This window comes from Desulfuromonas carbonis, from assembly GCF_054658035.1.
This window is the reverse complement of record NZ_BAAHXR010000005.1, coordinates 1-113,798: the sequence shown is the minus strand read 5'-3', so window position 1 is coordinate 113,798 and position 113,798 is coordinate 1. Positions and strand designations below refer to the sequence as shown.

General features: G+C 63.0%; 102 protein-coding genes, 2 pseudogenes and 2 riboswitches (1 of these 106 running past the window's edge). Of the genes and pseudogenes, 60 read left to right on the top strand and 44 right to left on the bottom strand.

What is annotated here, in order from left to right; genetic code table 11:
• The 12 genes from ACYQ8E_RS18055 to ACYQ8E_RS18000 all read left to right on the top strand — a co-directional run.
• Positions 1-354: the 3' end of a rod shape-determining protein gene (locus ACYQ8E_RS18055; RefSeq protein WP_066727874.1), read on the top strand. The gene continues 690 nt to the left of window position 1, outside the view; only the last 354 of its 1,044 coding nucleotides appear in the window; its start codon lies beyond the left edge, outside the window; the stop codon is at positions 352-354.
• A 111-nt stretch (positions 355-465) separates the two neighbouring features.
• Positions 466-1,287 (top strand): rod shape-determining protein MreC, encoded by an 822-nt coding sequence (gene mreC, locus ACYQ8E_RS18050; RefSeq protein WP_066727873.1) that lies wholly within the window; start codon positions 466-468, stop codon positions 1,285-1,287.
• Positions 1,284-1,817 carry a rod shape-determining protein MreD gene (mreD, locus tag ACYQ8E_RS18045; RefSeq protein ID WP_066727872.1) on the top strand — a complete coding sequence of 178 codons (534 nt, stop codon included), beginning with the start codon at positions 1,284-1,286 and terminating at the stop codon, positions 1,815-1,817. The genes mreC and mreD overlap by 4 nt, the downstream gene beginning before the upstream one ends.
• Positions 1,807-3,666, top strand: a complete 1,860-nt coding sequence (gene mrdA, locus ACYQ8E_RS18040; RefSeq protein ID WP_459861717.1) for a penicillin-binding protein 2 — start codon at positions 1,807-1,809, stop codon at positions 3,664-3,666. Before mreD ends, mrdA begins: the two co-directional genes overlap by 11 nt.
• 4 nt (positions 3,667-3,670) lie before the next feature.
• Positions 3,671-4,768: a rod shape-determining protein RodA gene (rodA, locus tag ACYQ8E_RS18035; RefSeq protein ID WP_066727870.1), complete on the top strand. Its 1,098-nt coding sequence runs from the start codon at positions 3,671-3,673 to the stop codon at positions 4,766-4,768.
• 82 nt (positions 4,769-4,850) lie between these two features.
• Positions 4,851-5,864: an AmmeMemoRadiSam system radical SAM enzyme gene (amrS, locus tag ACYQ8E_RS18030; RefSeq protein WP_066727869.1), complete on the top strand. Its 1,014-nt coding sequence runs from the start codon at positions 4,851-4,853 to the stop codon at positions 5,862-5,864.
• Positions 5,865-5,967: 103 nt separating this feature from the next.
• Positions 5,968-6,222, top strand: coding sequence for a hypothetical protein (locus ACYQ8E_RS18025; protein ID WP_459861712.1), 255 nt, complete (start codon positions 5,968-5,970; stop codon positions 6,220-6,222).
• 25 nt (positions 6,223-6,247) lie between these two features.
• Positions 6,248-7,096 carry a TRAP transporter TatT component family protein gene (locus tag ACYQ8E_RS18020; RefSeq protein ID WP_459861710.1) on the top strand — a complete coding sequence of 283 codons (849 nt, stop codon included), beginning with the start codon at positions 6,248-6,250 and terminating at the stop codon, positions 7,094-7,096.
• Positions 7,097-7,156: 60 nt separating this feature from the next.
• A complete protein-coding gene (locus ACYQ8E_RS18015) occupies positions 7,157-8,161 on the top strand; it encodes a TRAP transporter substrate-binding protein (RefSeq protein ID WP_459861708.1) in 1,005 nt (334 codons plus the stop codon).
• Between the two features lie 38 nt (positions 8,162-8,199).
• Positions 8,200-8,712 (top strand): TRAP transporter small permease, encoded by a 513-nt coding sequence (locus ACYQ8E_RS18010; protein ID WP_459861706.1) that lies wholly within the window; start codon positions 8,200-8,202, stop codon positions 8,710-8,712.
• Entirely contained in the window at positions 8,709-9,992 is a 1,284-nt protein-coding gene (locus tag ACYQ8E_RS18005) for a TRAP transporter large permease (RefSeq protein ID WP_066727864.1), read from the top strand. The genes ACYQ8E_RS18010 and ACYQ8E_RS18005 overlap by 4 nt, the downstream gene beginning before the upstream one ends.
• Positions 9,989-11,047 carry a TPM domain-containing protein gene (locus tag ACYQ8E_RS18000; RefSeq protein WP_459861703.1) on the top strand — a complete coding sequence of 353 codons (1,059 nt, stop codon included), beginning with the start codon at positions 9,989-9,991 and terminating at the stop codon, positions 11,045-11,047. Before ACYQ8E_RS18005 ends, ACYQ8E_RS18000 begins: the two co-directional genes overlap by 4 nt.
• 20 nt (positions 11,048-11,067) lie before the next feature.
• Here ACYQ8E_RS18000 and ACYQ8E_RS17995 read toward each other — a convergent pair whose 3' ends face one another.
• Positions 11,068-11,634, bottom strand: a complete 567-nt coding sequence (locus ACYQ8E_RS17995; RefSeq protein ID WP_459861701.1) for a manganese efflux pump MntP — start codon at positions 11,632-11,634, stop codon at positions 11,068-11,070.
• Positions 11,635-11,760: 126 nt separating this feature from the next.
• On the opposite strand from ACYQ8E_RS17995, the gene ACYQ8E_RS17990 reads away from it, so the two are divergent.
• From ACYQ8E_RS17990 to ACYQ8E_RS17930, 13 genes are all read left to right on the top strand, one after another.
• Complete coding sequence (locus ACYQ8E_RS17990; protein WP_459861699.1) at positions 11,761-12,732, top strand: TAXI family TRAP transporter solute-binding subunit; 972 nt, start codon at positions 11,761-11,763, stop codon at positions 12,730-12,732.
• Between the two features lie 139 nt (positions 12,733-12,871).
• Positions 12,872-13,687 carry a DsbC family protein gene (locus ACYQ8E_RS17985; RefSeq protein ID WP_066727860.1) on the top strand — a complete coding sequence of 272 codons (816 nt, stop codon included), beginning with the start codon at positions 12,872-12,874 and terminating at the stop codon, positions 13,685-13,687.
• A 140-nt stretch (positions 13,688-13,827) separates the two neighbouring features.
• Positions 13,828-14,598, top strand: a complete 771-nt coding sequence (locus ACYQ8E_RS17980) for an enoyl-ACP reductase FabI (protein WP_066727859.1) — start codon at positions 13,828-13,830, stop codon at positions 14,596-14,598.
• Positions 14,599-14,862: 264 nt separating this feature from the next.
• On the top strand, positions 14,863-16,518 hold the full coding sequence (hflX, locus tag ACYQ8E_RS17975) for a GTPase HflX (protein WP_459861696.1): 1,656 nt from the start codon (positions 14,863-14,865) through the stop codon (positions 16,516-16,518).
• 42 nt (positions 16,519-16,560) lie between these two features.
• The gene (locus ACYQ8E_RS17970) at positions 16,561-18,264 is read left to right on the top strand and encodes a lytic transglycosylase domain-containing protein (RefSeq protein ID WP_066727857.1); all 1,704 of its coding nucleotides are present in this window, start codon (positions 16,561-16,563) and stop codon (positions 18,262-18,264) included.
• Position 18,265: 1 nt separating this feature from the next.
• A complete protein-coding gene (locus ACYQ8E_RS17965; RefSeq protein WP_066727856.1) occupies positions 18,266-19,021 on the top strand; it encodes a hypothetical protein in 756 nt (251 codons plus the stop codon).
• A gap of 84 nt (positions 19,022-19,105) precedes the next feature.
• Complete coding sequence (locus ACYQ8E_RS17960; RefSeq protein WP_066727855.1) at positions 19,106-19,831, top strand: tetratricopeptide repeat protein; 726 nt, start codon at positions 19,106-19,108, stop codon at positions 19,829-19,831.
• Complete coding sequence (locus ACYQ8E_RS17955; RefSeq protein ID WP_066727854.1) at positions 19,831-20,538, top strand: Smr/MutS family protein; 708 nt, start codon at positions 19,831-19,833, stop codon at positions 20,536-20,538. Before ACYQ8E_RS17960 ends, ACYQ8E_RS17955 begins: the two co-directional genes overlap by 1 nt.
• Positions 20,539-20,554: 16 nt before the next feature.
• Positions 20,555-21,409: an alpha/beta hydrolase gene (locus ACYQ8E_RS17950; RefSeq protein WP_066727853.1), complete on the top strand. Its 855-nt coding sequence runs from the start codon at positions 20,555-20,557 to the stop codon at positions 21,407-21,409.
• A 323-nt stretch (positions 21,410-21,732) separates the two neighbouring features.
• Positions 21,733-22,551: a hypothetical protein gene (locus tag ACYQ8E_RS17945; protein WP_157471889.1), complete on the top strand. Its 819-nt coding sequence runs from the start codon at positions 21,733-21,735 to the stop codon at positions 22,549-22,551.
• Positions 22,552-22,622: 71 nt separating this feature from the next.
• Positions 22,623-23,276 (top strand): class I SAM-dependent methyltransferase, encoded by a 654-nt coding sequence (locus ACYQ8E_RS17940; protein WP_459861690.1) that lies wholly within the window; start codon positions 22,623-22,625, stop codon positions 23,274-23,276.
• A gap of 50 nt (positions 23,277-23,326) precedes the next feature.
• Positions 23,327-24,355 (top strand): AI-2E family transporter, encoded by a 1,029-nt coding sequence (locus ACYQ8E_RS17935; RefSeq protein WP_459861689.1) that lies wholly within the window; start codon positions 23,327-23,329, stop codon positions 24,353-24,355.
• A 183-nt stretch (positions 24,356-24,538) separates the two neighbouring features.
• Positions 24,539-26,110 carry a sensor histidine kinase gene (locus ACYQ8E_RS17930; protein ID WP_459861687.1) on the top strand — a complete coding sequence of 524 codons (1,572 nt, stop codon included), beginning with the start codon at positions 24,539-24,541 and terminating at the stop codon, positions 26,108-26,110.
• Between the two features lie 105 nt (positions 26,111-26,215).
• Here the strand turns inward: ACYQ8E_RS17930 and ACYQ8E_RS17925 are convergent, their stop codons facing one another.
• Complete coding sequence (locus tag ACYQ8E_RS17925) at positions 26,216-27,640, bottom strand: sigma-54-dependent transcriptional regulator (protein ID WP_459861685.1); 1,425 nt, start codon at positions 27,638-27,640, stop codon at positions 26,216-26,218.
• A gap of 377 nt (positions 27,641-28,017) precedes the next feature.
• Between ACYQ8E_RS17925 and ACYQ8E_RS17920 the strand changes: the two genes are divergently transcribed.
• The 9 genes from ACYQ8E_RS17920 to ACYQ8E_RS17880 all read left to right on the top strand — a co-directional run bounded on the left by ACYQ8E_RS17920 (position 28,018) and on the right by ACYQ8E_RS17880 (position 32,829).
• A complete protein-coding gene (locus tag ACYQ8E_RS17920) occupies positions 28,018-28,266 on the top strand; it encodes a hypothetical protein (protein ID WP_459861683.1) in 249 nt (82 codons plus the stop codon).
• A gap of 32 nt (positions 28,267-28,298) precedes the next feature.
• On the top strand, positions 28,299-28,730 hold the full coding sequence (locus ACYQ8E_RS17915; protein ID WP_459861682.1) for a DNA-binding transcriptional response regulator: 432 nt from the start codon (positions 28,299-28,301) through the stop codon (positions 28,728-28,730).
• Between the two features lie 19 nt (positions 28,731-28,749).
• The gene (locus tag ACYQ8E_RS17910; protein ID WP_459861680.1) at positions 28,750-28,986 is read left to right on the top strand and encodes a hypothetical protein; all 237 of its coding nucleotides are present in this window, start codon (positions 28,750-28,752) and stop codon (positions 28,984-28,986) included.
• Positions 28,987-29,045: 59 nt separating this feature from the next.
• Positions 29,046-29,297, top strand: a complete 252-nt coding sequence (locus ACYQ8E_RS17905) for a hypothetical protein (protein ID WP_459861678.1) — start codon at positions 29,046-29,048, stop codon at positions 29,295-29,297.
• 26 nt (positions 29,298-29,323) lie between these two features.
• A complete protein-coding gene (locus ACYQ8E_RS17900; RefSeq protein ID WP_459861677.1) occupies positions 29,324-30,337 on the top strand; it encodes a multiheme c-type cytochrome in 1,014 nt (337 codons plus the stop codon).
• A gap of 13 nt (positions 30,338-30,350) precedes the next feature.
• On the top strand, positions 30,351-31,019 hold the full coding sequence (locus ACYQ8E_RS17895) for a cytochrome b/b6 domain-containing protein (RefSeq protein ID WP_459861675.1): 669 nt from the start codon (positions 30,351-30,353) through the stop codon (positions 31,017-31,019).
• 67 nt (positions 31,020-31,086) lie between these two features.
• On the top strand, positions 31,087-31,917 hold the full coding sequence (locus ACYQ8E_RS17890) for a HAMP domain-containing protein (RefSeq protein WP_459861673.1): 831 nt from the start codon (positions 31,087-31,089) through the stop codon (positions 31,915-31,917).
• Positions 31,918-31,961: 44 nt separating this feature from the next.
• Positions 31,962-32,495, top strand: coding sequence for a menaquinol oxidoreductase (locus ACYQ8E_RS17885; RefSeq protein ID WP_459861671.1), 534 nt, complete (start codon positions 31,962-31,964; stop codon positions 32,493-32,495).
• Positions 32,496-32,601: 106 nt separating this feature from the next.
• Complete coding sequence (locus ACYQ8E_RS17880; RefSeq protein ID WP_459861669.1) at positions 32,602-32,829, top strand: hypothetical protein; 228 nt, start codon at positions 32,602-32,604, stop codon at positions 32,827-32,829.
• 74 nt (positions 32,830-32,903) lie between these two features.
• On the opposite strand, the gene ACYQ8E_RS17875 is transcribed toward ACYQ8E_RS17880, so the two are convergent.
• The 5 genes from ACYQ8E_RS17875 to ACYQ8E_RS17855 form a co-directional block, all read right to left on the bottom strand.
• Complete coding sequence (locus ACYQ8E_RS17875; protein WP_459861667.1) at positions 32,904-34,208, bottom strand: M23 family metallopeptidase; 1,305 nt, start codon at positions 34,206-34,208, stop codon at positions 32,904-32,906.
• 166 nt (positions 34,209-34,374) lie between these two features.
• Complete coding sequence (gene ptsP / locus ACYQ8E_RS17870; RefSeq protein ID WP_459861665.1) at positions 34,375-36,714, bottom strand: phosphoenolpyruvate--protein phosphotransferase; 2,340 nt, start codon at positions 36,712-36,714, stop codon at positions 34,375-34,377.
• A 432-nt stretch (positions 36,715-37,146) separates the two neighbouring features.
• On the bottom strand, positions 37,147-39,432 hold the full coding sequence (locus ACYQ8E_RS17865) for a sigma 54-interacting transcriptional regulator (RefSeq protein WP_459861663.1): 2,286 nt from the start codon (positions 39,430-39,432) through the stop codon (positions 37,147-37,149).
• A 176-nt stretch (positions 39,433-39,608) separates the two neighbouring features.
• Positions 39,609-40,601, bottom strand: coding sequence for an ABC transporter ATP-binding protein (locus ACYQ8E_RS17860; protein WP_459861661.1), 993 nt, complete (start codon positions 40,599-40,601; stop codon positions 39,609-39,611).
• A gap of 5 nt (positions 40,602-40,606) precedes the next feature.
• Entirely contained in the window at positions 40,607-41,566 is a 960-nt protein-coding gene (locus tag ACYQ8E_RS17855) for an ABC transporter ATP-binding protein (RefSeq protein ID WP_459861659.1), read from the bottom strand.
• 403 nt (positions 41,567-41,969) lie between these two features.
• Between ACYQ8E_RS17855 and ACYQ8E_RS17850 the strand changes: the two genes are divergently transcribed.
• The 8 genes from ACYQ8E_RS17850 to ACYQ8E_RS17815 all read left to right on the top strand — a co-directional run bounded on the left by ACYQ8E_RS17850 (position 41,970) and on the right by ACYQ8E_RS17815 (position 52,789).
• Positions 41,970-42,824, top strand: coding sequence for a c-type cytochrome (locus ACYQ8E_RS17850; protein WP_066727836.1), 855 nt, complete (start codon positions 41,970-41,972; stop codon positions 42,822-42,824).
• On the top strand, positions 42,821-46,438 hold the full coding sequence (locus ACYQ8E_RS17845) for a nitrate reductase subunit alpha (protein ID WP_459861657.1): 3,618 nt from the start codon (positions 42,821-42,823) through the stop codon (positions 46,436-46,438). The genes ACYQ8E_RS17850 and ACYQ8E_RS17845 overlap by 4 nt, the downstream gene beginning before the upstream one ends.
• 148 nt (positions 46,439-46,586) lie before the next feature.
• Positions 46,587-48,074, top strand: a complete 1,488-nt coding sequence (gene narH, locus ACYQ8E_RS17840; RefSeq protein ID WP_459861655.1) for a nitrate reductase subunit beta — start codon at positions 46,587-46,589, stop codon at positions 48,072-48,074.
• A 2-nt stretch (positions 48,075-48,076) separates the two neighbouring features.
• Positions 48,077-48,640, top strand: a complete 564-nt coding sequence (gene narJ / locus ACYQ8E_RS17835; protein ID WP_459861654.1) for a nitrate reductase molybdenum cofactor assembly chaperone — start codon at positions 48,077-48,079, stop codon at positions 48,638-48,640.
• Between the two features lie 4 nt (positions 48,641-48,644).
• Positions 48,645-49,331, top strand: coding sequence for a respiratory nitrate reductase subunit gamma (gene narI, locus ACYQ8E_RS17830; RefSeq protein WP_066727832.1), 687 nt, complete (start codon positions 48,645-48,647; stop codon positions 49,329-49,331).
• Between the two features lie 28 nt (positions 49,332-49,359).
• Positions 49,360-50,661 carry an MFS transporter gene (locus ACYQ8E_RS17825; RefSeq protein WP_066727831.1) on the top strand — a complete coding sequence of 434 codons (1,302 nt, stop codon included), beginning with the start codon at positions 49,360-49,362 and terminating at the stop codon, positions 50,659-50,661.
• Positions 50,662-50,717: 56 nt separating this feature from the next.
• Positions 50,718-52,322, top strand: a complete 1,605-nt coding sequence (locus ACYQ8E_RS17820) for an MFS transporter (RefSeq protein WP_459861651.1) — start codon at positions 50,718-50,720, stop codon at positions 52,320-52,322.
• Positions 52,323-52,348: 26 nt separating this feature from the next.
• Positions 52,349-52,789, top strand: coding sequence for a PAS domain S-box protein (locus ACYQ8E_RS17815; RefSeq protein WP_459861649.1), 441 nt, complete (start codon positions 52,349-52,351; stop codon positions 52,787-52,789).
• A gap of 114 nt (positions 52,790-52,903) precedes the next feature.
• Here the strand turns inward: ACYQ8E_RS17815 and ACYQ8E_RS17810 are convergent, their stop codons facing one another.
• Complete coding sequence (locus ACYQ8E_RS17810) at positions 52,904-53,527, bottom strand: DUF6448 family protein (protein WP_459861647.1); 624 nt, start codon at positions 53,525-53,527, stop codon at positions 52,904-52,906.
• A gap of 44 nt (positions 53,528-53,571) precedes the next feature.
• Positions 53,572-54,303, bottom strand: a complete 732-nt coding sequence (ric, locus tag ACYQ8E_RS17805) for an iron-sulfur cluster repair di-iron protein (protein WP_459861646.1) — start codon at positions 54,301-54,303, stop codon at positions 53,572-53,574.
• 226 nt (positions 54,304-54,529) lie between these two features.
• On the opposite strand from ric, the pseudogene ACYQ8E_RS17800 reads away from it, so the two are divergent.
• The 11 genes and pseudogenes from ACYQ8E_RS17800 (at position 54,530) to ACYQ8E_RS17750 (ending at position 66,961) form a co-directional block, all read left to right on the top strand.
• Positions 54,530-55,486: pseudogene (locus ACYQ8E_RS17800) on the top strand (IS1595 family transposase).
• A gap of 101 nt (positions 55,487-55,587) precedes the next feature.
• Positions 55,588-57,864, top strand: a complete 2,277-nt coding sequence (locus ACYQ8E_RS17795) for a Tex family protein (protein WP_459861644.1) — start codon at positions 55,588-55,590, stop codon at positions 57,862-57,864.
• Positions 57,865-57,930: 66 nt separating this feature from the next.
• Positions 57,931-58,305 (top strand): GxxExxY protein, encoded by a 375-nt coding sequence (locus ACYQ8E_RS17790; RefSeq protein ID WP_066727825.1) that lies wholly within the window; start codon positions 57,931-57,933, stop codon positions 58,303-58,305.
• Positions 58,306-58,372: 67 nt separating this feature from the next.
• Positions 58,373-59,248, top strand: a complete 876-nt coding sequence (locus ACYQ8E_RS17785; protein ID WP_066727824.1) for a PHP domain-containing protein — start codon at positions 58,373-58,375, stop codon at positions 59,246-59,248.
• A gap of 250 nt (positions 59,249-59,498) precedes the next feature.
• Entirely contained in the window at positions 59,499-61,631 is a 2,133-nt protein-coding gene (rlmKL, locus tag ACYQ8E_RS17780; RefSeq protein WP_459861641.1) for a bifunctional 23S rRNA (guanine(2069)-N(7))-methyltransferase RlmK/23S rRNA (guanine(2445)-N(2))-methyltransferase RlmL, read from the top strand.
• A 79-nt stretch (positions 61,632-61,710) separates the two neighbouring features.
• A complete protein-coding gene (locus ACYQ8E_RS17775; protein ID WP_459861639.1) occupies positions 61,711-62,952 on the top strand; it encodes a GGDEF domain-containing protein in 1,242 nt (413 codons plus the stop codon).
• A gap of 200 nt (positions 62,953-63,152) precedes the next feature.
• Positions 63,153-63,935, top strand: coding sequence for an acyl-[acyl-carrier-protein] thioesterase (locus ACYQ8E_RS17770; RefSeq protein ID WP_066727821.1), 783 nt, complete (start codon positions 63,153-63,155; stop codon positions 63,933-63,935).
• Positions 63,932-64,507 carry an isochorismatase family protein gene (locus tag ACYQ8E_RS17765; RefSeq protein ID WP_066727820.1) on the top strand — a complete coding sequence of 192 codons (576 nt, stop codon included), beginning with the start codon at positions 63,932-63,934 and terminating at the stop codon, positions 64,505-64,507. Before ACYQ8E_RS17770 ends, ACYQ8E_RS17765 begins: the two co-directional genes overlap by 4 nt.
• 64 nt (positions 64,508-64,571) lie before the next feature.
• Positions 64,572-65,150, top strand: coding sequence for a nucleoside deaminase (locus ACYQ8E_RS17760; protein ID WP_066727819.1), 579 nt, complete (start codon positions 64,572-64,574; stop codon positions 65,148-65,150).
• A 109-nt stretch (positions 65,151-65,259) separates the two neighbouring features.
• Complete coding sequence (locus tag ACYQ8E_RS17755; RefSeq protein ID WP_066727818.1) at positions 65,260-66,279, top strand: SPFH domain-containing protein; 1,020 nt, start codon at positions 65,260-65,262, stop codon at positions 66,277-66,279.
• Positions 66,280-66,289: 10 nt separating this feature from the next.
• Positions 66,290-66,961 carry a zf-TFIIB domain-containing protein gene (locus ACYQ8E_RS17750; RefSeq protein WP_066727817.1) on the top strand — a complete coding sequence of 224 codons (672 nt, stop codon included), beginning with the start codon at positions 66,290-66,292 and terminating at the stop codon, positions 66,959-66,961.
• Positions 66,962-67,041: 80 nt separating this feature from the next.
• On the opposite strand, the gene ACYQ8E_RS17745 is transcribed toward ACYQ8E_RS17750, so the two are convergent.
• The gene (locus ACYQ8E_RS17745; RefSeq protein ID WP_066727816.1) at positions 67,042-69,285 is read right to left on the bottom strand and encodes an inorganic phosphate transporter; all 2,244 of its coding nucleotides are present in this window, start codon (positions 69,283-69,285) and stop codon (positions 67,042-67,044) included.
• A 531-nt stretch (positions 69,286-69,816) separates the two neighbouring features.
• Here ACYQ8E_RS17745 and ACYQ8E_RS17740 point away from each other — a divergent pair.
• Together ACYQ8E_RS17740 and tkt are read left to right on the top strand one after the other, a co-directional pair.
• On the top strand, positions 69,817-70,800 hold the full coding sequence (locus tag ACYQ8E_RS17740; protein ID WP_066727815.1) for an ROK family protein: 984 nt from the start codon (positions 69,817-69,819) through the stop codon (positions 70,798-70,800).
• Positions 70,797-72,869: a transketolase gene (tkt, locus tag ACYQ8E_RS17735; protein WP_066727814.1), complete on the top strand. Its 2,073-nt coding sequence runs from the start codon at positions 70,797-70,799 to the stop codon at positions 72,867-72,869. Before ACYQ8E_RS17740 ends, tkt begins: the two co-directional genes overlap by 4 nt.
• Before the next feature lie 139 nt (positions 72,870-73,008).
• Here the strand turns inward: tkt and ACYQ8E_RS17730 are convergent, their stop codons facing one another.
• From ACYQ8E_RS17730 to ACYQ8E_RS17705, 6 genes are all read right to left on the bottom strand, one after another.
• Positions 73,009-73,671, bottom strand: a complete 663-nt coding sequence (locus tag ACYQ8E_RS17730) for a hypothetical protein (protein ID WP_459861634.1) — start codon at positions 73,669-73,671, stop codon at positions 73,009-73,011.
• A gap of 27 nt (positions 73,672-73,698) precedes the next feature.
• Complete coding sequence (locus ACYQ8E_RS17725) at positions 73,699-74,958, bottom strand: HD-GYP domain-containing protein (RefSeq protein WP_459861631.1); 1,260 nt, start codon at positions 74,956-74,958, stop codon at positions 73,699-73,701.
• Between the two features lie 361 nt (positions 74,959-75,319).
• Positions 75,320-75,667 (bottom strand): type II toxin-antitoxin system HicB family antitoxin, encoded by a 348-nt coding sequence (locus tag ACYQ8E_RS17720; protein ID WP_459860476.1) that lies wholly within the window; start codon positions 75,665-75,667, stop codon positions 75,320-75,322.
• Entirely contained in the window at positions 75,664-75,918 is a 255-nt protein-coding gene (locus ACYQ8E_RS17715; protein ID WP_459860474.1) for a type II toxin-antitoxin system HicA family toxin, read from the bottom strand. The genes ACYQ8E_RS17720 and ACYQ8E_RS17715 overlap by 4 nt, the downstream gene beginning before the upstream one ends.
• A gap of 158 nt (positions 75,919-76,076) precedes the next feature.
• Entirely contained in the window at positions 76,077-78,080 is a 2,004-nt protein-coding gene (locus ACYQ8E_RS17710) for a TonB-dependent receptor (protein WP_459860472.1), read from the bottom strand.
• A gap of 77 nt (positions 78,081-78,157) precedes the next feature.
• Positions 78,158-78,865, bottom strand: coding sequence for an energy transducer TonB (locus tag ACYQ8E_RS17705; protein WP_459860469.1), 708 nt, complete (start codon positions 78,863-78,865; stop codon positions 78,158-78,160).
• 248 nt (positions 78,866-79,113) lie between these two features.
• Here ACYQ8E_RS17705 and ACYQ8E_RS17700 point away from each other — a divergent pair, with 248 nt between their 5' ends.
• Complete coding sequence (locus tag ACYQ8E_RS17700) at positions 79,114-79,728, top strand: DeoR family transcriptional regulator (protein ID WP_459860467.1); 615 nt, start codon at positions 79,114-79,116, stop codon at positions 79,726-79,728.
• A 126-nt stretch (positions 79,729-79,854) separates the two neighbouring features.
• A complete protein-coding gene (locus ACYQ8E_RS17695; protein ID WP_066727806.1) occupies positions 79,855-80,595 on the top strand; it encodes a methylenetetrahydrofolate reductase in 741 nt (246 codons plus the stop codon).
• A gap of 33 nt (positions 80,596-80,628) precedes the next feature.
• Here ACYQ8E_RS17695 and ACYQ8E_RS17690 read toward each other — a convergent pair whose 3' ends face one another.
• From ACYQ8E_RS17690 to ACYQ8E_RS17660, 7 genes are all read right to left on the bottom strand, one after another.
• Positions 80,629-80,787 (bottom strand): rubredoxin, encoded by a 159-nt coding sequence (locus ACYQ8E_RS17690; RefSeq protein ID WP_066727805.1) that lies wholly within the window; start codon positions 80,785-80,787, stop codon positions 80,629-80,631.
• A gap of 22 nt (positions 80,788-80,809) precedes the next feature.
• A complete protein-coding gene (locus ACYQ8E_RS17685) occupies positions 80,810-83,233 on the bottom strand; it encodes a methionine synthase (protein ID WP_066727804.1) in 2,424 nt (807 codons plus the stop codon).
• A complete protein-coding gene (locus tag ACYQ8E_RS17680) occupies positions 83,230-84,153 on the bottom strand; it encodes a homocysteine S-methyltransferase family protein (protein WP_066727803.1) in 924 nt (307 codons plus the stop codon). Before ACYQ8E_RS17680 ends, ACYQ8E_RS17685 begins: the two co-directional genes overlap by 4 nt.
• 214 nt (positions 84,154-84,367) lie before the next feature.
• Complete coding sequence (locus ACYQ8E_RS17675; protein ID WP_258577557.1) at positions 84,368-84,664, bottom strand: ArsC family (seleno)protein; 297 nt, start codon at positions 84,662-84,664, stop codon at positions 84,368-84,370.
• 234 nt (positions 84,665-84,898) lie between these two features.
• Positions 84,899-86,041: a DUF362 domain-containing protein gene (locus ACYQ8E_RS17670; RefSeq protein WP_066727802.1), complete on the bottom strand. Its 1,143-nt coding sequence runs from the start codon at positions 86,039-86,041 to the stop codon at positions 84,899-84,901.
• Positions 86,038-86,433, bottom strand: coding sequence for a secondary thiamine-phosphate synthase enzyme YjbQ (locus tag ACYQ8E_RS17665; RefSeq protein ID WP_066727801.1), 396 nt, complete (start codon positions 86,431-86,433; stop codon positions 86,038-86,040). Before ACYQ8E_RS17665 ends, ACYQ8E_RS17670 begins: the two co-directional genes overlap by 4 nt.
• Entirely contained in the window at positions 86,420-87,319 is a 900-nt protein-coding gene (locus ACYQ8E_RS17660; RefSeq protein WP_082820337.1) for an esterase/lipase family protein, read from the bottom strand. The genes ACYQ8E_RS17665 and ACYQ8E_RS17660 overlap by 14 nt, the downstream gene beginning before the upstream one ends.
• A gap of 100 nt (positions 87,320-87,419) precedes the next feature.
• Here ACYQ8E_RS17660 and xerC point away from each other — a divergent pair, with 100 nt between their 5' ends.
• Complete coding sequence (gene xerC / locus ACYQ8E_RS17655) at positions 87,420-88,337, top strand: tyrosine recombinase XerC (protein WP_066727799.1); 918 nt, start codon at positions 87,420-87,422, stop codon at positions 88,335-88,337.
• Positions 88,338-88,422: 85 nt separating this feature from the next.
• A complete protein-coding gene (locus ACYQ8E_RS17650) occupies positions 88,423-89,025 on the top strand; it encodes a peroxiredoxin (RefSeq protein ID WP_066727798.1) in 603 nt (200 codons plus the stop codon).
• Positions 89,026-89,117: 92 nt separating this feature from the next.
• On the opposite strand, the gene ACYQ8E_RS17645 is transcribed toward ACYQ8E_RS17650, so the two are convergent.
• From ACYQ8E_RS17645 to ACYQ8E_RS17570, 16 genes are all read right to left on the bottom strand, one after another.
• Positions 89,118-89,564, bottom strand: a complete 447-nt coding sequence (locus tag ACYQ8E_RS17645; RefSeq protein WP_066727797.1) for a hypothetical protein — start codon at positions 89,562-89,564, stop codon at positions 89,118-89,120.
• 13 nt (positions 89,565-89,577) lie between these two features.
• Positions 89,578-89,678, bottom strand: a riboswitch (cyclic di-GMP riboswitch).
• 352 nt (positions 89,679-90,030) lie between these two features.
• Positions 90,031-90,507: a Csu type fimbrial protein gene (locus ACYQ8E_RS17640; protein ID WP_066727796.1), complete on the bottom strand. Its 477-nt coding sequence runs from the start codon at positions 90,505-90,507 to the stop codon at positions 90,031-90,033.
• A 44-nt stretch (positions 90,508-90,551) separates the two neighbouring features.
• Entirely contained in the window at positions 90,552-93,506 is a 2,955-nt protein-coding gene (locus tag ACYQ8E_RS17635) for a fimbria/pilus outer membrane usher protein (protein WP_459859996.1), read from the bottom strand.
• Positions 93,475-94,251 carry a fimbrial biogenesis chaperone gene (locus tag ACYQ8E_RS17630; RefSeq protein ID WP_459859994.1) on the bottom strand — a complete coding sequence of 259 codons (777 nt, stop codon included), beginning with the start codon at positions 94,249-94,251 and terminating at the stop codon, positions 93,475-93,477. The genes ACYQ8E_RS17635 and ACYQ8E_RS17630 overlap by 32 nt, the downstream gene beginning before the upstream one ends.
• A 76-nt stretch (positions 94,252-94,327) precedes the next feature.
• On the bottom strand, positions 94,328-94,843 hold the full coding sequence (locus tag ACYQ8E_RS17625; protein ID WP_082820336.1) for a spore coat protein U domain-containing protein: 516 nt from the start codon (positions 94,841-94,843) through the stop codon (positions 94,328-94,330).
• A gap of 106 nt (positions 94,844-94,949) precedes the next feature.
• The gene (locus tag ACYQ8E_RS17620; RefSeq protein WP_459859992.1) at positions 94,950-95,390 is read right to left on the bottom strand and encodes a spore coat protein U domain-containing protein; all 441 of its coding nucleotides are present in this window, start codon (positions 95,388-95,390) and stop codon (positions 94,950-94,952) included.
• A 145-nt stretch (positions 95,391-95,535) separates the two neighbouring features.
• A riboswitch (cyclic di-GMP riboswitch) is annotated at positions 95,536-95,626 on the bottom strand.
• A gap of 427 nt (positions 95,627-96,053) precedes the next feature.
• Positions 96,054-97,466 (bottom strand): sigma-54 dependent transcriptional regulator, encoded by a 1,413-nt coding sequence (locus tag ACYQ8E_RS17615; RefSeq protein ID WP_066727791.1) that lies wholly within the window; start codon positions 97,464-97,466, stop codon positions 96,054-96,056.
• A 351-nt stretch (positions 97,467-97,817) separates the two neighbouring features.
• Positions 97,818-99,191 (bottom strand): sigma-54-dependent transcriptional regulator, encoded by a 1,374-nt coding sequence (locus tag ACYQ8E_RS17610; protein WP_066727790.1) that lies wholly within the window; start codon positions 99,189-99,191, stop codon positions 97,818-97,820.
• 449 nt (positions 99,192-99,640) lie between these two features.
• Positions 99,641-101,236 carry a succinyl-CoA:acetate CoA-transferase ScpC gene (gene scpC / locus ACYQ8E_RS17605; RefSeq protein ID WP_066727789.1) on the bottom strand — a complete coding sequence of 532 codons (1,596 nt, stop codon included), beginning with the start codon at positions 101,234-101,236 and terminating at the stop codon, positions 99,641-99,643.
• A 380-nt stretch (positions 101,237-101,616) separates the two neighbouring features.
• Positions 101,617-102,357, bottom strand: a complete 741-nt coding sequence (locus ACYQ8E_RS17600; protein ID WP_066727788.1) for an outer membrane protein assembly factor BamD — start codon at positions 102,355-102,357, stop codon at positions 101,617-101,619.
• Positions 102,357-103,493 carry a hypothetical protein gene (locus ACYQ8E_RS17595; protein ID WP_157471885.1) on the bottom strand — a complete coding sequence of 379 codons (1,137 nt, stop codon included), beginning with the start codon at positions 103,491-103,493 and terminating at the stop codon, positions 102,357-102,359. Before ACYQ8E_RS17595 ends, ACYQ8E_RS17600 begins: the two co-directional genes overlap by 1 nt.
• Entirely contained in the window at positions 103,490-104,851 is a 1,362-nt protein-coding gene (locus ACYQ8E_RS17590; RefSeq protein WP_066727786.1) for a vWA domain-containing protein, read from the bottom strand. The genes ACYQ8E_RS17595 and ACYQ8E_RS17590 overlap by 4 nt, the downstream gene beginning before the upstream one ends.
• The gene (locus tag ACYQ8E_RS17585) at positions 104,848-105,807 is read right to left on the bottom strand and encodes a VWA domain-containing protein (RefSeq protein ID WP_066727785.1); all 960 of its coding nucleotides are present in this window, start codon (positions 105,805-105,807) and stop codon (positions 104,848-104,850) included. The genes ACYQ8E_RS17590 and ACYQ8E_RS17585 overlap by 4 nt, the downstream gene beginning before the upstream one ends.
• On the bottom strand, positions 105,804-106,484 hold the full coding sequence (locus tag ACYQ8E_RS17580) for a hypothetical protein (RefSeq protein WP_066727784.1): 681 nt from the start codon (positions 106,482-106,484) through the stop codon (positions 105,804-105,806). The genes ACYQ8E_RS17585 and ACYQ8E_RS17580 overlap by 4 nt, the downstream gene beginning before the upstream one ends.
• Positions 106,481-107,338 (bottom strand): DUF58 domain-containing protein, encoded by an 858-nt coding sequence (locus ACYQ8E_RS17575; protein ID WP_066727783.1) that lies wholly within the window; start codon positions 107,336-107,338, stop codon positions 106,481-106,483. Before ACYQ8E_RS17575 ends, ACYQ8E_RS17580 begins: the two co-directional genes overlap by 4 nt.
• A gap of 6 nt (positions 107,339-107,344) precedes the next feature.
• Positions 107,345-108,349 (bottom strand): AAA family ATPase, encoded by a 1,005-nt coding sequence (locus ACYQ8E_RS17570; RefSeq protein ID WP_231875332.1) that lies wholly within the window; start codon positions 108,347-108,349, stop codon positions 107,345-107,347.
• A 187-nt stretch (positions 108,350-108,536) separates the two neighbouring features.
• Between ACYQ8E_RS17570 and ACYQ8E_RS17565 the strand changes: the two genes are divergently transcribed.
• Positions 108,537-110,141, top strand: a complete 1,605-nt coding sequence (locus tag ACYQ8E_RS17565) for a phytoene desaturase family protein (protein ID WP_066727782.1) — start codon at positions 108,537-108,539, stop codon at positions 110,139-110,141.
• Positions 110,142-110,410: 269 nt separating this feature from the next.
• Here the strand turns inward: ACYQ8E_RS17565 and ACYQ8E_RS17560 are convergent, their stop codons facing one another.
• From ACYQ8E_RS17560 to ACYQ8E_RS17540, 5 genes and pseudogenes are all read right to left on the bottom strand, one after another.
• Positions 110,411-110,638: a hypothetical protein gene (locus ACYQ8E_RS17560; protein ID WP_066727781.1), complete on the bottom strand. Its 228-nt coding sequence runs from the start codon at positions 110,636-110,638 to the stop codon at positions 110,411-110,413.
• 281 nt (positions 110,639-110,919) lie between these two features.
• Entirely contained in the window at positions 110,920-111,240 is a 321-nt protein-coding gene (locus tag ACYQ8E_RS17555; protein WP_066727780.1) for a nucleotidyltransferase domain-containing protein, read from the bottom strand.
• Positions 111,213-111,599, bottom strand: coding sequence for a HEPN domain-containing protein (locus tag ACYQ8E_RS17550; protein WP_066727779.1), 387 nt, complete (start codon positions 111,597-111,599; stop codon positions 111,213-111,215). The genes ACYQ8E_RS17555 and ACYQ8E_RS17550 overlap by 28 nt, the downstream gene beginning before the upstream one ends.
• A gap of 952 nt (positions 111,600-112,551) precedes the next feature.
• Positions 112,552-113,652, bottom strand: a pseudogene (locus tag ACYQ8E_RS17545) (IS4 family transposase); the annotation flags it as partial.
• On the bottom strand, positions 113,601-113,798 hold a 198-nt coding region (locus ACYQ8E_RS17540), incomplete at its 5' end, for a hypothetical protein (protein WP_459861769.1). The gene ACYQ8E_RS17540 and the pseudogene ACYQ8E_RS17545, both read right to left, overlap by 52 nt.

The window sequence follows — 113,798 nt, the reverse complement described above, 5'->3', positions numbered from 1 at the left end:
GAGGAACGCACCATGGATGTCAAGGGGCGCGACCTCGTCAGCGGCATCCCCAAGACCCTGACCATCGACAGTACCGAAATTCGCGAAGCCCTCTCCGAGCCGGTCAACGCCATTGTCGAGGCGGTACGCATCGCCCTGGAGCGGACCCCCCCGGAACTGGCGGCCGACATCGTCGACAAGGGGATCGTGCTCGCCGGTGGCGGCGCCCTGCTGCGCAACCTCGACCTGCTGCTGCGCGAAGAGACCGGCCTGCCGGTCGTGATTGCCGAAGACCCGCTCTCCTGCGTTGCCATCGGTTCCGGCAAGGTGCTGGATGAACTCGACCTGCTCAAGCGGGTAACCATCTCCTCCTGATCCGGCTGCGGCCGACAGGTCGCAGTTTCATTGCTACGGCCGCTGCTGTGGCCGTAACCCGGGGGCCCGCGGCCCCCCTTTTTCGTGCCGCCGCCAGCGGAAATATCCCCGATGCTGGAACTGCTGCGAAAATTCCGGATCCCGCTGATGGCAGCGTTCCTGCTGCTGGTCGCGCTCCTCCTCTATTCAGCCAATCTTCGCAACCGTGAACATACCACCCTGTTCGAGCGCTCCATCCTCCAGTTGACCCTCCCTCTGCACCACCTCCTCGCCACCATGACCGGTGGCGTCTCCGGCTGGTGGGAAGACTATGTCTGGCTGGTTGGCGCCCGCCAGGAAAACCAGCGGCTCCTTGCCGAGACCCGCCAGTTGCGTGGTGAACTCGATCGCATGCAGGAAGTCCGGCTCGCCAATGAGCGTCTGCGCCGGCTCCTCGAATTCAAGGAGACTCTGGCGCTGCCGACCCTGCCGGCCCAGGTGATCTCCGAAGATGCTTCGAGCTGGTTCCGTACCGTGGCGATCGACAAAGGGAGTCGCGAAGGGTTGCGGGAAGGAATGCCGGTGGTTGTTGCCGAGGGTGCCGTCGGCCGGATCATCCGCGTTACCCCCCACCAGGCGCGCGTGCTGCTGATCACCGATGCTTCCTCGGCCGTGGCCGCGCTGGTCCAGGAGAGCCGCGCCCGCGGCGTCTGCCGCGGCCAGGGGGACCAGCTGGTTCTCGACTTCGCCCTGCGCCGCGAGGAGATCGCCGTCGGCGACCGCATTGTCACCTCCGGCACCGGCGGAGTCTTCCCCAAGGGGCTGGTGCTTGGCAGCGTCGCCGCCGTGACGCGGGAGGAATACGGGCTGTTCCAGTCGGTGCAGGTCGCTCCGGCGGTCGATTTCAGCCGCCTGGAGGAGGTCCTGGTGCTCCTTACCGAGGTGCAGAAATGACCCGGGTCAGCGCCTATTTTCTCCTCGGCTATCTCTTCATCCTGTTGCAGGCCGGCCTGTTGCCGCGCATGATCCCCCTCGGGTTTGCCCCCGACCTGCTGCTGATCCTGATCGTCTATCTCGGTCTCAACGAAGATTATTTGCGCGGCAGTTTCCTCGCCTACCTCCTTGGCTGCTTCCTCGATGTCTTTGCCGGGTCGAGTCTCGGGCTCTACGGTATGGCGCTGCTGGCCGTCTTTCTCACCGTGCGCGGTGCGGTCGGCCGGTTCAATGCCGAGAATTCCCTGCTCCTGCTTTTCATGGTCGGTTGCGGGACTCTGCTCGAGGGGGCCGTCATTATCGGTCTCGGCTTTCTTGCTGACATCGACCAGCTCTGGGTGGTCATCCTTCCCCGCCTCAGCCTGCAGATGCTGTTGAACCTTTGCTTCGCCTGGCTGCTGCTCAAGCTCGTCACCGGTCTGCAGCGTCGGCTCCTGCCGCGGCGTGGCATCCCCGGGCTGCAGCGACTGGATAGCCGCTATGAGTCTTGACTCCGGCTGGACCGAGCATCCCGGTCTGCGGCGCCGCTTTCTGGTTGTTTCGCTCCTTGCCATGGCGGTCTTCCTTCTTCTGGGGCTGCGCCTCTGGTATCTGCAGGTCATCAGTGCCGACCGTTATCTGGCGCTCTCCGAGCGCAACCGCATCCGCTACCTGCCGATTGCCGCCCCGCGCGGCCCGATCTACGACCGTGACGGCGAATTGCTGATCGCCAACCGGCCGGCCTTTACCGTTTCGGTGCTGCGCCAGGAGGTCGACGAGAAGGAAGAGCTGCTCACCCGCCTCTCCGATTATCTCGGGGTGCCCCGGGAAGCGCTTGCCGCCCGCTGGGACGAAGGGCGCCGCTTCCCCCCTTACCGCCCCTTTCCGGTCGCCGAGGATGTCAGCCGCGACGTCGTCGAGCGAATCCAGGAAAACTCCATCGATCTTCCCGGTGTTCTCATCGAGGTCCGGCCCCTGCGATCCTACCCCTACCAGGAGATGGCCGCCCACCTCTTTGGCTACCTCGGCGAGATCACTGAGCGGGAACTGGGGGAGGAACGCTTTGCTGAATACCGGGCGGGGGATTTCATCGGCCGCGGCGGACTCGAACAGACGCTGGAGAGCGACCTGCGCGGCGAAGAGGGGAAGCGGCTGATCGAGGTCGATGTCAAGGGGAAGGAGTTGCGCATCCTCAAAACCCAGGAATCCCGTCCCGGGCACAAGGTCTTTTTGACCCTGCAGCGCAAGGTGCAGCAGGCGGCGGAAGAGGCCTTCGGTGACCAGGCGGGTGCGGCGGTGGCGATCGATCCCCGCAACGGGGAGATCCTGGCGATAACCAGTCGACCCTCCTTCAATCCGGCCCAGTTCGCCCGCGGCATCTCCGGCAAGGAATGGGTGGCTCTGCTGAAGAATCCGCGCCATCCGTTGCAGGACAAGGCCCTCAAGGGGCAATACCCGCCCGGCTCGACCTTCAAGATGGTGACGGCGCTGGCGGCGCTGCGGGCCGGGTTGATAACGCCGGGAACTTCCTTTGATTGCACCGGCAGCCTCGCCGTCGGCAACCGCGAGTTCCGTTGCTGGAAGAAGGAGGGGCATGGCCACACCGATCTGAAAAAGGCGTTGCGGGAAAGTTGCGATGTCTGGTTTTATCAGGCGGCCCTTGAAGTCGGCATCGACTCCATCGCCGAAACCGCCCGCGAACTCGGGCTCGGCCAGGTTCTCGGGTATCCTCCCGGTGGCGAAAAACCCGGTCTGATCCCCGATCGCCAATGGAAGCGCAGCCGCTACGGTTCCCGCTGGTACGATGGGGAAACGGTGATTGCCGCCATCGGCCAGGGATACGTGACGGCAACCCCCCTGCAACTGGCGGTCATGACGGCCACCATAGCCAACGGCGGCACCCTCTATTGTCCCCATGTCGTCAAGGAGATCACCGACCTTGACGGCCAGGTGCTGAGCGCGACGGAGCCGGAAGTGATCGGTGTCGCCGACATCAGCCCGGCCGACCTGCGCGCGGTGCAGCGTGGCATGGAGGCGGTGGTCAACGACGCCGGAGGGACCGGGTGGGCAAGTCATCTCGACCAGGTCCGCGTCGCCGGCAAGACCGGCACCGCCCAGGTCGTGCGGATGAAGGAAGGGCGGGAAGTGGAGCGCCAGGAGGTCGCCTACCGGTTTCGCGATCATGCGCTCTTTGTTGCCTACGCACCGGCCGAGAATCCGCAGATTGCGGTGGCGGTGGTGGTCGAGCACGGCAGCCATGGTGGCAGCGCCGCGGCGCCGGTGGCAAAGGCGATCTTCAAGAGCTATTTCGGCATCGATGCCCCGGACCCGGTCATTCCGGTTCCCTTCAGCGGAGACTGACGTGATGTTCGACCGCCGCCTGCTGACCCATTTTGACTGGATTCTGCTGCTGCTGGTCTGCCTGGTGACCAGTATCGGCATCCTCAACCTCTACAGCGCCGCCGCCTCTCTCGGCGGCAGTGCCACCCCGGTCTATCTCAAGCAGATCTACTGGCTTCTCATCGGTCTGATAATCGCGTTGGGGGTCAGTTCCTTCGACTATCGTCACCTCGAACACTACAGCTTCCTCCTTTACGGCATCAACCTGGTCCTGCTCCTGCTGACTCTGCTGGTCGGGAAGACCTCAATGGGCGCGACGCGCTGGATCAGTTTTGGCTTCTTCAACCTGCAGCCCTCCGAGATCATGAAACTGGTCATCATCCTGACCCTCGCCCGCTTCTTTGCCGACAAGGGGCACTTTCTCGGCTATACGCTGCGGGAGTTGGTGATCCCCTTTGCCCTGCTCGGGCTGCCGGTACTGCTGATCCTGAAACAGCCCGACCTCGGGACGGCGATGCTGATCATCTTCATCGGCGGAACCATGGCCCTCTTTGCCGGCATCCGGCGCTCGGCCGTGCTGGTCCTCGGCTTTCTCGGCAGCCTGAGTCTGGTCGGCGGCTGGTTTCTGCTGCACGACTACCAGAAGGAGCGTATCCGCACTTTCCTGAACCCGGAGCGGGATCCCCTCGGTTCCGGCTACCATATCATCCAGTCGAAAATCGCCGTCGGCAGCGGCGGTTTTTTCGGCAAGGGATACATGCAGGGAACCCAGTCCCAGCTCTCCTTTCTGCCCGAGCGGCATACCGATTTCGCCTTCTCGGTCTTTGCCGAGGAGTGGGGCTTCTCCGGTTCCCTGCTCCTGCTTGCCCTCTACCTCTTCATCATCATCTGGGGGATCTACATCGCCCGGCGCGCGGCGGATCGTTTCGGAATGTTTCTCGCGGTAGGGGTGGTGGCGATGCTCTTCTGGCATATTGTCGTCAACCTCGGCATGGTCATCGGGCTGTTGCCGGTGGTCGGCGTCCCCCTGCCGCTCTTCTCCTACGGTGGCACCAGTATGGTAACGACAATGATCGGCACCGGCATGCTCCTCTCGGTGAGCATGCGCCGGTTCATGTTCTAGCCGGAGCGGGGTGGTTGCGGAGAAATCTGCCGCCTGCTGTTATAATGATTCCTCCTGTCCTTCGAACCGGAAAGGAGTTGCCATGCAGGAAGCACGTTTCTGGGAGAGTGCCGAGGGTGGCAAAGTCCGTTGCTGGCTCTGTCATTTTCGCTGCCTGATCGCCAGCGGCGGGCGCGGCATCTGCGCGGTACGCGAGAATCGGGACGGTACCCTTTACAGCCTGGTCTACGGGCGGAGTATTGCCGAGAATATCGACCCGATCGAAAAGAAGCCTCTTTACCACCTGCTGCCAGGGAGCGAGAGCTTCTCGATTGCCACGGTCGGCTGCAATTTCCGCTGCCTGCACTGCCAGAACCATGAGATCTCCCAATGGCCCCACCATCACCCCGAAATACCTGGACATGACCTGGCGCCGGCGGAGATCGTCCGCCGCGCCCTGGCCGCGGGGTGCCAGAGTATTGCCTACACCTACACCGAGCCGACCATCTACCTCGAATATGCCTGTGACACCGCCGTGCTGGCCCGGGCGGCCGGTCTCAAGAACGTCTTCATCAGCAACGGCTACACCACCCCCGAGGCATTGGCGGTCGTCGCCCCCTACCTCGACGGGGTGAATATCGACCTCAAGGGGTTCTCGGACCGTTTCTACCGGGAAGTGACCGGCGCCAACCTGCAGGGGGTGCTGGAGACCCTGCACACCTACCGGCGCCTCGGGATCTGGCTGGAGATCACCACCCTGGTCATCCCCGGCCACAACGACAGCGATAGCGACCTGGCCGGGATTGCCCGCTTCATTGCCGGGGAGCTGGGGGTGGAGGTCCCCTGGCATGTTACCGGTTTCTATCCGACCTACCGCCTGACCGACGCGCCGCCGACGCCGATGGCCACGCTGCAACGGGCGCGGCGCCATGGGCACGAGGCGGGACTGCAGTTCGTCTATGCCGGCAACATCCCGGGCGCCGGAGGGGAGAATACCCACTGCCCGGCCTGCGGCGAGACGGTCATTGCCCGCCGCGGCTTCAGGGTGGTCGATTCTGCCCTCGACGCCGGCGCCTGCCGCCATTGCGGCGCCGCCTTGCCGGGAGTCTGGAACTAGCCGTCGCCCGGGGTGGAGACGGTTGCCAGAAACGACAATTTGTGCCATGGTTGAGCCGCCCCGTCAGGGGTGCACGACAAATCGATCGACTGGAGCTCCTGTAATGAAACGACTTACCCAACTCGCCCTTGTTGCCGCCATCCTCCTGCTCTGCCTGCTCGCCAACCCGACCCGGGCCCGTCACCAGCAGAAGATCCAGGAAGCGTTCCGCAGCGAAAACAAGGTCCTCGGCAAGATTGGTCTCGGCCATCTCTACGCGAGTTCCTTCGATTATCACAACCTGCTTTTCTGTTCGCTGACCAGCGCAGACGGATCGGTCAAAAGTTTCGGCATCCTGGGAATGGTCTTTGTCGTTTAGTGAGGGTGTGGTGAAGAGGTCTGGAATGAGGCCGTCGCTGCGGCCGTTGCGCAAGCTGCTCGCCGGTCTGGCGCTCCTCCTCGCCGGTTGTGGCTTCGGCAACCTGCCCGGGAACCTTTCCCGGGCGCTTCTTGACCAGCCCGATCCGGAGACGGTGCGCGACGGCGCTCCCGCCTACCTGGTGCTGATCGACACCCTGATCGAGGCCGACCCGGAAAATGTCGGGCGTCTGAGTGCCGGCGCCCAGCTCTACACCCTCTATGCCACGACCTTTGTCGAGGATAACGGCCGCCGCCAGCGGCTCGCCGGGCGCGCCCGAGAGTACGGTGCGCGTGCCCTCTGTGCCGAGAAGAAGGACCTCTGCGCCCTCGCGGAGCGTCCCTACCCGGAATTTGCCGCCGGCCTGGAACGGCTCGACGATGCCGACCAGGTGCCGGCCCTCTACGCGATGACCGTCGGCTGGCTCGCCTGGATCAAGGCCAACAGTGACGATTGGGGGGCGATCGCCGATCTGCCCAAGGTCGAGGCGGCACTGGGGCGCATCCTGATGCTCGACGAAGGGTATCGCGGCGGCTCGGCCCATACCCTGCTCGGCATCCTGCTGACCCTGCGCCCACCCGCCCTCGGCGGCCAGCCGGAGCTGGCCCGGAAGCATTTTGAGCGGGCAATCGAGCTTTCTGCCGGCCGTGACCTGGGCGTCAAGCTGGAACTGGCGCGCAGCTACGCGCGGCTGGTTTACGACCGGGAACTGCACGACCGGCTGCTGCAGGAAGTGCTCGCCGCCGATCCGCGCAGCCCCGGCCTGACCCTGACCAACACCCTCGCCCAGCGCCAGGCGCGGGAGCTTTTGGCGTCGGCGGACCAGTATTTCTGAGTAACGATGTGGCCTGTCTGAAGGAACGTTCCTTTTTCCTGCCCTGGAGAAGTTTTTCCGATGATCGCTAGACTGCTGCTCCTTTCTGGAGTGTTGTTGTCGCTGCTGGGCGCCGCCCCGGCGTCGGCCCTTGATTTGAAGATTGCCACCGTCGCTCCGGACGGATCGGTCTGGATGCGCGCGATGCGCCAGGGAGCCGACGAGATTCGAGAGCGCACCGGTGGCCGGGTCAATTTCAAGTTCTACGCCGGCGGCGTGATGGGGAACGACAAGAGCGTGCTGCGCAAGATCCGCGTCGGCCAACTGCACGGCGGCGCCTTCACTGCCGGCGGCCTTGCCGATGTCTATCCCGACCTCGGACTCTACAGCCTGCCGCTGCAATTTCGCTCCCTGGCCGAGGTCGATTACGTTCGCAGCCGCCTCGATCCCCTCCTATTGCAGGGCCTTGAAAGCGCCGGCTTCATCAGCTTCGGTTTTGCCGAAGGGGGGTTCGCCCTGCTCATGGCCGATGTGCCGGTGCGCTCCACCACTGACATGAAGTCCCGCAAGGTCTGGGTGCCGGAAGGGGATACGATCAGCTACCGTGGCATGGAGACCCTCGGGCTTTCCCCGGTCACCCTGCCGCTGACCGACGTCATGACCGGGCTGCAGGCCGGGCTGATCAATATCATTCCCGCCTCGCCGATTGCGGCGGTTGCCTTCCAGTGGTACACCCGGATCAAGTACGTGACCGATACGCCCCTTTCCTACCTGACAGCCCTGCTCGCCATCGACGGACGTGCCTTCAAGCGGCTCAACGCTGCCGACCAGGCGGTGGTGCGGGAGGTCATGGGACGGATCTACCAGAATCTCGATCACCAGAATCGCCTTGACGATGCTGCCGCGGCCGCCGCCATGCGCCAGCAGGGGGTTGCTTTCGTCACCCCCGAGCCGGCTGCGGTCGAGCACTGGCGGAATGTTGCTGCCAACCTCGCCCGCGAGCTGCGCCAGGAGGGGACCTTTACCCCGCAACTCTTCGACCGCCTGCAGGAGCTGCTCGCCGAATACCGTCGCGCTGGCAACTAGCCATACCCCGGGCGGTGCCCCCCCGGCCTTTGGTTACCATGAACCGACCCCTGCCGAAATTTCTCGTCAAGCTCGATCATTGCGGGCGGCGCCTGGAGGATGCCTTCCTGGTCCTGCTCTTCTGTGCGCTCCTCGTCCTTGCCGCCCTGCAGATCGTGCAGCGCAACCTCTTCGCCGCCGGCTTTGTCTGGAGCGATGAGCTGCTGCGCATCCTCGTGCTTTGGGTCGGCCTGTTCGGCGCCGTCGCCGCCAGCCGGGACGACAACCACATCAATATCGATATCTTTTCGCGCTGGCTTTCCGGCCGGCTCGGCCTGGCGACCCGGGTCCTGGTCGATCTCTTTACAACCGGACTCTGCGGTCTGCTCGCCTGGCATGGCGGCCGCTTCGTCGCCGGCGAGCGCGAATACGCTACCACTCTCCTCGACGGGATTCCGGCGTGGCTGTTCGAGGCGGCGATTCCCCTCGCTTTTGGCCTGATCGCCTGGCGCTACGGCGTCTTCCTCATCCGGGACCTGCTCAGGCTGATTGCCGGGGAGGTCGCGGAATGATCCTCGCCGGCCTGGTTCTGATCCTGCTCGCCCTTTTCGGCGCGCCCCTCTTCGCGGTGATTGCCGCCAGCGCCCTGCTCGGTTTCCAGCGCTCCGGGGTCGATCTCTCCGTGGTCGCCATCGAGTTCTACCGTATCGCCGAAATGCCGGTACTGCTCGCCATCCCGCTCTTTACCTTTGCCGGCTACCTGCTCAGCGAGAGCCACGCCCCGCAACGGCTGGTGCGCCTGACCCGGGCACTGATCGGCTGGATGCCCGGCGGCCTCGCGATCGTCGCCCTGGCAGTCTGCGCCCTCTTCACCGCCTTTACCGGGGCCTCGGGGGTGACCATCATCGCCCTCGGCGCGCTCCTCTACCCGGCCTTGCGCGAGGACGGCTACACCGAAGCGTTCAGCCTCGGTCTGGTCACCACCTCAGGGAGCCTTGGCCTGCTCTTCGCGCCGTCGCTGCCGCTGATCCTCTATGGCATCGTCGCCCAGCAGAGCAGCGCCGGAGCCGGGGTCTCCATCGATCGGCTCTTCCTCGCCGGGCTCCTGCCCGGAACCCTGATGGTGCTCCTCCTTGGCACCTACAGCCTCTGGTGCAACCGTAACCACCGGCTCCCCCTCGCCGCCTCCTCCTGGCGCGAGGTCGGCGCCGCGCTCCGGGCGGCGAAGTGGGAGCTGCCGCTACCGCTGGTGGTGCTCGGCGGCATCTACGGCGGCTACTTCGCCGTCTCCGAAGCGGCGGCGGTCACCGCCGTCTATGTCCTTCTCGCCGAGGTCCTGATCCTGCGGGAGATTCCCCTGCGCAAGCTGCCGGGGATCATCCGGCAGTCGATGGTCCTGGTCGGCGGCATCCTGCTGATCCTTGGCGTCTCCCTCGCCTCGACCAACTACCTGATCGACGCCGGCGTCCCGACCCGGCTCTTCGCTTTTGTCCGCAACCACGTTTCGAGCCCGCTCACCTTTCTGATCCTGCTCAACCTCTTCCTGCTGGTACTCGGTGCCCTGCTCGACATCTTTTCGGCCCTGGTGCTGGTGGTCCCGCTGATTCTGCCGGTGGCGATCGGTTTCGGCATCGACCCGCTCCATCTCGGCATCATCTTTCTCGCCAACATGCAGATCGGTTACCTGACGCCGCCGGTCGGCCTCAACCTCTTTATCGCCAGCTATCGGTTCAAAAAACCGATTACCGTCATCTACCGGGCGACGATCCCCTTCTTCCTGATTTTGCTCCTCAGCGTCCTGATCATCACCTACTGGCCACAGCTCTCTCTGCTGTTGGTGGGAGGATCGTGAGAGCTTCAGGCACCTGGAAAAACTGGCGCTGGCTGATGCTGGGACTGCTGCAGGTCCTGGCCCTTTTCGGTTGTGAACAGGTCAATCCGGCCCCGGGCCTGATCGATGACCGGGCCGGACTGTTGACCCGGGCGGAACAACGCCAGCTGGGCACCTTGCAGAGCCAGTTGCTGAAACAGATCGACGTCCACCTCTGGCTGGTGATTCTCGACCAGCCCGCCCCCGATCTCGATGCCACGGCGCGGGAGCTGTTTGAAGAGTTCGGTCGCGAGAGCCTGGTCCGGGGCGCCCGCGGGGTGCTGTTGCTGGTTGATCCCGAGGGGAACCAGGTGCGCATGGAGATTGGTTACGATCTCGAAGGAATCTTCCCCGACGCTTTTATCGGTTATATCGAAATGCGGCAGATGGCCCCCTTCTTTGCCTCCGGCCGGGTCGCCGACGGCATCGCCGCCACCACCGAGCTGCTGGTCGGCAAGGCCCTGAAAGGCGAGGAGCCAGCAGAATCAGCGACTTCCCCGTTGCCGCTTCGCCATGCCGGGGGCGGAGCCGGGGCGCGCATCCCGGTCGCTATCGGTGCCGGCGCTGCGTCAGCGGTCGTGGCCACCCAATCCGACCGCTTTCGCGCCCAGCCCACGCCGCTGGCCACCCTCGACCTTTACCGCCAGGTCCTGCGTTTGCGCCTGAAGGACCCAGACCTCGATCTCTACACCACGGAAACCCGACAGTTTCTGCGGCGCTGGCTGGTGACCGATGCCCAGCAGGACAATGAACTGGCCGCTCTCGATGCCGCCTGGAGTCATGCGGCGGTAATCAGCAACGGGCCGCTGGCGGTGATCCGCTTTCCGATCGAAGAGCGGCGCAACCCTCCCTATTTTCTGCACCGTAAAAACGGCGGCTGGCATCTCGATATCGCGGCGATGAATCGCCTGGTCGCCTTCAACCACCGCAACCAGTGGCATTTTCGCAATCTCGATCACGGTTACATGTTCGGATTCAGCGACTGGCAGTTCGATGTCACCGGTTTTCCCCATCGGGGCATGGGGGGGCGGCGCTGAGTGCTGAGGGAGGAGATGGGTCAGGGGTGCTGGAGGACGATCTTGATGCCGATGGCGATGAGGATCAGGCCGCCGGCTATTTCGACCCGTGGTCCCCAGAGGGCGCCGAGGCGGGCGCCAATGCGGCGGCCGAGGAGCATGCCGGCAACGGTCAGGCCGCCGGCGACCAGACCGATAACCAGCGCCGGCAGCCAGATCGAAACCTGGAGCATCGCCAGGGAGAGGCCGACGGCGAGGGCGTCGATGCTGGTCGCGACCGAAAGGAGCACCAGGGTCAGCCCCCGGGTCGGGTCGCGCTCGTCCCGCACCTCGGCAGCGGCGAAGGCTTCGTGGATCATCTTGCCGCCGACCAGGGCGAGTAGTCCGAAGGCGACCCAGTGGTCGTAACTTTCGATCCAGCGTTGAATGGTCAGGCCGGCGAGCCAGCCGAGGATGGGCATCAGCGCCTGGAACAGGCCGAAGTGAAAGCCGAGCCGGAAGAGGTGGCGGCCGCCGAGGCGCTGCAGGGTCAGCCCGGCGCCGAGGGCGACGGCGAAGGCGTCCATGGCGAGAGCGAGGGCGATGGCAAAGAGGCTGAAAATATCCATGGACTGGGTCTTGAGAGGGTGACGGCAACCGGATGGCAGGCGGATTTTTTCACGGCGGCGGTCTGCTTGTCAACCGCCATCCGTCCACCCTGGCGTCTAGGTTCACTTTCCGGGGGAGAAGAGCGCATGAAAAGATTTCTTTCACTGTTCGCCATCACCACGTTGATAATTTTTGCTCCGGCCGTGGCCGCTACGGCGACCGAGTACGTCACCATTGGTACCGGGGGGCTGACCGGCGTTTACTACCCGGCGGGCGGGGCGATCAGCAAGCTGGTCAACATGAAGCGCAAGGAATACAACCTGCGCATGACCGTCGAATCGACCAGCGGCTCGGTCTACAACGTCAACGCCCTGATGGCCGGAGACCTGGAGCTCGGCGTGGTCCAGTCCGATATCCAGTACGAGGCCTACACCGGCCGCGGCGCCTGGGCCGGTAAGCCGCAGACCGAATTGCGGGCGATGTTTTCCCTGCATCCCGAGGCGGTAACGATCCTCGCCGCGGTCGACAAGAATATTCGGTCGGTGGCCGACCTGAAAGGAAAGGTGGTCGACATCGGCATCCCGGGGACCGGCCAGCGGGTCAATGCCCTCGATCTCTTCAAGACGGCGGGAATCGATGTCGACAAGGATCTCACCACCGAAGGGATCCAGCCGGTGGTGGCGGCCGGCATGCTGCAGCGGGGGCGTATCGACGCTTACTTCTACACCGTCGGTCACCCCAACGGCTCGATCCGGGAGGCGGTTTCGGGGCGGCGCAAGGTCAACTTCGTGCCAGTCGCCGCCGAGCTGGTGAAGAAGCTGGTCGCCGGACAGCCCTACTACGCGCCGGTCCTGATCCCGGTCAGGGACTACCCGGGGGTGGCCAACCAGGACGATGTGCCAACCTTCGGCGTCAAGGCGACGATCTGCACTGCGGCCGATATCCCTGAAGAAACCATCTACCGGATCACCAGGGAGGTCTTCGAACATATCGACGAGCTGCGCACGTTGCATCCGGCATTGGCGACCCTGACCCGGAAGAATATGCTGGAGGGGCTCTCGGCACCGCTCCATCCCGGCGCCGCCCGCTATTTCCGGGAGGTCGGCCTGATCAAATAAGGTGCGCTCCGGAGAAGCTCGCCGGAGACCCTCTTGCGCCGGGAGGGTTAAACAAGTAAAATAGCTCCTTGTCCAGGAACCACCGGAGAACGACGGGCAGGGTGCCGGTCGGCAAGGTGGTCGATAGAGGGGTTATCCGATGAAGTTGCTGCCCGTTCTGGTTTTCGTCCTGTTGCTCTCCACGCCGGCCCTCGCCTTCATGGAAGGGGGCTGCGGCGCCGGCAAGTGTGCCGACTGCCACAGCCTCACCGTCACCGAGGCGAACCGCCTGCTCGGGGACGGCGTCGATCGCGTCCTCAAGGTCGAGGAGGCGGAGATGCCCGGCGTCTGGGCGGTCGAGGTCGAAAAGAATCAGCAGAAGTTCCCCCTCTACGTCGACTATTCCAAGTCCTACGTGGTTTCGGGCAACATCATCCGCCTTGCTGACAAGAAGAACGTGACCCAGGAGCGGATGGCCCGCAGCAACAGCATCGATGTCAAGCGCATTCCCCTGGAGGATGCCCTCCTCCTTGGCAGCCCCACCGCCAAAACCAGGATCATCGTCTTCACCGACCCTGAATGTCCCTACTGCCGCAAACTCCACGCCGAGCTCAAGCAGGTGGTCGCCGCCGATCCGCAGATCGCCTTTTACATCAAGCTCTTCCCGTTGGCGATGCACCCCAACGCCGACAGCATCTCGCGCAGCATCGTCTGCGCCCGCTCCCTGGAAATGCTCGAAGCGAGCTTTGCCGGCCAGCCGGTGCCCCCGCCGCTCTGCAGTGGTCAGGAGGTCGACGACACCCTGAAGCTCGCTGCCGAACTCGGAATCCGCTCGACGCCGACCCTGGTCCTCCCCGACGGCAAGATCCTGCCCGGCTACCGCCAGGCCGACGACCTGCTGATCCTCCTCGGCAGCGACAAGTCGCTGCCGGAGACCCCCGCGGCGAAAGCGGCCGCTCCTGGTCAAAAACCTTGATTTACGGGCCATAGTCTGATAGATAATGCTACTTCGCCAGCGGCTCCTTCGCGGCGGAGCGGTCATGCAGGATTCCTGCGATTTATCCCGCCCGGGGGCGGCGGATAGCGCGGTTATCAATTTCCACGGAGGACGAAGCAATGGGTCTGATGAAGGGCAAACGCGGCATCATCTTTGGTGTCGCCAACGATATGAGTATCGCCTGGGGGATCGCCCAGCAGTTGCACGAGCAGGGGGCCGAAATGGCCTTCACCTATCTCAACGAGGCGCTGGAGAAACGGGTGCGTCCCCTCGCCGAGAGTGTTGGCGCCAGCCTGATCCTTCCGTGTGACGTGGCGAGCGATGCCGATATCGAGCGCACCTTTGCCGAAGTCGGCAAGGCCTGGGGGAAGATCGACTTCGTCGTCCACGCCGTCGCCTTCGCCAACCGCGAAGACCTCAAGCGTCCCTTCAGTCAGACCAGCCGTGACGGTTTCAAGCTGGCGATGGATATCAGCGCCTACTCCCTGGTCGCCGTCACCCGCTACGCCGTGCCCCTGATGCCCGACGGTGGCAGCATCCTCACTCTGACCTACCTCGGCGCAACCCGCACCGTTCCCAACTACAACGTCATGGGCGTCGCCAAGGCCGCGCTGGAGTCGGCGACCCGTTACCTCGCCGCCGAGCTGGGCGAGCAGGGGATTCGTGTCAACGCCATTTCCGCCGGGCCGATCCGCACCCTGGCCGCCTCGGGGATCGCCAATTTCAAGTCGAAGATCGCCCTGATGGACGATTACGCGCCGCTGCGGCGCACCGTCACCCAGGAAGAGGTCGGCAAATCGGCCGTCTATTTCCTCTCCGATCTCGGCAGCGGCGTCACCGGCGAGGTTCATTTTGTCGATGCCGGCTTCAACGTCGTGGTCTCGGCCTGATGCTGCGGTCTTAGTCTGCCTGAGCATACCGGGGACCCCTGCTGGGGTCCCCTTTTGTTTGAACAACTTTTTCGCCTGGCTTCTCCGGACACCGATCAAATCTGATCACCACGGGTTTTCAGGGCCGGTGCAAGGGATTTGTTCCGAGTGATTTGGCCTGATCCGTCTAATCCGTCTTCATCCGTGGCCAAGGAATCCCTTTCTCTGGTCGCAGCAGTCTTTCTCACGCGCCAGCGCGTGAAAACCTTGATAGCGGGTTAAGCCATGGCTCAGACCACCCTCTACGGTAACCTCGCCGGTCTCAAGCCGAGCCAGCTCCAGGCGCTGGAGCGGATCTATCGCCGGCGTATTCCTCCCGAGCAGCTGATCTCCCCCGAACTCGGCCGCTACGTGACCGAGCGCTCCCATGAGCTGCGTCGCCAGCTCGGATTGATCATCGACCGCGCCGGGACGATTCACCATGTCATCGTCGGCGACGACCGTGAGATCGTCATTCCCGACCTCTCCGCCTTCAGTTTCGGTCGCAGCGGCCTGCGCGGGCTGCGCTGCGTCCACACCCACCTGAAAGGGGAGCCCCTCTCCCAGGACGACCTTACCGACCTGGCGCTGCTGCGGCTCGACCTGATCGCCGCCATCGCCGTTGGCAGCGACGGCCTGCCGGGACGGGTCGATTATGCCCATCTGCTGCCGCCGCGCCCGGGCCAACCCGCCACCCAAATCCTGGCTGCGCCCCATCTCCACGACTTCGAGCTCGATCTCACCGCCTTTTTGCCCGCCCTCGACGCCGAGCTCGAGCGGAAGATGGCCGAGACCGTCGATCTCTCCGACACTCGCGAGAAGGCGCTGCTGATCTCGGTCAGCCAGGCGCCGCGTCAGGCGATCGAAGACTCCCTCGACGAGCTGAGCGAGCTGGCGCGCACCGCCGATGTCGTCGTCCTCGAGCGGGTGGTGCAGCGCCCGCGCCAGCTCAACCCCAATACCCTGATGGGGGAGGGGAAGCTCAAGGAGGTGATCATCAGCGCCCTGCAGCAGGGAGCGACACTGCTGATCTTCGACCAGGAACTTTCCCCGGTGCAGGCCCGTTCACTGGCCGCCATCACCGCGCTGAAGATCCTCGACCGGACCCAGCTGATTCTCGACATCTTCGCCCGCCGCGCCCATACCCTCGACGGCAAGGTGCAGGTCGAGCTCGCCCAGCTCAAGTACATCCTGCCGCGGTTGCGCGGCAAGGGGAGCGCCATGTCGCGCCTGATGGGCGGCATCGGCGGCCGCGGTCCGGGGGAGACCAAGCTCGAGATCGACCTGCGCCGCATCCGCGAGCGCATCTCGCGGCTCGAAAAACAGCTCGACACTCTCGCCCGCGGCCGCAAACAGCGGCGCCAGAAACGGATCCGCGCCCAGGTGCCGATCGTCTCCATCGTCGGCTACACCAACGCCGGCAAGTCGACCCTCCTCAACGCCCTGACCCAGAGCAGCGTCTTCACCGAGAACCTCCTCTTCGCCACCCTCGACACCGCCACCCGCCGGTTGCGCTTTCCGCTGGAGCGGGAGGTGATCATCACCGATACCGTCGGCTTCATCCGCCAGCTGCCGAAGAACCTGATCGGCGCCTTCAAGGCGACCCTGGAAGAACTTGAGGATGCCGACCTGCTGCTGCACGTGGTCGATATCGCCAACCCGCGCTTCGAAGAGCAGATCACGGCGGTCGAAAGGATTCTCGCCGACCTCGAACTCGACCGTATCCCCCGCCAGCTCGTCTTCAACAAGATCGACCTGATCGATGCCGGCGAGGCCAAAGCCCTGGCACGGCGCTTCTCCGCCCTGCCGGTTACCGCCCTCGACCGCTCCAGCTTCCTGCCGCTGCTCGCCGAGCTGCAGCGCCGTTTCTGGCCCGGTGAGGCGGAACTCCTTGACACATAAGGGGAACTCCTATAGCCTGTGGCGGTTTTTCAGGAGGAATTGATGATGCGTTCTTTTCTCGCTGCCATCCTGGTGGCTCTACTTGCCGGCTGCCTGCCGTCCACGCCTCCCCCGGCGAAGGGACCGGTTGCGGCAACCGCCCCGGTTGACCCTGCCACACTGCCGCTGCTGATTGCCGCACCGGACGACCTCGCTCTTTCCGGTGAGAACGAAGTCGATGCCGCCCTAGCCGAAATCGAGTCGCTGGCCAAAGAGGCGGCGGTTGAGGTGGAGGGGGTCGATGCCGAAACCCTCGAAGACAACGCCGTCCTCGCCGGCGCCGACCAGGCAGCCCCCGAGGAAGAGGGAATCACGGTACCGGCCGCGGTCACCTTCGACTTCCCGGTGGTGGAAAACGACAAGGTTCGCTACTTTCTCGACTACTACACCGGCCCGGCGCGCAACGCCTTCAATCGTTGGCTCGCCCGCTCCGGCCGCTACCTGCCACAGATGCGCGAGACCTTCGCGGCCGCCGGCCTGCCGCAGGACCTCGCCTACCTGGCGATGATCGAATCCGGGTTCAACGACCGCGCCTACAGCTGGGCTCACGCCGTCGGCCCCTGGCAGTTCATCGAGAGTACCGGGAGAATGATGGGGCTGAAGAGCGACTGGTGGCGTGACGAGCGTCGTGACTTCGAGAAATCGACCGCTGCCGCCGCCCGTTTTCTCAAGGACCTGCATCAGCGCATGGACGGCGACTGGTACCTGGCGGTCGCTTCCTACAACGCCGGCCCCGGCAAGCTGGCGACGGCGGTGCGCAAGTACGACACCCGCGACTTCTGGGAGCTCTCCCGCGGCAAGTACCTGCAAGCCGAAACCAAGAACTACGTGCCGAAGCTGCTGGCGGCGATGCTGATCGCCAAGGAGCCGGAAAAGTACGGCTTTACCGACATCGAGTACCATGACCCCCTCGCCTACGACACGGTGACGGTGCCGAGCGCTACCGACCTCGAGATCGTCGCCCGTCTCTGTGACGTCGACTATGAGCTAATCAAGCAGCTCAATCCCGAGCTCAAGCGCTGGTGCACGCCGCCGGGCGAGACCGACTACCAGCTGCGGATTCCCGCTGGCAGTCGCGAGCAGTTCCTCGCCGGCTATGCCAAAATCCCCGCCAGCCAGCGCGCCAACTACAAGCATCACAAGGTCAAGCGCGGCGACACCCTGCTCGCCCTGGCCAAGCAGTACGGCATCCGCGTCGATGACATCATCGCCCTCAACCGCATCAAGAACCCGCGGGTGCTCTCCATCGGCACCGACCTGGTGCTGCCGCTGCACAAGAGCTTCAGCCGGCTGCCGGTGGATGAGCTCAAGGACGACTATATCCGCACCCGCCGCCAGCTCTACACGGTGCGCAGCGGCGACAGCCTCTGGAAGATCTCGCAGCGTTTTGATGTCAGCGAAAAAGAGCTGCGGGTCTGGAACCGCCTCGGCTGGAGCAACACCATCCGCCCCGGTCAGGTCCTGGTCGTCTCCGCCAAGGGGGCGAAACAGGCCAAGCCGGTCAAGACGACGGCCAAGGCGAGCAGCGGACCGACCCAGAAGGTGATCTACAAGGTCCGTCCCGGCGACACCCTCTGGGGGATCGGGCGCCAGTTCGATGTCGGCACCGCGCAGATCATCGGCTGGAACAATCTCTCCGCCGACCACGTGCTGCGCCCCGGACAGACCCTGACCCTGCTCGTCCCCGCCGCCGACCACCAGGGTTGAGATGGAGCGCGCGCTCTTTCTCAACCGCCTCGACGGCGCCCTGCCGGCCGGTTTTTCCCGCCTCTACTTCGGCGCCGAGTTCTGCCCCTGGATGTTGCCGACGCTCCCCGCACTGCGTCAGGCGCTGCAGGCCGCCCGCAGCGCCGGCATCCCCTTCACCCTCGCCACCCCGGTCCTGATCGAGACCTCCCTCGACCCCCTGCGCCGCCTCCTTGGCGAGTTTCTGCCGCTGCTCGCCGCCGGTGACGAAGTGCTGATCTCCGATCTCGGCGCCCTGGAGCTGGTGCGGGAAGTCGATCCGGAGCGGACCGTCGTCCTCGGCCGGGTCCTCTCCGGGCAGAAGCGCGGGCCGCAGATTCTCGACCTCAAGCTCTCAGCCGCCGAGCAGGAGTACTTTCGCAGCGGCAGCTGGTACGCCGCCGGGGCCAGGGCTCTGCTGGCAGAACTGGGGATCGCCCGGGTTGAGCTCGACAACCTGCTGCAGGGGATCGCGCCCCTGCCGGGCGGCCTCCACGGGTCGCTCCACTACCCCTATGCGATGGTCGCCAGCAGCCGCAACTGCCCCTACCGCAGCGGCAGCGACCCGCGTGGCTGCGCCGCCGGCTGCGGGGAGGTTTTTACCCTCAGCTCGCCGCGTCACCGGGTGCCGCTGCTGCAGGGGGGGAACACCCAGTTCCTGCGCCACGACACGCTGCCGGAAGACCTCGCCGACCGTGGCATCGATCGCCTCGTCTGGCACCCCGTCCTGCCGCGCTGAACCTGCGAATGTTTTGACATTTGCCGGGAGGGTTGCTACACTCTTGCCCGCTGCAAACTCACCCCGAAAGGACCCATCCATCCCATGCTCAACCTGGTCATTGCCCTGGTCATCAGTCTCCTCGTCAACTTCGGCCTCATCCAGGCCTTTGACGTCAATATCTGGATCTCGTCGGCGATCGCCCTGGCCCTCTTTGCCGGCATCTACTTCCTCGCCACCCGCTTTGTCATGAAGAAGATCGGCGTGCTGATGGAGAGCGCCCAGCGCGACCTCCAGGCCCAGCGCTGGGAGAAGGCGATCCGCACCCTGCAGAGCGGCATGAAGTACGCCCCCTGGCAGCTCTTCATCAAGGGGCAGATCAACGCCCAGATCGGCACCGTCCTCTACCTGAAGCGCGACTTCACCGAGGCCTTCGACTACCTGCAGAAGTCTTTTGTCCGCCACTGGGTGGCGATGGCGATGCTCGGCATCTGCTACATGAAGCGCAACAAGAGCAAGCAGATGATCGCCACCTTCGACAAGGCGACCGCTGCTACCAAGAAGGAGCCGCTGCTCTGGGCGATCTACGCCTACTGCCTCGACAAGATCAACGAGCGGAGCAAGGCGATCGCGACCCTCGAACTCGGCCTCAAGCGCTGCCCCGGTGATGCCGACCTCGAGGAGAATCTGGCCCTGCTCAAGGCGGGCAAGAAGATGAACATGAAGGGCTTCGGCGATATGTGGTACCAGTTCCACCTCGAGAGCACCGGCACTCTCATCAAGCAGCAGACCAAGCTGATGCAGGGGCGGCGCAAGATCGTCCGGCGCTGATGGCGAAAAAGAGTTCCAAACCGAAATCGAAAGATTTTGCCAATAACCCCTTCAGGGATCTGAAGGGGTTGTCTGTTTCCGCCAGTGCTCCGCCGGAGGCGCCGAAAAAGGAGTTCGTCCCACGCCCCCCGCCCGCGCCGCCGCTCTCGGAGGAGGAGCTCTTTGCCGCCGAGATGGCGCTGCTCGGCGTCGCCCAGAAGGACGAGGCCAACGCCCTCGAAAAGCCGCTCCCCCCTGAAACCGAGCGACGCGCCCCCGCCAAGGCGCCGCCGCGCGCCACCCCCGAAGACGAGTTCCTCGCCGCCGTTGGCCAGCTCGATGTCACCTTCAGCGACGATTACCCCGAACCGCTACCCCCTGACGATCTCCCCCGCGCCGCCCCCCGCCGCATGCGCCAGCTGCGCCGCGGCCAGCTCCTCCCCGAGGCGACCCTCGACCTCCACGGCCTGTTCCGCGAGCCGGCGCTGGAGAAGGTGCGCTGGTTCCTGCAGGACGCTGCCTACCAGAGGCAGCACACCGTCCTGATCGTCACCGGTCGCGGCCAGCACTCCGCCGAAGGGCCGGTGCTGCGCGAGGCGGTCGCCCGCTACCTGCGGGAGCAGACCGGAAAGCTGGTCCTCGAATGGGGCGTCGCCCCGCCGCGCCTTGGCGGCGACGGCGCGCTGGTCGTCTTTCTGCGCAGCAGCGGGGGGGGAGGAGAGGGGTAAGCCCCCAGGTGCCGGCATGACGATCGCCCCGCCCAGCGCCAGGGCCCTCCTTTTCGGCCTGCTCCTGCTCCACCTGCCCCTCCCGGGATATGCCATGCTCGAATCCCAGTTCCTCTACTTCCCCTCCGCCAAGCTCTCCGCCACCCCGGCCGCCGCCGGTCTGGACTTTGAGGAGGTCGACTTCGCCGCCGCCGACGGCACCCGCCTGCACGGCTGGTTTCTCCCCGGCGACGCGGGGATGCCGGCGCTCCTCTTCTGCCACGGCAACGGCGGCAACATCGCCGACCGCATCGAGCTGCTGCGCTTCTTTCACGAGCTCGGCCTGCCGCAGCTGATCTTCGACTACCGCGGTTACGGCCGCAGCGCCGGCACCCCGAGCGAGACCGGCACCTACAGCGACGCCCGCGGCGCCCTGGCCTGGCTGGAAGAAAAGGGCTGGCCAGCGCAGCGGACGATCTACCTCGGCCGCTCCCTCGGCGCGGCAATCGTCCTGCAGCTCGCCCTCGAAGCCCCGCCCGCCGCCCTGGTGCTGGAGAGCGGCTTCACCTCGGTGGCGGCCATGGGGCGGCTGCACTACCCGCTCCTCGCTCGTCTCTTCGGCTGGGTCCTTGCAGCCGAATACGACAACCGCGCCAGGATCGGCCAACTCCGGGCGCCGCTGCTGCTGGTACACGGCAGCGCCGACCAGATCGTGCCGCTTGCCATGGGAGAGGAGCTCTTCGCCCTCGCCCCCGAGCCGAAGCGGCTGCTGGTCCTCCCCGACGTCGGCCACAATGACCTCTTTTTCGCCGGCCATCCCGAGTACCGGGCGGCCTGGCAGGAGCTGCTGGATCAGTTGCGGACCGAGGCTGATCAGGGCGGGGGAGAATAGGCGGGGAGGGGAGGAGGCTGGCAGAAAGCCGAATGTCAACCTATGGTGTCACCCATTGACCGGCGCCTTTTAATGGGTGACACCACAGGGGGCAAATGAACCTATGGTGTCACCCGCGCCAAACGTTTCCCCTCCCTGAAATCCATTCCGGTATATACTGTTCCAAAACCAGCCGTATTTCGATCCGGGGCATTGCCCAAAACACAGCTGCCCGCGTCGCCCCGCGGTGCCAGCGGGGCACCCCATATGCTGGAGGGCAGGTGCTGGAGATCGCGGCACTGAACCCGTCCCTGTCTGTTCCCCTGCCCGCGGGAAGGTATGCAATGAAACGTGTCCCCCTGGCGTCCCGATGGTTACCCGTGCTGATGGCCCTGCTTTTGCTCAGCGCCCCTCCGGCGTGGGCCGACTTTGATTTGCATGTAAATCTCGCCGCTACCGACCCCGGAGAGGGTGGTACCCTGGCCGTCGAACAGCAACTGTATATGAAGGTCGATTATCGCAGCGATATCCCGCTGGTGTTCGCCTATTCCGCTTACTCGCAGGGAGAAAAGCTGGAGGCGGATTTCTACAGTGGTTACCCCCAATTGCAGAGCGCAGGGGAGCACGAAGCTCTCGGCTGGATTGGATTTTCCTCCCCCACCCAGATCGATGAGCTGCGGGTTGAAATTCTCGATGCCAACCGGCAGAAGATCGGCGAAATTGCCAAGCCGTTCACCTTCTTTTGGAAGCAGACGGCTGCTGCTACCGGAGAGCGGCCCAAGGCCGCCTGGGTCAGTCAGCTGGAGCGCTACGAGGAGCGGCAGCGGACACTTACCGTCGATCCCTTCGAACAGCGCCGGAGGAACCTCGACGGGCTCCTCTTCGGCCTCGACTTTGTCTCCATCCCCCTTTACCTGCTGCTGCAGGGCTATACCCTGTGGCGCTTCCGTGGTCGCTGGCGCGATCTGGCGGCCATACCGCTGGTTTCCCTGGTCCCGCTGGTCCTCGCCAGCCTGGTCGGTTTTGGGATGGAGCTCCGCTACTGGGTAGTCTTCATCTTCCGCGGCACGCCCTTCGCCCTTGCCTATCTCATTGCCGTATGGCTCGGCTATCGCCGCATGCGCAAGCTTGGCATGGGCCGGAATGAGGGCGTCGCCAATTAGCCAGCGTCACCTGCAGCGGACCCTTTTCAGCGGCTTTCGCCGCAACCGTTTAGATTCGCCAGGACCCTCCCATGGCTGAAAACTGGTACGACCGTCATATCCTCCCCTGGCTCACCGACCTCGTCTGCGGCCTCGCCCTGATCAGCCGCCAGCGTGCCAGGATCGTCCCCCTCGCCCGGGGGCGGGTGCTGGAGATTGGCATCGGCAGCGGCCGCAATCTCCCTTTTTATGACCCGGCGCGGGTGAGGAGCGTCGTCGGCGTCGATCCGTCGCCGCAGCTCTCCCGCCGCGGTCGCCGGCGCGTGGCCCAATCCGCGATAACGGTCGAGCCTCTGGCTGCCTGCGCCGAACTCCTCCCCTGCGCGGCTGCCAGCTTCGACACCATCGTCTGCACCTATACCCTCTGCACCATTGCCGACCCCGCCGCCGCCCTGGCGGAAATGGCCCGCGTCCTCGTCCCCGGCGGCCAGCTCCTCTTTCTTGAACACGGCCGGGCGCCAGATAGAAAGGTACGTCGCTGGCAGGCTCGCCTGCAACCCTGGTGGCGCCGGGTCGCCGGCGGCTGCCACCTCGACCGCGACATTCCGGCGCTGCTGGCGGCGGCCGGTTTTTGCTCCGAGATTGAAGCGCGCTACCTTCCCGGCCCGCGCATCCTCTGTTACCATTACCGGGGGATCGCGATCCCGGTCCGGGCATCGGCACCTGCCAGGCCGGGGCGCTGCTGAAGCCGGTCGCCCCCCCCATCACTTTTCTCGATCGCAAGGAATTCCCCCCCATGCAACCTGGTACTTCCCGGCTGATTTCGATTGCTGCCCTGATCATCATCTTTGCGGCAATCCGCTCGGCGCAGGAGATCGTCCTCCCCTTTCTGCTGGCGGCGTTCATCGCGATCATCGCCGCGGCGCCGGTCGGCTGGTTGCGGCGGCGCCGGGTGCCGCAGCCGCTGGCGGTGGCGCTGGTGCTGGCGGCCATGGTTCTGCTGCTGTCCGGCGTTTCGCTGATTCTGACCACCTCGATCCAGAGTTTTACCAAGACGCTGCCGGTCTATATGGACGGACTGCAGAGCGCGACCAGCGCCGCCATTGAATGGCTGGCCCGCTTCGGCATCTCCCTGCCTGCCGAAGGTCTGCAGACGATCATCAACCCCGGTGCCGCCATGGGCCTTGTCAATACCCTGCTTGGCGGGCTCACCCAGCTGCTGGGGAATGCCTTTTTAATCGGCATGACCGTCATCTTCATGCTCCTCGAGGCGGCGATTTTCAGCGCCAAGATCGAGACGATCCGCAACGATGCCGGCAAGACCCTGGCGCGCATCACGGAGTTTCTCGACAGCACCAAGCACTATATTGCGATCAAGGCTTTCATCAGCCTGATCACCGGTCTTCTCGTCACTGCCGGCATGCTGCTGCTCGGCGTCGATTACCCGGTGCTGTGGGGATTTCTCGCCTTTCTCCTCAATTTCATCCCCAACATCGGTTCGATCATTGCCGCGGTTCCGGCTACCCTCCTCGCCTGGCTGCAGCTCGGCACCAGCTCGGCGCTGGCGGTGGCCGGCTGTTTCCTGGCGGTCAACATGCTGATCGGCAACGTCGTCGAGCCGCGCCTGCTCGGCAAGGGGATGGGAATGTCGACCCTGGTCGTCTTTCTCTCCCTAGTCTTCTGGGGCTGGCTGCTCGGTCCGGTCGGCATGCTTCTCTCGGTTCCCTTGACGATGCTGGTCCAGCTCTGGGCCAAGGCCAATGAGGAGACCCGCTGGGTCGCCGTGCTGCTGTCGGGAACGCCGGATGAGAAGAGGGGCGGCTGAGCCCCGCGAACCCGCCATTCGTGGTCGGGTCGGATTTGTTGCGGTTCCCTTTTGCGCATATCTGTATCCCCGCCCGGGCTTGCCCCGGCACCGACAATTCTTCCCACCTTTGTGCTAATCCCTTGAAATGAGACTTAGAAGAGGTTAATGTTTCTCCTGGTGGGGTCGCCACGGGAGGAAATAGTGCATTTTCGGTTGCTTACCAAATACACCCTCGCCATCGGCAGTGTGGTGCTGCTTGCCATCGGCCCCTTTGCGTTTCTCAACGGGCGCACCCTGCGCACCCATCTCATGGAAGAGGCGGTGCGGGATGTCGACTTTCTGAGCGAAACCCTGATTGAAGCGACCCATTACCAGATGCTGGAAGACGACCGCAAGCGGGTCTACCAGATGATCAGCGAGGTCGGGAACCAGCAGGGGGTTGAGCATATTCGCCTGATCAACAAGGACGGCATTATTGCCTTTTCCACCGACCCGAGTGAAATCGGGACCGTGGTCGACAAGAAGGCTGCCTCCTGTACGGTTTGCCATTCGGCCAACATTCCTCTGGTGGAAGCGACGTCGATGAGCCGGAGCCGGATCTTCCAGGATGACAGCGAGCGCGAGGTGCTTGGTCTGGCCCGGGGGATTTATAATGAGCCTGCCTGTTTCACTGCGGAGTGTCATGAGCACACGCGCGGGAGTCGGCTGCTTGGTGTCCTCGATGTCATCGTCTCGCTGGAAACAGTGAAGACCAACCTCGCCGAATATCGGCGCAGCGTGGCTTGGCTTGCTTTCGGCCTGCTGCTGCTGGTCGGTCTCGCCCTGACCCTGTTGACGCAAACCCTGATCAGCGCCCCGTTGCTGCGGCTGTTAAGGCATACCGAACGGGTGGGGGACGGGGATCTGGACAGCCGTATTCAGGTGGAAAGCAAGGATGAAGTCGGGCAGCTTGGAGTCGCGTTCAACCGGATGACTGCCCATTTGCAGGAAACCCAGGGGGAACTCCGCAATCTGATGCAGGATCTGGAATCGAAGGTAGCGGCCCGCACCCGGGAAATCGAGGAGATTCAATCCCGGCTCAGTCATTCGGAAAAACTCGCTTCCCTCGGTGCCCTGGTCGCCGGCATCGCGCACGAAATCAACAACCCCCTGACCAGCATCGTCATGTTTTCTTCCATGGCGCTCGGCCAGTCGGGGCTCAATCCGTCGCTGCGGAGTGATCTCGAGACGGTCCTCTCCGAGACCCAGCGTTGCGCCGACATCGTCCGCCGCTTGCTCGAATTCTCCCGCGAAAGTCCTCCCTGCAAGGAATACAGTGATGTCAATACTCTCCTGGACCAGACCTTTGCGCTGCTCGAGCACCAGGCGTTGTTCCATAATGTCCTGACCCGGCGCAGATACAGCGCGGATCTCCCCGAGATATTCATCGATCCCAACCAGATTCGCCAGGTGCTGATCAATATTCTGGTCAATGCCGGACAGGCGATGGATGGCAACGGTGAACTGGTCCTCGCGACGGAACAACGGGAGAAGTGGGTGGCGATCGAGGTCACGGACAGCGGCTGCGGGATCCCCGAAGAGAACCTCACCAAGATTTTCGATCCCTTTTTCACCACCAAGGAACACGTTGGCACCGGACTCGGCCTGTCGGTTTCCTACGGAATTGTTCAGAATCACGGGGGGAAGATCACGGTTGAAAGCAGGGTGGGGGAAGGGACGCGCTTTGTCATCCTGCTGCCGATTCGGCCTGCGGAAGAGGATGTGTCCGCCTAGGAGGGTGGCTTACTTATCATGAATTGGCTGAAAATCCGGCCTTCTGCGCAAAGAATTTTCGCTTCTTTTTGGCACGCGTAGTCCGAAGGGCCCTGCTGGAAAGGGTCAGCTATCGTTGCGCAGACGGGCCGAGAGTCCCTGTTTCTTGAGCAGGGCCTGGAAATTGGGGCGGAGCATGCCGACCTGTTCGGCGGCGCGGGTTACGTTCCATTCGTTCCGGCGCAGGGCGTCGAGCACGAAGGCACGCTCGACCGGATCGACGGCCTGTTCCCGGAGCAGGCGCTTGGTCATCTTGAGTTCATCGGCAGTCTGCGGGATGGTATCAAAGCCGTGCAGTTCCCCATCTCCGGTCAGGGCAGACAGTTCGAGATCCTCTCTGCAGATCATTTCGCCATGGCTTAAAACAACTGCCCGCTCGATGATGTTTTCCAGCTCGCGGACATTGCCCGGAAAAGAATATCCTTCCAGAATTTCCATGACTCCCGGCTCCAGTCCCCGAATCTCCTTGCCCGTCTCCCGGGCAAATTTGCGCAGAAAATGTCCGACCAAAAGGGGCAGGTCCCCCTTGCGCTCGCGCAACGGCGGCAATTCGACCGGGATGATATTGAGACGGAAAAAGAGGTCTTCCCGAAAGTTTCCCTGCGTCACCAGGGTGCGCAGATCGACGTTGGTCGCACCGATGAGGCGGATATTGATCGGCACCGGTTGGGTGCTGCCAATCGGGGTCACCACGCGCTCCTGCAGAACGCGCAACAGCTTGGCCTGGGTGGTGAGGCTGATGTTGGAGATTTCATCGAGAAACAGGGTGCCGCCGTCGGCGACCTTGAAGAGGCCGGTCTTGGCCTGCACGGCGCCGGTGAAGGAGCCCCGGACGTGGCCGAAGAGCTCGCTCTCCAGAAGGTTCTCGGCCAGGGAGGTGCAGTCGACGGCAACAAAGGCATTTTCGCGACGGTGGCTGTGACGGTGGGCGGCGCGGGCGACCAGTTCCTTGCCGGTGCCGCTTTCACCGGTAACCAATAGGGTGCTTTCGGTGTCGGCCACCTGCATGATCCGCTGGTAAACCTTGCGCATCTCCCGACTGGTTCCAATGAAATTGTCGAATCCCTGGTTGTCGTGAAGTTCTTTTTGCAGGTAAAGGTCCTGTACCAGGACGGCCCGATGTTCCAGGGCGAGGGTGAGCTTGGTTAAAAGCTGGTCGGGGGTAAAAGGCTTGGCGATGTAGTCGACCGCCCCGTTTTTCATGGCCTCAACTGCCGTATCGACGGTTCCGTAACCGGTAATGATGATGATGGGAACCTCCGGTTGCAGGGCCCGGATTCCCTTGAGCACCTCAATCCCGTTCAGACCCGGCATTTTCAGGTCACTGAGCACCAGGTCAAAGGATTTTTTCGCGAAACGGTCAATTGCCAATTGTCCCCGGGCGAAGGTCTCGACCCGGTAGCCGGCTCCCTCCAGAATGCGCCTGAGCCCATCCCGAATCACGGTGTCGTCGTCAACGACGGCAATCTCCATCCCGCATTGCTCTTCCATTTCCACGCTCTTTGCACCTCGGTTACGGCAGAAAAATTAACAAAACATAATGTTGTTCACTCTAACCTTCTGCAAAACTCCTGTCAAGGGGTGGTGATTGGACCCGCCTGAAACTTTTATACACCTGTATATAAATTCTAAAAGATCAATAAAAACATTGGATTATGGCACGGCGTGGTTGGTTTTCGCACTCTGGTGCCGCCTTTTAAATATATACAGAGAAGCCGCGACAGTGGTCGGTGGTTCTCCGGGCAACTTTTTAAAAAACTAATAAAAACGAATAGTTAAAAACAAAATAAGAGAATCCTAAATTGTGGCATGACTTCTGCTCTAGATAAGGGCAAGAGCTAACCACTGCAGATGCAGAGGAGGACCTTATGAAAACGCGATTGAGCTTACTATCCATCCTGATGATTGGAACCGCCAGCCAGGCCTTTGCCGCCGGTGCCGAGGATGCCGGCATGGGGCCGATGATGATCGCCTTTCTGGCTTTTCTGGCCCTTTACCTGGTGTGCCAGCTGGTGCCGGGAGTGGTGTTGTTCTGGTCGCTGATCAAAGGGGTCTTTGCCCCTGCCGGTAATGGCCGCAATGTTGTCGTGGCCGAAAAAACCACGCCGCTGCGTTGACCGGAAGTTTTGCCTCGGTACGGAGAGCCATCATGCCAGGACTGATGATTGCCGATAGCCAAAACGAATCCCGCCAACTGTTGCTCAAGATCTTTTTGCACAGTGGATTCGAAGTCGTTGTCGCTACCTCGGCGGCCAGCGCTCTCAGCAACGTGTTTAACCGGAGTGTCAAGGTCGTTCTCCTCGGGAGCTACATCGAAGGGTTAAGCAGCGCGGCGCTGGTGCCGCTTTTGCGGGAATGCAACCCCGAGGTCGTCATTATTCTGGTTTCCGAGCCCTTGCCCCTCGCACAATTACGTGAAGTTCGGCGCGCCGGGATCTTTTACCACGCCCTGCCGCCACGTTCCGCAGCAGACAAAGAGGAATTGCTTCAGGCGGTCTTTTGCGCCCTGAGCGAACGCAACCGATCATTGCTGCTGCCCAAACCTCGTCCGGGTTGGTGCCGGGCGGATCAGGCTCTTTAACCCCAGCAAGGAGGACATCATGAAAGCGAAAGCTATCTACACTGCAGCGCTCACCTGGCTCCTGGCGTCGGCAACTCCGGTTCTCGCGGCTGAAGCTGTCCGCGAAGATCACAGCGGCATTCTGGTCTGGGCTTTCCTCGGTTTCTGTGCCGTGATCGTCATTGCCCAGTTGCTGCCCGCGGTCCTGCTGCTGACCGGTATGGTCAAAGGTGTTTTTGCTCCGCGTGAACCTGCTGCTGAAAAAACCAGCAAGTAAACTTCCAACCATCCGGACGCGGGAATCGCCTGCGTCCGGCCAGCACCGGGGAGGTCGTCATGACAAAGTGGGTCGTATTGGGAGGCGCCGTGCTGGTGAGCATTGCACTGGCCACCCTGACAACCTTGTATCCAACGGCAATGCAAGGGTTCAGTGGTCTGGTGATCTGGATCTTTCTCGGCTACTGTTCTCTGATCGTCATTGCGCAGGTCTTTGCCGCGGTTCGTGAGGTTGCGGCGCTGGTTCGACGCCTGGCAGCTGCGCGCTCCCCGTCGGCACTGGCACGCGTTCGTGAGGGAGGGAAGCAATGAGAAGGTGCGGAACCCTGGAGAGGTTCATGCTGCTGCTGATTCTGGTAGTGGCCCTGGCAGCGGCCCCGTCGTCGGCGCTGGAAACCGAAGAATGTCTTGGTTGTCATGGTGATGCCGACAGCGTCGGCGAAGAGCTGACCATCGCCGAGGCGGCCTTTGCAGCGACGCCGCATGCGGAGATGGGCTGTGCGGCATGCCATGGAACTCTGGATGACCGGCATCCTGATGAAGGCGTTATCCCACAACGGGCCGCCTGTGACGAATGTCATTCGGCCGTGGCCGCCGAATATGCCACCTCGGTTCATGCCGGGAATGCCGGGTGCAGCGATTGCCACAACCCCCATGCGGTACGGGCCCAGGACGAAGTCTCCGGTGATGAGATGAACCGTCCCTGCGCCTTCTGTCATGATGCTGCCCTTATGGCGCAAAAGCATCAGGTCTGGTTGCCGCAGACACAGCTCCATTTGAGCGCTCTCCCCTGCATCAGTTGTCATTCCGGGTCGGAGCGGCTGGCCCTTAATCTCTACCTGATTCACGCGACCAACCGCGATGCCGCCAACCCGGTGGAACCGGCGAGCTTTGCCGAGCTGACTGAACTGAGCGGCGGTGCGACCCCGGCCTCCCTGATCAATGGCGACGGTAACCAGGTCATTTCCCTGAGTGAATTGCGGGACTTTAACCGGGATGCCGGCAAGTTTGGTTTGCGCCTCCATGGCATGATGGTTCCTGCCAGCCCGAGCCACAGCTATGACATTCTCTATAACCGCTGGGATTGCACCTTCTGCCATGGTGCCGGTCCCGGTACCCAGCAGACCAGTTTTCTGCATGTACCCAATGCCGACGGCAGTTATCGCCGTATCCCGGTGGAAAACGGTGCGGTTCTCGCGGTTCTCTACACCACCCCTGATTTTTACATGGTGGGCGCTACCCGCAACACCGGCCTCAATGTCGCCGGGGCCATGCTGCTTGCCGGTGGTCTGGTCATGCCGATTGGTCATGGACTGCTTCGTTTTCTGACGCGCAAAAACCGTCACGGCTAAAGGAGAATTTGCAATGAGTGAACGCATCTACCTTACCCCGACCCCGGTCCGTATCTGGCACTGGCTGAATGCCCTGGGCTTTGTCACCCTGATTATCAGTGGCATCCAGATCCGGTTCCCGGACTACGTCAACCTCCTGGGGAGCTACAAGGCGGCGATCCGGTTGCACGACACCGCGGGGATCGTCGTCTCCATCTCCTTCCTGCTCTGGCTCGGTTATTATCTGCTGGTAACGCGCAAGATAGGCCAGCTCTATGTTCCGACCAAAGAGGATCTGTCCGTCGGCCTGATGCGCCAGGCGAAGTACTACTTTCTCACCTATTTTCTCGGCTGGGAAAATCCCCACCACGTCAGCCCGCAGAACAAGTTCAACCCGATGCAGAAGTCGGCCTACCTGGTGATCATGATGGTGCTCGTCCCCCTGGTGATCATCAGCGGTTTCCTGCTGATGTATCCCGCCGCGCTGGCGCCGCTGGTCCTGTTGCTCGGTGGTATCAAGATCATCGCTGCCGCTCATTTTCTGCTGGCCTGCGGATTGGGTGCCTTTCTCTTTACCCATGTCTATCTGGCGACCCTCGGGCACTCGCCTCTCGCCCATTTCAAGCCGATGTGGACCGGGTGGGAAGAACTCGAAGAGGAGCCGGTGGCTGCCGATTCGGACTTGGCAGTTCCGCGGAAGTAGATTAGTCTATTCTAAATGCCGAAGGAGTGCGGACGAGCTGGTTTGCCGCTAACGGGAGGTTTTGCGCATGTTCAACGGGATCGCTGCCAAGGCCATCATTCCGGTCACCCTGACGGTGACCGGGTTCGTTATCGTGGGGTGTCTGCTCCTTCACTCCTTCATCAAGCAGGACCTGATTGCCAATACCACGCGGCAGGAAGTCAGCCTGGCCGACACCATCGTCAAGTCGACCCGTTACGCCATGCTCAAGACCGATCGGGAAATGCTGCAACAGTCCCTGCGCGATATCGGCGGCCAGACCGGCGTAGAACATGTGCGGATATTCAACAAAAAAGGGATCGTCATGTTCTCCTCCGATCCGACCGAAATTGACCGGGCGGTAGACAAAAAGTCCGCCGGGTGCAGCGGTTGTCACTCGGGTGCCACGCCGGCGACCCGGCTTGGGCCGATGGAACAGGCGCGGCGGTTTACCAATGGCGAGGGGAAGGAAGTTCTTGCGATCACTGCACCCATTTACAACGAGGCGAGCTGTGCCATTCTTGAGTGTCATCCATCCCTGGACGAGGTCAAGATTCTCGGTACTCTTGATATCGGACTTTCCACCGCGCCGCTGCAATCCGCCCTGGCCCAGTTGCGGACCCGGCTTGCCGTATTTTGCCTGATGGTACTCTTTTTGACGGTCGGCGGGGTATCCGCCCTGTTGCTGCGAAATGTCCTGTTACCGATCCGCGATCTGGTCGGATTCGCCGAAGACCTGGCCATGGGACGTCCGGAACCGAAGTCTCCGGACGGTTCTGAAGAGATCGATGCACTGGTCTCCAGCCTGCGGCAGTTGGCTGCCAAAGGGCAGGGCGCCGCGCAGGAGCCGGCCGGGAATCATGACTTGCCGCGCTCCTGAGATGTAAAAGGGAGCTGACACCCCTGGTGTTTTCCGGGAGGATTATGCCCTGGCTGCAGACCAGCGCCGAGACGGTTGAACCGAAAGTCAGCCGCACGCCACAGGAGGCGCGCGCGCGGATTCAGGCCCTCGCTTCCCGCAGTCGACTGGGGCAGTGGGGGCTGGTCGCATTTCTTTTGCTTAGCCTTGCCGTCTTCCGTATTGCCCCCTGGTTTGCCGAGTTGCCGCAAAAATGGCGAAATCTGCTCGGTCCTTCCCCGCCGGTGAAGTTGATAAGCTTTGCCCTCGCTGTTTATGCTTTTGCGGCACTGATCTACATCCTGGCCAGGATGATGGCAGGGGGGATGAACTTTCGGGGGTGGAGCCACCTCGGTTATTGCGCGGGATTTTATCTTTTCTACGGGTATGCCGGTGCCCTCGAAGAAAACTTCTGGGCGGTGTTTGCCGCCGGGCTGACCATCTTCGCCCTTGAATATTACCGGATCTGGTCCCATTGCAACGAAGCGCTGCGCCGCGAACGGAAGAGTCTGAAAGCCCTGGAACGGCAGCAAGGAGCAGTGCCCGAAGATGGCGCCTGATCGTCCGTGTCGATCGGGTCCTGGAAGGAGCGGCGTGTCAGCAGGGAACATCGAAATTGGTTTGCGGCGGGTAAGGCGGCGGCGTTGGTTTCTGTGGAGCCTGGTATTGGCATACCTGCCGGTGATCTGGACGACCCTTGAGGTGACCGGTTCCGATCGCAAGACCGGACTGGTCTTTGTGGTCTGGGCCCTGCTACTCTTCTGGGCGGCCCTGGCGGCAGCCCTGGTGCGCTGCCCCCGGTGTGGTAACGGCTATCACCTTAACGGCGTGGTCCCGCTCTACCTCCGGCATTGTGTCCATTGCGGACTCCCTCTGTCCGGGGAACCGAACTGAAGCCGTAGCTATCGATGCTGCAACAAAAAGCCGGGCCTGGTTGGCCCGGCTTTTTGTTGCAGAGGTTCTCCGGTTCAGTTGCCAGCGGTTAGCAGCTTGGCCGTAATGTTGTTTTTCAGCCAGCTGTCATCGAACCATTCGATCGGGTTGACCTGGGTGCCGGCGACCAGCAGGTCGAAGTGGAGGTGGTCCCCTCCGGCCAGTCCGGACGCTCCGGTATTACCGATAACCTGGCCGCGCTGGACGGTTTCGCCGGTCTTGACCGCGATTCGGCTCAGGTGGCCGTAGAGGGTTTGCAGCCCGAGACCGTGGTCGATAACGATACAATTCCCGTAAATCCCGAGTTCATCGGCGTAGATCACCGTACCGTTATTGGCGGCGAGGATCGGTGCCTGGGCCGTGGAGGCGAGATCCAGGCCGAGGTGGGTCTGATGATCGATGACCTGGCCCTGATAATAATAGGTGCGGGGCTGGGCAAACGAGCCGGGCGAGGCAGCGCGCGGTTGGCGCAGGAAACTTCCCTGCCAGAGGGGAGCGCTGGCGGTGTTGCCAGCGAGCTGGTGCAAAGTCCGGGCGTTTTGCTGGCGCAGCTCGCGGTTGACCTTGAGGAAGAGCTCCAGTGGATTGGTCACTTCCGGAAAGAGACGGCCGAAGGTGGGGACGATCTTGTTGTCAAGAAAAGTATCGGAAATGGTGATGCGGTCGTTGGGGAATTTCCGTGGATTGGTGTGATAGTAAATTCCCGTTGTCTGCTCGTTGCCGGCCTCGTCGTTGGCGACGATCTTGGGGACGAAGGCCGCCGGTGCCAGATTCCAGGGGAAGGCAAAGAGGCAGAGGTAATCGCCGTTCGGTTGCCGGAACCCGGGGAAGAAGAGGTTGTCGACCTGAATGCCGGTCCTGGCGGCAGGTTCCGAGAGGCGATAGACCGCAAGACCCGCACCACCCTGATTGAAGTTGTGGTGATTACTGAGGACCGTTACCCGCGGGGGGGTATTGTCGAGGGTCAGGGTGAGGGTCCGTTCGGTGACATTCCCCTTTCCGAGAGGAAAACGGCCATTATCCACGGCCTGCAGGTGGAGTTGCAGCGGGCCTTCCTTGAGGCCGGGAGTCGCCAGGGTCAGGGTCTGGTCCGCCCTTGACGTGCCGGCGGGGTAGGTCTGGCTCAGCAGGGGAATAACCTGCTCTCCCTGGGTGGCCGTAACGTGCAGGGAGGCCAAACCAAGGCCGTCATCGGCAAGCTCGATCTGGAGACTCCGGTGAGCTGAAACCGCCCCCGCCTGCGGCGTCACGGCCAGGGTTGGTGGCGTGAGGTCGCGCAACCAGAAGAAGAGCAGCCAGCCGCAGCCAGCAATAAAAGTAAACAAAATCAGGCGTTTCATGGTTTTCAAGGATTTCCTCCGGAGGGTTGGGGGGAGGCCGGGGATGGGTGCGCCCCGCCGTTGGAACAGGCGCGGGGAAGGTAACACAAATTACGGCGAGCGGCAACCGGGATAGGCGCAGAATCGGGCTGTGCAGTTCCCCGGATGGTCTTTCGCTGGCGGGGGACTACTGCCTGGTGGTTTTCAGTTCCCGGCTCAGGCAGGCTCGTATCTGGGAGCCTTCGCTCATGGCCAGCGCTGACCTGACCGCCTTGCGGGCCGCCTTTGCCGAAATGTCGCCAAGCAGCGCCTTGGTGCGGGGAATGAAGGGGGCCGGCATCGAGAACTCACGGATGCCGAGACCGATCAGCAGCAGGAAACAGAGGGGATCGGAGGCCATTTCGCCGCAGAGGCAGAGGCCGATACCCTGTTCACGCGCCACCCCGGTCACGTCGCGCAACACCTGCAGGATCGCCGGGTGGAGTGGGTCGTAATATTTGCTGACCAGCGGATTGTTGCGGTCAGCAGCGAGCATGTACTGGATCAGGTCGTTGGTGCCGAGGGCAAAGAAATCGACCTCGCGGGCCAGTTGCGGGGCGAGGTGGACCGCGGCCGGGACTTCGATCATCACCCCGAGGGGGAGCGTGCTTGCATATTTCACCCCCTCGCGGCGCAGGTTTTCCCGCGCTTCATCCAGGACGGCCTTGCAGGCCCGTACTTCATCGATACCGGAAATCATCGGGAAGAGGAGTTTTACCTCCCCATGGACGCCGGCCATCAGGATCGCTTCGAGCTGGGTGCGGAAGATGTCGCGATTATCGAGGGAGACCCGCACCGAGCGCCAGCCCATGAAGGGATTGTCCTCCTTCGGCGGGTTGAAGTAGGGGAGCGCCTTGTCGCCGCCGATATCGAGGGTGCGGATGGTCACCGGGTGACCGGGGAAGCCCTCGATGACCTTGCGGTAGAGCTGGTACTGGTCATCGCGGTCGGGGAAGTCGCCGCGTGCCATGTAGGGGAATTCGGTGCGGTAAAGACCGACCCCCTCGGCCCCGTTGCGGCGGGCCACCTCGACATCCGAAACCAGGCCGATGTTGGCGCGCAGCAGCACCCGTTCGCCGTCGCTGGTGCGGGCGGGGAGGTCACGGTATTCCTCGAGGCGATGGAGCTCCCGGCTGCAGTCCTCCTCCAGGCGCTGGTACTCCTCGGCGACCTTGGGGGGCGGGTTGACGTAGAGGCAGCCGGAGTTGGCATCGAGAATCAGCGGATAATCGGGGCGGACCGCTTTGACGACGCCGCGCACCCCGACCAGGGCCGGAATGCCAAGCGCCTTGGCCATGATCACCGCGTGGGAGTTCTTCTCCCCGGCTTCGGTGACGATGCCGCGCAACTGCTCATGATCGAGGGCGGCCATGTCCGAGGGGAGGATTTCGCTGGCGACGAGAATCCCGGGACTGCGCAGCTGCAGGACCTGATGCTCTTCGCCGATCAGGTTGCCGAGGAGGCGCCTGCCGATGTCTTCCATGTCCGCCGCGCGCTCCCGGAGATACTGATCTTCCATGCGGGAAAAGGCCTCGATATAGCCGCTGACGACCTTCTTCAGGGCGTAGGGGGCGCTGTGGCCTCCCGCGATCTCACCGCGCAGCTTTTCGAGAAAGCTGCGGTCCTCGAGGATCATCAGGTGGGTGTGGAAGATCGCGGCATCCGTTTCGGATAGGCGCTCGGCAACGCGTTTTTCCAGGAAGAGGGTCTGGATGCGGGTCTTTTCGAGGGCGGTTTCGAGGCAGGCCAGCTCGTCCTGGGTGTCGACCGCCTCTTCGTCGAGGATGTCGGTAAAGCCGAGCTTCTGGTCGAGGGCATGGGCCGGCCCGGAAACGACGCCGGGATAGGCGACTATGCCGCGCAACGCCCGTTCGCCCCCGCTTTCGACCTGAGGTTCACGGTGCAGCAGGGACTGGCGGGTTTTTTCCAGTTCGCGGGCGAAACGACTCGACTCTTCCTCCTTCTGGCGGATCGAGTCGAGCAGGCGGGCGTTGATGACGATGGAGCTGACCTGAAAGGCGATGGTCGAGAGGGCGCTGATCTCTTCGGGGCTGAACTGGCGGGCTTCCTTGGTCTGCAGCACGACCACCCCGAGGGGGTGGTTGCGATCGAAGAGGGGGATGCCGAGAAAGGAGTGGAAGCGTTCTTCCCCGGTCTCCTTGAAGTAGCGGTAGCGCGGATGGGACTGGGGTTCGAGAATCGCAACGGCGTGGCGTTCCTGGGCGGCCATGCCGGTGAGGCCCTCGCCGATCTTCATGGTGACCTTATCGACGGCGCGCCGCGAGAGGCCCTTGCTCGCCCGCAGTCGCAGGGTCTGCTGGTCGTCGTCGAGCAGGTAGATCGAGCAGACCTCGGTCCCCATGCGGCGGGCGACCAGGGTGACAATGTTGCGCAGGGTCTCGTCGAGATCGTGGGACTGGAGGATCAGTGCGCTGATGTCCTCGAGGGTGGTGATGCCGATCTTTTCGCGCGGTTTCGAGGTTGGCATGGTTTTATTCCCTCCCCAGGGAGAAAAGCATGAAATGTTAAGTCTCGTTAAATTCTAGCGGAACCCTTCCCCCTTGGCGAATAAAAAAACGCCGCTCGGGGGAGAGAGATCCCGGGCGGCGCAAAGGGGACTGGGTTCCGGTTGGTATGAAACGTAGTAAATCCCCGTGAAAGTTGATTTTTAAGGTTAGCAAAGGGCGTGCCAAGATGGAACCGAGGGCGGCAGGCCCCCGAAATGTGGGGATTCTGCCGCTCCGTAGGCAGGGTGCGGGAGGGGAATTCGACTTGCGGCTGTGTCGGGGATGGCACAGTATTTCTAGGCGGATTAAAAAATTTGGAAATTTATCAATAAAAACATCCGCTTGCCGCCATGTGTCAAATTTGGCATGGGGTGGTGACAAAACTGGGCAGGACTTGGCTCAATGGCGGGCCGCTAACGGTTTTTCGCGCTGAAGTCCCGGCCGTGGATGTTGTAGCGGCTCAGCAGACGGTAAAAAGTGCGGCGCGGGATACCGGCCCGCCGCGCGGCCTCGGAGACATTTCCGGCGCTCTCCTGCAGGTAGCGCTTGATCAGGCCCTTCTCCACCTGGCTGAGGTGCTTTTCCCGTTGGCCGCGGAAGCTGCCGGGTTGCTTGCCGGGGCCGGCAGCCTCACCAAGACTGAGTTCGGCAAAGACGACCGGCAGGTTTTCGAGGCGGATCACCTGGTCCTGGGTCAGGACCGCGGCCCGTTCGATGATGTTCTGCAACTCGCGGATATTGCCGGGCCAGGGATAGCACTGCATCGCCTGGATCGCCCGTTCCTCGATGCCGAGCAGGGTCTTGTTGACCCGTTTGCTGGCCCGGGCGAGAAAGTGTTCGACGAGGCCGGGGAGGGAGTCGAGGCGGCTGCGCAGCGGCGGCATGGTGATGGTGAAGACATTGAGGCGGTAGAAGAGGTCTTCCCGGAACCAGCCTTCGGCGACGCCGTTTTCGAGGTTCTTGTTGGTGGCGGCGATCAGGCGCACGTCGACCTTGACCGCGGTATTGCCGCCGACCGGACGGATCTCGCCGGAATCGAGGACGCGCAGCAGTTCGGCCTGCAGTTTCGGGGTGATGTCGCCGATCTCGTCGAGGAAGATGGTGCCCCCATTCGCCGCTTCGAAGAGCCCCTTCTTGTCACCGATCGCGCCGGTGAAGGCCCCTTTCTTGTGGCCGAAGAGCTCACTTTCGAGGAGGCTGTCGGTGAGAGTGGTGCAGTTGAGGGTGACCAGCGGCTTGTCGCTGCGGTGGCTCTGCTGATGGATGGCGCGGGCGGTCAGCTCTTTGCCGGTGCCGCTCTCGCCGCGGATCAGGACGGTGGTCTGGGTCGGGCCGACCTGGCGGATCAGCTTGAGGACCTCCGAGGTGCCGGTATCCTGGCCGATGATCGCCGCGTCGCCGAATTCCTGGTCGAGGGCGCGCCGGGCCAGTTCGTATTTCTGGGCGAGGTTGAAGCGGTCCTCTTCGAGGCGCTTGAGGGAGAAGGGGAGGCACATGTCCTCTTCCGCCAGCCCCTGGTAGACGGCAACGGCATGCTCGCGACAGGTCTGGTAGCCGCAGCAGCCGCAGTTGAGCTCGTCCTGCTCGACGAACTTGTTGGTCGACTGCAGGATCTTGCGCACGCTGTCTCCGCTCGGCAGGTCGAGTCGCTGGTGCTTGTTCTTGAATTGGCGCCGCAGGTCGGGGTTTGGCCGGTTGACGAGATAATGGGGAGCGGTAACGTAGGGGACCTTGCCGTGCTGGAAATAGTCGATGACGAGGCTGCGCTTGGAGAAGGTGGTGAGGCGGTTGTTTTTGCCGGGACCGCTGATGCAGCCGCCGGCACAGAACCGGAGGTCGACCACCTTGGGCTGGATGCGGCCGGCGGCGAGATCCTTGATGATCTCGAGAGCGTTCGCTTCCCCCTCGGTGGTGACGAAGTCGGCATCGAGGAATTCGCTGCTGATCGCGAAGGCCTCAAAGGGACCGCCGGAAATCGGGAAGAGGCGCCCGCGCCCGGCCGGGATACCGTCAAAATGCCCCTCGGGCAGCCGGGGGAGATCGATCCTGCGCTGGCGCAGCATCGAATTGAGTTCCTGGTAGGTGAGTACGACGTCGACGGCGCCGGCCACTTCCTCGGCCTCGATTTCGAATTTGCCGGCGATGCAGGAGCTGATGTAGATCACCCGCGTTTTCGGCCCCCGGCGCGCCTTGATCAAGCGACCGATCGCAACCATCGGCGAGACACTGTCCATGAGGTTCTTGAGCAGTTGCGGGTAATGGCGCTCGATCAGGTCGACGATGGTCGGGCAGTGGGTGGAGATCAGCGGACGGCCGAGGGACTGTTCCTTGAGGCGGCCGTATTCGGAGCGCACCAGTTCGACGCCGCTGGAGCCTTCGTGGACCTCGTCGAAGCCGAGACGCTTGATCCCGCTCGCCAGCTGGCCGGGAAGAACATCATTGAAAAAGGCGGGGTAGGAGCAGCCGAGAACGGCGACCACCGGATCCTTGCCGGCGAGAAGCCGCTCGGTCTCCTCGATGCAGGCGGCGATCACCTTCGCCTTCTGGGAGCAGACGCGGATGCATTTGCCGCAGCCGATGCAGCGCTGGTGGATGACTTCGGCGTAGTGCTGTTTGACCTTGATCGCCTTGACCGGGCAGTTGCGAACGCAGGAATAGCACTTGCGGCAGTTCTCCCGCACCGTCGTGATCGGACCCATGCAAAACCTCCTGCTGCGCGCGGCGGCCGATTGTGCCGCGGCGGTCTCGACAAGCTGCTGGCAATGACAGTTCAGGGGGAGAAAGATACCCCTGGCAATGGCGCCGATTGTGCCATTGCTGGCACGGGGGTGTCAACGGCAAAGGCACGGCAAAGGCGTTGCCTGGCAGGGGAGGGTCAGCGCGCCTGGCGAAACTTGCCGACCTCGGCGCTGAAGAAGCAGGCGGCAAACTGGCCGCTCCCCTGGTCGACCAGCGGCGGGGTCTGCTCGGCGCAAAGCGGACGGGCGTAGGGGCAGCGGGGGTGGAAGGTGCAGCCCGTGGGCGGTTCGATCGGGGAGGGGATCTCTCCCTGCAGCGGCCGGTGGGCGCGGCGCGCTGCCGGGTCGGGGATCGGTACGGCGTTGAGGAGGGCCTCGCTGTAGGGGTGACGGGGTTGGCGGTAGAGGGCATCCGCCGGCGCGAGTTCGACGATGCGGCCGAGGTACATCACCGCCACCCGGTCGCTGAGATGCTCGATCACCGAGAGATCGTGAGCGATGAAGAGGTAGGTGAGGCCGAACTGCTGCTGGATGTCCTGCAGCAGGTTGACGACCTGGGCCTGGATCGACAGGTCGAGGGCCGAGACCGGCTCGTCGGCGACGATCAGCTGCGGCCGTACCGCCAGGGCGCGGGCGATACCGATGCGCTGGCGCTGGCCGCCGGAGAACTCGTGGGGGTAGCGATCGAGGTGCTCGGCGCCGAGACCGACGGTACCCAGCAGGCGCACTACCTCACTCTGCAGCTCCCGGCCGCGGGCGAGGCTGTGAATGACGAGCGGCTCGGCGACAATCTGCCCGACCCGCATGCGCGGGTTGAGGGAGGAATAGGGGTCCTGGAAGATCATCTGCAACTGGCGCCGGTGGGGGCGCAGGCGTCGCTCGGAAAGCTGCAGCAGGTTTTCGCCGGCAAAGTGAACCTCGCCGCCGTCAGCGTCAAGCAGGCGCAGCAGCAGCTTGCCGGTGGTCGACTTGCCGCACCCCGACTCGCCGACCAGGCCGAGGGTTTCACCGGGGTAGAGATCGAAGGAGATGTCATCAACCGCCAGCAGCCGCTGCGACCGGGACCCGGGGGTCTTGCCGCTGACGGTGAAGCTCTTGCGCAGGTTGCGTACCGAAAGGAGGGGTTCCATTTTCGCTAGCTCTCCTGCCAGCAGCGCACCAGGTGGCCGGGCCGGATTTCGGTCATCGGCGGCAGCTGGTTGCCGCAGGGGGCGAAGGGGACGGCGCATCGTTCCAGGAAGGTACAGCCGGCGGGCAGTTCGCCGGCGACCGGGACCTGGCCGTCGATCGGGGTCAGGCGCTGCCGTTTTTCCCCGAGGCGCGGAATGCAGGCGAGCAGGCCGCGAGTATAGGGGTGCTGGGGGTCGGCAAAGAGGTCGCGCACCGGAGCGTATTCGACGATCAGTCCGGCATACATGATGGCGACCGTGTCGGCCGATTCGGCGACGACGCCGAGATCGTGGGTGATCAGCAGCGTCGCCATCTGCCGCTCGCGGCGCAGCCGGTCGAGGAGTTCGAGGATCTGTGCCTGGATCGTAACATCGAGGGCGGTGGTCGGCTCGTCGGCGATCAGCAGCCGCGGGTCGCAGGCGAGGGCCATGGCGATCATCACCCGCTGGCGCATGCCGCCCGAGAGCTGGTGCGGGTATTCACGAAGGCGGCGCCCGGCCTCGGGGATGCCGACCTGGTGCAGCAGGTCGGCGGCGGCCTCCAGGGCGGCGCGGGGCGCGAGCCCCTTGTGCAGGGTCAGAACCTCGGCAATCTGGTCGCCGATGCGGAAGACCGGGTTGAGCGCGGTCATCGGCTCCTGGAAGATCATCGCCACCTGGTTGCCGCGGATGCGGCGCATCTCCGCCTCGGGGAACCGTTGCAGATCCTCCCCGGCAAAGAGGACTTCCCCGCCCACCACCCGTCCCGGCTCCGGCACCAGCCGCAGCAGCGAGAGGGCGGTGATCGACTTGCCGCACCCCGATTCCCCGACCAGGGCCAAAGTCTGCCCGGCATCGATGGAGAAATCGATGCCACCGACCGCCTTGACCAGGCCGCCGGGAGTGAAGAAGTAGGTTTTGAGGTTGCGGACTTCGAGCAGCGCCAAGGATGGGGTCCGTTCAGGGGTGGTATGAAGCCGTGCCCAATCTAACCGGATTCCTGCCGGCGGTCAAGGATTGACGAGGTGAGACATGACGCCGGGCCAGGTTGCTCAAGCCCGGTGGCAAGAAGATAAAATGGTTTACTGCAGGTGAGTAAATATTTATCGGGAGGACTTGACCCAGGTCAAATCTGGAATTCAAAAGCAGTTTTATAGTGAACCCAGCGTTCCCCTGGTCAGTGATCGAGTAGCTGTCGGGTATCGTCGGGATAACCGGGCGCAGGCTACTTGCCATGGCCTGAAAGGCTGTTAATCGTTAAGGGTCTGTAATGGCTGCGCGGCATGTGGATGCCGTTGCCGGGGAACCATTTAATCATGTTGTTTTGCGCTGATCAATCGAGGTGAAGCGATGGGAAAAAACGAACCGGGTCGAACCGCCATATTTGGGATGAGTCTGATCCTGGTGGCAATCCTGGCCGTCGGCGCGGCCGCCGCTTCGGACCAGACCGGGCAAGGCGAGACGTTGTTTCATCAGAAGTGCGCGGGATGTCACGGTCTGGGAACCGGTGACCGGCCGACCGGCCCGGACCTGTTCGGGGTGGTCGAACGTCGCGACCGGCCCTGGTTGATCAGTTTCATTCAAGACCCGGCCAAGATTATAGCTTCCGGGGATAAAACGGCAGTGGCGCTGCTGGCCAGGTTCAACGGCCTGGCAATGCCGAATCTGCAGTTGGATGCTGGACAGATCGAGGCCCTGCTTGCCTATCTAGCCAACCCTGAGGGGGGTGCTACTGCCGCCCCGGAACCGAAACCTTCAAAGACTGTCGGCAATGCGGTCCGTGGAGAGAAGCTTTTTACCGGCGAGATTCCCCTCGCCAACGGCGGGGCCCCGTGCCTCGGCTGCCACGGTATCGCCGGGGTAGGGCTGGCCGGCGGAGCCAACTTTGGTCCAGATCTGACCGGAATCTATGGAAATTATGGTGAAGAAGGCGTTTCCGGCATCCTCGAGAGCCTCCCCTTCCCAAGTATGGAGCCCATCTATGCAACACGTCCGCTGTCCACAACTGAGCAGCAGGATCTCGGCGCCTACTTTGCCCATGTCAGTGGTACCCCGGTGGTCAGCGATGGACAGCTACTGGTGGAAGTAGCCGGTGGTGTGCTGGTTCTGTTCGGACTAATGCTGCTGTTTGGCCTGGGGCGGCTGCCCAGCGTCCGGCGATCGTTGGTGGGACAGGTCTCTAACCAAAAAGGTGGGATGCGATGAGCTGGATCAAGGATATTGTCGACCCGAAGTCGCGGGCCTGGGAAGAGTTCTACCGCAACCGCAACCAGTGCGACAAGGTGGTGCGCAGTACCCACGGCGTCAATTGCACCGGCGGCTGCTCCTGGAACGTCCATGTCAAGGACGGCATCGTCGGCTGGGAGCTGCAGGCGACCGATTACCCCGAGCTCGAAGCGGGGCTTCCCTCTTACGAACCCCGCGGCTGCCAGCGCGGCATCTCCTTCTCCTGGTATCTCTACAGCCCGCTGCGCATCAAGTATCCCTACCTGCGCGGGGTGCTGACCGACCTCTGGCGCGCGGCCCGGGCCGAGTACGGCGATCCGGTCGCCGCCTGGGCGTCGATCGTCGAAAACCCCGAGCGGCGCAAGAGTTACCAGCAGGCGCGCGGTAAGGGGGGCTTCCGCCGCTCCAGCTGGGCCGAGGTCGAGGAACTTATCGCCGCCTCGACGGTCTACACCATCAAGAAACACGGCGCCGACCGGCTGGTCGGCTTCTCGCCGATTCCGGCGATGTCGATGCTCAGCTTTGCCGGCGGCGTTCGCTTCATGCAGCTCTTGGGCGGCGTCAACCTGAGCTTCTACGACTGGTACTGCGACCTGCCCAACGCTTCGCCGGAGATCTGGGGGGAACAGACCGATGTCGCCGAGAGTGCCGACTGGTACAACAGCAAGTACATCGCGGTGATGGGGTCGAACGTCAACATGACCCGTACCCCGGATGCCCATTTCCTGGTCGAGGCGCGCCACAACGGCTCCAAGGTGACGGTCCTTTCGCCCGATTTTTCCATGACCTCCAAGCACGCCGACTGGTGGATTCCGGCCCACGCCGGCCAGGACGGCGCCTTCTGGATGGCGGTCAACCATGTCATCCTCAGCGAATATCACCACCAGGCAAAAACCCCCTATTTCCACGATTACCTCAAACGTTTCAGCGACACCCCTTTCCTGATCCAGCTCAACGAACAGGATGACAGCTACCGCGCCGGGCGCATGCTCAGCGGCGCCGCGCTGGAACGATACAGCAAGGAAGAAAACGCCGCCTTCAAGTACCTGGTCTGGGATGAAGCCAGCGACCAGCCGCGCCTGCCGCTGGGCACCCTCGGCTTCCGCTGGCAGGAGAAGAAGGGGGAGTGGAACCTGCAGCAGAAGGACGGCCAGGACGGCAGCGAGATCGCCCCGGTATTGAGCCTGCTCGACGGCAAAGAGGATGTACTGCAGGTGACCTTTGATGATTTTGGCGCTGAGCAGACCGTGCAGCGCGGGGTGCCGGTCCGCTACCTGGAGACTTTGCAGGGGAAGGTCGCGGTAACCACCGTCTATGACCTGTTGATGGCCCAGTTCGGCGTCGAGCGCGGTCTTTCCGGCGCCTACCCGGCCGGCTACGACGACGACCAGGTCTACACCCCGGCCTGGCAGGAGAAGTTCACCGGCATCGACCGCGCCAATGTTATCCAGTTTGCCCGCGAATGGGCCGCGACCGCCGAGAAGACCGGCGGCAAGTGTTCGATCATCATTGGTGCCGGGGTCAACCACTGGTACCATTCCAGCCTCACCTATCGCGCCGGCATCGTCGCCCTGATGCTCTGCGGCTGCGTCGGCAAGAATGGCGGTGGCCTCAATCACTATGTCGGCCAGGAGAAGCTCGCCCCGGCCGCCCCCTGGGCGACGATCATGGGGGCGCTCGACTGGAGCAAGCCGCCGCGCTTCCAGAACGCGCCCTCCTACCACTATGTCCACAGCGACCAATGGCGTTACGAGCGAACCAGCGACGAGGCACGGATTCAGCCGGTCGCCGAGCAGAGCGCTATCACCGCCGGCCACACCATGGATCACCAGGTGCGTGCGGTGCGCAACGGCTGGCTCCCCTTCTACCCCCAGTTCGACCGCAACCCGACCGAAGTGGTCAAGCAGGCGGAGGCTGCCGGTGCGGCCAGCAACCAGACGGTCGTCGACTGGACCGTAAAACAGCTGGCCGAGAAAAAGATGAAGTTCGCCGTCGAGGACCCCGACGCGCCTTCCAATTGGCCGCGGCTGTGGATCATCTGGCGCGGCAACGCCCTGATGTCGAGCGCCAAGGGGCACGAGTATTTCCTCAAGCACTACCTCGGCACCCACACCAACAGCGTCGCCCCGGAGACCGCGAAGGATTCGGTCAAGGAGGTGGTCTGGCACGACCAGGCGCCGCAAGGGAAGCTTGACCTGGTGGTCGACATCAACTTCCGCATGGACACCTCGGCGCTCTACTCGGACATCGTCCTGCCAACCGCCACCTGGTACGAGAAGGACGATCTCAATACCACCGACATGCACTCCTTCATTCACCCGCTGCAGGCGGCCGTCCCCCCCTGCTGGGAGTCGAAGAGCGACTGGGACATCTTCAAGGGGCTGGCCAAAAAAGTCAGTGAGCTGGCCGAAGTCCATCTCCCCGACCCGGTGCGCGACCTCGTCGCCGTACCGCTGCAGCACGACACCCCGGCCGAAATGGCGCAAGCTGAGATCAAGGACTGGAGCAAGGGGGAGTGCGAACCGATCCCCGGCAAGACCATGCCCGGGCTGGTGGTGGTCGAACGCGACTACAAAAACCTCTACAATCGCTTCATCTCCCTGGGCCCCAACGCCCGGGAGGGGATCGGCGCCCACGGCCTCACCTGGAAGGTCGATGACTACTACGACGAGATGAGCACCAGCGGCAAGAGTGAGGAGTGGGGTGGCAAGCGTTACCCCTCCCTGAGCGAGGCGAAGTACGCCGCCGAGGTGATCCTCAAGCTCGCGCCCGAGACCAATGGCGAGATGGCCTTCCGCGCTTTCGCCGCCGAGGAGAAAAAAGTCGGCCTGCAGCTCACCGATCTGGCCGTCGATACCCGCGGCGTGCGCACCACCTTCGCCGACCTCGACCGTCAGCCGCGCCGGCTGCTCAACAGTCCGCTCTGGTCGGGCCTGACCGGTAACGGCCGGGCCTATTCGGCCTATTGCCTCAACGTCGAGAAGCTGGTCCCCTGGCGGACCCTGACCGGGCGCCAGCACTTCTATCTCGATCACCAGGGGTATATCGCCGCCGGCGAGCATCTGCCGACCTACAAGCCGAAACCCGATCCGAGCAGCCTGCAGGACCTGCTGGTCAGCGAAACGGACGAGAAGAGCATCCTGCTCAACTACCTGACGCCGCACGGCAAGTGGGGGATTCACAGCACCTACGGCGACAACCACCGCATGCTGACCCTGTCGCGCGGCTGCCACCCTTTTTGGATCAACGACCAGGATGCCGCGCAGATCGGCGTGATCGACAACGACTGGGTCGAGGTCTACAACGACCATGGCGTGGTGGTGACCCGGGCGGTGGTGAGCTCCCGTCTGCCGCGGGGGATCTCCTTCCTCTACCATGCCCCGGAGCGGACCATCGGCGTGCCGAAATCACCGCTGCGCAAGAACAAGCGCGCCGGTGGCCACAACAGCCTCAACCGCATCCGTCTCAAGCCGAACCTGATGCTGGGCGGCTATGGCCAGTTCACCTACGGCTGGAACTACTGGGGGCCGACCGGCGCCAACCGCGATACCTTCATCCTGGTCCGCAAGTTGAAGGGGGAGCCGCAATGGTAAGGACGCCGGGCAAAAACCTGCACTTAACCTAAAGGCTGGCCACGGAGGCACAGAGGCTTAGAGAAAAGCAGGAATATGAAATCCTCCGTGTCTCTGTGACTCTGTGGCAAAAATACCTGTCATTTGCTTACCCGAAGGAGAGCCCTTCATGAACGTGCGCGCACAGGTCTCATCGGTGTTCCACCTCGACAAATGCATCGGCTGCCACACCTGCAGTATCGCCTGCAAGAACCTCTGGACCGACCGCAAGGGGGCCGAGTACATGTGGTGGAACAACGTCGAAACCAAGCCCGGGACCGGCTACCCGACCAAGTGGGAGGACCAGGGAAAATACCGCGGCGGCTGGGAAATGAAGGGGCAGCAGCTGCAGCTCAAGCAGGGGGGGCGCGGCGGGACGCTGGGCAAGATCTTCCACAACCCGGCCCTGCCGACCCTGGATGATTACTACGAGCCCTTCACCTTCAAATACGGCGACCTGACCGGTGCGCCGGCCGGCGACGACCAGCCGACCGCCCGGCCGGTGTCGATGATTTCCGGCAAGCCGATGAAGATCGAAGCCGGGCCGAACTGGGACGACGATCTCTCCGGCTCCAACATCTACGCCGTCAACGATCCTGGCGTGGTCAAGCTCAGCAGTGAGGAGCAGGCACAGATGTTCGCCATCGAGAAGATGGTGATGTTCTACCTGCCGCGCATCTGCAATCACTGCCTCAACGCCGGCTGCGTCGCTGCCTGTCCTTCCGGGGCGATCTACAAGCGGGGTGAGGACGGCATCGTGCTGATCAACCAGGACAAGTGCCGCGGCTGGCGGATGTGCGTCTCGGCCTGCCCCTACAAGAAGACCTACTACGGCTGGACCACCGGCAAGTCGGAGAAATGTATCCTCTGCTACCCACGCCAGGAGGCGGGCGAGGCGCCGGCCTGTTTCCACTCCTGCGTCGGCCGCATCCGCTACCTCGGCGTGCTCCTCTACGATGCCGACCGCATCGCGGCGGTGGCCAGCCGCGACGATGGCGAGCTGGCGGCGGCCCAGCGCGAGATCATCCTTGATCCGCATGATCCGCAGGTATTGGCCGATGCCCGCGCCGCCGGTATCCCCGAGCAGGTGCTGAAAGCGGCCCACGCCTCGCCGGTCTACAAATTCGTCAAACAATGGGGGATCGCCCTGCCGCTGCACCCCGAGTTCCGCACCCTGCCGATGCTCTTCTACGTACCGCCGCTGTTGCCAGTGCTGTCGAAGGAGCACCAGGGAAGCCAGCAGCTGGCCGACGACTTCTTCACCACCCTGGAACAGGCGCGGCTGCCGATTCAGTATCTGGCCGGGCTCTTTGCCGGCGGCAACGCCGAGGAGGTGAAGGCGGTCTACCGCAAGCTGATCGCGGTGCGTCTGCAGCGGCGTCAGGCGAGTGTCGGCGACCTGCCGGAAAGTGAAGTCGAAAAGGCCTGCGAACTGGCCGGGGTGAGTGCCGAGGCGGTCGAGGCGATCTTCCGCATGACGGCCCTGACCCGGATCAAGGAGCGGATTGTGTTGCCGCCAATGCTGCGCGAACAGGCGATCGAGGCGGGAATGGATCCCGAAGCTTACAAACAGGGGATGGGTTTTGGCAGCCGTCGCCCACCGAAACGGCGGTGGTGAATATGACGAATTCGACCATCCGGAAAGAACTGTGCCTCGCATTCGCGACGCTCTTCAGCTATCCCGAGGGGACCGTCCGGGAGACCGCCGCCGCCTGCACCGAGCGACTGCGGGGACTCGATTCCGCCGCCGCGGCGCCGATGGCACGCTTTGCCGCCTATCTCCGGGAGCAGACTCCAGCCCGGCTGGAAGAGCTCTTTACCGCCACCTTCGACCTGCAGCCACTCTGCCACCCTTACGTCGGCTACCTGCTCTGCGGGGAAAGTCAGCAACGGACCCTGTTCCTGATCCGCCTGCAGCAGCTCTTCTGGGAACAGGGGTTCGCGCCGGGCGGCGAACTCCCCGATCACCTTGCCACCCTGCTGCGTTTTGTCGGCACGGTTGCGGATCCGGAGTGCTGCCGGGAGCTGATTCGGGACGGACTGCTTCCCGCCCTGGAAAAATTGACCGAGGGACTGGAGGCGGAGCAGCCCTATGCCGCCCTGATCGAGGCGCTGCAGAGCTTTTTGGCCGAAACGGTCGATGCCGGAGCCGAATTGCTGACGGCCGCCGGCGGAAGGAGTTGAACCGATGATCGATCAAATCCTGTTCGGCGTATTCCCCTATGTCGCGGTGGCCCTGGCGATAGCGGTCGGTTGCTTCCGCTACGCCATCGACCGCTACTCCTGGTCGTCCCAATCCTCCCAGTTCCTCGAAAGCCGGGCCCTCTACTGGGGCTCGGTCCCCTGGCATTACGCCATTCTGCTGATTTTGCTGGCGCATCTGCTGGCCTTCCTGTTTCCCGCCGGCTGGGGGACCCTCCTCGGCGAGCCGGCGCGGCTCTACTTTCTGGAAGTCACCGGGATGGTGTTCGGCGTCACCACGGTTATCGCCATGCTGCTGCTGATCGTGCGGCGCGGCATGGACCCGCGGCTGGCGGTCGTTACTTCGCGCATCGACTGGCTGCTGCTGGTGCTGTTGCTGGTGCAGGTGGCGACCGGCGTCATGATTGCAATTTCCCTGCGCTGGGGGGGGGTCTGGTATCTGCACAACGCCGTCCCCTGGCTGCGTTCGCTGGTGCTGCTGCAACCGGACGTCCAGCACCTCGCGGTGTTGCCGGTGGTGGTCAAGCTGCATGCGTTCAACGCTTTTCTGCTGATCGCGGTCTTCCCCTTTTCGCGCCTGGTGCATGTGGTCAGCGTACCTCTCTCTTACTTGTCTCGCCCCTACCAGGTGGTGGTCTGGTACCGCGAGCGCCGCCGGCAAGCCGGGATTTAATTCCGCCTGTCCAGGGAGGAGACAGTCCATGAACCCGATCAAGGGGACCCCCTCCAGTGGCCTGTCCGGTGCGACCCTCGGTTTCTTTTTCGGCTTTGCCGCCGTCGCCCTGTTCGGCCCCACCGCCGGCAAGTTCAAGCAGGTGATGCCGCTCAGTCCGGCGCAGATCGGCCTGCTGGTCGCGGCGCCGGCGCTGTCCGGGTCACTGCTGCGCATCCCCTTTGCCGCCTGGGTCGACACCACCGGCGGGCGCAAGCCCTTTCTGGTGCTGCTGGTCCTTTCCCTGCTCGGCATGTTTGGTCTGACCCTGGTGATCTTCACCCGGTATCCGGAGGGGATGACCGCCTCTCTCTACCCGCTGCTGATCCTGCTCGGCGTTCTCTGCGGTTGCGGTATCGCCACCTTCTCGGTCGGCATCGGCCAGGTCTCCTACTGGTATCCCATGGCGCAGCAGGGGCAGGCTCTGGGAATCTTTGCCGGAATCGGCAACCTGGCGCCGGGGATCTTTTCCTTCCTGCTGCCGCTGGCGCTGGCCCGCCTGCAACTGGGGGGGGCCTACCTGGCCTGGCTGCTATTCCTGGCTGCGGGGACCCTTCTCTATTTCTGGATCGGCAGGAATGCCCCGTTTTTTCAGATGGTCGCCCAGGGGATCGTACCCGAGCAGGCCAAGGTCGCCGCCAGGGAACATGCCCAGGAACTCTTCCCGGCCGGGTCCTTGAAAATCAGTCTGGCGCATTCGGCGCGCACTTGGAAAACCTGGGTGCTGGTTGCCATCTATTTCACCACCTTCGGCGGCTTCATCGCCATGACCGCCTGGTTGCCGGTCTACTGGACCAGCTATTTCGAGGTCAGCCCGGTCCGGGCGGGGTTTCTCACTGCCCTCTATTCCATTCTGGCCTCGCTGATCCGGGTCTTCGGCGGCCGTATTGCCGACCGTAGCGGGGGGGAGAATACCGCCATCGGCTCGATGCTCGTCATGCTGGTCGGCGCCCTGCTGATGGGTTTCTCGGCAAGCCTGCCGCTGTCGGTGCTGGCCGAGGTCCTGATGGCCGTCGGCATGGGAGTCGGCAACGCCGCCGTATTCAAGCTGGTGCCCCAGGAGGTTCCCGATGCCGTCGGCGGCGCAGCTGGCTGGGTGGGCGGATTGGGAGCTTTTGGCGGCTTTGCCATTCCGCCGCTGCTTGGTGAGATCGTCCGGAATCTCGGCCCGAGCGGCTATGCCCGGGGCTTTCTCATCTTCGCGATGCTGGCCCTGGCGTCGCTGCTGCTCGCCTGGGTGCTGAAGAAAACGCCGACGCCGGCGAGCGTCACAGCTGAAACCCCAAGGTAACCACCCACCCGATCTTGCCTTGCACCCTGTCGCCATGATTTAAGGGAGGAACCAAGATGTCAGTCAACCTGGACAAGTGGGACGTCGAGGACGAACAGTTCTGGAATGCCCAGGGCAAAAAGATTGCCACCCGCAACCTGTGGATCTCGATCCCCAGTCTGCTCTGCGGCTTCGCCGTCTGGCTCTACTGGAGCATCATCACGGTACAGATGCTCAACCTCGGTTTCCCCTTCAGCCAGCCCGAGCTCTTCACCCTCTCGGCGATTGCCGGCCTCTCCGGGGCGACTCTGCGCATCCCCAGCTCCTTCCTGATCCGCATCGCCGGCGGCCGCAACACTATCTTTCTGACGACAGCGCTGCTGATGGTGCCGGCGCTGGGGACCGGTCTGGCGCTACAGAATAGCCACACGCCGATCTGGATCTATTACCTGCTGGCACTCCTTTCGGGGATTGGCGGCGGCAACTTCGCCTCCTCAATGTCGAACATCAGCTTCTTCTTCCCCAAGAAGGTGCAGGGGACCTCCCTCGGTCTGAACGCCGGCCTCGGCAATTTCGGCGTCACCACCATGCAGATTCTGATCCCACTGGTGATGACCATGGGGATCTTCGGCGGCGAGCCGATGACCCTGGTCAGTACCAGCGGCACCCTGATCGGCAAGATCCCGGCCGGCACCGCCACCTACATCCACAACGCCGGGTTCGTCTGGCTGGTTCTGCTGGTTCCCCTCGCCTTTGCCGGCTGGTTCGGCATGAACAATATCACCACCGAGACCGTCTCTCCCAACCTGGGGCCGTCGCCGCTCTGTTTCGGCAAAATTCTCGGCCTGCTGCTGATCGCCTTCGTTACTTCCGCCCTCGGCCTCTACCTGCTGCTGCCGGCGCCGGTCGGGCTGGGCCTGCTGAGCAAATGGCTGGTGCTGCCGTTGGTGATCGCCGCCACCGTCTATGGCATGAAGTACCTCACTACCGGGACGCTGCGGGCCAACCTCGAACGGCAGTACCGGATTTTCAACAACAAGCACACCTGGGCAATGACCATCATCTACACCATGACATTCGGTTCCTTCATCGGCTATTCCGCGGCCTTCGCCCTGTCGATTAAATGCATTTTCGGCTACTGTCACATCATGGTCGACGGCGCCCTGACCCACGGCACCCTCAACCCCGGTGGGCCGAGCGCCCTCACCTATGCCTGGATGGGACCCTTCATCGGCGCCCTGATCCGGCCGGTCGGCGGCAAGATCGCCGACAAGTTCGGCGGCGCCATCGTCACCCAGTGGGTCTCCCTTGTCATGGTGGCTTCGGCGTTGGGCTGCGCCTGGTTCATGAAAGCCGCCTACGCCTCGCCGACCCCGGAGAACTATTTCGTTCCCTTCCTGATCCTCTTCATCGTCCTTTTCACCGCGACCGGGGTTGGCAACGGCTCGACCTTCCGCTCCATCGCCATCATCTTCGACAAGGAACAGGCCGGGCCGGTCCTCGGCTGGACCTCGGCGGTCGCCGCCTACGGCGCCTTCATCATCCCCCAGGTTTTCGGTGAACAGATCAAGGCGACCACCCCGGAAAACGCCCTCTACGGGTTTGCCGTTTTCTACTTCCTCTGCCTGCTGCTCAACTGGTGGTTTTATACCCGGAAAAATGCTTACATCAAAAACCCCTAACTGATCCCTCGGAAAGGAAGGAAAAAATGCCGGAAGCCCTGCCTCTTACTGTTTACAAGGAGATCATCGACCAGGCCCCTGATGCCGTGCTCTATGCGGATCGGGAGGGGGTTATCCGCCTCTGGAACCGCGGTGCGGAGCTCCTCTTTGGCTACTCCGCCGCCGAGGCGCTGGGGCAGTCCCTCGACCTGATCATCCCCGAGCGTTTGCGGGGACGGCACTGGGACGGATATCATCGGGTCATGGCCAGTGGCGAAACCCGCTACGGTACCGACCTGCTGGCGGTCCCCGCCCAGCACCGCGATGGCCGCAAGCTCTCCTGCGAATTTTCCATCGTCATGCTCAAGGATAATGAAGGGAAGGTTCTCGGCATCGCTTCGTTGATGCGGGACGCTACCGCCCGCTGGCAGAAGGAAAAAGAACAATTGGCGCGGATTGCGGAGCTGGAGCAGGCGGCCCGGAAGTGAGTCCCGCGCCGCCGCTGGAAAGCGGGCGAGGATTTGCGGTTCGGCGCTTATCCATTGAAGAACCGGATCGAGCGGGCACCCTGGCAGGGTGCCCGCTCGATTGATGTTGAAATCTCAGTGCTGGTGGGAAGCTGATGAGTCCCTGTCGGGTTGATGGCCGGCGCCATGGACGAGTTGGGCGATCCCTTCGACATAGTGAACGTAGCTGACGTAGGCTTCGACGTATTCCCGGCCGTTTTTGACGTTCTCATCGGCGTGCTTCCGGCTTTCCAGGGCGTGCTTGAAGCGGGCGCGGATTCCCTCCTCGGTGTGGGTGAGGATCGCCCTGGTCAGGGCATCGACCGACCCTTGCGCCAGGGCCATGTCGGCCTTGGCGATCACCGGCTCCACGGTGCCTGCGGACTTGAGCCCGCTATAGGGAGCGCCTTCGCCGGCGCGGTGGATGCGCACCAGATTTTCAAAGAAATTCCTATCGGCTAGCGCCATGGCCTCGGCGCTGAGGCTCCGCACCGCCAGGGTCTGGGCGAAGATTTCGCGAATTTCGGGTTCGGCGTCGGGCTTGACCCACTTGAGCACTGGTGTTACCTCACCCTTGGCCAGCGCACTCCGCGCATCGGCAACCACCGGCCCGTCGAGGGTGTCACAATGGGCCGCCGCCTCCCCTGGAAGCATCAGCCCGAGAACCAGGGCCAGGAACATTCCCAGACGCATCATCGATGTACGTGATTTTTGGATCATCATTTCCTCCTTTTTCGTGTTCGCAGGTGGCCCCGTGCCACCGGCTAAAGTTCGGCCGCCTTCAGGAAAAGGATGTTGTTTTCGAGATGAACGTGCTTGTGCAGATCGTCCTCGAATCCCTTGAGTTTGCGGTAGGTGACCACGAAAGTGTTGCAGACGCCGGGCGGGATGGCATACCCCTTGGAAAGATCCCGGATGGCATGGACCGCGGTACCGATCGCTTCATGCTCGGCGTATAGAGTTGCCAGGGTCGTCTTGACCATCGCCCGGTCCGCGGCTTCGGGAGTCGAGCCTTCCCTGCTGGCGGCATCCAGACGCCGGATGGCCGGGAAGAGGACCTCTTCCTCCTCCCGAAGATGCCCCGCCAGGTCGGCGGCGATGCGCTCGAATTGCTCCGCGATTTCCAGTACCTCGGGGTGATGGCCGCCATGAACGCCAGCGATCTTCCGGGTGTAGGCGGCGATCTGCCCGGTCTCCTGGTGGAGATAGGCATGGTGGGTGTTGATGATGTAATCCGCCAGGAAGGGGAGGTCCCAGGCTCCAAAGTTCTGACTCCGGTCCAGCGGCGCCGTCCTTTGGGCCGCCAGCTCCGCAGCCACGGCACCCGGGTCGAGACCTTTTTCCTTGCAGGCTGTGGCGAGACTCACCTGGCCGCCACAGCAGAAGTCGATGCCGTATTTTTCGAAAACAGTAGCGGTCCGGTAATCTGCCGCGACGAACTCGCCGATCGTTTGCTGATAGGTCGATGGGCCTTTCCGTTCCTTCGCTGAGTTCATAATGGCTCCTCTCGGACGGGTAAATAATGAAATCCACGGCCTGGTGGGAAGCGCCGTACCTCTACTCTAGTGGAGCTGGGCCGTTCCGGCCTTGATCTGGATCAAGATTAATAAATGAAGATATTCTTACCTGATTAGGTCCGGTTCTCAGCTATGACATTTTCTGTCGCGCTGAGGCCGTATGTTTTGGGCATGGAACCCACCCGAATACAGGAGGTTATCGTCCATGCCCACCAATCGCATTCAGTTTCAACCGGGCTTGAGCCTGGCCGCGTTTCTGAAAGAGTATGGGACGGAGGCCCAATGCGAGGCCGTTGTCGAACGATGGCGCTGGCCCAAAGGCTTTGCCTGCCCGGCGTGTGGGGCCGAGCGTGCCATCATCTTTCGGCGTAGCCGGTCGAAGATCTTCCAGTGCAATAGCTGCCGAAGGCAAACGTCTCTGATCTCGGGAACGGTCTTTCATGGGACCAACTTGCCGCTTACGCAGTGGTTCCTGGCAATCTATTTCGTGACTCAGGGTAAATCCGGCCAGTCGATACTGGAACTGAGACGGATGCTGGGACTGAGCTACAAGGCGACCTGGCGGCTCAAACATAAGCTCATGCAGGCCATGTTCGAGCGCGAAGAGAAAACCGTCTTGGCGCAACGGGTCGAGATCGACGACGCCTACCTGGGCGGGGAGCGCACAGGTGGCAAGGTCGGACGAGGCTCGGAAAACAAAGTGCCGTTCATTGCTGCCGTGGAAACCAGTCATGAGGGGCGCCCTCTGCGAGCGGTTTTTAGCCGGGTGACGACCTTCAGCAGCCATGATGTTGACCAATGGGCCAGGAACCACCTTTCTTCGTCGGCCTTCGTGGTATCGGACGGCCTGAATTGTTTCCGGGCGGTGACCAAGACGGGGTGCAGCCACCAGCGCGAGGTGGTCGGGGATCAACGCAGAAGTACCGACATGGGATGATTTCACTGGATCAACACCATTTTGGGCAATCTTAAGACCGCCATCGCCGGGACGTATCACGCGTTTGACTTCGATAAGTACGCGCACCGCTACCTGGCGGAGTTTCAATACCGTTTCAATCGCCGCTTTGACCTACGCAGCATGCTGCCGAGGCTGGTATTTGCCTGCGTCTCAATCGGCAAACGGCCCGAGGCGTGGCTACGCCACGCTGAGAATTGGACCTAATCAGGTATTCTTATGATCTGCTCCACCTGGCGGCTTCCCCTCCCGGATCAGGCGTGTTAAACTCCCCGCCCCTGACCTCCTGCTGAAAAGAGTTGACTGCTATGGCCCTGTCCAATACCCAATTTGCGACCATCCTTACTTACCTGACGGCGGAGACCGGCATTTCCGGCCGGCAGGTTGAAAACACTGTGGCCCTGCTGCGCGATGGAGCCACGGTTCCCTTTATCGCTCGTTACCGCAAGGAACAGACCGGCGAACTCGATGAAGTCCAGGTCCGACTGCTGGAAGAGCGTTTCAGCTATTTTTCCGAACTCGAAGAGCGCAAGGCGACGATCCTTGCCACCATCACCGAGCAGGGAAAACTTTCGCCGGAGCTGAAACAGCAGATCCTTGCCTGCCGGCAGAAGACCGAGCTCGAAGACCTCTACCTCCCCTACAAGCCGAAACGCCGCACCAAGGCGACCATCGCCCGGGAACGGGGTCTGGCGCCGTTGGCCGAGCAGATCCTGGCCCAGCAGTCCCCCTTCCCCCCCCTGATCGAACTCGCCGCCCCCTTTGTTGGCCCTGCGGCCGGCGTCGCCGACGCGGCGGCCGCTCTCGAAGGGGCGGGGCACATCCTCGCCGAAGGGATCAGTGAGGACGCCGCGGTGCGGGCCATGACCCGCCAGCTCAGCTGGGAGGAGGGGATCTTCGTCTCCCGGGTCGATCCGAAGCAGGCGGGCGCGGTGAGCAAGTTCGAGATGTACTATGACTACCGCGAGCCGCTGAAGACGATCCCCTCCCACCGCATGCTCGCCATGCGCCGCGGCGAGAAAGAGGAGGTGCTGCGGCTCTCCCTCGAAGCGCCGGAGGAGGAGATCCTGCGCCGCATCCGCCTTCGCATCGCCCCGCGCGACACTCCCTATGCCGCCTTCCTCGGCGAGGTGGCGAGCGACGCCTACAAGCGCCTGCTCGCCCCGTCGATCGAGGTCGAACTTCGCCTCGAGGCGAAGAACCGCGCCGACCTCGAAGCGATCGAGGTCTTTGCCGGCAACCTGCGCAACCTCCTGCTCGCGCCGCCGGCCGGCAGCCTGCGGGTTCTCGGCGTCGATCCCGGCCTGCGCACCGGCTCCAAGCTCGCCGCGGTCGATGGCACCGGGCAGTTCCTGGAGCATGTCACCATCTATCCCCACACCGGCGAGGGGCGCCTTCCCCAGGCCAAAAAGGAGCTGTTGCGCCTGGTGGCCACTCACGGGCCGCAGATGGTGGCGATCGGCAACGGCACCGCCGGGCGGGAGATGGAGCAGTTCGTGCGCGAGACGCTGCGCGAAGCCGGGATTACCTTGCCGGTAGTGATGGTCAGCGAGGCCGGTGCCAGTGTCTACTCCGCCTCGGAGATCGCCCGCGACGAGTTCCCCGAACTCGACCTGACGGTGCGCGGCGCCATCTCCATCGCCCGCCGCCTGCAGGATCCGCTCGCCGAGCTGGTGAAGATCGACCCGAAGAGCATCGGCGTCGGCCAGTACCAGCATGACGTCAGCCAGACCCTGCTGAAAAAGGCCCTCGACGCCGTGGTCGAGTCGTGCGTCAACTATGTCGGCGTCGATCTCAATACCGCCTCCTGGGCACTCCTTGCCTACGTCTCCGGTATCGGCGAATCCCTCGCCAGGAACATCGTCCGCCATCGCGATGCCAACGGTCCTTTTGCCGACCGTCAGGGACTGCTCAAGGTCCCGCGCTTCGGCGCCAAGGCCTTCGAGCAGGGAGCCGGTTTTCTGCGCATCCGCGGCGGCGCCCAGCCCCTCGACAACAGCGCCGTGCATCCCGAACGCTACGCGCTGGTGGCGCGGATGGCCGCCGACCTTGGCGTTCCGCTCAGCGAGCTGACCGCCCGGGCGGAGCTGGCGACGAAGATCGACCTGCCGCGCTATGTCGATGCCAGCGTAGGCCTGCCGACCCTGCGTGATATAGTGGAAGAGTTGAAGAAGCCGGGGCGCGACCCGCGCCGGCAGTTCGAGGTGGTCGCCTTTCGCGACGACGTTCGCGAACTGACCGACCTCCAGGAAGGGATGATTCTCCCCGGCACCGTCACCAACGTCACCGCCTTCGGCGCCTTTGTCGATGTCGGCGTCCACCAGGACGGCCTGGTCCACATCAGTCACCTCGCCCCGCGCTTCGTCAAGGACCCGCATCAGGTGGTCAAGGTCGGCGACCCGGTCAAAGTCAAGGTGCTGTCGGTCGATATTCCGCGCAAGCGTATCGCTCTTTCGATCAAGGAGGCGCAGGCGGGCGGAGTTCCGGAACCGCGCAGGCAGGAGAAGAGGGAGCGACCGGCTCAGGGAGCGGTCGATGCGGCGGCGGCCTTCGAGAAGGCGGGGTTTCGGGTCAAGAAACGGTAAGTCTAAGGCGTCTCTCACAAAGGGCACGGAGGGCACAGAGAAAATACTGCATGCTGGAGGGGGAAGATGAATCTGAATACGTTGAGCCGGGAAGTCATCGGCGCGGCCCTGGCGGTTCACCGGGAGCTTGGTCCAGGTTTGCTGGAGTCGGTTTACCAGAACTGTTTGCTTTATGAACTCAGGGAAAGGGACCTGAAGGCTGCTTCCGAGGTCGGTTTGCCTATTCATTACCGCGGGCAAAAGGTTTTCGAAAGTGGATTGCGGATCGACCTGTTGGTAGAGGACCGGCTCATCGTGGAACTCAAATCGGTCGATAAAATCCAACCGGTTCATTTCAAACAGGTGCTTACCTATTTGCGGCTTGCCAATAAACCCCTCGGGCTGTTGATTAATTTCAACGAGGTTCTGTTGAAGGATGGAATCACCCGGGTTGCTAACTAATGAATTTCTCCGTGACCTCTGTGATCTCGAGTGAGCAGAGCGAACGGGTGAGAGACGATTGGAACTTATGACCAGACTTGTCGATCTTCATCTCCACTCCACCTGCTCCGACGGTCTCCATCCGCCGCACGAGGTGGTGCGCCTGGCGGCAGAAGCGGGACTGGCCGCCATCGCCCTCTGTGATCACGACAACGTCGATGGCATCGACGCGGCCATGGCCGCCGGTGCGGAGCTGGGCGTCGAGGTGATCTCCGGGGTCGAGCTGTCGACGGTCTGGGAAAAATTCTCCGACCTCCACCTGCTCGGCTATGGCTTCGACCATCACGACCCTGAGCTGAAAAACACCCTCGCCGAATTTCGCGACTTCCGCGCGCGCCGCAACGAACGCATCGTCGAGCAGATCAACGCCCGGTTGGCGACGGAAAAGCGGGAGGCGATCGCCTTCGAGAAGGTCCTCGCCCGTGCCGGCGGCAGTGTCGGCCGTCCCCATATCGCCCAGGAGCTGATCGCGGCTGGCTACGTCAGGAACACCGAGGAGGCGTTTTTACGCTACCTCGTCCCCTGCAATGTCGAGAAGCGCTTCTTCCCCTTCAGCGAAGCGATCGACCTGGTGCACCGCGCCGGCGGCGTGGCGGTCCTCGCCCACCCCCCCTTTGTCACCAGCGACCGCAAGGTCCTCGGCGAACTCCTCGATACCTTCGTCACCCTCGGGCTCGACGGCGTCGAAGCCTGGAACAGCGGCGCCAGCCGCCACGACATCGAGTGGTACATCACCCTCGCCCGCCGACGCGGCCTGCTGGTCACCGGTGGCTCCGATTTTCACGGCAGCGAGGAGGGGGCGATCAAGATCGGCAGCGGCCGCGGGCAGCTGCGCATCCCCTACGCCTGCGTCGAAGAGATCAAGGCAGCGCTGGCGAGGCGCCATGAGGCTGACGGTGGTTGAATACGGCGCAAACAAGGCAAAGGCGTCTCTCACCCGCTCCCTGCGGTCGCTAGAGCGCACAGAGAACACAGAGATTAATTAAAATTCTTCGCTTTTGCTTTTAAAATCAGAGGATTAGTTCAAGGACTTACTCTGTGCCCTCTGTGATCTCTAGTGAGCAGAGCGAACGAGTGAGAGACGCCTCTCGGGTTTCAGAAAGATCCAAAGGTCGGAATTGTCCGGAGCACCGCGCTCCTCAGGAACCTCAACGATGAACCACACTTTTTTTTTCGCCACCGCCCCCGCCGGGCTGGAACAGCTCCTTGCCGTCGAACTGGCCGAACTCGGCGCCAGTGAGGTTCGCGAGACCCATGGCGGCGTCGCCTTTGCCGGTCCCCTGGCCGTCAGTTACCGCGCCTGCCTCTGGTCGCGCCTGGCGAGCCGCATCCTGCTGCCGCTGGCGACCTTTGCCGCCGCTGACCCCGACGCCCTCTACGCCGCGGCGCGGGAGCTTCCCTGGGAAGAGCACCTCGCCGTCGATGGCAGCCTCGCCGTGGATGCGGTGGTCAACGCCTCGGCCATCACCCATTCCCGCTACGCCGCCCTCCGGATCAAGGATGCGATCGTCGACCGCTTCCGCGACGCCACTGGCGCCCGCCCCGCGGTCAATACCGTCCGTCCCGACCTGCGCATCAATCTCTATCTCTTTCGCGACCAGGCAACCCTCGCTCTCGATCTCTCCGGCGAGAGCCTGCACCGGCGCGGCTACCGCATCGAAGGGGCGGCGGCGCCCCTCAAGGAGAATCTCGCCGCGGCTCTTTTGCTGCGCGCCGGCTGGCCGGCGATCGCCAAGGGCGGCGGGGCGCTGGTCGATCCCCTCTGCGGCTCCGGCACCCTGCTGCTGGAAGGGGCACTCATCGCCGCCGATATCGCGCCCGGGCTGGGCCGGGAATCCTTCGGTTTTCTGCGCTGGCCCGGCCACCAGCCCGACGCCTGGTCCGAGCTGCTCGCCGAAGCCGCGGAGCGGCGCGAAGCCGGCCTGGTTAAACTCCCCCCCCTCTATGGTTTCGATGCCGACCCGGCGGCACTGCGCGCCGCGCAGGCCAACGCCGAGCGTCTCGGCCTGGCCGGGCAGGTCAACTTCCGGCGCGGCGACCTCGCCCGGCTGCGCAACCCCGCGCCTGGCGGCCCGCCGGGCCTGGTGATCACCAATCCTCCCTATGGCGAACGCCTCGGCGAAATCGCCCAGCTCGAAGGGCTCTACGCCACCCTCGGCGAGCGGCTGCGCAGCGAATTTGCCGGCTGGCAGGCGGCAATCTTCACCGGCAATCCGGAGCTCGGCCGGGCCCTCGGGCTGCGCGCTCGCCGCAGTCACCCCTTCTTCAACGGTCCGATCAAGTGCCAGCTGCTGCTCTGTGAGCTCTTCGCCGCTGCCGGCGACGGTAAGGAAAGCGCGCGGGAGCTCAACCCCGGGGCGCAGATGGTTGCCAACCGGCTGCGCAAGAACCTGAAGAATATCGGCCGCTGGGCCCGCCGCGAAGGGATCAGCTGTTATCGCCTCTACGACGCCGACCTCCCCGAATACGCAGTTGCGGTCGACCTCTACGGCGACCTGGTGCATGTCCAGGAGTACGCGCCGCCGAAGACGGTCGATTCCCACCAGGCCAGGGTGCGGCTGCGCGAGGCGCTGGCGGCGGTGCGCGAGGTCCTCGCCGTCCCGAGGGAACGGGTCTTTCTCAAGGTGCGTCAGCAGCAGAAGGGGAGCGAGCAGTACCGCAAGCTTGCCGCCTCCGGCGAGTTCCACGAGGTCCGCGAAGGGGAGTGCCGGCTTTTGGTCAACCTGCGCGACTACCTCGACACCGGGCTCTTTCTCGACCACCGCCCGACCCGCCAACTCCTCGGGGAATTGGCTCTCGGACGCGATTTCCTTAACCTCTTTGCCTACACCGGCAGCGCCACGGTCCACGCCGCCAAAGGGGGAGCTGCCACGACCACCAGCGTCGATCTGTCGCGCACCTACCTCGACTGGGCGCGGCGCAACCTGGAGCTGAACGGCTTCAAGGGAGCGGCGCACCGCCTGATCCAGTCCGACTGCCGCGAGTGGCTGGCGCGGGAGCGGGGGCGCTACGGCCTGATCTTCCTCGATCCGCCGACCTTTTCCAACTCCAAGCGCATGGACGGCACCTTCGACGTCCAGCGCGACCATGTCGACCTGCTGCTGGTCGCGGCCAGTCTCCTCACCGACGACGGCATCCTCATCTTCTCCACCAACCATCGCCAGTTCCGCCTTGACCGGGAGGCGCTTGACGGCCTGGTGGTCGAAGAGATCAGCCGTCAGACCATCCCCCCCGACTTCGCCCGCAATCCGCGCATCCACCAGTGCTGGAAAATCGCTCGCCATTGACCTGTAGGCGGACCATGGTGAAAAATTGCTGTTATAATCCCGAAAATTTGTGGATTTCTTCTTCTGCCCGGAGCAGCTGATGACGGTCGACGAGCAATCATCCGTCGCCCGGGGGAGTGTAGGGCTGCTGTTGCGACGCCTGGCGATTGTCGCCGGCATTTCTGCCCTGATCATTATCGCTGGCAGCGGCTACGGCATTTACCATGTTTATTCCGGCCACATAATCCGCAGTGCCGAGGAGGATGCCGAGCACATCAGCCGGGTGCTGATCGACGAACAGCGCGATCTCCTCTTTACGCTCGGTGCGGACGGCAAGGAGAAGCTCTTTGTTGATCCAATGTACCAGGATGTTCTCGACCGTCGTCTGCGCCGCTTTCTGCACTCCTTCCAGATCGTCAAGATCAAGGTTTACGATGCCGGCGGGGTGGTCATCTTCAGCACCGAGCCGGCCCTCATCGGCAAGATCGATGCCGAAAACTTCAGGTTGTTGCGGGCTTTGCAGGGGCGCCCTGACTCTCACCTCGAAAACAAGGGGTCGGTTCGCGATCTCGCGGACGAGGAGAAACTCGATGTCGACGTGGTCGAGACCTATGTTCCGGTCCGGGTTGCCGATACCGTGGTCGGGGCCTTCGAGGTCTATGCCGACGTCACCCGCTACCGTCGGGAAATCACCACCATCGTTGTCAATTCAATCCTGATTCTGGGGGGAATCCTGCTCGCTGTCTTCGGCATTGCCTTCATCTTTGTCAAAAAGGCTACCGGTCGCGTTGCCGAGGTACAGCAGCAGTTGCATGCCATGGCCACGACGGACGCCCTGACCGGCGCCTTCAACCGCGGCACCATTCTCGCCCGGGCCCGGGAAGAGATTTCGCGGATCGATCGTCGCCGCAAGCAGAAGGACGATTATGACCTCAGTTTCATCATGCTCGACATCGATCACTTCAAGAAAGTCAACGACACCTATGGTCATCTGACCGGGGACCAGGTATTGCGGGAGGTCGTTGCCCGGGTGCAATCCACGGTACGCGACTACGACCTTTTCGGCCGTTACGGCGGGGAGGAATTCCTCCTCCTCCTGCCCGATGCCTCCTTCAAGGGGGCAGTGGCCGCTGCCGAGCGGGTCCGCCTGGCCATCAAAGAGCGCCCCTTCGTCTTCGCGGGACCGCTTTTGAAGGTGACGGTCAGTCTCGGGGTGGCGACCGCACGACCGGGGGAGCACGATCTCAACCTGGTGCTGCAACGGGCTGACCAGGGGCTCTACAAGGCCAAGGCCGAAGGGCGCGACCGGGTTGCCTGGATTGATCCTGAACAGTCTGGCTGACGCGGGTGAGGCTGGGCCTGGCACGGGCCTATCTGCAGCAGGTGCTCCACTAGTCCGGTGCTTCCGACCCTTGCCGGACGGCGGAGGATGGGGTATTCTGGCGCAGCCTGACCTGCCGGGGAAAGTTTTCCGCCACCGGGCCCTGGTTGCAACGCCAGGTCGAACCTCGTCATTCGGTCCCTTCTGCCCGGAGCATCGCGATGACCGCGCCGGCCGCGCCCAATCCCTATTGCAGCCACTATCTGGTGCACAGCTACGAGGTCGATGCCGGTGGTCGCCTGCGTCCGGTCGCCCTCCTCAACTACCTGCAGGATATCGCCGGCAACCACGCCGCCGCCCTCGGCTTTTCCGTCACCCAGATGCAGCGCCGCCAGGTCACCTGGGTGCTCTCCCGTTACCACCTGCGCATCGAGCGCTATCCCCGCCTCGGGGAAGAGGTCGAAATTCGTACCTGGCCCTCTTCGCGCCAGCACCTCTTTGCCTTGCGCGATTTTGAGGTCTGCGATCGGCTGGGAGTGCCGCTCGTCAGCGCCACCAGCTCCTGGGTTCTGATCGGCCTGGAGAGCCGGCGACCGGTCCGCCTCGCCGAGCACCTCAGCGACTATCCCCTCGTTGAGCGCCGTGCCCTGGTCGACAGCTTTCCCTCTCTGCCGCTGCCGGCGCAGGTCGATCTCGAGCTCCCCTTCCGGGTACGCTACGGCGATCTCGACCTCAACGGCCATGTCAACAACACTGTCTATGCCGACTGGGCGCTGGAGACGGTTCCCGGCGAAATCGCCCGGCACTGGCTCCCCGAGTCGATCGAAATCGGCTTTCGGGCCGAGGCTTTCTACGGCGACCGGGTAGTGGTTCGCACCCAGACCCTGGAGCAGGGGGAACGCGCCGTTTTTCTGCATCAACTGGTGAGCGACAAGGATGGTCGGGAGCTGACGCGACTCCGCTCGCGCTGGCGTCCGGCGCCCGGCAGGGAGGAAAAAGCATGAGCGATTTCATGAAGAAGATGCGGGCCGGCGATGGCCTGCTGGTGGTCGACGTGCAGAACGACTTCTGTCCCGGCGGCGCCCTGCCGATTACCGCCGGCGACCAGGTGGTTCCGGTTCTCAACCGCTGGCTGGCTGCCGCCGCGGCGGCGGCGGGGATCCCCCTTTACGCCTCGCGCGATTTTCACCCCGCCAGCCATCCGAGTTTCGCACCCCAGGGTGGACCCTGGCCGATTCACTGCCTGCAGGATTCGCCGGGGGCGGCCTTTCACCCCGGGCTTCAGCTCCCCGCATCGACGGTGATCGTCACCAAGGGGACCCGCTTCGACCAGGATCAGAATTCGGCCTTTGACCAGACCGGTCTTGAGCAGCAGCTGCGCCGTGACGGCGTGCGGCGCCTCTGGGTCGGCGGCCTGGCCCTCGATGTCTGCGTCCTCGCCACGGTTCTCGACGCGCGGCGCGCGGGATTTGCCGTCAAGCTGATCCGTGCTGGCTGCCGGCCGGTGACCGCCGCCGGCGGCGAAGAGGCTCTGAAGAAGATGCAGGCAGCCGGGGCCGAAGTGGTAGAAGGTTGATCTAACAGTTTCCTAGGTCCCTGAGTCCTGTGGGACCTATAGGACCAATCATCAAAGGCGCTAAATGACCACCCCCCACATGATCATCACCCTGCCGGCCTGGGTTGAGCTCTGCGTTGCCGAGTTCCCGGCCCGGCTGCCCGATTCCGAGGCGCGGATGCGCCTGGTGCTGGAACTGGCGCGGCAGAACATTGCCTTCGGTGGCGGCCCCTTTGCCGCGGCGGTCTTCGATTCCGCCAGCGGCGAACTGATCGCGCCGGGGGTGAACATGGTCCTCGCCGCCGGCTCCTCGGTACTGCACGCCGAGATCGTCGCCCTGATGCTGGCCCAGCAGGTGGTGGGTACCTTTGATCTCGGCGCTTCCGGTCGGCCCGCCTGCGAGCTGGTCAGCAGCTGCGAACCCTGCGCCATGTGTCTCGGCGCCATCCCCTGGTCGGGAGTGCAGCGTCTGGTCTGCGGGGCTGGCGACGGCGATGCCCGCGCCCTCGGCTTCGACGAGGGGGAAAAACCGGCTGACTGGATCGGCGGTCTGCAACGGCGCGGCATCGCCGTCGAGCGCGACGTGCTGCGCCCGACCGCTATCGCGCTGTTGCAGGCCTACCAGGCCGCCGGCGGCCCGATCTACAATGGCCGCGGCCGCTAACGGTGATGCTCGGGGCAGCAAAAAGCCCCGATTCCCAAAAGATAATTTTGTATAGGTCCAATAGGTCTTATAGGACCTATCGGTCCCAACGTCTTTCAAGGAGGAACCCATGGACATCCTCGACGGCATCAAACGGCAGCTGCGCTCGGTCATCGAGTGGCGTGACCCCGGTCCCGACCTCCTCTTTTACCAGTGGGGGGACAACGGCGACGAGATCAAGAACGCCTCGAAACTGATCGTCAATCCCGGCCAGGGATGCATCTTTGTCTACGAGGGGAAAATTCACGCCCTGCTCACCGAACCGTGCCTGGTCGAGCTGGCCACCGCCAACATCCCCTTCTGGACGACGATCAGGAAGGTGATGCAGTCCTTTGAGAGCGAGCACAAGGTCGGTATCTACTTCTTCCGCACTACCCGCATCCTCAACCAGAAGTGGGGGACGCTGGCGCCGATCAAGTACGAGGACCCGAAATACGGCATCCCGGTGACGGTCAAGGCTTTTGGCAACTTCAGCTATCGGATTGTCGAGCCACGCGACTTCTTCGTCAACGTCGTCGGTGGCCACCGCAACTTCACCAGCGGTGATTTCCGCAGCATCATGGCCGAACGGCTGGTGCAGTCGATCAGTGACCATATCGCCGAGTTGAGCCTCCCCTTCACCGAGATCGATGCCCAGCGCGAAGAGATCGCGGCATCGCTGGCGCCGCGGCTGAGCGCCGATTTTGCCCAGCTCGGTTTCGAAGTGAGTGACTTCCGCATCGAGGGGACGACCTTTGACGATGAAACGGTGCGGCGCATCGGGCGCATCGCCGATCTCGCCGCCGAAGCCCGCGCGCTCAAGGAGGTCGGCGTCGATTTCGCCGAGCTGCAGCGCCTCGAGGCGCTGCGCGAGGCTGCCCGCAACGAAGGGGGCGGCGCCGGCATGGGGATGGGGCTCGGCGCCGGGCTCGGCATGGGGCAGACCCTGGCCCAGTCGATGGCTGCCGGGTCTGCCGCGCCGGCGGCACCGACTCCCGCAGCGGCCGATCCGGCCGCGAAGCTGGCCAAGCTGAAAAAGCTCCACGCCGAGGCGTTGATCACCGACGAGGAGTACGCGGCCAAGCGCCAGCAGATCCTCGATACGTTGTAAGGTTGCTCCCATGGCCCTGTGCACCAGCTGTTCCGCGCCACTGCCGGTCAACACCGCCTTCTGCAGCTACTGCGGCACCCGCAACGACCTCGACGTCCTCGGGATGCGACGCTTCGCCGAAACCCATGAACTGTCGCAACGCATCTGTCCCGACTGCGAAACGGCGATGACGACGATCCGTCTGGGACAGGACGGTTCCTTCGCTGTCGAGCGCTGCGCCACCTGCTACGGGCTCTTCTTCGATCCCGGCGAGGTTCAGGCCTTTCTCGATGCAACCGTCGCCCCCGCCTTCGTCGTCAACTTCCAGGAGATCGTCAATATCAACCAGCAGCGGGCGAGCAGGGACCGCGGCGTGCGTTACGTCAGGTGCCCCGAGTGCCGCAAGTTCATGAACCGGGTCAACTTCGGCGCCACCAGCGGCGTGGTGATGGACCAGTGCAAGGCGCACGGGGTCTGGCTCGACAATGGCGAGCTGATCCACCTGATGGAGTGGAAACGGGCCGGCGGGGAACTGCGCGCGCAACAGCGGCTGCAGCAGCGCCGCGAGGAGATTGCCGCCGGCGCCGCCAGGGTGCGCCCGTCGTTACCGCTGGCAGAAGAACCGGAGAGTGATCCCGTCGGCGAAGCGCTCCTCAAGGTGCTCGAGTCGGCAGCCAGCCTGGTCGGCCGGATCTTCCGCTAGCCCCTCCCCGTCACAGCAAAGCAAAAGAGCCGGCCCCTTGAGGGACCGGCTCTTTTGCATGCAACGGCTGCCGGATTTCGTTATTTATCAACCTTGCTGAAGGAGGTCGCAAAGATCTCCAGCAACTCCATGCTCTGCTTGCTGAGCATCATGGCATTGCCGATGATGCCGTAGTAGAGGATGCTGAGGCGAGTCTTGGAGGTATTGTCCTTGATCCGCGCGGCCTGGCGCTCGTTGAGCTCGGCGGCGAGGGCGCGCAGCCGGCTGTCCTTCTCGTGCAGCCCGGCAATGTCGGCGGGCTGCCGGCGGTTGAAGGTTGCTTCCACCTCGACCAGGATATCGTGGAGCTGCCGGCGCACCTGCTCCAGCTCCTCGACCTGCTCCGGCAACAGCCCCTTGTGGTGGTTGCCGACATGGGTATAGCCGCGCAGCACGATGTCGCGGTAGCCGTCATTGAACTTCTGCAGGCGCCGGATCGCCTGGGCATAGCGGTAGGAGACGGTCATCCCTTTTTGGTCGAGGATGCGCATCGCCTTGAAGATGTTGGCGCTGATGATGTTGGTCCAGCTCTGCACCTTGTTCATCTTCCTGCGCTCCACGGTCAAAAGGTCGATCCGCTGGCGGAAGAGCGCGTCGAGGGCGAGGTCGAGGGAAGTGCGGATCTCGCCGAGGAAGAGGCTCATGTGCTCGAAGGTGGTGGCGATCGCGCCGCTCGGGTCCTCGACCGACTTGAGGTTGAAGATCTTCTCCTTCTGCGCTTCCTCGGTGAGGGTGCGGTGCTTGCGGTGGGCATTGCGCACCATCACCACCGTTAGGACGATCAGCAGCAGGACGCCAAAGGCCTGGCCGTAGAAGATGATAGCGGCGAAGAGGCCGGCAAAGATGAAGGCGGCGACCGCGGTGAGAAACCAGCCACCGATGACCGTCAATACGCCGGTGACACGGTAGACGGCGCTCTCCCGGCCCCAGGCGCGGTCGGAGAAGGAGCTTCCCATGGCGACCATGAAGGTGACATAGGTGGTGGAGAGGGGGAGCTTGTTGGCGGTGGCGTAGGAGACCACGGCGCTCGCCACCATCAGGTTGACGGCGGCGCGCAGCAGGTCGAAGGATGGGCGCTCGCCCCCGCCCACGGCCAGGGGGGCCAGCGCCGGGTCGAGGCGGCGGTGGACAAACAGTCGCAGCGGGGCCGGGATGACGGCGCGGGCCATATCAAAGATGCCAAGGACCAGGCGCACGATGGAGCGCGAGAGGAAAATCGACTCGAAACGCTCCTGCCCCTCTTCCTGCTGGGCAAGGCTGATCTCGGTCTCGGTGACGGTGCGCGCTTTCTTCGACAGGCACAGGGTCACCACCATGATCAGCCCGGAAAGGAGGAGCAGCGCCGTTTCGGTCTGGACCTTCTGCGCCAGGGCGCCCATGGGGACGGTGAGGGGGTTGGCGCTCGCCAGGGCCGCCTTGTAGGCCTGCAGCCCGGCGAGGGGGACGCCGATGAAATTGACGAGGTCGTTGGCGGAAAAGGCCATTGCCAGGGCGAAGGTGCCGATCAGCACGATCGGCTTGAGGATGTTGACCTTGAATGCCTGCAGCACCGCCAGCACCACCACGGAGACGGCGAAGATGATCAGCTGCAGGGTAAAGACGTTGCCGTTGATCCAGGCCACCGTCGCCGGGGTAATGAAGGCGGCCCCTTTGGCCCCCTTGACGAGGATGAAGTAGGTGATCGAAGCCAGGGCCAGGCCGCCCCAGAGCGCCCCATAGCGTTTCATGCGCTGGCGATAATCGAAAGTGAAGAGGAGCCGGGTGAAGAACTGGACCACGGCGCCGCTGACAAAGGCGATTACCACCGAGAGCAGGATCCCCATGATGATGGTGATCGCCTTGGCGGAGTTGATGTAGTTAACGACAGTTACCAGGCTGTCGCCGCTCTGGACGATCTTCAGCACGGAGACCGCGACGGCGGCGCCAAGGAGCTCGAAGACAATGGAAACGGTGGTCGAGGTCGGCAGGCCGTAGGTATTGAAGAGGTCGAGGAGGATGACGTTGGCGAGCATCACCGCGAGGAAGATGGTCAACAGCTCCGGCATGGTGAAGAACTGCGGATTGAAGATCCCCTTGCGGGCGACCTCCATCATGCCGCTGGAGAAGGTCACCCCGGCCATGATGCCGAGCCCCGCGACGGTGAGGATGACGGTCCGGGGCGCAACCCGGGAGCCGATGGAGGAGTTGAGGAAGTTGACGGCGTCGTTGCTGACGCCGACGAAGATTGCGAAAATCGAAAAGAGGCCGAGGATGCCGACTCCGACCATCCATAATTCAATGCTCATATGCGTTCATCTCCATTGCGTCGTTGCAAATGTGAGCGCCCTTGTTACCGGGGTGGCACTCGACCTGGTTGTGGGGATGGCCCGGGCTGGCAGGGAGCTTCCAGGCCGACGGGGCCGCCTCGCTAAAATAACAGGCATGGCCGCTCTTGGCGACCCTCAAAACACCAGATTTAAAAACCGGCATGCTTTTACTAGCGGATTGTTAGGGTTGTGTTAGCCTTCCCACTTTTTCCTCTGGTTGAGCCAGCGTCCTGATGACTGCCATGGGGCACACAGGTGATGGATAAGCGGGAAGAATGGGGCGGTCCGGCTTGCGGGAGCGGCGAGTTGCACTACAATTGATGGCGGGTAATGGAACGAAAGGTTTGAACGTGCATTCCCGTTGCCACCCAAGCTGCCGGACGACGAACCCGCCACAACACCAATCGACCGGACTGCCGAAGGATGAATCCTCTCGCGGGTCCGGTTTCAACTTTTTCCGGCAGCGGAACGTCGGCAGCGGCGACCGCCGGCAGCAACCATGAGGAGCTTATGATGGCTGAACCGTGCACCCTCGGGGTCGACCTGGGGGGAACCAAGATCAAGCTGGCGTTGGTCGCCGGCGATGGCCGCATCCTGGCGGACCGACGCCTGTCGACCGATGCTGATGGCGGACCCGGGCGGGTCCGGGACCAGATTGTCGAGGCGTGCCGGGACCTGCAGGAAGCGGCGCCTACAACGCCGGCCGGCCTCGGCGTCGGGGTTGCCGGGCAGGTCCGCGCCGCCGACGGCGTGGTTCGCTTTGCCCCCAACCTCGGCTGGCACGATGTGCCGCTGCAGGCCGAGTTGCAAAGGGAGCTCCAGCTGCCGGTGGTGCTGGTCAACGACGTGCGGGCCGCCACCTGGGCGGAATGGCGGTTCGGCGCCGGCCAGGGCTGTGCCGACCTGGTTTGCCTCTTCGTCGGGACCGGCATCGGCGGTGGCATCGTCAGCGACGGCCGGATCCTGGCCGGGAGCAGCAACAGTGCCGGGGAGATCGGGCACATGACCGTCGATCTCCATGGTCCTCCCTGCCATTGTGATAACCGCGGCTGCTTCGAGGCCCTGGCCGGTGGCTGGGCCATCGCCCGGCGCGCCCGGGAGGCGGTTCTCGCCGATCCCGGCGCCGGCGCCGTTTTGCGCCAGCTCGCCGCGGATCAGGGGGAAGAGTTGAGCGCGGCGATCGTCGCGGCCGGCCTGCGCGCCGGCGACCCGCTGGCCCGCAGGATTGTCGATGAAGTCACCTTGGCGCTGATCGCCGGTTGTGTCGGTCTGGTCAACGCCTTCAATCCCCGGCGTCTGATTCTCGGCGGGGGGGTGATTGATGGCCTGCCCGAACTGGTCGCAAGGATCGATCAGGGGATCCGGCAACGGGCCCTGGCCGTCGCCGGAGAAGGTCTGGAGGTCGTGGCGACCGCTCTTGGCAGCGATGCCGGAGTGATCGGCGCCGCCGCCGTGGCCTTGAACCAGAGTCAGGAAAAAGGAGCAGCGGCATGACGGAACAGGCCATCGATTCCCGCAACGATCTCGATACCCTCTGTATCAACACCCTTCGCATGCTCGCCGTCGACATGGTCGAAAAGGCCGATTCGGGGCATCCCGGCCTGCCCATGGGCGCGGCCGCCATCGCCTATACCCTGTGGACCCGGCACCTGCGCTGCAACCCGCAAAACCCCGCCTGGCCCGACCGCGACCGCTTCGTCCTCAGCGCCGGCCACGGCAGCGCCCTCCTCTACGCCCTGCTGCACCTCGCCGGCTACGATCTGCCCCTGGAGCAGATCAAGCACTTCCGGCAATGGGGAAGCCGCGCTCCGGGGCATCCCGAGCGGGGCGAAACCCCCGGTGTCGAGGTCACCACCGGCCCCCTCGGCCAGGGGGTCGCCAACGCCGTTGGCCTGGCCATGGCCGAGGCCTGGCTCGCCGCCCGCTTCAACAGGGACGGTCTGCCCCTGGTCAATCATTTTACCTACGGGCTGTGCAGTGACGGTGACCTGATGGAGGGGGTCGCCGCCGAGGCCGTTTCACTGGCCGGGCATCTGGGTCTCGGCAAGTTGATCCTCCTCTACGACGACAACCTGATTTCGCTGGCCGCGGGCACCCGCATCACCTTTACGGAGGACGTCGGGGTACGCTTCGCCGCCTGCGGCTGGCAGGTTCTCGATGTCGCCGACGGCAATGATGTCGCAGCGATCGACCAGGCCCTTGCCGCCGCCAAGGCCGAGACCTCCCGTCCGTCGCTGCTGCGGGTCCGCACCCATATCGGCTTCGGCAGTCCCCACAAACAGGACAGCTGTGAGGCCCATGGCTCCCCTCTCGGAGCGGAAGAGGTCGCGGCGACCAAGCACCACCTTGGCTGGCCGCTTAAACCGGCCTTTCACATCCCCCCCGAAGCCTTGGCCCGTTTCCGCCAGTTGGTCGACACCGGCCGGTTGCTGGAGCGCAAGTGGGACGATCTGCTCGGCGCCTATGCCCAGGCGTATCCCGCCGCAATGGCCGAGTGGCGGCGCTACCAGGCCGGCGAGCTGCCGCCGGGGTGGGACGAGGAGATCCCGGTCTTCGCGGCCGACCACAAGCCAATCGCCACCCGCTCGGCCGGCGGCGAAGTGCTCAATGCCATCGCCCGCAAGGTCGGCAACCTGATCGGCGGCTCGGCGGACCTCGACCCCTCGACCAAGACCGCCCTGAAAGGGCGGGGCAGCTTTCAGGCCCCGGGCTCCGGCGACGACAGCGTCGAAGGCTCGCCCGGCGGGGAGTGGAGCTACCGCGGCGCCAATATCGCTTTCGGCGTGCGCGAACATGCCATGGGCGGCATCCTCAACGGCATGGCGGCCCACGGCGGCATCCGCCCCTTCGGCGCCACCTTCTTCATCTTCTCCGATTACCTGCGCCCCTCCCTGCGGCTGGCGGCGCTCAGCCGCCTTCCCGTCAAGTACGTCTTCACCCACGACTCCGTTGCCCTTGGCGAGGACGGCCCGACCCATCAGCCGATCGAGCAACTGGCCAGCCTGCGGGCGATGCCGAACCTGACGGTCATCCGCCCCGCCGATGGCAACGAGGTCGCCGAGGCCTGGCGGGTGGCGATGCGCATTGACGACGGCCCGGTGGCCCTGGTCTTTTCCCGGCAGGACCTGCCGATTCTCGACCGCGGACAGGTGGCCCCGGCCAGCGGGCTGGCCCGGGGCGGCTATGTGCTGCTCGACCCGCCGGGGCCGGAGGCCGCCGATCTGATCCTGATCGCCAGCGGTTCGGAGGTGCATACCGCGCTTGCTGCCCGGGAACGGTTGACCGAGGAAGGCTGGCGGGTGCGGGTGGTGAGCCTCCCCTCCTGGGAACTCTTCGCTGCCCAGCCGCAGGACTACCGCGACCAGGTCCTGCCACCCCAGGTCAGCGCCCGGATCGCCATCGAGGCCGCGGCCAGCTTCGGCTGGGAGCGCTATGTCGGCCCCGGCGGCCAGGTGATCGGCATCGACCGTTTCGGCGCCTCGGCTCCCGGCGCGGTCAACCTGGAGAAGCTTGGTATTTCTGCCGCGGCGATCGTTGCCGCGGCTCGCAGTCTGCTGGCATGACGCTGAACTGCGTACCAAAAGGAATCGAGCTATGAACGAAACGGGAAAAGGGTAGAGTAAAGGGCAGGGTGAATCCTGCCCTCTACTCTACCCACCCGGGGTGCCGGGGGAGCGAACTTTCAGCCCTCCGGCAAAAGACTTATGGCGCGGCGTTCAACCGATGGGACTGTACCGAGAAGAGCTGGTTCAACGCGGCGAAGCTCCTTAGCGTCTCGGGGCGGTCCCCCTGCGATCTGGCCGTCTTGAAACGGATCAACTCCTCTTTGAACCCCTCGCTCAGGCTCCCGGGCACTCCCCGCTCGCGCAAAAGAACCTCAAAATGCGGATAAAACTCATCGATATCCTTGATTTCGCTGTCGATCTTGGCCCAATTCCAAATCTTCAGCGCTGCGTCCATTTCCCGGAAGTCATTCTGCAAGGCGAAGATCAGGGGGTGAACTTTGAAATCGTAGCAGGCCATCAGTGCCAGCAGGCCGTTGTAAAGATCGAGAAACCGTTGCTGGACCACCTGGCTGCTGGGTCCGCCCAGCGCACTTTCCAGGGCCATAAGCCGGTCGCGGAAGTGGGAAATGGTCGCTGCAGGAGCGGACTGCTCCAGACTGGCGAAAAAAGCCTGCTTGCCCTGCAACTCCACCAGCCATTGGCGAACCTGGTCCCACTCCCCTTTTTCGATTCGTTCCTCGGTGTGAATGAAGTCGGTGAAAATCTGGTTCATCTCCTCCGGCGGAGCTGGTTTGGCTGCGGCTGAGAAAGGTAACAACCAGGCGGCGGCAATTAGAACGGCGAGAATGCGTGGAAACATGGGGGGCGACTCCTTGGGACTGAGTGGCTAGTGGAAATAGGTGGCGATACAGGATTCGAGCTTGGCCTGTAGAAAGACTTCGTCATCATTGCCGATTTCGGCATAGAGCGCGGCCGCGTGGTCGAGAAACAGCTGCGAAACCGCCGGGTCGAAATGGCTCCCCGAGGATTCATGCAGGATTGCGACCGCAGTCTCGAAACTAAACGGCTCTTTGTAAGGGCGTTTGGAGGTCAGGGCGTCGAAGACGTCCGCAATCGCAAAAATCCGGGCATTGAGGGGAATCGCTGCCCCCTTCAGGGCTTGGGGATAGCCGCTGCCATCGAATTTTTCGTGGTGGCAGCGGGTTACCTCGATGCCGTCGCGCAGCCAGTCGTAACTCCGCAGGATATCTTCGCCGTGGTCGACGTGGGATTTCATGATCTCGATCTCCGCGGCGGTCAAGCGTCCCGCTTTGTGAAGGATGTTGTCGCTGATGGCGATTTTACCCAGGTCATGCAGAAAAGCGCCCTTGATCAGTCCCTGCATCGCGGCAGAGGGCAACCCCAGCAGTTCGCCGATCCGCACCGAATAGAGGGTGACCCGGTAGTTGTGAATGTTGGTATCGCTGTCCCGTTTAGCGACAGCGTTGCCCAGGACCTTTAGCAGGCCGACATTGGTCAGTGCCAGCTGTTGGGAATAATCGATCAGCTTGCGGTTGAGACGCAGGATCAGGGGATAGAGGACCAGGCTGGTGGTGAAGATCACCAGCACGACCAGGAGCAAGGACCAGAAGATTTGTTGCTTGCTCCGCGCCACCATCTCTGCCGGGGCCCGGTAGATTCCTTCCAGATAGCCGATCCGGCGACCGTCCTTGCGGTGGATGGGGACAAAGACCCGCAGGTAGGTCTCCGGACCGAGCGTCATTTTTTCGCACAAGGTCCCCTCCCGACCGGCAAAACCTGTCCCGTGCTTGGGGAGTTGTTCCTCGATCGCCTGGGCCGAGGGTTTGATCGCTTCGGTAAACTTTCTCGCATCGCTGTCGTAAAACTCGACCACGATCAGGTTGTCCTGTTCGATGGATGTCCGAATTTTGCGATCGAGGAGGGTCAGGGCTTCGGGAGAGGGGGCTTCCAGATAGGTGGCGACCGCCAGCGCGTAGTTGTCGGTTTCCGACCGGGCCTGGCTGACGACATGGTTGTCCAACTGGACGTTGCCGAGGTAGCGCACCAGCCCGCCGATGACCAGCGAGAGGAGAAGCCAGACCAGGAACAGTTTGAGCAGCAGCCACTTGTGGGGTTGATGAAGCATGGTCGGCCCGCCCCCCGCGGCCGTTCCGGCTGCAGGAAAAGAGGATGAAGGAGGTTATCTTTGGCCGGGCCATAGTTGCCATTTTCTTCCTCTCTTTTCAAGGAAATTCTGTCCGACCTGTGGCAACGGGGGGGGCAGGGGAGCAGGGGGAAGTAGAAGGCGGCGATGACCCTCGGCGAGGCGGCGATGATCGCCTCCTTGCCGAGGGGCTTTTTCCCCAGGGCGACGCTGCTCGCCAGGGCGAGGGCGCAGAAGAGGGTGAGGGGGAACCAGAGCACCGGCGGGCCTCTACGGGGAGGGGAGGGTATATCCGGTCAAGGTGGAGCAGGGGACTGACGGCCATCCCGCCAGCAGAGGTATTCTACACTGCCAGATCTTTTCCCGCCTCCCGTTCCAACACCTCGACGATGAACTTGTTCAAGGTCATTCCCCGCTGGCTCGCGGCGATGGCGACGCGCTGGTGCAGGGCGGCGCCGACGCGGACGTTGAAGGAGCCCTTGAATGGTTTTTCCGGGGCGTGGCCTGCCGCCTGGCAGGTTTCCAGATAGTCGTCGACCGCTTCCTCGAAGGAACGGCGCAGGGAGGTGACGTCGGTTCCTTCGTAACTCACCAGGGCGCGGATAAACTCCACGCGGCCGAAGAAGACGCGATCCTCGTCGCTGTAATGGACGGAACCGAAATAGTCCCGGTAACGCATCATGTCTTTCATAGTAAACCCTCTTGGGCGAGTGTTTCCTTGATCTGTTCCACTTGATAGTGCTTCAAGACCGGGGTCGGATGGGGTTTATGCAGGATGATGGGAGCCCGCGTCTCGTGCAGGAACCTGACCCGCGAACCTCCGGTCTTGCCGGCAACTGCCGGATGGTAGCCGAATCCAGCCAGCAGAGTTTCAAGCTCCTGCCAGGTGAAATCCTTCGGTCGGTTGCAGAAGCGCTGCAACAGCTTGTCACGTCTGGTCATTTCCCCCCTCCATTGCAGAAACTCTAGCAGATATTATTTAAAAAGTGCAACTGAAAATAGTTGCTTTTTGCAACGTGCCTGTTTGCCCCGCCCAGCAACAAAAAGAGTCGGCCCCTTTGCGGGAGCCGGCTCTTCTTATCGTAACCTTGAATTTCTCTTCAGTAGTTCCAGTTGAGCGTCACATAAAGATTGCGCCCCGGCTCGGGAACCTTGCTGCCGGTGGCGAAGGGGTCGCGCTGGTAGGAGAGGTGGGTGGTGTACTGGCGGTCGAAGAGGTTGTTGACGCCGGCGTAGAGCGACCACTGGCCGAGGGTGGCGCCGGCCTTGAGGTCGGTGGTCGCCCAGGCCGCGGTCTCAGATTCGTTCAGCGCCGGGTCGACGCGGTCCTGGCGGGCGGCGAGGTTTTCCGCCGCCTCGACGAACCAGGTGCCGTTGTCGTAGCGCAGGGCGAGTAGCCCCTTGCGGGGCGGCATCTCGGCGAGGGGTTCATTGCTGTCGCGGTTGTCACCCCAGCTGCAGGAGTAGGCGGCGCGCAGGAAGAGGTCGGCGGGGAGGGCCACCTGGCCGCTCAGCTCGCTGCCATAGATGGTGGCGTCGACGTTCTGGTACCCCTTGGTGGTGGCGTTGAGCTGGGTGAAGTTGATGTAATTGGTCAGGCGGCTGTAAAAGAGCGAAGCGCTGGCGAACCAGCGGCCGGTGGCGTATTTGACGCCGAGATCGGCCTGGTGGTTGACGGTCGGATCGAGGTCGGGGTCGCCGCTCCAGACGGTGCTGCCGGGGAGATGGATGTAGAGTTCCTCGGGGTCGGGGGTGCGCACCCCTCTCGCGATGCCGACGAAGATTTGGAGGGGGGTGCTCGCCTGCCACTGCAGCTGCAGATTGCCGCCGAGGGTGGAGAAGTCACGGTCGTCGCCTTTGGAGGTGGTCAGCCCATTGGCCGTCCCGGCCTTGACCGTGGTGACGTCGCCGCGCAGGCCCCCTTTCAGGGTGAGGGTGGCGGAGAGGGGCCAGTCGTACCCGGCATAGAGACCGAGGTTGACGATGACGACGTCGGGGATCATGTTGACCGGGGTGTAGGGAGTCATCATGGTGTACATCATGCGCTCGTTGACCGCGTCCCAGTTGCGGCGGTAGAGGTCGATGCCGGTCTTGACCGTGCCGGGGCCGGCGGCAATCTTGGCGCCGAGGCTGGCGCCGGCGGTCTCGGTTTTGGCGTCGGTCTGCATCATGTAGTACTTCGGCTTGGCGAGGGAGCTGGTGCGCAGCCGGTCGTCCATGACGTGGTTGACCTTGTCCCAGTAGGTCTTGAAGGCGACCTCCTTCACCCGTCCCGAGAGGTCGTGCCCCGTGAGGTTCCAGTTGAGCCGGTGGGTGCGGTCATAGTCGGCATCCATCTTCAGGTAGGGATAGAGGACGTGGTCGGCGTCCTGGTAGGTGTAGCCAAGCTCGCTGCGCAGGTGCGCGCCGCTGTTGACGCCCAATTTGAGCCAGCCGGTGTTCATCTCGTAGGCGCGCGAATCGATCGCTTCGGGGCGATAGTTGGCGACCTCGGTCTGGCGCTTGCCGTCACCGGAACGGGGGGAGAGGGAGTACTTGTAGGCGTAGCCGGCCAGCACGTCGTAGGCGTCGCTGCCATAGGCGGCGCTGGCCGCGAGGTTGGTCAGGTCGAAGGAGCCATAGGTCAGGTTGACGCTGCTGCCGAAACCGTGGGCGGGGCGCCTGGAGACCGCCTTGACGCTGCCGCCGATGCCGCCGGGGCTGGTGATGTCGTAGGGGCCCTTGATCACCTCGACGCTCTCGACCTCGGCGAAGTCGAAGTGGAAGGCGGGCGGGTCCATGCGCGCCGGGCAGGCGCCGTGGATGCGCACGTCGTCGATGGTGACGTTGATGTTGTCACGCTGGAAACCGCGCAGCACGATGTCGTTGGCGATCGCCCCCTTGCGCACGGTGTTGATGCCGCCGAGCTGCTGCAGCGCCTCGCCGATGTCGCGGGCCGGGCTCTCGCGCACCTCGCGCATGGTCAGGCTCTCTTCGATCGACGACTGCTGGTCGCCGCGAATATTGATCTCTTCGAGGAGCAGCGGTTCGGCGGCCGGGGCGAGCCGGGGGGCCAGGAGCAGGGCGCTCACCGCCAGGGTGAGCAGGATGCGATGAGATGACATGAACAGGACCCTCTTCTGCCTCGGGGCTCGGCCGGCTTGCTGCAGTGAGGCTGGCTGCAACGCGGCAACAGGGTGAATCAGCGCAACTGGAAAGCGACCGGCAGAATCAACTCTGCGGCGACTGGCGGTGGTGGAAAGGGGGCGGCCCGGTCGACCGCGGCCAGGGCCTGGCGGTCAAGCAGAGGCCGGCCCGAACTCTGTTCAATGCGCAAATGCTCGATCTGGCCGTCGGCGCGGATCAGGAAGGCGACGCGGGTCTCGCCCTCCCAGCCGTTGCGCCTGGCGACGGCCGGGTAGTTGAGCCGCTGCAGCACCCGGTCGCGGATATAGGCGAAGTTGGCCGCAAGGTAGTGCGCCTGGGCCGCGGCCGGGGAGGTCGATCCTTGAGTCAGGGGTGTGGCCGGTTCTTCGGCCACCCGGTCCGCCGTCTCTGCATTCTGACCGGGAAGGGAAGACTCGGCCACGGTCGGGACCGGAACGGGGAGAGCGGGAGGATGTGGCGCCAGGACCGGTTGCGGCAGTGCTGCCGGGGCGACCGGCGCTTTTCGTGCCGGAGCCTGGGGTGGCCGGGGCGCCGGGCGGGGCGCTCGCGGCGCTGGGGGCGGTAAGATGCGGTTCGTGGTCGGCGCCGCGCTGCTGAGATTGAACTCGATCAGCACTACTGGAGGCTTGCGCTGCCACTCGCCGGCGACGAGGGCGAGGATCAGAATCGCCAGGCCGTGAAAGAGCAGCGATGCCAGCAGGGAGAGGGAAAGGGGAGCGCCCCCCCGCATCATCCGGTCCATGGCAGCTCCTTTCGGGAGCGCTTGCGCTGGCGCGTCTGGGCGAGGACGAGCAGGCCGGACAGTAGCGCAGATGACATGGAATTCCCTCCCGGGACGATATAAAGTAAGGCAGGTTTTGGTGTGATTGAATTGTGATAACGGTCTAAATCTATAGCGGAAAAAGTTTGGCCAACAACAGAATAATTTTGAAAGTAACAAAAATAATGTTACATTGTTCACAATTTAGGTGGGGGAGGAGGAACGAGGGGATGCGAAGCGCGCAGCGCAGGAAAGAGATTCTGGCCATGCTCAAGGCCAAGGGAGGAATTTCGGTGGGGGAGATCGCCGAACGTTTCGGCGTTTCGAAGATGACCGGTCACCGCGATCTCGAGCAGCTCGAACAGCGCGGCGCGATCAAGCGCATTTTCGGCGGTGCCGTTCCGGTGGTTGAACGGACTGGCGCCGCCCATCCTGGCGGCGATTCCTCGCTGTCGCGGGTCTGCACTGTCTGCCGGCGCCCGCCCCCGGCCAACCTGCTCTATACCATCACCCTGACCAGCGGCGAGCAGCGTTTCGCCTGCTGCCCGCACTGCGGCATCTCCGCCCAGCTGGTGCTGCGGGACCAGGTGTCGCTGGCGATGTGCGTCGATTACCTCAGCGGACACCCTCACCCGGCCCTGGATTCCTACTTTCTGCTCGGGAGTTCGGCCGCCCCCTGCTGTCACCCCTCGCTGCTGACGTTCAGTGATCTCGAGGTGGCACGACGTTTTCAGACCGGCTTCGGCGGCAGCCTGGGGAGGATGGACGATGCGATGGAGTTTCTGCAGGTGGCGATGGGCGCCGGCAGCGGCTGCCCCAACTGCGGACCGGGGCGGAGCTCGTGAGGCGCGCCGTTACCGGTCCGGCAAGTTAACCGTTGCAATTTCCTGCCGTTTTCTGCACCATCAGGCTTCCCCGTAGGCCCTTAACGGCAACTGGCCCGCTCCCCGTCGCCCGTACAGGAACCGCCCATGACCGAGATCTCCATCGAACTGGTGCCGCGCAATGAAACCTCGCTGCGCCGTGAACTGGACGAGGTCCGGCGCCACTTTCCCGCCGTCACCCGGATCAACATCCCCGATATCCTGCGCTTCGACCTGCGCAGCTGGCAGGGGTGTCGCATTGCCGGCGAATATTTCCCCAGGACCATTCCCCACCTGCGCGCCATCGACTTTGATCCCAACAGCCCGCTGCCGATCTGCGAGAATCTGAGTTGCCGGGAGATCGAGGCGGTGCTGGTATTGACCGGCGACCTCCCCCAGGATATGGGACATAAATGCTACCGCACCAGCTGCCTGGAGATGATCCGCCGTCTCAAACGCGAGCTTCCCGCCCTCACCATCTATGCCGGCATGGATCCCTACCGCAGCGGCATCAAGGAAGAGATCGACTACCTGCGCGCCAAGCAGGATGCCGGTGCCGAAGGGTTCTTCACCCAGCCCTTCTTTGACCTGCGTCTGATGGAGATCTACCAGGGGTTGCTGCCGGACTGCCAGATATATTGGGGGGTCTCGCCGGTTCTTACCGAGAACAGCCAGAATTACTGGGAGAACAAGAATAACGCTGTCTTTCCGCCCGATTTTCGCCCGACCCTGGAGTGGAACCGGGGCTTTGCCCGCCAGGCACTGCAATTCGCCCGCGACCACGACAGCAACCTTTACTTCATGCCGATTCGCACCGATATTGCAGCTTACCTGGACGGAATTCTCTAGGGGCCTTTCCGCTGCCCCCAGAATTGTCCTACCTCAATCCAGAGGATCGAACTGGTCGCGGCTGGCGTAGCACATCGGGCAGACCCACCCTTCCGGCAATTCCTCGAAGGGGACCCCCGGCGCCACCTGGTTCATCGGATCGCCCTGCTCCGGGTCGTAGATGTAGCCGCAACAGCTGCAGATATACCGCATCTTTCCCTCCCTGAATCAATTACTAGACGGCAAAATATTTCGCCTGCGGGTGGTGGACGACAATGGCCGAGGTCGTCATCTCCGGTACCATCTCGCACGACTCGGTGAGGGTGACGCCGATCTCTTCCGGGCGCAGCAGCGCGAAGAGGGGCCGGTGCGCCTCGAGGTCGGGGCAGGAGGGGTAGCCGAAGCCGTAGCGGGAGCCGCGATAGCCCTGGGCCACGTAGGCGGCCGGGTCGCCGGCACTCTGTTGCAGGCCGAGTTCAATGCGCATCTGCTCATGCCAGTATTCGGCGAGGGCGTCGGTCAGCTCGACCCCGAGCCCATGCAGCATCAGGTAGTCGTGATAGCTGTCGGCCTCGTAGAGGGCCCGCGTCCGTTCGGCGAGGGCGGCGCCGATGGTGACGACGAAGAAACCGACCTTGTCCCCCCCTTCCGCGGCGCTGCGGAAGTAATCGGCGATGCACAAGCCCGGCGCCGCGGCCTGGCGCGGGAAGTCGAAGCGGTAGCCCGCACCGTGGTCGACCAGCAGACTGTCGCCGTCCCGGTGACAGTCGAAGTAACCGTAGGCGACCTGCGGCTGCAGCAGGCCCTGGTCGAGCAGTTCCCGTTTCAGTCGCTCATAGAGGGGGAGAACGGTCTCGTTGGTGAGGGTCTCGTATTCTTCCTTGCTGAGCTTGCCGCGCCGATAGCCCCAGCGCCCGCGAAAGAGCGCGGCAAGGTTGAGGTAGTCGAAGAGCAGTCCCGGGTCGATGTCCGTGACCAGCCGGCGGCCGGCAAAGGGGACGGTTGGCGGTTCGACCGTACGGTCGAGGGTTTCGATTTGCGGCCCCGGGCGGTTGGCGGGGGTCGCCGCCGCCTGCCAGGTGGTCGACTGCAGCGTGCCGGCCTCGAACTCGCGCAGCGCCTTGAGCCCGGCAAAGGCGTCGGCGCAGTAGACCACCGGCTCGGCATAGTTGGGAACGCAATCCTCGGCGACATACTTGCCGGTCAGTGCCGCGCCGCCGAGCAGGACCGGCTGGGTCAGGCCGGCGGCCTGGAACTGGGCGAGGTTCTCCTTCATCAGCAGCGCCGATTTGACCAGCAGCCCGGAGAGGCCGATGATGTCGACCCGGAACTCGCGGGCCTTGGCGATGATCTCTTCGGCCGGCACCTTGATGCCGATGTTGTGCACCAGGTAGCCGTTGTTGGAGAGGATGATGTCGACCAGGTTCTTGCCGATGTCGTGGACATCGCCGGCCACCGTCGCCAGCAGCACCCGGGTACGCCCCTCGGCAGCGAGTTTCTCCATGTGGGGTTCAAGCAGGCCAACGCTCTGTTTCATCACCTCCGCCGATTGCAGCACAAAGGGGAGGAGGAGGTCGCCGCGGCCGAAGAGTTCGCCGACCTCGCGCATCGCCGGCACCAGCAGGGTGTTGATGATATCGAGCGGCCGCCAGCGGCCCCGCAGTTCACTGAGCAGGTCCTCGAGCCCCTCCTTCTCCCCTTTCAGCACCTTCTGCCGCAGCAGTTCCTCGGGCCGCAGCACCTCTCCGCTCTCTTCGTTCTCCTCCACCGCCTGCTCGAAGTGATCGATGAAGTCCATCAGCGCCGACTCCCTGCGGTTGTAGAGGAGGTCGAGGCAGAGGGTGCGATCGGCTTCGCTGATCGCCGCGTAGGGGAGGACCTTGGCGGCGTCGACGATGGCGGTATTGAGCCCGGCGGCGACCGCTTCGTGGAGGAAGACCGAGTTAAGGACCTTGCGCGCCACCGGCCGCAGGCCGAAGCTGATATTGCTGACCCCGAGGGTGAAGCCGACGCCCGGCAGCTCACGCTTCACCTGTTTGATCGCCGCCAGGGTTTCGATGGCGGCGTTGCGCATCTTTTCATCGCCGGAGCCGACGGTGAAGGTGAGAAGATCGAAGAGGAGATCCTGCGGCCGCAGCCCGAAGCGGTGAACCGCCAGGTCGTAGATCTCCCGGGCGACGGCGACCTTTTTGGCACAGGTCAGGGCCATCCCCTCGACGCTGATGGTCAGGGCGACCACTGCCGCACCGTACTTTTTCGCCAGGGTGCAGATCCGTTCGAGGTTGGCGCCGCCATCTTCGAGGTTGATCGAATTGATGATCGCCCGCCCGGGATAGCGGGGGAGGATCGCCGCCAGCGTCTCCGGGCTGGTCGAGTCGAGCATCAGCGGCGCCTTGCAGGAGCCGGCAAAGAGTCTGGTCAGATGGATCATGTCGGCGAGTTCGTCGCGACCGGCGTAGGCGACGCAGAGGTCGATGACCTGGGCGCCGCGCGCCTCCTGGTCGAGGGCGATTTTCAGGCAGCCGTCCCAGTCTTCGGCGAGGAGCGCCTCGCGGAAGGCCTTGGAGCCGTTGGGGTTGCAGCGTTCGCCGATGAGCAGCGGCGGGATCTCCTGGTGCAGCTCGACGGACTGGTAGAGGCTGGCGACGGCCGGTTTCATGCGCTCACCTCCCGGATTTTCGGTGTCACCCCGGCGAGTATTTCAGCGAGGGCGCGGATGTGGGCGGGGCTGGTGCCGCAGCAGCCGCCGACCACGCTCACCCCCTGCTCGGTGACGAAGCCGTGCATCTGCGTGGCAAAATCGTCCGGAGACAAGGGGTAGACCGTCGCGCCGCCCACCACCTGCGGCAGCCCCTGGTTGGGGATACAGGAAATCCGCCCCGGCCAGTGGTGGCTGAGATAATTGATGTGCGAGGTCATGTCGCGGGGCCCGGTGGCGCAGTTGAGGCCGAGGGAGAAGAGCGGAAAGGGTTCGAGGGTGGTGACGACCGCGGCGATGTCGGTGCCGAGGAGCATCGTCCCCTGCTGTTCGATCGTCACCGAGACCAGCACCGGCAGCTCCAGGCGGGCTGACGCCAGCACCTCGAAGACGGCGACCAACGCGGTCTTGGTCTGCAGCAGGTCCTGGCAGGTCTCGACGATCAGGCAGTCGACGCCCGCTTCGAGCAGAGCTTCGACCTGCTCGCGGGTCGCCGCGGCGAGCTCGGCGACCTCGATGTGTCCCAGCGAGGGGAGCTTGGTCCCCGGGCCGATGGAGCCGGCGACATAGCGCTCCGGCCGGCCGGCGCTGGCGGCGCGGGCGTTGGCGACCGCCTGGCGATTGATCTCCTTCACCCGCTGCTGCAGGCCGTACTCGGAGAGCACCACCCGCGAAGCGCCGAAGGTGTTGGTCTCCAGGACCATCGCACCGGCATCGAGCATCTCGCTGTGGAGGCGGACGATGACCTCGGGAGCGTTGATATTGAGAATCTCGTTGCACCCTTCGCACCCCTGCCAGGCGGTGGCGGGGATCACCATCTGCTGCAGGTTGGTGCCGCAGGCGCCGTCAAAGATCAGAATCGGGTGATCAGCAAAGGTCATCTTCGGATTTTTCCTTGAATGTAGCGGGGGAGGCTGCGCTCCGCCCGGAGTGAGGAGCAATCATAACCGAAGGGGGCCGGAATGGAAAGACGCGGAAAATCCTCAAGGAATCTTTCCCGCTTCCTTGCTCCGGTGGCAGGGAAATTCCGGACCGGCAAGCTCCTGATGAAAAAGGCGGGGTACCGTTCCCGGCACCCCGCCCCCTGCTCCCGGGCTATCCTCGGGTCCACTCCTCGTAGAGTTCCGGGTTGAAGCCGATGACAAAGTCATTGCCAACCCGGTAGGTCGGGGCACGCAGGTTGCCGCTCGGTCCCATCGCCGCTTTCAGGACTTCTTCTTTCTCCCTGGCGACCTCTTCGAAGCACTGGAACTTTTTCCCCTTGGCGACGGTGACGGAATGGGCGGACTTCAAGAGGGCCCATGCCTGGTCGGCATCAAATCGCGTCAACCGGGCGTCGACGACTTCTTTCGGCTCGAGCTGCCTGTTCCCAAGAAACTCCTGGGCATTAATGCAGGACGTTCAGCCTTTTCGCAGGTAAGCCCAATCGATTTTCATGCTTTCCTCCCAGATCAATGTTTGACCAAGCATAGCATAACAGGGTGGCCGTCTGAAGGTTCCTGCTGCGAATCGGCCCTGTCCAGCTCCGTGGAGGTTATCCGTCGAGCCATTGTCCGCCGGAGGGAAGGGAACCTCCGGGAGGGATTTCCGGGGCAATTTTCTTATCGGTTCAGGCGAGCGCAATAATCAATTCCTGCCGTTAAGGTAGCGGGTCAGCCGCAGCAGCAGCCCCTGCTCGGTCAGCAGCGCTCCATGCGGGCAGAGCTCCTGGCAGCAGAAGCAACGGATGCAGCGGGCGTAGTCGATCTCCAAAGCCTCATCGGTGATCTGCATCGCCTGCGGCGGGCAGTGCTCCACGCAGAGTCCGCAACGGACGCATTTGGTATGGTCGGGTGACGGCCGGGCGGTGAGCGCGTTTTTCAGCGGCCGCCTGATGAAGGCCGGCAGGCCGAAGTTGACGTCGGTGGTCCTGGCGGGTCGGAACTGGCTGACCTGTAGCTCTTCCAGCACGGCTCCGAAAATATCGACTCCGGCCAGGTCGCTCCCTTCCCGCCCGGATTGAGAGGCGACCTTCTGCGTCCAGTTGACCTTTGGTCCGAGACCGAGCAGGGCGGCGGCGACGGTATCGACGGCCAGCGGGTTGGCGCCGGCGAGGAGGGCGCCGACCAGGACCGGGTCGCCACTGCCGGGGCCGTCCCCCTCCATGGCGACCACCGCGTCAACGATGGTCAGCGCCGGGGCGATCTGCTCGGCCAGTTCCAGCAGCATCAGCGCAAAGAAGGCCTTGTCGGTGCCGGCCTGGAGGTGGAGGCGCACCTTGCGCATGCCGACCACCGCGCCGAAGAGGTTCTTGACGCCGCAGGTCAAGCCCATCATCTGGTGGGTCTTGAGCTTCGGCAGATTGATGATCACCTCGGCGTCGAGGACGTCGCGGGCGAGCTCCAGCTCATGAAAGGTCCCCTGGCCGACGCGGACCCGCACCGACTCGCTGAAGGGGGCGAAACGTGCACCCTCCTCCTCGATCACCTGCAGCAGCCCGCAGCGCCGTGCGACCTGCTCGGGGGAACCGACGCCGGGGGAGTCGCCGACGCTGACCAGGCCGCCGGCGGCGCGCACCGCGCGAATCACGGCGCGCAGGATTTCCGGGTGGGTGGTGACCGCCTTCTCCGGCGCCTTGCCGGCGAGCATGTTCGGTTTGAGCAGCACCTTCTGGCCGGGGCGGACAAAGGTGGCGATGCCGCCGAGGGGGGCGAGGAGTTGGGCGAGGGCGGCACTAACGGCGGGCGGGCGGTAGTCGGCCAGTGCCTGGAGGCTGACGGCTGGTTTCATCCGGGCAGAATCTTCAGTTGCAGCGAGCGCCGGCGCGGGCCGTCGAACTCGCAGAAATAGAGGCCCTGCCAGGTGCCAAGGACGAGGTCGCCGCCGGCGAGGATCAGCGTCTCGCTGGCGCCGACCAGAGTCGCCTTGAGATGGGCGGCGCTATTCCCTTCGGCGTGCCGGTAGTTGTCGGCGAAGGGGACGATCTTGTTCAATTCCATCACCAGGTCGGTGACGACGTCCGGGTCGGCATTTTCATTGATGGTGATCGCGGCGGTGGTGTGGGGGACGAAGAGGCAGACGAGGCCGTCGCGCACCCCGCTGGCGCGGACGCTGGTTCGCACGGCGGCAGTGATGTCGATCAGCTCCACCTGGGCGCGGCTGACGATCTCAAGGGAGGGCATGCTCGGCTCCGGTTGGCGCTGGGGCAGAAGGCGATGCACACAGCCCTTCAATGAGGGCGTCGAGGGCGCTGGGGCAGTAAAGGATGCCGACGTGTCCCATCCCGGAAAGTTCGATGTTGCGTACTCCGCCAAGACGGGCACTCTGCCAGGGGAGGACGATGTTGTCGTGGCAGCTGCAGATGGCGGTGACCCGCTCGGGGCGCGGCAGGGGGGCCGCGTTGAGGCGGTTGAGGAAGGCGGAGCCTGGCACCAGCGCCTCGCCGAGCCGGGAGACGGCAAAGGGGGCGAGCTTGGAACCGTGGTTGGGCGCGGCGAGGAGGACGCAGCGGTCGATGCGTTCGCCGCCACCCCGGAGCTGGAGATAGTTGCGGGCGATGATGCCGCCCATGGAGTGACCGACGAGGTGGACGCGGTCGCCGGCCCCTGCCAGGCGCAGTTCGTCGATCTTCAGGGTCAGGCGTTCGGTGAGGCTTTCGATATCCTTCCAGGGGGGGAGATTGATGGTGTAGAGGTTGCGCAAGCCCTTGCGCCGCAGGCGGAACTTGACCCACAGCCAGCAGGCCCGGTTATGAAACAGCCCATGCAACAGGATGACCGGGGGACCGCCCCCGGGATCGAAGGGGGCCGGCCTGGGCGCCACCCAGCCAAAGGGATGCAGCAGAAGGGTGACGATCAGAAAAAAGGCTTCCTGCAGCAGCAGGCGGACGGCAAGCCAGAGCCGCTCCGGCGCGAAGCGGCCGGGGACCAGTTCCGGCTGGGCGCTGGCGCTCTCATACCAGGCAATGGCGTAAGAGAGTAGAACCACCAGTCCTGCCGCGCCGCCCAGGGCGCCCAAAATGACGAAAATAATCAACATGTTCCCTCCTGTCTGCGGCAAGTATGGCATGCCAGGCCGGGGTCGTCAATCGTCCCCCCGCCTCTTGTGCCGCCGGCGCGAGAATGCCATAATTCCGGCAGACCCGCCCAACCTCAACCGGGAGCTATCTGTGGACCGCCTGTTGGAACGCTTTACCCAGCACCTGAGCGTCGAACGGAACGTCTCACCCCATACCCTCGATGCCTATCGCCGCGACCTGCTCGGGTTCAATGCCTTTCTACATCACGAGCTGAAATGGGAAGAAGTGGACGCCGCGCTGTTGCGGCGCGTCGATCAGATCGTCCTGCGCCGTTACCTGGCCCTGCTGCACCGCAGTTGCAAGCGCTCGACTATCGGCCGGAAACTGGCGGCGCTGCGCACCTTCTTCCGCTACCTGGTTCGCGAAGGTCTCCTCGAGGTCAACCCCGGCGAACTGGTCGGGACGCCGAGGGCGGAGAAGTATCTGCCCAAAACCCTCTCCGTCGACGAGGCCTTCGCCCTGATGGAACGGGACGGCGGTGACCACCTCCTCGGTCTGCGCGACCGCGCGATCGTCGAGACCCTCTATTCCTGCGGCCTGCGCGTGAGCGAACTGACCGGGCTCGACATCCAGGGGCTCGATCTTGCGGCCGGCCTGGTCCGGGTCGTCGGCAAGGGGCGCAAGGAGCGGATCGTCCCGGTTGGTCGCAAGGCGCGGGAGGCGCTGCGTGACTATCTCGATGCCCGCGGCCCGGCGCCCCTCGATGCGCCCCTCTTCATCAACCACCGCGGCGGCCGGCTCACCCCCCGCAGCGTCCAGCGCAATCTCAAGGTCCGGCTGCTGCAGGCCGGCATCCTCAAGGAGGCGACCCCCCATTCCCTGCGCCACTCTTTTGCCACCCACCTGCTCGGGGGCGGCGCCGACTTGCGCGCGATCCAGGAACTGCTCGGCCACGCCTCCCTTTCCACCACCCAGAAGTACACTCAGGTCAGCATCGAGCACCTCGCCCGGGTCTACGACGACGCCCATCCGCGCAGCCGGATAAAAAAAGACAAAAACGGTCAGTAATTCCTTGACACCTCCGGAGCAATCGGTAAACTGGTGCCAATTTGAACACTGACAACCGATTCAACCCCCTGAAAGGAGTAGTACAATGAGCGTTCTGGTTGGCAAGAAAGCCCCCGAGTTCACGGCTGCAGCGGTCCTGCCCGATGGTACCATCAAGGGGGATTTCTCCCTCGCCGATTACCACGGCAAATACATCGTCCTCTTCTTCTATCCCCTTGACTTCACCTTTGTCTGCCCCACCGAGCTGATTGCTTTCAGCCGCCGGATCCAGGAATTCGAGGAACGTGGCGTGCAGGTTATCGGCTGCTCCATCGATTCCCAGTTCACCCACGTCGCCTGGCGCAATACGCCGGTCGAGGATGGCGGTATCGGCGCCGTCAAGTACCCGCTGGTCGCCGACGTCAAGCACGAGATCTGCCGCGCTTACGATGTCGAGTTCGGTGATGCCGGGGTTGCCTATCGCGGCTCCTTCCTCATCGATGAGAAGGGGATCGTTCGTCACCAGGTCGTCAACGATCTCCCCCTTGGTCGTAACGTTGACGAGATGCTGCGCATGGTCGACGCCCTGCAGTTCACCGAGAAGTACGGGGAGGTCTGCCCGGCGGGATGGAACAAGGGGGATGAGGGGATGAAGCCGAACGCCGAAGGTGTCGCCAGCTATCTGAGCAAGAAGGCCGGGAGTCTCTGAAAAAGATTTCTGCAGCCGAAAGAACGAAAGAAAGAGAGCGCCGTCCCGCACAGGATGGCGCTCTCTTTCTTTCGGCTGGGCGATGTGGTCGATCAGTAGGCGATCGGCGCCATGGCGATCATCAGTGGGTAGGTCCCTTCCTGGGTTCCTTCGGCAAGGACGACACGCATGTCGAGGTTACGTGTCACTGCAACCGATGGCAGGGTGCCGACAACATGGACAGCCTCCGACAGGGCGGATTGACCATCTTTGACCAGGATCTGTTCCGGACCACCGCTGCTGATTTCGAAGCGGATGGCATCGCGGATGTTGGTCTGAACACTGAAGGTCAGGGCCTGGGGCAAATCAATGTAGCCGCGACGGATGTCTTCACTGGTCACTTCGTAGCTGGTCATAGGCTGATTGGCCGAGAACTTGATCCAGGGGCGGATAACGGCCTGGACCTGTACGATGGCGCTGCTGCTGGAGGACGCCTGTACCGTCGCGGCCCAGGGGCTGAGGATGGCAAGTGCCAGAATTACAGTGACGAGAAGTTTCATGATTGTCACTCCCTTCGGTAACCCGGCTATCCGTTCCACCTGCACCAATGTTCAGGTTGACGAGGACCCGTGGCTTTGCGTCGCCGGATTTCTCCGGGTTTGCCGTTGTCGCTGAAGTGTGCAGCCCTTTTACGGTGATCGGGGAAAGGCTGGTCGTTTTCGTTTTGCCTTTCCTGGATCCATGAACCTTGCAGGGCTCTTGATCAGTGTAAGCTGCGATTGTTGTGCCAAGCCTCAAGTTGTTGAAAACAGGGAAGAAAAAATATGGAGAGTCAATAACTTGGCAGGGAAGGATCGAAGGATTGGGGAAGGTTGGATCGTCAGTCCCGGCGGGGAGCTGGTAACTTGCTGATAATATACGGGGATACGAATCCTAGAGCAGTTCGTTGGCTGCTACAGGGTGGTTGTAATTTTGACGCGGAATCAATAATTTGACACTTTTCCTCCCGGGGAGAGGCCATAGACGTTACCACTGAATGGTTACCGTGATGAGGTCGCTGTAACTACCGGCGGCAACGTTCTGGCGGGGGGGGATTCTGCCGTAGATCGTTGCCGTCAAGGGTGAAGTTCTGGTTACATTGCCGCTGATGATGCTCGATGAACCGGAGCCGTCGCCCCAGATGGTGGAACAAGCCGCATTGGTAAAGAGATTGTAAACGAGCGGGGTGTTCCCCGTCCCCCGAAGCTGGCGTTGCGCGAAGGTCCCGGAATTGCCGGGGCTGAGGGAAACCGTGACCGGGAGCGGGGCGTTGGGATTTTGTTCCGGGGCATTGCAGGTGACGGTTATGGCGCCGGTGGTATCCTTGGCGACATTGTCGAACACATCGTAGCTGCCGAAATTGAGCCCGGTGGCCATGACATTACATTTAAAGGCGAGAGCTTCGGGCGCAGCGCTCAGCAACGTCAAAAACAGTCCCAGGGTAATGAAAAGTATGCGCATCATGTCCTGACCTCCGAAACGTTATCGTACGCCCGTTAAACCTAACACTATTCCTCCCCGGCTACCACCGTCATCACCACCCGACGGTTTCGAATCTGGCAACCTGGGGTGGATTCGGAGCAGAGGGGGTTTGCCTCCCCACGGCTGACGACGCGCAAGATTTGCCCTGCTTCGACACCCGCGTTGAACAGATAGTCGCGAACAGATTCGGCGCGCCGCCGGCCGAGCCTGAGATTGTAAGCCTCGGTTCCCCGGCTGCAGGTATAACCAACGATTTCCAGCTTCATTCCCGAATGAGATTGCAAATATCGAACCATGGGCTGCAGCTTTTCCCACTCCTGCGGGAAGGGGCGGGAACGATCAAAAGGAAATTGGAGGACGACCCGGTCGGGAATCGGCTCCGGACGCACTTCTGGTGTCACTGGTGACGGCGGGAGTGGTTCTTTCTCAAGGATGTTTTCCGCCTCGACGGCAGGCGGTGCTCCTGATGGTGGAGTTGGGCTCACGTTGATTGGAGGCGCCAAAGTGGCAGGCCCCACCGCGACAGGTTTTCCCAAAGCGATCCTGCGGCAGACCAGCTTCCCAAGGTCAACGGTTTCGCCGGTGCTGGTCGGGATGGTCACCTGGGCCTGATAGGTTTCATTCTCCAGTTTGACCGTGACCCCGTAGCTGCCGGCGGGGAGAAATTCGCCGGGGCCCTGCTCCAGAGCATCGCACCCCTGGTAGCGGTTGCTATCGACCGTCGCCATCTGGCTGTCGAAATAGAATTCGCCGTCTCCCCCGGTCCAGAAATCGACCGGGCCGTCCGGTGCGGCAAGAATCAACTCCGCGTTGGCCAATGGCTCGCCGCTGGCTTCATCCCGCAGCAGGGTGCCGGTGAAGGCCTGATAGCGGCGCAGGGGAAAGTTGAGGCAGGAGCCGCTGCGCAGGGGGGGGGAAACGAAGAGGCGTACACGCGGCATCAGGTAGTCGATAGGGATGTCCGTGTCTTCGATTGCAACCTGGTTATCGTAATAAGAGGTTAGATCGGGGATGACAGCTTTACCATGGATGTTGGTTCGCCCTGCCAACTGGCCGTTAGTGTAGACCCTGACCCCTTCGGCTTCTCCGACACTGACGAGGGAAAAACTGTCTCTTACCGGGCGGGTCGGGGCGAAGGTATCGCCTATGTGAACGAGGGCCCCATAAAGTGAGAGTCGCAAGTCCTTGGTGGTAGCTGCGGCACTGTCGTCCAAAGTGAAATCGCCGCGCAGGCTGGCATAGCGGGCGTTGTGTTGGGCGGTGGCATTCAGTAAATAGGAATCCCCCGAATGCTCGCCACGGAGGTCCCAGCCGCTACCTTCACCGAGCGGGATGGTGTTGCGGGCCTCGATAACCTGACTGCTTCTTCCGTTTTCGTGCTGCACCGAGCTTGTGAAGGAATAGCCCTTATCGAAATACCAGGAAAGGTTAAGGGCCGCTTCGTAGGAAGTACGGGGATCGCGGACCTGACGCATGGAGGCGAGGACATAAACATTGCGCCACAACAACCGCGACCAGGAAAAGTTAGTCACCTGTTGGTCAGTGCCGTTGAAAACCGTTGCACGGGAAAAATCGACGCCGAAGGAGCCGAATTGTTGCGTCGAATAGACGATGCCCGCCCGCAGATTCAACTCGCGCCGGGATCCGCTTTCGGTGTCATCGAGCGTCCTGTAGCCCCCGGAAAACTTTTGCAGGGACAAATGGATTCGAACCCGCGGGCTTTGGTACTCGTAGCTGATCAGTCCTGCGCTGCCCGAATTCCCCTCACCCGTGCTTCCGGCGACTTCAAAATGCAAAAGCCCAAACCCACCCACAGTCAGGGCCGATTCGCCCCCCAGGTTCAACAGGCCGTTCTTTGCTTCGCCACGCAGCCCCAGACTGAGACGGTCCGTCACGCCGTAGCGGTGAAAACCGCTGAAAACCAAATCCGCGTAGTGGTTGCTCACCTGCCCGAATTCCTGACGCATGAAGCCCAGGTTGTAGCTGTATTCATTCAGGCCACGACGCAGCAGTTGGCTGGTGAAATAGAAAGGAGCGGCGATTCGCTGCTCGCGTCCCAACGCGTCGCGGATCACCACCTCCACATTCTGTGCTCCGCCGATCCCTTGAAAATTGCGCAGTTCGAATGCCCCGGGCGCGAAGTTCTCGGAGTGGACCCGGATGCCATTCACGTAGAGGTCGACGGTCGAGGGGAGTGACACCAGGCCGCTGAAATCGAACAGCGGATAGAGGATGAAGTATGGATCGATACTGTATTGCTTGGAGATGCTCAGGCCACCCAGCTGCACCCTGCTGCCGAGGTTCCCGGAGGTTGCGTAGAAGTCGCCGCCCACCATCCGCCGCAACGTGGCGTGGTCGTCCCAGGTCAGGTTGGTATTGAGTCGGACGAAGTTGGAATTGTCGGGGGTTTCGGAGTACTGGGAGTCGTTGATCAGCAGCAGGTCGTTGTAACGCACGCCAAGTTCGTTGCTAACGGACATCCCGCTGAAGGCCAGGTTGTTGCCGCCAGCCGAATAATCGAGGCCATAGTTGAGAAAGATACTGTTGTCGTGGGGATAAAGAATGTCAGTGCGCCGGGCGGGGCTGAGGTCGATTGCCGTCCTGGGTAAAAGTTCTGGTGGGGCAGTGACTCCGAGCGTAAGGGTGGCTTGATCGAAATGATATGTCACTTCCGCCAGGGATTTCAGGGAAACGTAGGTGTCCCCATCCACCAACAGTTTTACCCCCGGGAGACTGCGGAATCCGGCGTCGTGAAGATCGGCAGCCCTGACAAGGAAGTCCCCGTCATCCCGAAAAATGACGAAAATATCACCCTTGATCTGTTGATTCAGGGTCAGCGAAACAATGATGGTCTGGTCGGCGAGCGAGGAGGAGGGAAAAAACAGACCGAGCGTGAGGCTGGCCAGCAGGGTCAGGGCGATGCAGGGGAGCCAGTGGCGCCCATTATTCTTAATTCGCGGTACACATGGCTGAATCGACATCGATCCTGTCGGTGAGTTGGAACTTGTCGGTTGTCAAGAGGATGTCGAGATTCCGGAGCCGTTCACAGTCCTGCTTGGGAATTGGGGCCGCGTAGCTGTGGGAGGTTCCGGGCAAAAGATACCAGCCGGGAAGATCCTTGGAAAATAATTCGTCACCAGAAACGTCTTTGCCGGAGAGCGCTACATCCGTGACACGAAAATGAACGTTCCCGGTATTTTTCAGTAAGATCGTGGCCAGGCCATTAACGATCCCTTTGTCGACGATCTTCCCTTCGGCAATGGTTTTCGCCGGTGCAGAGAAGATGGGCACCGCGAATTGAATTGCGATAGCGACGGTTGACCCTTTGGCATCTTGGGGTGCCGCCTGCTCGCGGATGAAGAGACGATATGTCTTCTCCTGGAGGATGGCGGGCGCTTTGATGCCGACCCGGATGACCCGCTCTTCATGGGCGCCGATGGTGAGGAGCTTGGGGAAGAAAATCACCTCATCGGTAGCCGCGTACTGGTCCTTACCTTCGGCGTCCTGAGTCCAGGCCAGGGCACTGATATCGAAGCTGATTTTCTGCTCGCCGTCGTTCGTGACGGTGATTACGCCGCTGCGGGTTCTCTGGTCGAAATCGAGGCGGATGGGAATGACCCGCCACTCCCCACAGAAGGCCTGCGAGGCAAACAACAGGACCATCCCCAGGATGATGCAGAGTTGGGGCTTGCCGGAGCGGACATGGTCGAGGAAGCTTGGTTTCATGCTGGCGAATCTACCCCATCCGGCCTGCTTTTGCAATTGTTTCGTGGGTTTTTAATTGCTGAGTTTCACCACATCGCTACGGGGTGATGGTCAGGGTTACCTGGTCCGAATAGCTCCCGGCAATAGCGGTCTGGTAGTCTGTTCCCAAAATGGTGCCGGTGACGGTCAGTGTCTGGGTAGTGTTTTTGGCGACACTGCCGGTTGCCGGGCTCAGGGACAGGCTATAGGGCAAAAAGGCAGTCAGGGCGGTGGCGTGCCGCATCCGGTTGCCGTTAGGCCCGAGTTCGTAGAGACCGTCGTCGTCGCTGATAAGAAAAGTCGCCACGGGCGCACTGCCGCGGCAGGTGTAAGTGACGGGAGGGATGGCGTTGACCGTTTTGTTCACCGGGTTGGTGGGGTCAAGGGTGCCGAAGTTCAGGGCGGCGTTGGTCGTTTGGAACTGGCAGTTGCTTTTGGAGAGGATGGTAGCGGAGATGGCGACGGTGACGGGGGCAGCCCAGGCAAGGCTGCCGGGAGCAAACAGCAGCGCTGTCGCGAGGCCAAAGAGCAGCAGTTTTTTGAGTCGCAGCGTCACCATTTGTGAAAATCTCATATCAATTTGCAGTTGCCTGTCCTTCGATCCGCCTTTCGTCGAAGACGGGAGGTTTTCCTAAGCCCGGCGACTGTTGCGACAGCCGCCGGGCCTGGAAGAGCCATGATCAATAGGTAATGGTAAGGGTAACGGTGTCGGTGTAGGCGCCGGCCGGCGCCGAAGCGTAATCGGTAGCGGCAACCGAACCCGTGATGGCAAGGGCCTGGGCAGTACCGGTGCCGGTGCCGCTAGCCGGGAAGGTCATGCTGTAGGAGAAGCTGTTGGTGCCGTCGGTGAGCAGGTAGGTGTCGCTGTTGTCGCCCACGGTGAAGGAGGCGCCACTGGTGCAGGTGATCGAAGGGCTGGTGGCCGTGGCGCTCTTGGTGCCAGTGTCGTTGACCGGATCGAGGGTGCCGAAATCCAGAGCGCCGCCGCTGTTGACCTTGCAGGTTGCCAAAACCGTCGCGCTAACGTCAACGGTAGCGTTCTGGCTTGCCGCCATTGCATTCCCCGCCGCGAAAATCCCGGTGAGGGCCAGAGCCAATGCTGCCAGTTTCATCGTTTTCATGTGTTCCTCCATTCTGTGGTTTGTGGGATGATCCCTGTTTGAGCCTGTCGATTCAGGCGTATATGGGCTAAACAAAAAGCGCCCGTCTTCAGCTGTTGCCGAAGACGGGCGCGCAGAAGTAACGGGAACTTGCGTCACCCGTCTCTTCGGCAACCCGGCGATCCGTGCCATCTTTCGATGACCGAGGACCCGTGGCTTTGCGTCACCGGATTTCTCCGGCTTTGCCAGTATCGGAGACTAAATTGGTTATAATTAGCGGAGCATCGCATAGTGTCAGGAGAAAGTCAATACCCAAAAATTCAATCCGCCAAGCTAAAGGCCTGTTTTTGCGATTTAATTTTTTACGGCCTTTAGTTGCCTGTGCATTGGTATATAGCATACAGCGTGCCAGCATTGCTATGACCTGATTCCAGGTGGTTGGAGGGTTCAGGGGGGGGGAGTAAAAAGTGTATAGGTATCCATTTTGGATACTCAAAATAGATACCTGGGGGGCTCGTTCACTTCCGGCTGACTTTTCAGCCCATTTTCAGGGCACCCTGAAGGAGGTCGAGCAGGAAGGTGATTGTGTTAAACGCGTTCGCTATCCTCTGGCATTCGCTGCACGCAATGACTTGTCGTCAAGTCTCCACGATTGAAATCCCGCACCCCCCAACGGATTCAGGTTTACCGCAACCCTTTTTTGTTCATCTTGGCCAGCAGGGTCGTCCGGTTCAACCGGAGCAACCGCGCCGCCTCTTTCTTGTTGCCATTGCTGAGCTGGAGGGCGTGCAGGATAAGGCGGTCCTCGAAGTCCTGGACCAAGGCGTCAAAATCGACTCCCTCGGGACCGAAGGGGTGGGCCAGAACCGCTGTCGTTGTCTGCGTATTGGGCGGGGAGTCTGATTGCCGGGACGGGGAGTACTTGTCGGGAAGCTCGGCAACGCCGATAGATCGCCCTCCATGCAGCACGACCAGGCGCTGAACCAGATTTTCCAACTCGCGGACATTTCCCGGCCAGGGATATTCGACCAGCGCCGCGAGGGCCGCAGGTTTGATTTCTTGCAAGCGGTTCGGACGATTCCGATTAAATATCTGGACGAATTTTTCCACCAGCAGGGGAATGTCCTCCCGGCGTTCGCGCAAGGGCGGGAGCGAAAGGGGGACGACGCTCAGTCGGTAGAAGAGATCCTCGCGAAAGTCTCCATCCGCGACCATTGCTTCCAGGTCGCGATGGGTGGCTGCGATGATGCGTACATCGACCGGCACCTGTTCCAGACCGCCGATTGGGACGAACGATTTCTCCTGCACCACCCGCAGCAACTTGGCCTGCAGGGAGGGGGACATGTCGCCAATTTCGTCGAGAAAGAGAGTGCCTCCTTCTGCATACTGGATTCGCCCGATTTTCGATTGAATCGCGCCGGTAAAGGCTCCTTTGTGGTGGCCGAAGAGCTCGCTCTCCAAAAGATCCTCGGGGATGGCGGCGCAATTGACAGGGACAAAATTTTTCAATCGGCGCCGGCTATGAGCGTGGATCGCTCGTGCCACCAACTCCTTGCCGGTGCCGCTTTCCCCCTGGATCAGGACAGTGCTGAGCCCGTCCTCGGCAACCTTTTCGATCAGTTGGTAGACAACGTGCATTTTTGGCGAGTCTCCGATCATACCGTAGAAGCCGTCGGTTTTACGGATTTTTGGGCCGCGCTTTTCCTGGTGAATCAGCAGATCGTAGAAGTAGAGGGCCCTGGCGACGGCAATGACCCCCTCGGTGAAGTGGTAAGGATGATTTAGGTAGGTAAAGCAGCCAACCTTGAGCGCCGCGACGATGGCCTCCTGGTTTCCCAGGGGAACCACCGGAATGACAAGCACTTGGGAATACTGCCTGAGCACGGTTTTCAGGAGGTTCGTCTCATCCTGGTCCGGGGGGAGAATGCCGATGACAAGGACGCAGACGGTTTCATTGGCGAGAATGTTAAGCGCCTCGGCCGAATTGTCCGCTTCGTAGACGACGCAGTCGATCTCCTTGCGGATCATGCCGGCAAGTTCTTCGCGGTCCTGCTGGTTACTTTCGGCCAGCAGCACACTGCGTAGCGCTTCGAGCATGCGGAACTCACGGTAAGGGAAGGGGGAAGGTGGTGGAAAGTATGGCACCCCAGGTAGGGGGTGTCAATGAAAGGTGAGAGAGCCCGTGCCGGCTGTTGCGTGTACTTTCGTCCAAGTCGCCAAAATTACATGAAATTCACCCATGCATTGTGCTGGTGTCGCGCAGAAATCGTTTGGAATTATCAGGACAGCATTAGATGCGGCGAGAGCTGGAAATAGCAGGCCCCCTTCTGCGGTATCGCCCGGGAAAGCCGTTCCAGGGAACAATCAATTTCCTCTTTTTGCAAAAGGCTGAACGAAAACTCTATAGGGTTAGTTTCTGGCCCTGGGGTCCATGGATACCCGAACAGATCAACTTTCAGCTTCCTCATCAATGCCGTAACGTGCCAGGCGACGCCGGAAGGTGTAGTAATTCATGTCCAGAAGTTGCGCGGCCACCATCTTTTTCCCATTGGCCGCCGCCAGGGCCCGCTTCAGCGCCCACTTTTCCACTTCCGCCATCTTAAGTGGGAGTCCTTCGGGGAAGGCGTCGAGGCCTTTCTCCTGCACCGCAGCCGGCTTGACGCCCGGATCGGGCTTGGTCGAAATCCCCTGCAAGATGGCGCAGGAGATCAGGTCGTCCGCCATGACAGCAGCATTCTTGATGACGTTGCGCAGCTCCCGGATATTCCCCGGCCAGGGATGTTCGCGCAAGGCGGTCATGGCATCGTCGGAAAACTCCGGCGGGGTTCTGCCGATTTCGTGACATGCCTCAATCAGGAACTTTGATGCCAGCACGGGGATATCCTCAGGAATGGCGCGCAAGGGGGGCATCTCGATCATGAAGGTCGCAAGGCGGTAATAAAGATCCTGGCGGAAAGTCCCGGCCGCGGCTGCGGCTGCCAGGTCCTTGTTGCTGGCAACAATGATGCGGATGTCGGCGTGGGCTTTGTGGGCGCTGCCGAGGGGGTGATAGCTTTTTTCCTCAACCAGCTGAAGCAGCATGGCTTGTATCGCCGGCGGGGCCGCATCGATATCATCGAGAAAGAGCGTCCCCCCTTGGGCGGCGTTGATGCGGCCCTCGCGTTTTTTCTCAGCGCCGGTGAAGGCACCCTTTTCATGGCCGAAAAGTTCAGCAGCGACCAGGGACTCGGGAATGGCCCCCAATTGTACGGTAACGAAGGGTTTGTCGGAACGCGAGCTGAGATTGTGAATCATCGAGGCCAGTAGCGATTTCCCGGTTCCGGTTTCCCCCTGGATGAGGACGGCGTAATGGCTGCGGGCGATGCGGCGGACCTGCGCGGCGATGGCTTTCAGCTTTGACCCTTTGCCGAGCATCTGTTCTAGCGACAGCTGCAAATCTTCTTTGAGTTCGGACAGCTGCCGTTTCTGCAGTATTGGCAGGGCTGCTTTTTGAAGGGTGGTCAGCAGCTTTTCGTCATCGCAGGGTTTGGGTACAAAGCCTGCCACGCCCAGTTCGATCCCGCGCAGCAGATTAGGAACATCGGAGAAGGCGCTGTAGAAAATGACGGGGGTTTCAGGACTGAGTTGGCTGAGTTCTTCGGTCAGCGTGATGCCATCCATTTCCGGCATGATGATGTCGGTCAGCACCAGGTCCGGGTTTTCCCGCTGAAAAATCTCCAGGGCCTCGCGGCCGTTAGCCGCCAGAAGCAGCTTGCCGAAATGGGGCGCCAGAAGGTCTGCCAGGGCATGGCGCAGCAAATTCTGGTCTTCAACAAACAGCAATGTCAAATGCTTTAAGGCGTTCATTCTCATCTAATGTAGGTGGCGGGTGGATGGCGGTCGTGAAGCTGTTTCGGATGCAGGGTCGCGGCGGGTGAGTGATCGTGGAAGCAAGAACAGAATTGGGGTGCCCTAGCAAAAAAAACACTGCTCCGGCCGTTTGAATGTGCGCCCCACCTCCATGGGCCTGCCCGCGTCCTTCCTGGCTGGGGCATCTCCTCTCTTGTGCAGTCCCCTCCGGTTGGGTCGTTGTGGGGTGCCTGACCTCCGGGTTCCCTTGGGTTGGCTCTGCTCAGCGTGAACAACACCACGCCGTTACAAGTGGCTATTTAAGGACGAAAGCGGATTGGAGTCAAGGAGAAACCCGGTCCGCTCTGATTTGAAATCCAGACAAAATACCCCCCGGTTTCCCGGGGGGTATTTTGTCTGGATGATGAAGTGGTGCAGTCGAACTATTCGCAGAGATCGACTTTGACGTCCCAGTTTTTCAGCTTCATGGTGCCGTTGCGCTCGAGATTGAGGTGCATCTTGAAGGCGCGGTCCCACAGCTGCGGCTCGTGGCCGACGCCACGGGAGAGGCAATCCTTGCTGGCAATCGCCAGGTACTCGTTGAGCTGGTCCTTGTAGTCCGGGTGCGCGCACTTCTCGATGATCAGCTTGGCGCGATCCTTCGGTGCCAGACCGCGGCAATCGGCGAGACCCTGCTCTGTGACGACGCAGTCGAGGTCATGCTCGGTATGGTCGATGTGCGAGCAGTGCGGCACGACGCAGGAGATGCCGGTCGGGTCGGTTTTGCTCGGACGGCTCGACGGGGTGTGCATGATCTTCAGGAAGCCGTTGCGCAAAAAGTCGCCCGAACCGCCGAGGCCGTTGATCATGCGGGTGCCGCCGACCAGGGTCGAGTTGGCGTGGGCGTACATGTCGATCTCGACCGGGGTGTTCATGGCGATACACCCGAGACGGCGGATCGGCTCCGGCGCGTTGGAGATCGACAGGGGGCGCAGGGTGATCTTGCTGAAGTACTTGTCCCAGTTCTCGAAGAAGCGCGGAAAGCCCGGGTTCTCGGAGAGGGAGAGGGAGCAGGAGGAAGCGCTGTCGAGACGACCGGAGTCGAAGAGGTCGAGCATGGTGTCCTGCAGCACCTCGGTGTAGACGCTGAGGTTGTAGAAGGGACCCTTGGCGAGGCCGCCGACGACGGCGTTGGCGATGGAGCCGACGCCCGACTGCAGCGGCAGCAGGTTTTTCGGCAGGCGCCCGGCCTTCACTTCGTTGGAGAAGAAGTCGATGATGTTGGCGGCGATCGCTTCCGAGGTCGCATCCATGTCGGTGAAGGCGCGCCCCTTGTCGCGCAGCTTCGATTCGACGACGGCGATGATCTTGCTCGGGTCGCAGGGGATCGAGGTGGAGCCGATGCGCTCGCCGGCCTTGGTGATGCCGAGGATCTGGCGATTCGGCGGGTTGTTGCAGGAAACCAGGTCATGGATCCCTTCGAAGGAGGGCTGTCCGGTGTTGACCTCGACGATGACCTTGTCGCAGACCATCAGGATTTCCGGAATGACGCCGCAGGAGCTGGTCGGCACCAGGCCGCCGTCTTCGGTGATCGCCGAGACTTCGATGATGGCGAGGTCGAGCTTTCCGGTAGGGGAGTCCTTGGTGTAGAAGCCGTAGCCGAGATCCTGGGCAAAGAGGGAGAGGTGCTTGTCACCCATGCGGATGCGCCCCTCGTTGATCCCCTTGGCGATGTTCTTGCCGGTCTGGTAGGGCCAGCGGCGGTCGATCATGTCGAGGGTTGCCCAGCGGTCTTCGGTCTCGGCGCCAACCGAGGCGCCGATGAAGAGATTGAACTTCATCTTCCCCTGCAGGTTGTTCTTCTCGACGTGGTCGGCCAGGGCGATGGGCACCACCTTGGGGTACCCGGCGGGGGTGAAGCCGGACCAGCCGAGGTTCATGCCGGACTTGAAGAAGGGGACCGTCTCCTCGGGGGTCATCACCTTGTTGAGCAGGGACTTGCAGCGAACGCGATCTTTCAGGGTACCGTAATCGGCCATCTCTCTCCTCCTACTGTAATATGTCGGTGGCGCACGAAATGGGTGCGTCCCGAAACGGGGGGTAAAAAAGTAAAACAAGGTCAAGCACTTTTCAGCTGAACCTTGTTTTGCTGTAAGTCACTTTAATTCAATGGAAAGTTTTGCCCTCTGTGGATTGTGGCAAACGAGAACGGGTGGGGAAAGGGAAGTCCTCGTCTGGTTGAATAGAATTCCGTTATAACAGTGACGACTTTTATATAATGCCGTAAACATCAAGTCAAGCAAAAAAGGGTGCCGGGCAGGGTGGCCCACAAGAGTAGCAAATATTTGAAAACAAAAGAAAAATTTCGGAAATTTGGGTTCCATTCAGGGGCCGCCGCAAGCTCCTGGTTGGAAGTTTCTCAGAATTTCTTTTCCACGTATTTCTGCGCCTGAAGGATATATTCGCTCTCCGGAAAATCGCGGTAAAGGGTATTGAATGCGATGACCGCCTGGTCCCGCTTGCCAGTCTCCAGGTAGGCCTTGCCGAGAAAAAACCAGGCCGAGTCGCGGCCGATGAAGTTGGGGTAATCCTTGAGCAGGGCTTGCAGTCTGCCGATGGTCGCCTCCGGATGACCGGTGCGCAGGTAAAACCGCCCGACGTAGAGCTCGTGTTCGGCGAGGCGGTCACGGCAGCGGCTGGCAAAGACGGCGACCTCCTCGCTGCGGTTCGATTTGGGGAAGCGCTTGAGGAAGGTTTCGAAGGTCACCAGGGCATTACGGGTTGCCGTCTGATCGCGATCGGCGGAGAGAATCTGGTGATAGTAGGACATGCCGAGCCGGTAGATGGCTTCCTCGGTCCGTTCATGGTCCGGGTGCTGCTTGAGAAAATCCTCGTAGGCGGTCGCCGCCTCGACGTAGCGTTCGCCGAGGTAGTAGGCCTCGGCGATTTTCATCTCGGCCAGCACATTGAGTTCCGGGGAATAGTAGCTGTCACGGACTTTTTCCCAGGCCGTAACCGCTTCGTCATAGAGTCCCTTGTCGAAGTAGTTCTCCCCCTCCTGGAAATAGGTGGCGGCAGACTTGGGTGGCGGAACGATGGTCGAACTGCAGGCGGCGAGAAAGAGGAGCAACAGCAGGAGCGAAAGGCGTGGCAACGACATCAGCGCATGACCTCTTGGGTGGGAATTTCACGGTTTCGAACCTGTTGAAGGTAAGGGAACCCCCGGCGTTTGTCAATGTCATTTGCGAGCGCCCGGCGCAGAAGGGAGCGCAACCTAAGGCGCCGTGCCTTGTCGCCGCACGGGGTTGGTGCAAAGCGCTCCTCGTCCTCGGCCCTGCGCCAGGCTTCCCACAGCGCGACCGTTGCCGGAGCCGCGCCGCGGGCGGCCAGCTCCTGCCGGATCCTTGCGCTGGTCAGTCCTTGCGGTGAGCGACCGAGGAGCTGGCGCAACAGGGTCGCGAGGCTGCGGCGGCGGCGCAGCTGGTGACGGGCCAGGCCGAAGAGGATCAGGAGGCTGAGGGCGACAGGAATAACGGGGAAGCTCCTTCCGCTATTTTGGCGGCCGGCGTGCAGTTGCCGGTATTGGCTGTGGCCGGGGTCGAAAATGGTCAGGTCGACCGAGGGCAGGGCCCGGGGATCGGCGCCCGGATCGTAAAGGTAGCGGAAGGTGCGGCTCCGCGGTCCCCCCGGGACCCCGGCCATTTCCTCGCCGAGGGGGATCAACCGTCCGCCCCGGGGCGGAGTGGCGGTCGGCACCGCGAACCCCTGCAGCCAGGCGTTCCCCCGCAGCGAGATGCTGATTTCGCGCAGCCCGGCGCCGGCCGCTTCGAGGGTAAGGTCGATCGCACCGGGGGGGCTTCGGAAGCCGGGTGGGCGACCGGCGCCGGGGAGGGGGCGGACCCGCAAGGGGAGGTCCGGGGCGGCCAGCAGGCGGCCATCCGCCAGACGTACCCCGCCCCCTTGCAGCAGCACCGGTCCCGCAGCCAGGGGACGCAGCAGCAGGCGCTGGCTTTCGATGATTTCGGCGGCTTCTCCCGCCACCGCGACCCGTCGCGGCCGGCTAGGCGGGAGCTCTTCGATGGCAAAGCGGTCGAGGAGTGGCCAGACCAGCGTGAGGTTTCCCGGGGGGCGCTGCTGGTACGCAAACTCCAGGGTCAGGATCAGCTCCTCACCGAGATAGGGGAGCGGATTGGAGGCGAGCAAGCGGACCCGGGGGGATTCGGTGCTCGCACTCCCGGGAACCGGAGCCGCACCAAGGACCAGGAGCAACAGGCAAAAGAGCAGGCGCGCCATCACCAGTCCTTTTCCGGGCGGCGTTCGAAGACCCTGCCGGTGGCGGTCGGCGGCGCCCCGGGGGCGGGGCGGACCGCTTCCAGCAGTTGCAGGGCCTGCTCGGCAGAAAAACCGTCAGCGCCATGGTCGGGGCGGGATGGCATTTCCTCGCCGACCCCGGCGCCGGCCTGGTCGCCGGCCTCCCGCAGCGCCAGGGCGAAGTTGCGACGGACCTCGGCGTCGCCGGGGAGGAGGAGCAGCGCCTCCTCCAGGAGCGGGAGCGCCGCCGGCGCCTGACCGCCCTGCAGCAGTGCACTGCCGCTGTTATAGAGAGCGATTCCCCGCTCCTCTCCCTCCAGGCTCGCTGCAGCGGCGGCAAAGGCTGCAGCCGCCCCCGGATAGTCCCTGGCGGCGGCCGCGCTCACGCCGCGGGAAAAATCGTCGCGACCCGGTGGTTCTTCCTGGGCCGGGGAGCAGGCGGCGAAAACCAGCAGGGCGAGGAGGCCGGCGGCAGCTTGCGGTCGCCAGCCCGGGAGACCGGGAAGCTGGCGGGCCAGCAGCAACGCCAGGGCGAGAACCAGCCAGGGGACCGGGGGGGCGGAGCCCGGGGATGACCCCAATGGTCGCAGGCGGGCGGCCAGACCCTCCGCGGCCAGGCCGGTCCCGGGCAACTCGACAATGCTGGCGGCGCAATCCCGGGCAAATTCGACCAGACCCGGTCGATCGAGGCGACTGGTGGCCGGTTTTCCGCGCAAGCTGTGCCCGGGAACGGTGGCGCCGGTCGTCGTCGCGAGGGGGACCAGGTAGACAGGGAGGTCCCGGGGCAGGGGAGGGGGCGGCTCGGGGTGAGTGCGCTCGAAGTCGCTGAAGAGAACGATCGCCCGAACGCCGCCGGCATCGGCCAGGGCCTGGCGGGCTGCTAGCAGAGCTTCCTGGGGCGCCGATCCGGGAGCGCTGACGGTGCTGCTGTCCAGCCCCGAAAGGAAGAAGCCGAGGGCGCGGGTATCGCTGGTCAGTGGCACCTGCAGGACCGCTTCGCCGGCAAAGGGGAGCAGGGCGAAGCGTGCGCCGGGAAGGGCCGTCAGCAGGGCCGCGATCTCGGCCCGGGCCCGGTCGAGGCGCGAGGGGAGGAGATCGGTGGCGGTCATGCTGGCCGAGACATCGACCGCGATGGCGATCGCCAGATCGGCAGTTCTTGTTTCCCCCTGCGGAACCTTGCTGCTGCTGAACAGGAGCAGACCGAGAGCGACCAGGGCGCAGGCATCCCCGGCCAGCCGTGGCAGGGTACGGGGTTGCAACCGGCAATAGCGCAGCAGCCGGCGACTGCGTCGTTCCGCCAACAGCAGCAGGGCCGCAATCAGAAGGAGCAGCAGCCCTGTCATGGCACCCTCCGCAGCCAGCAGCGCCAGAGGAGGAGTTCGAGCCCCAGCAGCAGGGCGGCGGCAAGGGCCAGCGCCGGCGCCAGGGGGGTGGCGCGCCGTTCTACCCTGGTCTCCAGCGGGCTGGTCTCGAGGGCGTCGATCTGGCGGTAGACTTCCCGCAGCGTCGACGCGTCGCTCGCCGGGAAATAACGGCCGCCGGTAAGGCGGGCAATCTCGCGCAGCGGTTCGGGATGAAGGCTCTCCCGCAACAGCGGGGCCGGACTGGCGAGGGGGACGGGGGCGCCGCTGCTGGTTCCGTAGCCGATGCTGTAGATGCGGATGCCGAGGGCCGCCGCGGCCCGGGCCGCCGCCACGGGGGTCAGGTGGCCGCGGTTGTTGCTGCCGTCGGTCAGCAGGATCACGGCGCGGCTGGCCGCATCCGAGCCGGCCAGCCGTGCCGCCGCAGCGGCGAGGGCGTCGCCAACGGCGGTGCCGCTCCCCTGGCGATCGGGCTCGATGGCGGCGAGACGAGCCAACAGCGGCGCCCGCTCCAGGGTCGGCGGTGCCAGCAGGTAGGGGATGCCGGCGAAGAGGACGACGCCGACCCGGTCGTTGCTTCTGCCGGCGATGAATTCGGCGGCGGCAGCGCGGGCGACGCTGAGCCGGTCCGGCGGGATGTCGGCGGCCCCCATGCTCGCCGAAATGTCGAGGACGAGCATCAGGTCGATGCCGCGGCGGATCACCCGCTGGTTCTCCGTGAACGCAACCGGCCCGGCAAGGGCGAGGATGAGCAGCAGCAGAGTTGCCAGCGCCACCACCGGTTCCAGCGCCGCCAGCCGGGTCCGCCAGCTGCGGCCGGCGGCGGCCAGGTGATCCAGCGTGGAGATCGGCACGGTCCGCACCCGGCGCGGCAGGAGCGGCAGCAGGGCGAGGGGGAGGGCCCAGAGCAAGGCCGGTTGTTCGAAAGCGAAATTCATGGCGCTGCCCCCCCGGTCTGCAGCGCTATTTTTTCGGCGAGGTGCGCGACCGCTTGCGGCGGACGGGGACCTGGGGCAAAACGCAACCGTAGCAGTTCCTCGTGCAATTGCCGCCAGGCCGGGTCCTCCTCGCCGGGCGCAGCCTCGAGTTGCCGCTGCAGCCGGGTGAGAAGCAGCTCCTCGGCATCGCCGGGGGGCCCGGTTTGCGGGCGCCGCAACCGCCGGCGCAGGAGCGGCAGCGCCAGGCTACCGGCGAGGAGGAGCAGGAAGCACAGGGGCCACCAGCGACTTGCCGGGGCTGGCGGCGGGGAGGGCAAGGATTTGAAAGGCGCGATCGCGCTGTCGCTGGCCAGGCCGCTGGCGACCTGGAGTTCGACGGCTGCTGTCTCGACCCGGGTGCCGGTTTGACTTTCGAGCAGCAGCGTGGGAATTCGCACCGGGCCGGGTCGCATCGCCACCAGGTAGAGGCGCAGTTCGCCATCCTTGGTGTGGGGCGGGGCGAGGAGTTCGAGGGGGGGGAGCGCCGGTAGCCCCGTCAGCCTCAGACCCGGTTCCGGGAGAGGGTAGCTGGCGACGAAGGGCTCACCGAGCCGGGGCCGGGGTGGATTGAGTTGCGGAGTAGGTCCTGCCGCGGTGAGGAGGAGCCAGCCAAGACCGAGGAGGCAGAACCGCTTCATGTTCGCCTCCGGCGCTGGAAGAGCTCGCGCAGGGCCGCCAATGGGGGGGTGCCGCTCTGCAGAAAAACATGGTCGATGGCACGCTGGCTGAATCGGGCCGCCAGGGTGCGGTCGCATTCCTGCCAGGCAGTGACGATGCCCCGGCGCTGGCGACTGTGCAGGTCGAGCAGCCCGTGCCGGCCCGCTTCGGCGTCACCGACCCGGAGTATGCCACCCGCCGGCCAGTCGCGCTCGCGGGGGTCGCGCAGGACCAGGGCCAAAAGGTCGTGACGGAGGTGGCAACGGTCGATGGCCGTGGCTGGCCAGGGGGCGTGGAAGTCGGAGAGAACGAAACAGAGGCTGCTACGCCGTTGCAGCCGGGCGGCGGTGGCAAAGGGGAGGGCGAGGTCGGTGCCGCTCCCGGCTGGTCGGCAGGCGAGCAGCTCAGCGAGCAGCCGGCGCAGGTGCGGCCAGCCGCCGCTAGCTGGAACCAGCAGTTCGATGCGGTCGGAGAAGGCGATCAAACCGACCCGGTCCCGGTGGTTGACGGCGACCGCTCCGAGCAGGGCCACGGTTTCGGTCAACAGCTCCCGTTTGGCGGGAGTACAGGATTGGGAGAGGTCGGCCAGCAGCACAATTTCCCGTGCCCGCTCTTCCTGCTGCAGGCGGACGTGCAAACGACCGCTGCGGGCCGAGGCGAAGGGGTCGATGGCGCGCGGGTCGTCGCCGGCCTCGTAGGGGCGCAGAGCGGCGAATTCCATCCCGCGGCCGCGCATCCGGCTGCGATAATCACCGGCCAGCGGCGTGTCGAGCAGGCGGCGGGAGTGCAGCTCCAGGCGCCGGACCAGGGCGCGCAGATCGGCGGGAGTGGTCATCGAACCTCAGGGCGGCGGGATGTGGCAGGCGACCCGTTCCAGCAGCTGGTCGGCATCGACCCCTTCGGCGACGGCCTGGAAGGAGAGCACCAGGCGATGGCGGAAGACCAGCGGCAGGACCTTCAGGATATCGTCGGGAACGACATAGGAACGGTGCGCGAGAAAAGCGTGAGCGCGGGCCGCGCGGGCGAGGAAAATGGCGCCGCGGGGAGAGACGCCATGCTCGAGGAACGGCGCCAGTTCGGCGAGGCCGCTGGTGGCCGGGTTCCGGGTCGCGGCGACCAGGTCGAGAATGTAACCTCGCAGCGAAGGCGCCAGGAAGATCTCACGTACTGCCGCACGGGCCGCCGCCAGCTCGGCCGCGGCGAGGACCGGCAGCACCGGGCGGCAGGACGCCTCCTCGATGGTGGCGAGGATCTCTTCCTCTTCGCGGCGGCTCGGGTAGCCGACCAGGGCCTTGAGCATGAAGCGGTCGAGCTGCGCCTCGGGGAGGGGGTAGGTTCCTTCGTGGTCGAGAGGGTTCTGGGTCGCGAGAACCAGGAACGGCTCGGGGAGGGGGAGCGATTCGTCGCCGATAGTCACCTGCTGCTCTTCCATCGCCTCCAGCAGCGCCGACTGGACCTTGGCCGGGGCACGGTTGATTTCGTCGGCGAGGAGGAGGTGGGTGAAAATCGGACCGCGGCGCACGCTGAAAGCGCCACTGCCGGGATGGTAAACGGGCGCCCCGAGCAGGTCCGACGGGAGGAGATCGGGAGTGAACTGGATGCGCCCGGAATCGAGGGCGAGGGCGCTGGCCAGGGTCTTTACGGTGCGGGTCTTGGCGAGGCCGGGAAGACCCTCGATGAGAACATGGCCGGAGCTGAGCAGGCCGATCAGCAAGGCCTCGACCAGCTCGCGCTGGCCGACGATCTGCTTGCCCATTTCATGGAAGAGCGGTTCGACAAAGGCGCTCAGGCGCGTGATGTCGCGCTCCTTGTCGGTCACTTGCTGGCTCGGGGTGGGGATCGGCACGGTTCCTCCCGGGATGAAAGCGCGGCCGGCGGCCGGTTATCCGAGTATAGACAGCTGCTCTCGGCAGTTCAAGAAGGAAGAAGTCGCACCGGAACTTGCCGGTGGTGCCGGATTCGATTGACAACTACCCCCGCCCGCCACTACTGTTGCCGGGTAAAAATATCACCTCAGAGCCCAAGGTGCCGCCATGTCAGGATCGACGGACCCGCTGCCGGAAAAGATGGATGTCGCCGTAATCGGCGCCGGTGTCGGTGGATTGACGGCCGCGGCCCTGCTCGCCCGCAGCGGTCTGCGGGTGGTCGTTTTCGAAGCAGAGTCCCAGGTCGGCGGCTACCTCGCCGGCTTTGACCGCCGCGGCTTCCGTTTCAGCAGTTCCATCGAATGGCTCAACCAGTGCGGTCCCAACGGCTTTGTCCGCACCATCTTCGGTCATCTCGGCGCATCCCCCCCCGAGTGTCCCCCTCTGCACCGTATCCAGCGCTTCAAGAGCGACCACTTCGACTATCTTCTGACCAGCGATCCGCGCCAGCTCTGCGGCGAGCTGGTGCGCGATTTTCCCGGCGCGGAGCGTGGTATCCGTGCCCTGTTCCGGGATGGCGAACGCCTCGGCCGCCGTCTGGAACGGCTCGACACCCGCACCGTCGGCGGCGCCACCCTGAGCGGCGTCGACCGGGCGCTGCGGGGGCTGCAGATGCTCGGCTGGTCTCTCCCCATCCTGCGCTACCTGCGCACCCCGGTCGAAAAGGGGCTGCAGCGTTACTTCGGAGCCAGCGGCGGCGCCGACCTGTTCGCCGGCCATGATTCGCTCATGGCGGTGATGGTTTCGATTGGCTGGGCTTTTTCCGGCAACTTCCAGGGCTGTCCGCCGGGAGGGAGCCAGGCGATTGCCACCTGGCTGTGCGAGCGGATCGAGGGGGCGGGATCGGAAGTGCTGCTCAATCGCAGGGTGGAGAAGGTTCTGCTCGATGACCAGGGTGCAGCGGCGGGGGTGCGTCTTGCCGATGGCATGGCAGTGAAAGCCCGTTACGTCATCGCCGCCTGCGACAGCCTCCATCTTTACCAGCGGATGCTGCCGGAAGGGACGATTCCCCAACGGTTGCAGCAGGCGTTGCAGCAGGCCGACCTCTACCCCTCCAGCTTCAGCATTTTTCTTGGCCTCGATTGCCCTCCGGCGGCACTCGGTTTCGGCGAAGAGGCCCTGCATCTGATGCGCAGCGATGCGACGCGGGCCGAGCATAACAGCGGCGACCCGCAGCGCTGCAGCCTCGTCGTCCTTGCCCCCTCCCATCGCGACCCCTCCCTGGCGCCGCCGGGGAAAGGGACCCTGACCATTCACTGCAGTGCCGATTTTGGTTACGAGAATTTCTGGCGAACGGAACCAGGGCTGGTCCGTGGCCCGGCCTACCGGGCACTCAAGCAGGAATTTGCCGCCACCTTGCTTGAACGGGTCGAAGCCGCCTTCGCCCCGGGTTTGCGGCAACATATCGAGGTGATGGAGCTGGCCACGCCGATCACCTACTGGCGCTACACCGGCAACGCCCGCGGCAGTTTTTCCGGTGTCAAACCGACCGGCCGCAACATCCGCGCCGGGGTCGCCCATCACCAGACGCCGGTTAAGCGCCTGCTGCTCGGCGGCCACTGCGGCGAATACGGCGGCGGCGTGCCGATGGCGGTCAAAGCGGCGGCCAACGCCAGCCTGATTGTCCTGCACGAGATGAACCGGCCCGGTTATGAGGCCCTGAAGAGCTTCCTCGATGATCCCCCGCTCACCCCTCCGCCAACACTTCCCTGAGCTTGCCCGGGATGGGGGCGGGGAAACACGCAAGCTTCCGTGGGCAGTTGGGTCAAAGCCTTGAAGGTGAACTTCCTGATGATCTTCAAATCTTCAAGGTACGACCCAATTGACCTCCGCATCCAGGACAAGCCGTTCCTGCGATCAAAGGTAGGGCAGTCGGGTCTTTGAATATTAGAAAAATACGAGGACTTTCCAACTTTCCAAGCCAGAAAAATTTTTATCCTATTGACCGGCGCCTTTAAATGGGGCACCCGATAGCCACTGGTCTATTCCATGATCAGGGCGTTGTCGTCGTCGTAGCCCGAGGGGATTTTCTCCAGGGCCCAGGCGACGTTGGCCAGGTCGGGGGCGAGGTGGCCGGTCAGCACCATGCCAAGCAGAATCGGCATGGCCCGGTAGCAGAGGTAGAGGTTGCAGGCGGGACAGTAGGGTTGGGAGCGGTTCTTTAACCGCTCGCCGCAGTATCGGCAGTGCAGGTGGAGGATTTGCGCCATGGGGTGTGACCTTTCTCCCTCCGCGGCGAAATCGTGCATCTGAGTATGAAAAAAGCCCCGGCACCGGCGACGAGTGCCAGGGCATGATTCAACTATAACCAAAATTGTCGGAAATTTAAGCAGATAATTCCAAAGAATGGGGAAATAGGGTCAGGGGGGCAGTAGGGCCTGGAAGGTTTTAAACTCAGCAGAATTTTCCAACTTTCCAAGCCCTACAGACATGTCCTTATACCATCTCGCAAACCCCTGTGACACATCAGGAACGTCCCGCTGGGGGTTCTTTACGCGGCATACAGAACCTCCCCTTTGCCGGCGAAATCGACGATCATGGAATCACCCGCCTGCCACTCCTTCGGCGTCATGGCGACCGCTTCGATCGGTGCATAGACCGCATAGATGGCATCGGTCAGGATTTCGATTCGCTCCCAGTAACTCTTCCCGGCAAAGCTCTCCGATACGACCACCACATCGATATCGCTGGCCTCGGTTGCCGTGCCGGCAGCTTGGGAGCCGTAGAGAATCACCTGCTGCGGCTGGATGCCGCGTGCCTGCAGTTCACGGGTGAACTGCTCAACTATGGTGACAACTGCTTTTTTATCCATACGACTACCTCCCTGCTGCGATCCAGGAGCTCTCGAACCACGTCGGCTGAATAATCCCGCTGCACTTTGGCAAGATCATCAGGATACCGGGTTGGTATGCTTGCTTCGCTGAGCTTGACGATCACTTTGCCCAGATATTCGGGAGGCCGTTCCTCCAGCTTCGTCATCAGCAGCACCAAGCTGTGGCTCTTCGGCGGAATCTCGCGGAGTCGATCGTAGAGGAGGCCCTTGAGGGCTTTTTCGATGGCCAGATGGCACATGAAGACGGCATAGATCTGCCGCCCGCTTTGGTACATGATTTCGGCGGTCTCAAGATCATAATCCGACTGGCGGAGCCATTCCTCGGTGCGCGTCTCCATGGAAATTGACTATATCAGCCAACCACCTGAAATGCCAGCGGGAAACTTCATTCCTGGGGAGGGTGATCTTTCTGTCTTTCGCGCGGGCGAGCAGATGAGTAGATTCTCCGGCTTTGACGAAGTGGTGGTGACGAGGTTGGTGTATTCAACGCGGAGGGACCAGAGGTCGCTGTCATCACAGCCGGTCATTTACCCGTGAGCGCAGCCGTCGAAATTAAGTGAGGCTTCCCCCGAACTCAGAAGGGGTTTGTGCGGGACGGCGCTATGGAAGCGGTCGATTTTAAGGCGGAAGAGCTTGGGAAGGAGGTTCGGCATGAGACCTTGATTCTGTGTGACAAAATATGGTTGCAACTATCTGTTACGGAAGAGGAGTTCCGGGCCTGTCCCCGCGAAATTCCGATCAATGCGCACCTCAATTAGAAAAATAAAAAGGGACGTCCCCTCTGCCCCCCCCGGCTTTGACGAAGTGGTGGTGACGAGGTTGGTGTATTCAACGCGGAGGGACCAGAGGCCGCTGTCATCACAGCCGGTCATTTACCAGGGAGCGCAACCGTCGTAATTAAGTGAGGTATCCCCCGGACTCAGAAGGGGTTTGTGCGGGACGGCGCTATGGAAGCGGTCGATTTTAAGGCGGAAGAGCTTGGGAAGGAGGTTCGGCATGAGACCTTGATTCTGTGTGACAAAATATGGTTGCAACTATCTGTTACGGAAGAGGAGTTCCGGGCCTGTCCCCGCGAAATTCCGATCAATGCGCACCTCAATTAGAAAAATAAAAAGGGACGTCCCCTCTGCCCCCCCCCATACAAGCGTCGGGGGCCCCTGGATAGAAATGGATTGTTCAAACATATTCGACATAGAACGACTTCTCATCAGCAGTGTCCGGTTAAGAAGTTGCACAAGCGCTTAATCCCCAATCAATGAAGCCGGGAGACGTTAAGCCGTCAGCCACCGCATCTTCGGCGGCTTCGTTTCGGATTTTGTTGCGGAACTCGCGCACCCGCCGGATGCTGACCCTCTCACCATGCTCCTCATGGCAATACATGGCCAGCAGCAGATAGGTAATCAATCCAGAGAGAATCTGCATCAGCAAGCCGTAGGGGCTGCGCGCGATGAGGTGGTAAACCTTGAGGTGGCGCTTCCACCACCCGAAAAAGGACTCGATCGTCCAGCGCAGCTTGTAAATCAGGGCGATCTGCTCGGCGCTCAAGTCAAAGCGGTCAGTGGCCACCCAGTAGGTTTTGCCGTCGGCCCTGTAACCGACCACGCGGACTTCCCGCGCGGTCTGGTTGATGTCCTTGGTGCCGAGCAACACCACGGCATCGTAAAAGACGTGACTGTCGGGACCGACAGGATTCTCTCGCAGCACTGTCTTGCGGGAAGAGGCCTTGATGCGACAGACGAAATGGCGCTTTTGCTCCTGCCAGTCGTCAAAGTTCTTGTAGCACTGATAGCCGCGATCGTAGACCCCCGTCTGGCCAGGAGCAACAAGACGCTCAGCCTGTTGCCGTTCATCGGCTTTGCCATCGGTCAGGACCATTTTGTGCGGAATGCTCTGGCCAATATTGAAGCCCAGGTGCACCTTGGCTTTTTTGACTTCGTCTCGGTAGTCGGCCCAGATCATGGAGAGTGTGGCATCAATCAGGGAACCGTCGACCGCGATCAGCTCCCCCAGGCCGTCGATCTCCTTGGCTATAGGGAGTTTGGCCGTGGCCTGTCTTTGAAGGTGCTCATAGACATGGGCCGCCTGTTCCAAACCCCGCGAGTTGATGGCCTCGAAGAAGGCGCTTTTCTGGATGCCGTGGGGTGGCGCGATGTGTGTTGCGGCGAAATCCTGCTGGGCAAGAACCTGCAGCAGATGCCGCCCCGAAGTGTGTTCTTCGAGGTGATAGTAGATCAGGATTTTTATCTGATCCTCGAACGTCATCTGCAAGGGTCTGTTTCCTCGGGCCTCAAGAGCGGGAGCATCGTCGACAGAGGCCGTAAGCGGCGTCAACATTCTGGTCAGGGACCGGGCATTGAGCCGGGCACGGTGAACGCGGGCAAGCAATGGCATTTTCGTAAATCCTTTAAAAGCAGGTATTTACGAAAAATCCGCGCGACCTCCCAACGGTTTGTCAACTGAAAAATCGCATAACTACTCGATTTTTCAGTTATTTCTACCCAATCAGTCGGATTGCATAAACCTAACCGGACACTGCT

Bases quoted from the DNA above. Each gene is read 5' to 3' on its own strand.
- mreC (WP_066727873.1), top strand. From the start codon at position 466: ATGCTGGAACTGCTGCGAAAATTCCGGATCCCGCTGATGGCAGCGTTC.
- mreD (WP_066727872.1), top strand. From the start codon at position 1,284: ATGACCCGGGTCAGCGCCTATTTTCTCCTCGGCTATCTCTTCATCCTG.
- mrdA (WP_459861717.1), top strand. From the start codon at position 1,807: ATGAGTCTTGACTCCGGCTGGACCGAGCATCCCGGTCTGCGGCGCCGC.
- rodA (WP_066727870.1), top strand. From the start codon at position 3,671: ATGTTCGACCGCCGCCTGCTGACCCATTTTGACTGGATTCTGCTGCTG.
- amrS (WP_066727869.1), top strand. From the start codon at position 4,851: ATGCAGGAAGCACGTTTCTGGGAGAGTGCCGAGGGTGGCAAAGTCCGT.
- ACYQ8E_RS18025 (WP_459861712.1), top strand. From the start codon at position 5,968: ATGAAACGACTTACCCAACTCGCCCTTGTTGCCGCCATCCTCCTGCTC.
- ACYQ8E_RS18020 (WP_459861710.1), top strand. From the start codon at position 6,248: ATGAGGCCGTCGCTGCGGCCGTTGCGCAAGCTGCTCGCCGGTCTGGCG.
- ACYQ8E_RS18015 (WP_459861708.1), top strand. From the start codon at position 7,157: ATGATCGCTAGACTGCTGCTCCTTTCTGGAGTGTTGTTGTCGCTGCTG.
- ACYQ8E_RS18010 (WP_459861706.1), top strand. From the start codon at position 8,200: ATGAACCGACCCCTGCCGAAATTTCTCGTCAAGCTCGATCATTGCGGG.
- ACYQ8E_RS18005 (WP_066727864.1), top strand. From the start codon at position 8,709: ATGATCCTCGCCGGCCTGGTTCTGATCCTGCTCGCCCTTTTCGGCGCG.
- ACYQ8E_RS17995 (WP_459861701.1), bottom strand. From the start codon at position 11,634: ATGGATATTTTCAGCCTCTTTGCCATCGCCCTCGCTCTCGCCATGGAC.
- ACYQ8E_RS17990 (WP_459861699.1), top strand. From the start codon at position 11,761: ATGAAAAGATTTCTTTCACTGTTCGCCATCACCACGTTGATAATTTTT.
- ACYQ8E_RS17985 (WP_066727860.1), top strand. From the start codon at position 12,872: ATGAAGTTGCTGCCCGTTCTGGTTTTCGTCCTGTTGCTCTCCACGCCG.
- ACYQ8E_RS17980 (WP_066727859.1), top strand. From the start codon at position 13,828: ATGGGTCTGATGAAGGGCAAACGCGGCATCATCTTTGGTGTCGCCAAC.
- hflX (WP_459861696.1), top strand. From the start codon at position 14,863: ATGGCTCAGACCACCCTCTACGGTAACCTCGCCGGTCTCAAGCCGAGC.
- ACYQ8E_RS17970 (WP_066727857.1), top strand. From the start codon at position 16,561: ATGATGCGTTCTTTTCTCGCTGCCATCCTGGTGGCTCTACTTGCCGGC.
- ACYQ8E_RS17965 (WP_066727856.1), top strand. From the start codon at position 18,266: ATGGAGCGCGCGCTCTTTCTCAACCGCCTCGACGGCGCCCTGCCGGCC.
- ACYQ8E_RS17960 (WP_066727855.1), top strand. From the start codon at position 19,106: ATGCTCAACCTGGTCATTGCCCTGGTCATCAGTCTCCTCGTCAACTTC.
- ACYQ8E_RS17955 (WP_066727854.1), top strand. From the start codon at position 19,831: ATGGCGAAAAAGAGTTCCAAACCGAAATCGAAAGATTTTGCCAATAAC.
- ACYQ8E_RS17950 (WP_066727853.1), top strand. From the start codon at position 20,555: ATGACGATCGCCCCGCCCAGCGCCAGGGCCCTCCTTTTCGGCCTGCTC.
- ACYQ8E_RS17945 (WP_157471889.1), top strand. From the start codon at position 21,733: ATGAAACGTGTCCCCCTGGCGTCCCGATGGTTACCCGTGCTGATGGCC.
- ACYQ8E_RS17940 (WP_459861690.1), top strand. From the start codon at position 22,623: ATGGCTGAAAACTGGTACGACCGTCATATCCTCCCCTGGCTCACCGAC.
- ACYQ8E_RS17935 (WP_459861689.1), top strand. From the start codon at position 23,327: ATGCAACCTGGTACTTCCCGGCTGATTTCGATTGCTGCCCTGATCATC.
- ACYQ8E_RS17925 (WP_459861685.1), bottom strand. From the start codon at position 27,640: ATGGAAGAGCAATGCGGGATGGAGATTGCCGTCGTTGACGACGACACC.
- ACYQ8E_RS17920 (WP_459861683.1), top strand. From the start codon at position 28,018: ATGAAAACGCGATTGAGCTTACTATCCATCCTGATGATTGGAACCGCC.
- ACYQ8E_RS17915 (WP_459861682.1), top strand. From the start codon at position 28,299: ATGCCAGGACTGATGATTGCCGATAGCCAAAACGAATCCCGCCAACTG.
- ACYQ8E_RS17910 (WP_459861680.1), top strand. From the start codon at position 28,750: ATGAAAGCGAAAGCTATCTACACTGCAGCGCTCACCTGGCTCCTGGCG.
- ACYQ8E_RS17905 (WP_459861678.1), top strand. From the start codon at position 29,046: ATGACAAAGTGGGTCGTATTGGGAGGCGCCGTGCTGGTGAGCATTGCA.
- ACYQ8E_RS17900 (WP_459861677.1), top strand. From the start codon at position 29,324: ATGCTGCTGCTGATTCTGGTAGTGGCCCTGGCAGCGGCCCCGTCGTCG.
- ACYQ8E_RS17895 (WP_459861675.1), top strand. From the start codon at position 30,351: ATGAGTGAACGCATCTACCTTACCCCGACCCCGGTCCGTATCTGGCAC.
- ACYQ8E_RS17890 (WP_459861673.1), top strand. From the start codon at position 31,087: ATGTTCAACGGGATCGCTGCCAAGGCCATCATTCCGGTCACCCTGACG.
- ACYQ8E_RS17885 (WP_459861671.1), top strand. From the start codon at position 31,962: ATGCCCTGGCTGCAGACCAGCGCCGAGACGGTTGAACCGAAAGTCAGC.
- ACYQ8E_RS17875 (WP_459861667.1), bottom strand. From the start codon at position 34,208: ATGAAACGCCTGATTTTGTTTACTTTTATTGCTGGCTGCGGCTGGCTG.
- ptsP (WP_459861665.1), bottom strand. From the start codon at position 36,714: ATGCCAACCTCGAAACCGCGCGAAAAGATCGGCATCACCACCCTCGAG.
- ACYQ8E_RS17865 (WP_459861663.1), bottom strand. From the start codon at position 39,432: ATGGGTCCGATCACGACGGTGCGGGAGAACTGCCGCAAGTGCTATTCC.
- ACYQ8E_RS17860 (WP_459861661.1), bottom strand. From the start codon at position 40,601: ATGGAACCCCTCCTTTCGGTACGCAACCTGCGCAAGAGCTTCACCGTC.
- ACYQ8E_RS17850 (WP_066727836.1), top strand. From the start codon at position 41,970: ATGGGAAAAAACGAACCGGGTCGAACCGCCATATTTGGGATGAGTCTG.
- ACYQ8E_RS17845 (WP_459861657.1), top strand. From the start codon at position 42,821: ATGAGCTGGATCAAGGATATTGTCGACCCGAAGTCGCGGGCCTGGGAA.
- narH (WP_459861655.1), top strand. From the start codon at position 46,587: ATGAACGTGCGCGCACAGGTCTCATCGGTGTTCCACCTCGACAAATGC.
- narJ (WP_459861654.1), top strand. From the start codon at position 48,077: ATGACGAATTCGACCATCCGGAAAGAACTGTGCCTCGCATTCGCGACG.
- narI (WP_066727832.1), top strand. From the start codon at position 48,645: ATGATCGATCAAATCCTGTTCGGCGTATTCCCCTATGTCGCGGTGGCC.
- ACYQ8E_RS17825 (WP_066727831.1), top strand. From the start codon at position 49,360: ATGAACCCGATCAAGGGGACCCCCTCCAGTGGCCTGTCCGGTGCGACC.
- ACYQ8E_RS17820 (WP_459861651.1), top strand. From the start codon at position 50,718: ATGTCAGTCAACCTGGACAAGTGGGACGTCGAGGACGAACAGTTCTGG.
- ACYQ8E_RS17815 (WP_459861649.1), top strand. From the start codon at position 52,349: ATGCCGGAAGCCCTGCCTCTTACTGTTTACAAGGAGATCATCGACCAG.
- ACYQ8E_RS17810 (WP_459861647.1), bottom strand. From the start codon at position 53,527: ATGATCCAAAAATCACGTACATCGATGATGCGTCTGGGAATGTTCCTG.
- ric (WP_459861646.1), bottom strand. From the start codon at position 54,303: ATGAACTCAGCGAAGGAACGGAAAGGCCCATCGACCTATCAGCAAACG.
- ACYQ8E_RS17795 (WP_459861644.1), top strand. From the start codon at position 55,588: ATGGCCCTGTCCAATACCCAATTTGCGACCATCCTTACTTACCTGACG.
- ACYQ8E_RS17790 (WP_066727825.1), top strand. From the start codon at position 57,931: ATGAATCTGAATACGTTGAGCCGGGAAGTCATCGGCGCGGCCCTGGCG.
- ACYQ8E_RS17785 (WP_066727824.1), top strand. From the start codon at position 58,373: ATGACCAGACTTGTCGATCTTCATCTCCACTCCACCTGCTCCGACGGT.
- rlmKL (WP_459861641.1), top strand. From the start codon at position 59,499: ATGAACCACACTTTTTTTTTCGCCACCGCCCCCGCCGGGCTGGAACAG.
- ACYQ8E_RS17775 (WP_459861639.1), top strand. From the start codon at position 61,711: ATGACGGTCGACGAGCAATCATCCGTCGCCCGGGGGAGTGTAGGGCTG.
- ACYQ8E_RS17770 (WP_066727821.1), top strand. From the start codon at position 63,153: ATGACCGCGCCGGCCGCGCCCAATCCCTATTGCAGCCACTATCTGGTG.
- ACYQ8E_RS17765 (WP_066727820.1), top strand. From the start codon at position 63,932: ATGAGCGATTTCATGAAGAAGATGCGGGCCGGCGATGGCCTGCTGGTG.
- ACYQ8E_RS17760 (WP_066727819.1), top strand. From the start codon at position 64,572: ATGACCACCCCCCACATGATCATCACCCTGCCGGCCTGGGTTGAGCTC.
- ACYQ8E_RS17755 (WP_066727818.1), top strand. From the start codon at position 65,260: ATGGACATCCTCGACGGCATCAAACGGCAGCTGCGCTCGGTCATCGAG.
- ACYQ8E_RS17750 (WP_066727817.1), top strand. From the start codon at position 66,290: ATGGCCCTGTGCACCAGCTGTTCCGCGCCACTGCCGGTCAACACCGCC.
- ACYQ8E_RS17745 (WP_066727816.1), bottom strand. From the start codon at position 69,285: ATGAGCATTGAATTATGGATGGTCGGAGTCGGCATCCTCGGCCTCTTT.
- ACYQ8E_RS17740 (WP_066727815.1), top strand. From the start codon at position 69,817: ATGATGGCTGAACCGTGCACCCTCGGGGTCGACCTGGGGGGAACCAAG.
- tkt (WP_066727814.1), top strand. From the start codon at position 70,797: ATGACGGAACAGGCCATCGATTCCCGCAACGATCTCGATACCCTCTGT.
- ACYQ8E_RS17730 (WP_459861634.1), bottom strand. From the start codon at position 73,671: ATGTTTCCACGCATTCTCGCCGTTCTAATTGCCGCCGCCTGGTTGTTA.
- ACYQ8E_RS17725 (WP_459861631.1), bottom strand. From the start codon at position 74,958: ATGCTTCATCAACCCCACAAGTGGCTGCTGCTCAAACTGTTCCTGGTC.
- ACYQ8E_RS17720 (WP_459860476.1), bottom strand. From the start codon at position 75,667: ATGAAAGACATGATGCGTTACCGGGACTATTTCGGTTCCGTCCATTAC.
- ACYQ8E_RS17715 (WP_459860474.1), bottom strand. From the start codon at position 75,918: ATGACCAGACGTGACAAGCTGTTGCAGCGCTTCTGCAACCGACCGAAG.
- ACYQ8E_RS17710 (WP_459860472.1), bottom strand. From the start codon at position 78,080: ATGTCATCTCATCGCATCCTGCTCACCCTGGCGGTGAGCGCCCTGCTC.
- ACYQ8E_RS17705 (WP_459860469.1), bottom strand. From the start codon at position 78,865: ATGGACCGGATGATGCGGGGGGGCGCTCCCCTTTCCCTCTCCCTGCTG.
- ACYQ8E_RS17700 (WP_459860467.1), top strand. From the start codon at position 79,114: ATGCGAAGCGCGCAGCGCAGGAAAGAGATTCTGGCCATGCTCAAGGCC.
- ACYQ8E_RS17695 (WP_066727806.1), top strand. From the start codon at position 79,855: ATGACCGAGATCTCCATCGAACTGGTGCCGCGCAATGAAACCTCGCTG.
- ACYQ8E_RS17690 (WP_066727805.1), bottom strand. From the start codon at position 80,787: ATGCGGTATATCTGCAGCTGTTGCGGCTACATCTACGACCCGGAGCAG.
- ACYQ8E_RS17685 (WP_066727804.1), bottom strand. From the start codon at position 83,233: ATGAAACCGGCCGTCGCCAGCCTCTACCAGTCCGTCGAGCTGCACCAG.
- ACYQ8E_RS17680 (WP_066727803.1), bottom strand. From the start codon at position 84,153: ATGACCTTTGCTGATCACCCGATTCTGATCTTTGACGGCGCCTGCGGC.
- ACYQ8E_RS17670 (WP_066727802.1), bottom strand. From the start codon at position 86,041: ATGAAACCAGCCGTCAGCCTCCAGGCACTGGCCGACTACCGCCCGCCC.
- ACYQ8E_RS17665 (WP_066727801.1), bottom strand. From the start codon at position 86,433: ATGCCCTCCCTTGAGATCGTCAGCCGCGCCCAGGTGGAGCTGATCGAC.
- ACYQ8E_RS17660 (WP_082820337.1), bottom strand. From the start codon at position 87,319: ATGCCATACTTGCCGCAGACAGGAGGGAACATGTTGATTATTTTCGTC.
- ACYQ8E_RS17650 (WP_066727798.1), top strand. From the start codon at position 88,423: ATGAGCGTTCTGGTTGGCAAGAAAGCCCCCGAGTTCACGGCTGCAGCG.
- ACYQ8E_RS17645 (WP_066727797.1), bottom strand. From the start codon at position 89,564: ATGAAACTTCTCGTCACTGTAATTCTGGCACTTGCCATCCTCAGCCCC.
- ACYQ8E_RS17640 (WP_066727796.1), bottom strand. From the start codon at position 90,507: ATGATGCGCATACTTTTCATTACCCTGGGACTGTTTTTGACGTTGCTG.
- ACYQ8E_RS17635 (WP_459859996.1), bottom strand. From the start codon at position 93,506: ATGTCGATTCAGCCATGTGTACCGCGAATTAAGAATAATGGGCGCCAC.
- ACYQ8E_RS17630 (WP_459859994.1), bottom strand. From the start codon at position 94,251: ATGAAACCAAGCTTCCTCGACCATGTCCGCTCCGGCAAGCCCCAACTC.
- ACYQ8E_RS17625 (WP_082820336.1), bottom strand. From the start codon at position 94,843: ATGAGATTTTCACAAATGGTGACGCTGCGACTCAAAAAACTGCTGCTC.
- ACYQ8E_RS17620 (WP_459859992.1), bottom strand. From the start codon at position 95,390: ATGAAAACGATGAAACTGGCAGCATTGGCTCTGGCCCTCACCGGGATT.
- ACYQ8E_RS17615 (WP_066727791.1), bottom strand. From the start codon at position 97,466: ATGCTCGAAGCGCTACGCAGTGTGCTGCTGGCCGAAAGTAACCAGCAG.
- scpC (WP_066727789.1), bottom strand. From the start codon at position 101,236: ATGGCCGATTACGGTACCCTGAAAGATCGCGTTCGCTGCAAGTCCCTG.
- ACYQ8E_RS17600 (WP_066727788.1), bottom strand. From the start codon at position 102,357: ATGTCGTTGCCACGCCTTTCGCTCCTGCTGTTGCTCCTCTTTCTCGCC.
- ACYQ8E_RS17590 (WP_066727786.1), bottom strand. From the start codon at position 104,851: ATGACAGGGCTGCTGCTCCTTCTGATTGCGGCCCTGCTGCTGTTGGCG.
- ACYQ8E_RS17585 (WP_066727785.1), bottom strand. From the start codon at position 105,807: ATGAATTTCGCTTTCGAACAACCGGCCTTGCTCTGGGCCCTCCCCCTC.
- ACYQ8E_RS17580 (WP_066727784.1), bottom strand. From the start codon at position 106,484: ATGAAGCGGTTCTGCCTCCTCGGTCTTGGCTGGCTCCTCCTCACCGCG.
- ACYQ8E_RS17575 (WP_066727783.1), bottom strand. From the start codon at position 107,338: ATGACCACTCCCGCCGATCTGCGCGCCCTGGTCCGGCGCCTGGAGCTG.
- ACYQ8E_RS17565 (WP_066727782.1), top strand. From the start codon at position 108,537: ATGTCAGGATCGACGGACCCGCTGCCGGAAAAGATGGATGTCGCCGTA.
- ACYQ8E_RS17560 (WP_066727781.1), bottom strand. From the start codon at position 110,638: ATGGCGCAAATCCTCCACCTGCACTGCCGATACTGCGGCGAGCGGTTA.
- ACYQ8E_RS17555 (WP_066727780.1), bottom strand. From the start codon at position 111,240: ATGGATAAAAAAGCAGTTGTCACCATAGTTGAGCAGTTCACCCGTGAA.
- ACYQ8E_RS17550 (WP_066727779.1), bottom strand. From the start codon at position 111,599: ATGGAGACGCGCACCGAGGAATGGCTCCGCCAGTCGGATTATGATCTT.